The organism is Desulfomonilaceae bacterium (assembly GCA_041662605.1).
Lineage (GTDB): Bacteria > Desulfobacterota > Desulfomonilia > Desulfomonilales > Desulfomonilaceae > CAJBEZ01.
In genome coordinates this window covers 173,015-288,357 of sequence record JBAZSD010000002.1, presented here as the reverse complement: position 1 = coordinate 288,357, position 115,343 = coordinate 173,015, and the positions used below count along the sequence as shown (strand labels likewise).

The following is a 115,343-nucleotide window of genomic DNA, read 5'->3' as shown; positions in this document are numbered from 1 at the left end:
ATCATAATAAATTTTTGCCAAAGCTCTTCTCCATTATACTAAATAATCTAATTCAAACTTAACTTATTCATTCTAGCTTATTCATTCTAACAAAAACATCATTGGTCATCAATACTCGAAAACATTTTCTAACTAATGCCTCTGAGGCAAAAGCAGGACTCGCTCATTTATCTCTGTCAGCCTTAAAAACATGAGTGGGCGGCTCTATCAGGACCGTGGTGTCCGGAGGGGCGGAAGACGTAAGCCAGACATTTCCGCCTATAACAGACCGAGCGCCAATTACAGTATCTCCTCCCAATATGGTCGCCTGAGCGTATATCGTCACATCATCTTCTATAGTAGGGTGCCGTTTGCGACCTCTTAACGCGTTTCCTCCCTCAGAACCTCTGGGAACGGACAATGCGCCGAGGGTTACCCCCTGGTAGATTCGGACACGGTCTCCTATGTAGGTAGTTTCTCCAATGACTACACCGGTACCGTGGTCAATAAAGAATTCCTTCCCTATTGTGGCTCCAGGATTAATATCTATACCCGTTAATGAGTGAGCGTGTTCCGTCATGATTCTGGGCATCAGGGGGATATTTCTGAGAAACAATTCATGAGCCACCCTGTAAACAAAGATAGCGTACAAACCTGGATAGGAAAAAACAATTTCATCAAGGCTCTTGGCGGCCGGATCTCCATCAAAATGAGCTTTTACATCAAGAGATAGAGCCCATCTCAAGTCTGGAAGTTTTTCCATGAACAGCACAGCCTCTTCTCGCCCTTTCTGAATGCATTTTACGCAAAGACTGTCAGTCCTCCGACACTCGTGTCTGATGCTCCTGGATAATTGGGCGGACAAAGCCTCATAAAGTTCCGTCAATTCATAGCCGAGATGGTATTCGAGAGTCGAAGCGCTTAGCTCTTGTCTTCCGAAAAAGCCCGGAAACAGCACATCCTGAAGAATTCCCAGGATGCGAATGATCTCGTCCTTGGAAGGGATTAGCGCGGCGCCCACGTGATCTACTGTCTTGTCATCACTGCATGACCTCACCATGGCCTCGATTACGTTTCGAATTCGCTTTTCCTGCTCGGGGATCAAATGATCCTCCTCGAATTCACAAATGTTGTCGCTATCTTCCTTGTTAAAAATGGCGCCGGACATATTAAACTGCCTTTCTGAAGTGGGGTGGGTAGAAGTTGAGTTTTTGTTTGCAGGTTCAGGTATGCGATGATTTTTCCTGGAAAGCTTTTCAGGATAACAATATACTGGAGGCTGTATGGCTTCCGAACGGCACACGGGGCATCGACCCGGGGTTGTATGCCTGTCTCTTTTCTTGAAAATGAATCCGCAGTCCAGGCAGCGCGCCGGATCGCCTATCACACTTCGGCCGGTATGCAATGATTTCTCGATATGAGGTAGATGAAGATACACCTCTTTCTCCGGAATCCCCAAAAACCGAGAAATGTCCTTGGCCGTTATAGGTCCCTGTCGCAGCAAATCAATGATTCGGCGCCTGATAGTCAGTTCGCTCCTCCTTGTGGAGCTTTATTAAGCCTTTAAACTTGACAAGTATACTTAATTTCATAGAGGATAACCTTTCTGGAGAGCATTCGGCAAATTTTTTCCTGTACCTTTAATTACAAACAGGGAGGAGACGATTATGGCCCAGAGGTCTCTAAACAAAGCTCTTCTTCTGGGAAATGTTGGTAAGGACCCTGAGGTTAGATACACCGGGGCGGGAAGAGCGGTCGCGACTTTTTCGCTCGCCACTTCCCAAAGATGGAAAGATCAAGAAGGAAACGACCAGGAGAAAACAGAGTGGCATAGAATAGTCGCTTGGGGACGCCTCGGAGAAATCTGTGGGGAATTCCTGAGCAAGGGCAAACAGGTATATGTCGAGGGACGCATACAGAGCAGAGAATGGGAAGACCAGGACGGCAAAAAACGAGTCACCGTCGAAATTGTGGCCAATGACATAATCTTGCTTGGAGGTAACGCTCCTGGACCCTCCAGGACATCCGAAGACGCGGGCAGGAAAAGCCATTCATCCGCCGGCCCAACGTCCGGCGGAGGCGCAAAGCAGAAGACAGATGACAAATCAGGTTATTATCCTTCCGCTCCGGAGGATGACATTCCCTTCTAGGGATAAGGCGCCACAGTAATATTTTCTGAGCCTGGAAGATAAGGAGGACGGTTTATGCCGGAGTGGTTTTTCCGAAAGAATTTGACCGGAATACTGCCCTTCATTTTATTCGGTTTTTTCTGGGTATTTGTTTCAAGCGCAGGAGCTTTCAATGAGGCTCCCGGTCTTTCGAAGGAAGTAAAAACCGGAACTCTGCCGCCGATTGAGAAACGACTTCCTCCTGAACCCGTAGTGGTGAGTCCCTTTGATAGGATAGGTCATTACGGGGGAGTATGGCGCCGCGCTTACACTGGTCTTTCGGATCTGGTCGGCGTTCGTAGAATTTTGTATGAACCGCTAGTCAGGTGGAACCCTGAATTCAAAGTCGCTCCGAATTTGGCCGAAAAGTGGGAAGTAGACGAACAGGGCAAACTCTATACATTTTATCTTGTGAAGGGAGTTAAATGGTCCGATGGAGAACCTTTCACAGCCGACGATATCCTCTTCTATTTTGAAGACATTCTGTTTAACAAAGAACTGACGTCCTCAATTCCCACATGGCTGTCGCCCGACGGAAGCGCTCCGAAAGTCACCAAAATAGACGACTATACCTTCAGTATAGAATTTCCTAAGCCGTACAGCGTCTTTTTGCAGGAACTGGCCTGTCCGTACGCCATGGAGCTTGTAACCAAGCCGAAACACTACCTGAGAAACTTTCACAAGAAATACGCCGACCCCGAGAAGCTTAATCAATTGATAAAAGAACGACGTGAAAGCAGTTGGGTCAAGCTTTTTCACGATGTCTCGAACCTCAGGCACGCAATGTTCGTAAGCAAGAAATACCCTTCCCTGTGTGCGTGGATCACAAAAATTCCCGCTCCCGCCAAAAGGTTTGTGATGGAAAGAAACCCATATTACTGGAAAGTGGATCCTGATGGGAATCAATTGCCATACATAGACAAGGTAGCTAACGATTTGGTGGCTGAAGCCAAAACGATCGTGCTCAAAGCGATAGCGGGTGAGATCGACATGCAGGGACGCCATCTCGGAAGCATGCAGAACACGGTTCTGTTGCTTGCCAGCGTAGGTAACGGCAATTTCAGACTTGTCCCGAAGACGCTGTCAGCGTCGGTCGGTATTTTGTTGGCTCCGAATATTAATCATAAGGACCCTGTCATGAGAAGCGTTTTTTCTGACAGGAGATTCAGAATAGCGGTTTCTCACGCCGTCAATCGAACAGAAATCAATAAAATCGTCTGTAGGGGAAAGGGGATTCCGAGGCAAGCAGCGCCCTTGAAGGAGTCAGAATTCTATAATGTGTCTTATGAGAACGCTTATCTGGATTTTAATCCTGACAAGGCCAACGAGCTATTGGATGAAATGGGACTCAAGAAAAATAGAGCAGGAAAGCGAACCCGACCTGACGGCCTACCTCTGCAAATTTCCCTGGACGTTGTCACCACAATGCCGGGCTGGGTGGATAGCGCCGAAATAGTAGCGTCCAATCTCAAGCAGGTTGGAATCGACACCGAAGTCAAGGCTGAGACCATGGAATTATTCAGACAGCGAACACAAAACGCTGTTCACGACATTGCTCTATGGCCTGGAGATGGTGGACTGGAATGTCTGCTTGACCCCAGATGGTACTTTCCATACAGTTCGGAAAGTCTCAACGCTCCCTTGTACGGCCAGTGGTTTCAAAGTGACGGAGCCAAGGGTGAAGCCCCTCCTGAAGATATAAAAGAACTTGCAGGCATATATGATGAAATTCTCAGGACCGTTTCTAAAGATAAGCAAAAAGAATTGTTCGAAAAGATAATAGCAGCCGACGAAAAAAATCTGTGGGTTATCGGTCTTGTTCAGGATCCGCAGGATTATTATGTGGTTTCAAAAAGAATGTTCAATTTGCCTAAGAGAGATCTGCAAAGCTGGATATATCCAAATCCGGGGCCGATTCATCCGGAACAGTTTTCCTTTGAACTGAAGAAGTCCGGCGCTCGATAAAGTAATGATTGATACAGCCTCTGGAGCTTGCGCTGAGACGTTGGGAAAAGATGACAAAGGGGAAATATTGTGTTTGCATACATAATTCGGCGCATCCTTATGATGATTCCTACCCTGATCGCAATATCAATAATTTCGTTTGTGATAATCCAGTTGCCCCCTGGCGATTTTCTTACGACCTATGTGTCGCAATTAAGCGCCAGTGGCGAAACTGTGGACCAGGCCGAACTGGAGTCTTTGAAAACCCGCTTTGGCCTGGATCAGCCAATGTACATGCAATATTTCAAATGGGCCTGGAACTTTATTCACGGCGATTTTGGACACTCTTACGAATGGAACAAACCAGTCTCTGAGTTAATTGGTGAAAGGCTCAGTCTAACAATAATCATATCTACGTGCACACTTTTGTTTACCTGGGCCGTGTCCGTTCCAATAGGAATTTATTCCGCTGTTCGTCAATATTCGTGGCTGGATTACGCTCTTACTGTCTTTGGTTTTATCGGGCTGGCGACCCCCAATTTTCTATTGGCTCTCGTTCTCCTGTGGGTTTCTTACGCCTATCTGGGGTTAAGCATAGGGGGACTGTTTTCTCCGGATTACGCTGAGGCCCCATGGGGCGTAGCAAAATTTCTGGACTTGTTGAAGCATCTCTGGGTTCCGGTAGTCATAGTCGGGTTGGCGCATACCGCCAAGTTCATCAGGATAATTCGCGGAAACCTCCTTGATGAGTTAAGGAAACCATATGTGGTTACGGCTCGCGCCAAGGGTCTTTCAGAGATTCGTCTGATTCTCAAATACCCTGTTCGGGTCGCCATTAACCCGTTGGTAAGCACAATCGGCTGGACAATTCCTGAACTGGTATCAGGCATCGCCATTACAGCGGTGGTGTTGAATTTGCCGACCACGGGCCCACTTCTCTTGAGCGCTCTAATGAGTCAGGACATGCAGTTGGCGGGGACATTTATAATGATGTTGAGCAGTCTAACGGTCGTGGGGACGCTGATTTCGGACATCCTCCTGGCATGGGTGGATCCCAGAATACGGTTCGGAGCGCGCGAGGGACTATGAAACAGGATCCTATAAGCGCGAGGCAGCAAAAGTATCTCAACGCTTCGGCAAGACAACTTATCTGGTGGCGTTACAAGAAACACACACTTGCCATGATAGGACTGGTCTCGATCTGCGGCATGTATTTCACAGCATTTTTCTGTGAGTTTCTGGCGCCGTATAACAAGGACACAAGACATTTAGAAGCCATCTACGCTCCCATGACGAAAGTTCATCTATTCGAGGAAAACGGCTCCTTATGTTGGCCGTTTGTGCGACAATCGTATCTCGAACTGGATATGGTCAAGAACCAGGCGTACGTAAGAGATGTTCCAGGCACTCACTTCCCGATAAAATTTTTGGTGAAAGGTGACCCCTACCATTTCTGGGGTGAATGGGAGTGGGACAGACATTTGTTTGGGGTAGACCACCCGGGGACGCTATTTTTGTTCGGCGCCGACAGAATGGGTAGAGATGTCTTTTCTCGTTGCCTTTACGGAACCAGGATTTCACTGTCAATAGGCATGATAGGCGTTATGTTCAGCCTTTTCCTGGGAGTGACCCTCGGAGGCGTGTCAGGATACTTCGGGGGCTGGTCGGACGGAATAATACAGAGAATTATAGAGGTAATCCGCTGTTTCCCAAGCATACCTCTATGGATGGGGCTGTCCGCCTCAATGCCGCCACATTGGCCTGCTCTCAAAGTCTACTTCGCCATAACCATTATACTTTCGCTCGTCGGTTGGACTGACCTGGCCCGAATGGTACGAGGGAAACTCATGGCTTTGAGAGAAGAAGAATTCGTTTTGGCCGCCAAATTCATCGGGGCTTCAGACGCCAGGATAATTTTCAAACATCTGCTCCCTTCATTTACGAGCCATATCATTGTTTCCGTGACACTGGCCATTCCCGGGATGATACTGGCGGAAACAGCGCTGTCCTTCCTTGGGATCGGACTCAGACCCCCGATCACCAGTCTCGGGGTGCTGCTTAAAGAGGCTCAGAATGTCACTACAGTGGCCCTGTATCCCTGGTTGTTGATACCAGTCCTTTTCGTGATAATCATCGTGCTTTCATTCAACTTTGTTGGAGATGGCCTGCGTGACGCTGTTGATCCGTATTCGAGGTAATTTTTAATGGGACCGATCTTGGAAGTAGAGAACCTGGGTGTTCATTTTTTCCTCGACGAGGGTGTGGCCCGAGCGGTAGATGGCGTTAGTTTCTCTCTGGGGCCGCGAAAAACGCTTGGAATAGTGGGGGAGTCAGGTAGTGGGAAAAGTGTTATAGGCCTTTCAATTTTGCGGATTGTTCCTGCTCCGGGTCGCATTGTAAATGGGAAAATCTGGCTGGATCTGAATGGAGGGGATGGACAGGAAAACAGGCTGGATCTTGTGACGCTTAATCCAGGAGGCTCCGCGGCTCGAAGTATACGTGGAAAAGACATTACAATGATTTTTCAGGAGCCCATGAATTCTTTCAGCCCAGTGCACACTGTTGGTTCTCAAATCATGGAAGCTTTGACGCTGCACGAGGATGTATCTCACCATGAAGCCCGTAACAGGGCCGTAGAAATGCTGAGTAGGGTGGGTATTCCACAGCCTGAAAAGCGGATCGACGCTTACCCCCATCAGTTATCCGGAGGTATGAGACAACGGGCGATGATTGCCATGGCTTTGATGTGCAATCCTCGTATACTCATAGCGGATGAGCCCACCACCGCCTTGGACGTGACCATTCAGGCCCAGATTCTGGCCCTCTTGAAAGACCTGCAGGAAGAATTTGGTATGGCTATCCTGTTCATCTCACACAATCTTGGGGTTATAGCCGATATTAGTGATGATGTGCTGATCGTTTATGCCGGCAGGGTCATGGAACAGGCGCCGGTAGATGTTATTTTCAAGGACCCGCTTCATCCATATACAAAAGCGCTTCTTAGGTCAGTGCCGGGAATTGATACACCGGTAGGAACTGAACTGGCCACAATAGAGGGATCTTTGCCCGACCCGATGTCCACAATTATCGGCTGTCCGTTTTGGGGCCGATGTCAGGAGTGTGGTGGATCAACGGTGTGTCGTGACAATCCTTATGACTTGAACCAGGTAGGAGATAGGCACTTTGTCGCTTGCCCACGAATGTGTCTCAACATGTGAGGTGTTTGTTTGACTGAAACTGGGCCTTTACTGGAAGTCAAGAATCTGAAGAAACACTTTCCTATCCATAAAGGAGTGTTTCGAAAAATAGCAGGGCACGTCAAAGCTGTTGATGGAGTAAGCTTCACGGTAGATCCGGGTGAAACTCTTGGTCTGGTTGGAGAATCCGGATGTGGAAAAACCACAGTAGGGCGAATGATCATGGGAGCTTATCGGCCTACTGGAGGCGAGATCTGGTTTCAACCCCCGAACGGGTCTCCAAGAGTGGATCTCGCGTCTTTGACCCCAAATCAAATGAAGCCATATCGTCCGTTCGTCCAGATGGTTTTTCAAGATCCCTTCGCATCTCTCAATCCAAGGATGACAGTCCGGGAAATTCTCGGCGAACCGCTGGTTGTAAACAATGTAGCGAAAGGGGCTGAACTGGAAGGGCGTGTTAGAGAAATGGTCGAAATGGTTGGCTTGAAAGTTCAGTATCTGAACAGATACCCTCACGCTTTTTCAGGAGGTCAGCGGCAGCGAATAAGTTTCGCCAGAGCCTTGGCCCTTTATCCCCGCCTGCTCGTCGCCGATGAACCGACATCAGCCCTGGATGTGTCTGTCCAGGCCCAAATAGTGAACCTGGCCATGGACATCCAAAGGCAAATGGGAATCGCATACCTGTTTATTTCACACGATCTGGGGCTCATAAGGCATTTAAGCAAGAAAATATTGCTCATGTATGTTGGACGAGTAGTAGAATACGCCCCCGCCAATGCTCTTTTCGATAGACCACGACATCCCTATACCGAAGCTCTAATGTCCAATGTCCCCAGCACACGACCTGAATTGGTGGGTCGAAAGATAATACTTAAAGGAGACCCGGCTGATCCGATTAATCCACCTTCAGGTTGTTCATTCCATCCAAGGTGCCTTTACGCTCAAAAAATTTGTTCAGACGAAGAACCGCAACTTCGGGAAATTGGTTTGAGTCATTTTGCTGCGTGTCATTTTGCTGAATCGCTTGATTTGAGAGGTTGCGATGCATTGGGTTGTGTGATCTAATCGGAGAACCAATTTAAAGCCTTGAATACAAATCCACAAAATATATTAGGATAAAGTCTTCAATTTAATTATGAAACGTCGTATCAAAAGAATTCTTGTCTACACTCACAATTCAATAGGCGTCGGCCACGCTTTCAGGACTTCAGCCGTAATAACCGGGATCAAAAAATGGCGCCCTGATATAGATTTCCTCGTAATATCCGGGACATCAGTCCCTCAAGTTTTCTTTAGGGAATGCATTGAAGTAATCAAATTACCCTCGGTGAAGCTGGACATAGATCGTAAAGACAGCCCGATGTGTTCCAGGTACCTTTCAGGCTTCGAACTCGAGAACATCTTTGATTTCCGTCAACGCCTGATACTTGCTAGTTTCGATTTCCTGCAACCGGACGCCCTAATAATCGAACACAACATGACCGGCCAAATGAGTGAGCTTATACCTCTGCTCATGAAAAAATGGATGAGAAAAGGCGGTCCGGTTGATTTTGCAGTGGCCCATATTTGTAGAGGCATAATGAAATGGGTTCCTTTGCTTAGGATTCCTTACCAGAATCCGAGACATCGCTCAGAATCCATAAACATAGGGTCTCTATACGATTTCATGTATGTGCTTGAAGATAGGAATGTTATTGACATCAACAAGGAATTCCTGGGAAGCGATCCGGAGCTTGATAAAAAGATTCATTATCTGGGAAAGATAACAAATAGAACTTCGGAAGAACTTCCGGAGAGGGAAAAGGCGCTCGAAAGATTCGGACTCCCTGACAGGCCCCTGATAGTGATATCTCTTGGCCGTAATTCCAAGGCGATGGCAGTTACGCTGCGTATTCTGGATTTTATCGACAGGTTCAACCTGAAAGCCAAATTTCAAATCGTCGTGGTTCTGGATACTTATCTTGATCCGGAATCGAGTTCCACAATTCTTTCCCATCCTCTCGGCCATGGAGTCCGGTTCCTGGGATTTACGCTGGATCTCGTGGATCTTTTCAATCAGGCTGATCTGGTAGTTTCCCGCGCTGGTTACAATACAGTTAACGAGATACTTTTGACTGGGGTAAAAGCGGTCATAATCCCAGAAAGCCATGGATCCGGAGAACAAGAACAGCGAGCCAGGAGCGCTCCGGCGGGCAACATTGTCATAATGGATGAAGATGAGGTTCTTGAAACGGAATTTGGACCCAGGATAATCAATTTTCTCGAGACCGGCTCAAGAGCCGCTCCTTGTAAATTTGACAAATACGCCATAGGGAAACGTATCATCAAAGATCTGGAAGGTTGGAGAACCTCTCCATTAAAGTCAGTCTGAACGCGACTTTCATTCCTTCAGCCCCGTTAAGGGTAGATCCCCCTAATCAATATGGCGTCTGATATCCTCTGGATAGCAAGGATTTGGGCGGCTTCTCTATTAGAAACATCGAACCGCTTCGAAGCCTCGATCACGCTTTCGAAGGCCTTGGTCATCAAATACTGAAGTTTTAAGTTAATTTCTTCTACCGGCCAGAAAAAAGACTGAAGGTCCTGAACCCATTCCAGGTAGCTCACGGTTACTCCGCCCGCGTTACACAACACATCCGGTATGACAAATACCCCGTTGCTGTTGATAATTTCATCAGCCTCCGGCGTGGTAGGACCATTAGCGCCTTCCGCCAGTATTTTGGCTTTTATTTTGGAGGCGTTATGCGATGTGATCTGGTTTTCAACTGCGGCCGTGATCAAGACATCACAATCCAAAGTGAGCAAATCCTCATTTGAAATAAAATCCTGCTCCGAAAAACTCGTTACGGAACCACCTTCTTCGATGTGTCGCGAGACGTCTGAAGGATCGATTCCGTTCGATCTGCAGATCCCGCCCTTCGATGAACTTAATGCGATGACTTTCATTCCCAGATCGTGGGCCATGCGAGCCGCCACTGATCCGACGTTTCCAAAGCCTTGAATGGCCACAGTAGCTTTTTCGCGACTTATTCCACTGAGCTTAAGCGCTTCAAGTATGCAAAAACCTACACCACGACCGGTCGCTTCCGTCCTTCCCAGCGATCCGCCAATTTCTACGGGTTTACCCGTGACAACCGCAGGGATCGAGAAACCGCGATGCATGGAATACGTATCCATTATCCATGCCATAATCTGAGGATTAGTTCCTACATCAGGCGCAGGGATGTCGCTTTCCGGTCCCATCAAGACACTGATTTCAGTTGCGTATCTTCGAGTGAGGCGTTCCAGTTCGCGCTGGGACAACTGCTTGGGATCGACGATTACTCCGCCCTTGGCTCCGCCATAGGGGAGATTCATTAAAGCGCATTTCCACGTCATCCACATCGCAAGGGCTCGAACTTCATCGAGTGTCACACCTGGGGCGTACCTGATCCCGCCTTTGGTCGGTCCCCTCACCACAGAATGGTGTACCCGGTAGCCTCTAAAAATGACTATATGCCCATTGTCCATCATGACGGGGAAATTTACGGACAACTCACGCTTCGGACATCGAAGCATGTCAATGACTCCCCGTTTCAGATTCAGATGAGATACAGCCTTGTCAAATTGCGTTAACGCGTTCATATACGGATTGTCTTCGCCTGTTTTCTTAGGCAAAGTTCCGGAATTGTTAATTGCGCAAGGTGGGCCCGGATTTTCGGACGCTTCCGGATTAGAGCTTCGGTCCATTCTTGATTACCCTCGTAATGCCGCCATGCATGAACACGGAACAAACTTCGGACGTTCAGATCATATATTCAGATTCTTGTGCGATTGGCTAACAAATTCTTGGAAGAAGTTCGCCCGAAGGTTCTGCAAGAATTCTTGATCCGCCGATTCTGGTTTTTATTACAACTCTCGGTTTTGTCTCCGAAGTCATCGTCCCTATGGCGCAAGCTTGAGACGCTTGAGGACAATCTTTCAGCATGTCAAACGCTTGCGCTGCGTAGCGCCCGTCAATCACTGCTACGATTTTCCCCTCATTGGCCGCTTCAAGAGGATTGATACCGAGGATTTCAGCAGCGGCTGAAACCTGTGGAGACACGGGAATCAATGTTTCATCCACAGAAACAGTCAAATTTGTCATTGTGGCAATTTCATTGAGTGTGGCGCTAAGTCCGCCCCTTGTAGGGTCACGCAGGAATTTCAACGCCCCTCCAAGCTTGAGCAATCGTTCCACAATCGGCCAGACACCCGCTGAATCGGATTTAACGTCGAAGTCGAAAGAAAACTCAGCGCGACTCAGCATCACGGCCATACCATGATCTCCAACCTGGCCGCTAACAATGATGATGTCGCCTGGCTCAATGCGGCTGGGAGTTAACTCAACGGAAGAGACTACCTTTCCTATGCCGGCTGTGTTTATGAATATGCGATCGGTAGCTCCTTTGGGCGTAACCTTTGTGTCACCGGTCACAATTTCCACACCGCAGGTATCGGCGGCGGAAGACATAGAGTCGAGGATTCTTGTTAGATCGTCCATGGGGAACCCTTCTTCGAGGATCAAACCCACGGACAAAAAGGTGGGTCTTGCCCCTGAACATGCAAGATCATTACATGTTCCGTGGACCGAAAGTGATCCTATGTCTCCACCCGGGAAAAAGATCGGCGCTACCACGAAAGAGTCTGTCGTAAAAGCAATTTTATCCCCAAAGTCCGACAACACTACTGAATCCGCCAGGGCGGCAAGTTTCCCTCGATTGAGCCTGGGGAGAACCAGGTCGCGAATGAGTCTCCCAGACATTTTCCCGCCGCCACCGTGGGCGAGGGAAATGGATTTTCCGTTAGATCTAGGCGTCAATAGAAACCCCTCCGTACTTATAATAAGCCGCGCATGTGCCTTCTGATGAAACCATGCAAGGACCAACCGGTTCTTCCGGAACGCATTCCCTCCCAAACAGCCCGCACTGATTTGGAGTCAGTTCTCCCGTGAGAATCCTGGCGCACTTGCAGCGTGGGTCATCCGGCTCTTCCTGAACCTCGACGTTAAACCGGTTCAAGGCGTCAAACTCTTCGTAGGGGGATTTGAAGGCAAGACCGCTGCCAGGTATCAATCCCAGGCCCCTCCATGAAGCGTCGGAGGGTTCAAAGATCTCATCTATCAATGCCCGGGCAAAGATATTACCCTCCTGGCGAACCACGGTTTTGTAGTTGTTCTCGATCTTCGGTTCCTTATTAATGGTCATACGGACCAGGCTTCTAAGAGCCAGGAGTATGTCCAGTCCTTCGAAGCCGGCGATGACGCCTGGTTTTGAGTATTCCGAAGCGAGGTATTTATAAGAATCGGCCCCAATTATGGCTGAAACATGACCAGGTAACAGGAATCCGGTCAAATCTTTCTGAGAAGCCAGCATTTTCAGAGGTTGGTGGATAGTCTTGAAAGCCGGCAATACAAAAAGATTTTGCACGTTTCTCGCCCGGGCGGTTTTCACTGTGGCCGCCACAGTGGGAATGGTTGTTTCGAACCCTATGCCGAGAAAAACCGCAGGCTTAGGCGCAACCTGAATGGCAATATCTATTGCGTCCATAGGCGAGTAAACCACCCTGACCATGCCGCCCTGGGATCTGAAATCAGCCAGGGAGCCCGAAGATCCGGGCACCCTGATCAAATCTCCGAAGGTCACCAGGCATACCCCTAGCTCCTTTCCCAAGAAGATGGACTGATCAATAAAAAGCTTTTCTGTCACGCATACGGGACACCCGGGGCCTGAGACCAGACCAAGCCGTTTTGTGAACAGGCTTTTTATGCCGGATGAATGAATCGCCATAGTATGAGTGCCGCAAACTTCCATAAACTTCATGGATCCTGGGTATTCGGACAACATGGAGTTAATGTCCGCGGCAAGTTTTTTCGCCGCGTGTTTTTCCGTTTCAACTTTCAATCTACAGCCTCATTTTTTGTAGCTTCCGCAAGCTCTTTGAACAGATCCAGCCTTATTGAGGCCTCTTCATGGTCAAGAACCTCAATGGCGAATCCAGCGTGTATTATAAGGTAATCTCCTACCTTCGCATGCGGCGCCATAGTCAGGCTAACGTCGGTTTTTACACCCCCGGCGTCCACTTTTCCAACGCCGGGACCGGATATTTCAACAAGTACCATTGGTATGGCCAAACACATGAATCACATCCTCACAAGACCGGAAAGGTTAATTTTCACGTAAATTTCCGCTTTGTCCAAATTTTGTTCGATTCTCTCTCAACCAGATTTCCATGCCGGCCATAGCCTGACCGATTGCTATACCGCCATCATTAACAGGAACATTACTGTGGAGTAAAACATCAAAGCCGTCCTTTTCAAGCCTTTCAGCGGCTGTTTGAACGAGTCGCTTGTTTTGAAAACAGCCTCCCGTCAATCCCACTTTTCTGTCAGGAATCAGATGTTCTAATCTTCGGACCGTTTCCGCAATCAATTCCACCACTGAGTTGTGAAATCGCGCTGCCAGCCTTGCAGGCGAAACGTCGGCCAAACTTTCTTCAGCCAGACAACGAGTCAATGAAGCCACGTCAGGTTCCAGCAATTCCGTTTCATTGAATTCTATTTTGTAAGAATAGTTATCGTTTGCGTCAGCTATAGATTCAAGCCACATCGCCGCCTGACCCTCGAAAGTTACGGGGCGCCTAAATCCCGTAAGCGCCGCGGCAGCGTCGAACAACCTGCCTGCGGACGACGTTAATGGAGTGTTTATTCCCTTTTCCCATGCTTCTAACCATAGACGGGTCTTAGCTGAAGCTGCGCCGAACAGCTTGAGGGCGCCGGCCGGGATTGTCCCTCCATTAGAGAGAGCGAGCAAGCCCGCAGCGATTCTAAGGGGCTCCCGGATCGCCATCTCGGCCCCGATCAGAGGGAATAGCCCAAGCCGCGCTACACGTTGAAAGGATGACCTGTCCGCCAGTAAAAATTCTCCACCCCATATTGTTCCATCCTCTCCATAGCCTGTCCCATCAAAAACCACAAAAAGAGCCGGACCGTCCAGTCCGTTTTCAACAAGCAAGCTGACAGCGTGAGCGTGATGATGATAGACTGGAATCAATTGTTTGTCATGCTGTTGAGCCAAACGTGAACTGAAATAACCTGGATGGGGGTCAAACGCTATGACCGATGGGGTAACCTCCAGATAATTGGTCAGTATATCAATTGAACGAGTGAAATGGTCCTGAGCTTCAGGCGATTCAAGATCTCCCACGTGTGGACCGGGTGTAATCAAGCCACGGCTGACAATCGCAGGGGCGTTTTTCAAATCCGCTCCTACGCCAAGGATTCCGGGGATCTCCACTCTATCGCCGTCTGAAAAACTTGTCGATTTCTGAAAACGAAAACTCATAGGGACATAACCCCTGGATCGTCTGAAAACCGAAGGCTTCCCTCTTATGACCCTTACGATTGAATCATCCGCTCTCAAAACGATCTGGCGATTATGAATGAGGAAGACGTCGGCGATTGATCCCAGTCGCTGCAGAGCGTCCCCGTTTTCCACAGCTATTGGTTCATCCGAGTGGTTTCCTGATGTCATTACCAATGCTGAGAGACAGTCGCTGCCCTCGAAGGAGGGGCGCCTGAACAACAAATGATGCGTTGGCGAATATGGGAGCATTACGCCCAAAGAACCGACAAAAGGAGCGACCTCCGGCGCAACTTTGGCCCCATTGGATCTAAGCAAAACTATCGGCGCCATTGCGGATGTGAGGGCCTGTTCTTCGGCCGCGTCAATTTCACAGAGTTTCCGCGCCTCTTGAAGATCTCGCGTCATGATAGCGAAGGGTTTTTCAGGCCTGTTTTTCAAGTCTCGCAACCTTTGAACGGCGTTGCTGTTATAAGCGTCAACAGCCAGATGAAAGCCGCCAATCCCTTTAATGGCCGCAATTTTACCCTGTTTCAGAAACTTTATGACCCCCATGACCGGATCATCATCGATCTCGTTTCCCGCTCTATCAACCAGTCGCATGCGAGGACCGCAAACAGGACATGAGTTGGTCTGTGAATGAAACCGGCGATCAAGAGGATTTTCGTATTCTTTGCGGCACTCATCGCACATGACGAAATCCGCCATGCTGGTCCTGTCTCTATCGTATGGGAATGATCTGACTACGGTAAACCGGGGACCGCATAGCGTGCAGGTGATGAAAGGAAACAGGAATCTTCTATCTTGAGGATCGAAGAGTTCGGAAGCGCAAGAGGGGCAAGTAGCGACATCGGGAGGGATTGGGGTAATATCTCGCTGGGTTTCCAGACTCTGCTGAATCATGAAAGACGTAGCGCCCGTAACTGATTTTTCAAATATCCGATATTCGTCTATTCGACCAGGAAAAGGCACGGACGATGGCAGTTCATCAACAAATTTTTGACATCGATCCTGGTTTCCTTCCACCTCTATGCGAACAGCCCCGGTTGTGTTCACAACCCAACCCGACAACCTGTGTTTGACAGCGAGTCTATAAACAGTAGGCCTGAAACCTATTCCCTGTAAAATTCCTTTGAGGATGATTTGTTTTCGAATGATGGGCATGAAAAAATGTTAAACCTGACGGTCCTTCCCGCCAAGCGGAAACGAGAAGGCAATTTTATTGCTCTCGAACTAAATTAACCTTTTTTGCTAATGAATGGAAGAGGCCTTATTTTATGCGATTTCATCAAAAAGCTATTGACATGATACGCATTTTTTTGAGATATAGAAGAATTGATCACGAGCGCTGGAGAAGCGCGTCTCGTCGCTTATGAATTCGCGGGAACAAAACACCGGCGAAAGGGCGAAAAATAAAAGGAGCTATTAATGGCTAATCATCCGTCAGCACTTAAAAGAATGCGCCAGAACGAGAAGAAGCGCCTAAGAAACATATCCTACAAGTCCAAAGTTAAAACGGCCGTCAAAAAATATCTCAAAGCAATTGAAGAAAAAACTCCCGAAGCGTCAATTCTTCTTAACTCTACCATGTCTCTGTTGAGTAAGGGTGTCACCAAGGGAATTTTTCACAGGAATACGGCATCGAGAACAATATCCAGGCTATCCAAAAAACTGGCCGCTTAATAGACTTCCTGGCCGGTTAGCGTTAGCCGTACCCGCGTTCCTGCCTGGCAACGCGGGGATCGATTCGCTACCAGCCACCCCCTCACGAGCCTTATCTCTCCGGGTCTCCGAGAAGGATCCAACCCGACCAGGATGGCGGCTTACCGTTAAAAGAAGAATCCATGCCGCTCGGCAATTCCCTCGGGGCGTCAGCCAGCGCCTGAATGGGCGTTTCTTTGGCCGCTACTTTTTTGAGGACAGTTGTTAGGAATGGCTGTTCTGATCCCCAGTTTGGGTCAGAATAGTTGATCAGGGTGATTCTCGATCCTGTGTAAAGCAGGGCCAGGCACGTCAGCAACGGGCCATCGCCATTTGAGTTGTCAGGATCGCGGATTTCAAACCACGCTATAGGCAAAACTGTCATTCCGGAATACATCGGCATAGAAAAAAGATTTTTTATCAGAAAACGCCTTTCGCCAGTCTTGTCCGGGGAGAAGAAAAAACAAGGCTGTTTGTCATCCATGACCAAATCCTGCACTTCCAATGGGACAGCAAGGATGGAGACCTTTTCGGAACGCGGTTTAACACTGAGAAATCTATCAACAGTCGCCGTCGGGCCGACGAACACCTCAAAATTCCTGAATATTTTTTGGACCCCTACAACTACGTCCGAAGGCCTCGGATAGACGCTGTTTGACAAAATCAGCCTTTCTATCTTTTCTCCTTCCGTAATCTTAACCGCTGCTTTCTTTTGAGGCTTGTCCGATGGGGAGTTCTCCTTGAGGCTAGCTTCAGAAACCCAGGGGATAGATTCGAATACAAGAAGATCGTTCTTGGTCGTTGATTTAGATTTGTTATTTTCCTTGACTCTCATGCCTTTTAGTATGTCGGCCGATGGGACAAAACATATCAGCCTGTCTTGACCAAACGGGCGATCCTCGGAATCCAGCATGAGCGAGAAGGGGGTATACCATAACGATCTGTCTGGAATGACCAATATGGTGGTTTTTTCTTTGGAGATTGGTGGCAGTTTTCCTATCAGGTGTCTATAAACCCGACGACAAGGCTCCTTCCATGCGTGCCCCATAAAGGTGGACTGGTCACCGGTCGAGTAATCCCTCAGTTTTTCCTGAAGATTGGAGATCGCCTTGTCTAGTTCGGCTCTGTGAATGGCAGATTGGGTATAAATAGCCTTTTCCCTGGATATCAATCCCACGACCATTCGGTCTGAAAGAAGGTTGAAATCCATAATGAGTTCATGTGGTCCCAGTGTTTCTTTTTGTATTTCCGCCAGGGTCACTGGGGAGCCTTTTTGGAACAAGGTCCAGGTAGGAGAATCCTTTTGAATTTTGCGTCTTAATTCTACAATCTGGTTCCTGAGTTCATCCTCGGTTGGTTCCGATGGATGAATAATCCTCTTCCCCTTGGTCTGGACAAGCTGGTTCAATGTTTCGCTCTCAAGTTTCATCAAGGAAGCCGGAACATCGAACGGCTCGATCAATCCGGCCTTTTTCATCGCCAGATTACGCCGGGCGAGTCTTCTTTTTTCCATAAGATGGAATATCCGGGGAGAGTTCTGTTCCTGAACATCCGAAGTTATAGGCCCCAGAATTTTGGTGGCCACTTCTTCAAAAAGAGAAAATCTCTGTTCAAGATCTTTCAGGAGAGGATGGGCCGGCGGGGTATCGTCCAGCAAATACTCAAACTGATCGATAGCGTTTCTGTATTTCAAAATGGAGTTTTCGATTTCTCCCGCAAGATATAGCCTTCTTGCCTCCCGAACTTCCCTATCAAGCTTTTCAAGCAGTTTTACATTGTCATAATCCACATTTGGTTGTGATGACGGGGATTCCTTAAACAGCCACTGATATCTCGCTTTTGGCTCTTCGTTGGTTTTGAGCAGATGGCCGGACGAGTTGGAGAATTGTTTCAGAGCCTCACCCGCGCCGGAGGCCCCCGCTACAATCCCCGGCCACTCATCGGGGTTCACGGTCATAGCCTCGGACCACGAGGGGAGCCCAATCATAATGGCTGCGCCGAGAATTATCGAAATCAAATTTGGTCCTGACATTAAAAACGAAATCTTTGTCATGAGGCACGTCACCTTTTACCCACTGTCAAACCGTTTTTGATCCGGAACATATTTTTTGGGGATACAGACTACTTTTCGCTCTCTTCGGGTTTGACAGCGTGTATCCACCACTCGTCATCTTTTTCCTGGAACCACCATGCTGAGAAATCAGTATTCATTATACTCCGGGCCAGTTGTTTTCCTTTTTCCGTCCGAAGCCTCTTGGTAGCGGTCAGTATCCATTCTCGAGAGTATGGATTGCCGAGATCTCCGAGTTCCTTGAGTTGGAGTATCATCTCAATCTGGTCAGCGTCATTGGCAAGCTGCGATTCATAAGAGGTCCTTGAATTGAATTCTTCGGTTAAGAGTCTGATTTCTTCACCAAAGGGCAAATTGGCCGTCATATCTCTCACCGCAGACTTTTCATCTGCGATCACGTATTTCTTGTTTACGTAATTGAGGTCTCCGGTCCGGGCTTCTACAAGATCATGAAACAAACACATCAAGACTACCCTGGAGGTGTCAGATTCCGCGGACATCCGGGAGAGAGTGTAACCAATCACCGCGCAGCGAAGGCTATGCTCCGCTACCGTTTCTTTTCCCGTTCCCAGGAACTGAAAACCGGATCTGGGGGTGCGTTTAAGCATCCCAACCTCAAACAAGAAATCAGCAATGGCTTTAAGCTCCAAGCATAAGCTCCTAATAACTTACTAATATATAATTACCAAGTATTTATCACGACTCATCAAAGTAATCAAGGCGATACGATTAAAAACAAGTGATAATATGTTGATAAGGTATTCAAACTAAAATATTTTGACAAGAATACCATTTGTTGGCGATAAGCAGATCATGGGCCCATGTCAATCAACATGTCAATTTGAGGAAAAGGTTCACAGAGTATGTGACTTGTGCGGGTCGGACAATTCCAGTCTTATCTTTGAAAAAGAAGGCTTTAGGCATGTTCGTTGCTGGGATTGCGGACTTGTTTTTGTAGATCCACATCTAAAATTCCACGAGCAATATCAGAGAGTTTCCGGAACCGGCGCAATGGGTGAGGATAAACTTTCAACCCGCCAGCTAAATAGAATTTGTCGGGAACTCGCGATATTTGGAAATTACCGGAAGCTAAACCAAATACTGGAAATAGGACCCGGCAAGGGCTGGTTCCTGAACACGGCGAGACTTATGGGTTGGGAGACCTGGGCAGTAGAGATCAACCATGAAGCTATTGCAAATCTTATTAATAAGGGTATCAAGAGAATAATCACATCGGGAGCGGAAAAATTCGAGGCAACCGAAGGATCATTCGATGCGATAAGACTTTGGGACGTGATTGAACATCTGGAATCTCCAAGAGCCTGTCTGCTGAGAGCATATACAAGCTTGAGACCCGGTGGCCTGTTGCGTCTTTCAACGACAAATTTCAACTCCCTGTCCAGGATGGTAAACGGACCTGAGTGGGTTTATCTGAACGGCTCTGACCATATAGTTCTTTTTGATCCGGTCACAATTGTGAAAATCCTGGAGTCGGTAGGATTCCGGAAAATCCAGGTGAGAACCAGATCCTTTAACTTGAGAAAGAAGCTGTACCACCCTGAAGAGGAACTAGAAACAGTGTTTCAACCGCTGAAGCCGTTCAGGAAATTGATTGATGAAACAATACGATTTACGAACCTGGGGCATCAAATGATTGTTAACGCTGTGAAAAACGCGTGAAAATCAATAATTTTCCTTAACGAATTTTAGAAGTTCATGTTAAAATAGAAATTTTAGCGCGTGAAAGCCGACGACGATTCGATATTTCGCCGGCTGCGCCGATAAACGAGAGATTTCGAATGACCAACGATAAAACTCCACAACCTGTTTCTCCGGAGATGAGAGCGGGTATACTCGCTGAAGCTCTTCCATATATCAGGAAGTTTAGAGGCAAACGAATCCTCATAAAATATGGCGGCAGCGCTATGACGAACAACGATCTCAAACGGGATTTTGCGGAGGATGTGGCGCTTCTGAGTTTCATCGGAGTTAAACCTGTCATTGTCCACGGTGGAGGCCCTCAAATAGGAGCGCTGTTAAAGAAACTGGGTAAAGAGAGCAAGTTTGTCAAAGGGCTTCGCGTCACTGATGAAGAGACTATGGACGTTGTCGAGATGGTCCTGGTGGCAAAGGTAAACAAGGACGTAGTCTCACTGATCAATTCATACGGCGGGCGGGCTGTTGGCATATCAGGCCGCGATGGTCAGCTCATCCGGGCAAAAAAAGCCAAGCCTGCAAGATTGGCCGGTATTGATGAGGACCTTGGACTGGTAGGAGAGGTTGAAAGGATTAACCCTGATTTGATAGCTTCACTGGAAGACCGGGGGTTTGTTCCCGTTATAGCGCCAGTAGGCGCAGGTCCACAGGAAAAACCATACAACATAAACGCGGACACGGCCGCCGGGGCTATGGCTGCGGCATTGGAAGCGGAAAAATTACTGTTGCTCACGGATGTGCCGGGTGTGCTGGATTCGCAGAATAATCTTATTTCAAGCCTTTCAGAAGAAGAGGCGGAACAGTTGATAAAGACCGAAGGTATATCCGGCGGAATGATACCAAAAATTAAAAGCTGTCTATCGGCTATCAGAGGCGGAGTGCCGAAAGCCCACATTATTGATGGCAGGGTACCTCACGCTCTGTTGCTGGAACTTCTGACGGATGAGGGTATAGGCACCGAAATTGTTCGCGAAAAAGCGCCGGGCCTTTAGGCCTTGTCATGCGCATTCTGAACCGGATCCTGGTTCAGCCTTTATCAATTTTCACCAGACGAGTTGTGAAACTCGTCGCCTAAGAGAGACGTAAAATGGCAAAGGAATCATCAGACTTTATTTCCGCCAACAATGAATATGTTTTCAACACTTATGGCCGGACGCCAATTATGTTGGTAGAAGGCAAAGGAGTCAGGGTCAAGGACAGCGAAGGGAAAGAATATCTCGATTTTGTGCAAGGTATTGCGGCGTGTCCTCTTGGCCACGCGCACCCTGTCCTTGTGGACGCTATTTCCAGGCAGGCCGCCAGACTTATTCACGTCTCCAACATTTTCCATATACAGCCTCAAATCGAGCTAGCGCGGCTACTCACTGAGAATTCATTCGCTGACAAGGCTTTCTTTTGCAACTCGGGCGCCGAGGCGAACGAGGGGGCTATAAAGCTCTCGCGAAAGTTTTTCAACGACAGCGGCGCCAAGGACCGATTCCATATAATCACGATGGAGAACTCCTTCCATGGAAGGACACTGGCGACACTCGCCGCTACAGGGCAGACGAAGTATCGCCAGGGATTCGAACCCCATACACCCGGATTCTCCCATGTCCCATTCGGGGATTTCGAGGCGCTGGAAGCGGCTGTTTCGGACAACACCGCAGCCGTGATGATCGAACCGATTCAGGGTGAAGGGGGAGTGCGGATTCCCCCTCCGGATTTTCTCCGGAAAGTCCGCGAACTTTGCGACAATAGGGGCGTATTACTGGTCTTCGACGAAGTCCAGACCGGCATGGGCCGGACCGGCAAGTTGTTCGCTTACGAAAACTTCGGCGTCGCTCCTGACATAATGACCTTGGCGAAAGGACTGGCGGGAGGGGTTCCCATAGGGGCGCTGCTTGCTACCGACAGGATAGCGGAAACTTTCAAGCCGGGGAACCACGCTACCACGTTTGGTGGTAACCCGTTGTCATCGGCCGCGGGAGTGGCGGTAGTCAGGGAGATTCTATCACCCGGCTTTCTGGATCGTGTCCGGATAATGGGTGGATATTTGAGATCCCGACTGGAAGACGTAGCCGCCAAACATAAAGTAGTCAAAGAAGTTCGAGGCATGGGATTGATGCAGGCGATGGATCTGAAAATAGCCGGAGCCGACCTCGTTACAATAATGAGAGAAAATGGGCTCCTGGTTAATTGCACATCCGATACGGTTCTTCGATTCCTCCCGCCGTTGATTGTTTCCGGCGAAGAAATCGATGAAATGATAATCATTCTGGAAGCGTCCTTATCTAGAATCACGGATTAGCGCCATGAAAAAAGCTCGACATTTCCTGAGTCTTGCCGATTGCTCCAAGGAACAGATTCTTGGATGGATCCACCGCGCCCAAGCCATGAAAAGAGGCGAACCCGGCAAAGGCCCCGATTTACCATTGGAGGGCAAGAGTGTTGGACTGCTTTTTGACAAGCCCTCCACAAGAACCAGAGTATCTTTTGATGTGGGTGTGTATCAGTTGGGCGGACACCCCATCTTTCTGAATTCGCGTGACATCCAGCTTGGTCGGGGTGAACCGATCAGGGACACGGCCCGAGTCCTCTCAAGATACCTCGACGCAATTGTAATACGAACCTTCGGCCAGGAAATAGTCGAGGAATTCGCGAAATGGTCCACCATTCCGGTAATAAACGCCCTGACCGACAAGTCCCACCCCTGCCAGATCCTCGGTGATCTATTGACCCTTCAGGAGGCTGGACTGGATATTTTAAAAATGAAGGCCGCATGGATCGGTGATGGAAACAACGTCGCGAATTCATGGATATATGCAGCCCAGAAACTCGGATTCCAATTTGTTTTGGCTTGTCCTGAAGGTTATGACCCCGCTGTAAAAGTTGACTGCAAGAATGTGAAACTGACCCGTAATCCATTGGAAGCGGTTAAAGGAGCCAATGCGATATCAACTGATGTCTGGGCTTCCATGGGACAGGAAAAAGAGACCGTGATCCGTCAAGAGGTCTTTCAGGGATATCAGGTGAACAGCGGCATACTTAAGCACGCCGGCGATCCTGTTTATGTGCTGCATTGTTTGCCGGCGCACCGTGGGGAAGAGATTTCGGAAGACATCATGGAGTCGGATCGCTCTTTAATATGGAATCAGGCTGAAAACAGGCTCCATGTTCAGAAGGCTCTACTAGAGGACTTGCTTAGCAATTGAAATGAGTATAGGCCACTACAGTGGCTTGCTGACAACAGTTGGAGGAACATTGAAACAGAAGGACATAAAAAAAATAGTTCTGGCCTATTCCGGAGGGTTGGACACTTCAGTAATCCTGAGGTGGCTGGTCGAAACCTATGAGTGCCCCGTTGTAGCCTTTGCGGCCGATCTTGGGCAGGGTGAAGAACTGGACACTCTGGATGACAAGGCCGAAGCGTCTGGGGCTGAGTCCATATACGTGATTGATCTCAAGGAAGATTTTGTAAAGTATTTCGTTTTCCCAATGTTTCGGGCGAACGCGGTTTATGAAGGGACATATCTTCTTGGGACATCAATAGCCAGGCCATGTATCGCCCAGGCGCAAATGGAAATAGTCGCAAAGGAAAACGCCGACGCCGTTAGCCATGGCGCTACCGGGAAGGGTAACGACCAGGTTCGGTTTGAACTGACATACTATTCAATCAACCCGGAGATTAAAGTTATTGCTCCATGGCGAACATGGTCGTTCAAGTCCAGATCGGAACTTATCGATTACGCGAAAAAATATAGGATTCCAGTAACATCCACCGTTGAAAAGCCTTACAGTATGGATAGAAATCTGCTTCATCTGAGCTTTGAAGGAGGAATACTGGAAGATCCATGGGCTGAACCCCCTTCAGACATGTTTGTGCTTACGGTCGATCCGAGGAATGCCCCTGACAAGGCGGAGGAGATCGTCCTGACTTTTGAGCAAGGTGATCCGGTCGCTGTAAATGGGGTAACGATGACTCCCGCTGTGTTGCTGGATCATTTGAACAAGCTGGCGGGAACTCACGGCGTGGGTCGTGTGGACATGGTAGAAAACAGGTACGTGGGTATGAAAAGCCGAGGCGTTTATGAGACTCCGGGCGGTACGGTCATCCACTCCGCCAGACGGGCCCTGGAATCCATAACGATGGATCGGGAGGTCCTAAAACTCAAGGATGAATGGATACCTCGCTATGCAGGGCTTGTATATAACGGTTACTGGTTTTCGCCGGAGAGAAAAATTCTTCAGTCCGCGATAGATATGGCGTCTTCCGTAGTATCCGGAGATGTAAGACTGCGAATTTACAAGGGTAGTGTTACGGTTACAGGCAGAAGATCGGACAACTCTCTGTACGATGAGAGGTTTGCGACCTTTGAGCAGGATCAGGTCTATTCGCAATCCGACGCTGAGGGGTTCATCCGCCTTAACGCCTTGAGATTAAGAATCGGATCCCTTATGGCCAGGAAAAGGAAATAGGCTGGAATCTATAGCGACTTAAAAATGGGCTCGAAAAACAGTATGAATATTCCGGGTAAAACTGACGGCTCTTCCGGCATTAGAAAGGGCCGATTCAAAGAAGGCATGAATCCGCTTTTTGCGAAATTCAACGCTTCAATCTCGTTTGATCGACGTCTATTCAGAGAGGATGTACAGGGCAGCGTCGCCCACGTGCGTATGCTGGGCGCTCAGGGCATAATCCCGCTGGATGAAGCGAAACGTATTGAAGAGGGGCTCAATGATGTCCTGGATGATTTTGAGAATGGCCGGTTCGAATTTCAGGAGGATCTGGAAGACGTTCATATAAACATCGAAGAAGCGCTGAAAGCTAAAATCGGTGATGTAGCCGGGAAGCTTCATACGGCTCGTAGCAGAAACGATCAGATAGCGCTGGATCTTCGTTTATTTCTGAGAAATCAGTCGACTTTGATAAAGGAATCCCTTCTCGATATTAACAAGGGTTTGATGGAAAAGGCGGAAGAGAATCTTGACCTGATTTTTCCAGGCTATACTCATTTGCAAAGGGCTCAGCCTGTAAGGGTGTCTCATCATTTAATGGCCTATTTTCAAATGTTCCGTAGGGACTGGGAGCGGTTTACCGACACTGACCAAAGAATCGATGAAATGCCTCTCGGGTCGGCCGCTCTCGCTGGGACCACCTTTGCTATCAACCGCAGGATGACGGCCGAATACCTGAAGTTTTCCAAATTGAGCCGAAACTCTATGGATGCGGTTTCGGATAGGGATTTCGCAGCCGAGTTCGTCTTCAATTGTTGTCTGGTGATGGCGCATCTGTCCCGTTTTTCCGAAGAGCTTATCATGTGGTCATCGTCCGAATTCGCTTTTGTGGAACTTCCCGATGCTTTTTGCTCCGGTTCAAGCATCATGCCTCAGAAAAAAAATCCCGACGCGTGTGAATTGGTGAGAGGAAAAACAGGCCGAGTTTATGGAGATATGGTTGCGCTTCTTACCATCCTTAAGGGATTGCCACTGACTTACAACAAGGATCTCCAGGAAGACAAAGAACCCGTCTTTGACGCCATCGACACGACGATCAACAGCCTTAAGGTCATGACCGGCGTGATAAAAGGGATCAGATTCAGGGGTGACGTCATGTTGGAAGCGGCGTCGGCTCCGTACCTTGCAGCGACCGACGTGGCAGACTCTCTTGCCCGTCAGGGAATGCCGTTTCGCGAGGCGCACGCTCACGTCGGCGCTATTATCCGTGGAAAAACATCCGAACCCGGCTTTATTCCTCCAACGCCGGAAGAAATGGTCGAATCAAGATGTCAGGAGGGCGCTACCGGAAAACAGAGCGTGACGCGCCAGTTGGAAGAAGGCATGGAATTCCTGCGGCAAGCCGGGCGCGATTCTCAAGCCGATGGCAAAAAGGGAAAAATCAACTCCGATTGAAGAAGTTTGCTTTACCGTTGATTTTTCTCATTTTCGTGGGCTCGCTCTGGTCTTGTGGCTATAAGACTAACCCTAGACCAACAGCGACCAGAATCCCTGCGGAAATCAAGACTATCGACGTCAAAGCGGACCCAAATGGGATAAAACTGAAATGGACTGTTCCTGGTTTGAATTCAGACGGTTCCAAGTTGACGGATTTGTCTGGATTCAAGGTATACCGGGGATCGCGAGGCGTCGATGAAGACTGCGTAGATTGTCAGGATAAGCGCGAGTTGTTAACCAACATAGATTTTCAAACACCTTCCAACGCGGAAATAAAAGACAATGAGGTGATCTTTAGAGACAATGATGTTTCTCTGGGTAAGATTTATACTTACGCCGTAGCCGCGTATAACATGCGCGGCCGGGAAGGTCGAATTGGAAACCCTGTGGATGTTTATTATGAAGCTCCACCGACCGCTCCGACAAGTCTCACGGCTCAGCCTGATGAAGGCCACATCAGGCTGCAGTGGTCAGCGCCGAGCGATGAAAAAATAGACCGTTACGAAGTTTTTAGAGGAACCGTCAACAACATAAAGCAGATGAAAGCAATCGGAACAGCTCCTTACCGAGAACCATGGTTCGTGGACAAAGACCTGGAAAAAAACACAAAGTATTATTACGCTATCCGGTCTGTGAAATCGAACAAAGGAACGCTGGTCGAATCCAACCCCTCAAATGTCGTGGAAGCTACTGCGCCAGGCGTCTACTGGGGAGCCCCCGAAGATGTGAATGTAGCGATGAGCCGTCAGGGAATTAGGGTGTACTGGAACCCGGTTAAGATAGAAAACGAGGAAACCCGCTACAACGTTTATCGTTCCGAGGGCGGCGGCGTATTTCAGAAAGTGAACCCTGAACCTGTGAAAGCCGCCTGGTTGCTAGATAACCGGGTTACCAAGGGGAGAACTTACCGATACGCTGTTACCGCCTTTCCCAATGGAAAGCCTGATGAAGAATCAGCGCGAACGGCGTCAGAAGCTCTGAGATATAACTACTGATTTACGGGAAATCGAATGCATCATTTCAGTTACCAGAACAACGAACTTTTTTGCGAACAGGCCCCGGTGAGGCTCATAGTCGAGGAATTCGGAACCCCTCTTTTTATCTACAGCCGCAGGACACTGGAAAGGCATTTCAGGACTTTCGAGGCCCCCTTTCTAGATGCGCCTCATGTGATCTGTTTTTCAATGAAAGCGTGCTCCAATCTGGCGATCCTGAAGATCTTCGGGAATTTGGGCGGCGGAGTTGATATTGTATCGGGCGGCGAGCTTTTCAGGGCGCTGAGAGCTGGTGTTTCTCCTTCCAGGATTGTTTACTCGGGTGTTGGCAAAAAGGCGTATGAGATAGATGAAGCGCTTCATGCTGATATATTGATGTTTAACGTTGAATCTGAAGAGGAACTCGGTCTTTTGAATGAAAGAGCCGCAGCCATGGGCCAGAAGGCCAGGGTAGCTCTTCGTGTCAATCCTGATGTAGATCCATTGACTCACCCTTATATATCTACAGGTTTGAAATCCAACAAATTCGGTGTCCAGATTGAACAGGCCAGAGAGATTTATCGCCAGGCAAAACAATACAGCGCTATAGAACCTATAGGAGTTGACTGTCACATCGGCAGCCAGTTAACTGAGTTAGCTCCGTTCCTGGAGGCTGTTTCAATACTCAGAACACTTTTAGGGAACTTAAGGGCTGATGGAATTGACATCAAGTACTTAGACATTGGAGGCGGGCTCGGTATCCCGTACGACCAGGAAACCCCTCCCGCTCCGGGTGAATATGGGGCAGCGGTTCTTGACCTGGTTTCAGACATGAATATTACTCTCATTATGGAGCCGGGTAGAGTTCTGGTAGGAAACGCGGGTATCATGATTACCAGGGTGTTGTACAACAAACGTGGGTCAGACAAGAATTTTGTCATTGTAGACGCTGCAATGAATGATCTGATCCGACCCAGCCTGTACAAGGCCTATCACTCGATAGCCAAGGTTAAAAAATCCGGCGCTCCGACTATGGTCGCCGACATAGTCGGTCCTATTTGCGAATCCGGGGACTTTCTGGCTCGAAGCCGGGAGATTGAAGAACCAGTGGTGGGAGAACTCCTTGCTGTGATGAGCGCGGGGGCCTACGGATTTTCAATGTCATCTAACTATAACTCCAGGCCACGCTGCGCCGAAGTCCTGGTTGATGGTTCGGACTATTACCTGATAAGGCGGAGAGAGACCTATGAAGATCTGATCAAAGGAGAAAGGATCCCGGGTCACATTCTTGAGGGAAAACAAAGGAGCTAATAATGTTTTCTGGAGCGTTCACAGCAATTGTTACACCGTTTAAAAACGGACAGGTCGATGAAAAAGCGTTCAAAAACCTGATCCGATTTGGAATGGACGGTGGAGTTAATGGTTTCGTCCCATGCGGAACTACGGGTGAATCACCTACACTGACTCATGAAGAGCACAATCGTGTTGTAGAAATGACTGTCAAAGAAGTCTCGGGACAGGTAAAAGTTATTGCAGGCACAGGATCAAACAGCACGGCTGAAGCCATAAGTCTCACGCGTCACGCCAAACAGGTCGGTGTGGACGCTGCTCTGCTCGTTTCCCCATATTATAACAAGCCCACTCAGGAAGGACTCTATAATCACTTTAAGGCAATAGCCGAAGCAGTTGATATACCATTGGTTCTATATAATATTCAGGGTCGTACCGGCGTAAACATAGAAAACTCCACTATGGAGAAACTATCCAGGATTCCAAACATCGTAGGTGTTAAAGAAGCCTCCGGGTCAATCCTGCAAATGAGTGAAGTCATAAGACTTTGCGGGTCGGATTTTGATGTGCTGTCTGGTGACGACCAGATGACTTTTCCTTTGATGGCTCTGGGCGGAAAAGGTGTAATATCGGTGGCGACGAACATTATCCCGGACAGAATGTCCGACATGGTAAAGAGCATGCTGGCCGGCGATGTTGACAAAGCCAGGACCACTCATTTTGAAATCTACGAGCTTTGCCAGACGATGTTTGTTGAAACCAACCCAATCCCCATAAAAGCGGCTTTATCGCTAATGGGCAAAATTGAACCGGAGTTCAGGCTGCCCCTCTGTATGCCTTCCGCCGCGAATTTGGAGAAGATCAGAACGACTCTGGCCAAATTTAATTTGATATGATTCAGGAGAAGATATGATCAAGGTTGCAATTAGCGGCGCCGCCGGTCGGATGGGAAAAAGGATAATCACGTTGTCCCATGAACATCCCAAACTAAAAATTACGGCCGCGCTGGACGCTCCCAATGTTCCCAGCATTGGGAAAGACGCCGGAGATATTGCGGGCATAGGCCCAATAGGTGTTGCTGTTACCGATGACTACAAGGCGGCGATTGCGTCGTGTGACGTTCTTATAGATTTTTCGTCGCCGGAAGCTACCACAAGAAACGTCGCAGAGGCTGCAAAAAAGAAAAAAGCGATCGTCATAGGAACTACCGGCCTTTCGGATCAGCAGAAAGTGGCGGTCAATGAAGCCGCGTTAAAGACCCGCTGTCTAATGGCGCCGAATATGAGCCTGGGTGTCAACCTGCTGTTTAGCCTGGTTGAAAAAGTAGCGTCCTGCCTTGGGGATAATTACGACGTTGAAATAATAGAATCCCATCATAATCAGAAAAAGGACGCTCCTAGCGGAACAGCGGCGAAGCTTGCGGAAATTATCGCAGGAGCGCTGGACAGGGACCTTGACGAAGTGGGCATTTATGGCCGTTACGGTATGGTAGGCGCCAGAAAACCCAAAGAGATAGGTATAATGTCGATCAGGGCCGGGGATATAGTCGGAGAACACACCGTTATGTTTTGCACTAATGGTGAACGGATTGAATTGACCCATAGAGCCCACAGTCGGGACGCTCTCGCTAAGGGCGCCGTCCAGGCTGCCCTGTGGCTCGCGGATAAACCGGCCGGTCGGCTGTACGACATGGGAGATGTCCTCGGTCTAAAGGAAACAAAATGAAATTGGTACGATTCCAGACAGAGCATGGGATCTTTTCCGGAGTAATTGAAGGAGATGTGATCCTACCTGGAGGCGCCAATCCTGCCCTGAGAGAAGAGCGCCTGAGCAACGTGAGATTGCTGGCCCCATGTTCCCCTTCAAAGATTGTGGCTGTGGGGTTGAACTATCGTGACCACGCTGAAGAACTGAACATGAAACTGCCCGAAGAACCCCTCCTTTTTCTCAAACCATCTTCGAGCGTAATTGGACCGGGCGACACGGTAATAATGCCACCTCAGAGCGCTCGTGTGGATTACGAAGCTGAACTAGCGATAGTGATTGGCAAGGAGGCCAAACGAGTCCCGGAGAAAGACGCCGGCGCCGTCATACTCGGTTACACGTGCCTCAATGATGTGACTGCCCGAGATTTGCAGAGCAAAGACGGCCAGTGGACCCGGGCAAAGGGTTTTGACACTTTCTGTCCGATCGGGCCCTGGATCGACACGGATATCGATCCCTCGGATCTCAAGATCGATCTCCTGCTAAATGGGGTGATTAAGCAGTCATCGAGAACATCAAACCTTATCTTCAATCCAAATAAACTGGTTGAATTCATAACGAGCGTAATGACACTTTACCCGGGGGATGTCATCGCCACCGGAACCACTTCCGGTATAGGTCCAATGGCTAATGGCGATACCGTTGAGGTGAGGATTGAAGGTATAGGTTCCCTGACAAACAGGGTCGAAAGCTGGGATCAATGCGATCAATCGCATATGTAGGTTTCGGCGGGAATCTTGGGAACCCGGAGGAGACCTTCTATAGCGCATTGAAAAAGATCGAAACTTTGGAAGGCGTATGTATCACGAATATATCCAGCCTTTACGAGACTGCTCCTGTAGGCTTGGTAGACGGTGGAGGAGAATTCGTCAACGCTGTGGTTGAGGTTCAGACCTACCATAGCCCCGAGCAATTAATTTACGATCTCAGGAAGATTGAAAGGTCCCTTGGAAAGAGTCGTTCCCACAGTAGCGACAGGTCGAGGACGATTGACCTTGATCTTCTGTTGTTCGGTTCAAGATGTTTTTCCAGCAAGGAATTGGAAGTGCCCCATCCCCGAATGGCGTCCAGGGCTTTTGTGTTGGTCCCCCTGGTGGAAATCGCCCCTGACTTTACGCATCCGGCGCTAAATATGTCTTTACGCGAGATTCTGGCAGGGCTCGAGGACAATCAGGTCAGTGGGGTGCGTCTATTCAAAGGCGTCGATCGGCAGAAGGCGGAACAGGTTGCTTAGAATAATTATAACCGCGATATGGATTTATGTAGCCTATAGACTGCTAACGTGGGCTTTTAAAGCGTTAGGCGCCGGCTCGAGTCCCAGCGGGATTGACAGGAAATCAAGTTCGACAGATGTTAACGAAATGGTAAAAGACCCAATTTGCGGAACTTACGTCCTGGCTCGCGACGCCAAAACCTTGCGGGCTAAAGGCCAGACCTTTTATTTTTGCTCGGATGAATGCCGGAAAAGATTTCTCAATAATTGAGTCAGGTTTCCATATATGGCTTCAGGGCTAGAAAATCCTAAAATATTGATCGCTGAAGACTCAACGATTTTGAACAACATGCTCCGGGATGTCTTTGAAGAACATGGTTTTGAGGTTTTTCAGGCGTTCGACGGCTCAGAGGGAAAAGACCTACTTGTAAAGGAGCAACCGGACATTGCCCTCATAGATGTTCACATGCCCAGGATAGATGGGTTGGAGACTCTCAGATTCGCTAAGGAAAAGCTACCTCGTATGACAGTAATTGTAATGTCCTCCGCCGAGAATCCCCAGATAGGTGTGAAAGCCATGAAGCTTGGGGCGGATGACTATCTCACCAAACCTTTCGCAGCCGAGGATGTTGTGGCCCTGGCGGAAAAACTTCTTGAGAATCGTCGTTTTGGTGAGGAGAATGTACGCCTCAAGAAAGAAATCCGTAGAAGCGAAAGATTTCTCGCCCATCTTACTACGCTTATTAATGAAGGGCTAATCACTACCGATCTGGGTGGAAAGATCCAGTCGATCAATCGGGCGGCGTCCAACCTTTGGGGATACAGATTTGAGGAACTGAAGGACAAAGATATTCATTTTCTCATTCGCGGGGAGGCCAGAGACCTGCTACAGCGTGATCTTGTGAAAGACACCCTGCGAGATGGAAAGGTTGAAGGCGAATTCCATTTCAGAAAAAAGGACAACTCAACATTTCCGGGTTATCTTTCGACCTCAATCATAACGGAAAACAATCGGCCGCGGGGGATAGTTATTGTCATTACTGAATTAACCCGTGTGTACGAGGTTGAGAGACGTCTCAAGCAGTCTGAAAAACTGGCCTCGCTTGGTAAAGTTGTAGAGGGTGTGGCCCATGAAGTTAGAAACTGCCTCACTTCGTTGGGCGGGTTCACCCAGAGATTAAATAACATGTCTGAAGAGGATTCCACCGTATGGAAATATACGGACATCATGCTTCGTGACGTGGTCCGCCTTGAAAAAATGGTCAAGGATATTGAAGAATATGTCCGTTTCTCCAAATTATACCACTTCGATTTTGTGAAGACGGACGTGATCCCCCTCGTGGAACGGGCGAGGGACAAGGCTATTCAATTGATACCCGAGACTTTCGCAAAAAAGATCAGCTTCAGTATCGAAGCTGAGAAAAATCTTCCAGAAATTAATGTTGACGTAACCGCAATTGAAGAAGTGTTTTTCAATCTTATCCGAAACGCCTTTGAAGCTATGCCCAATGGGGGGCGACTGCGTATAGCGATCAAGAATCTCAGGTCCGGTATTCTTGTCTCTTTTATTGATAATGGTGTGGGCATACACAGAGAGGACATTTCAGATATATTTAACCCGTTTTTTACATCAAAAACGTCCGGCGCCGGCATGGGATTGACCAAGGCGCATTTGTTGCTGGAGGAGCATCGAGGAGCCGTTCGGGTATCATCTGAGCCCGGTAAAGGCTCTACCTTTGAAGTGTTCCTTCCAGTCGAGCGTATGGCCACAGCTATCTATCCCTGGGAAACCATGAGAACCGCCGTGTCTTCTCGGAGTTCAAGCAAAAAATAATGAAAAGGCATTTACCGAACTTTCTTACCCTGGGCCGCCTGTTGCTGGTCCCTCCAATAGTCGCTCTGCTCTTTTTCCCCGGCCGATTCCCATCCGCATTGGCTGCGCTTCTTTTCTTTATTGCGTCACTCACGGATTTCTTTGATGGCTTTATCGCTCGCAGGTTGAAGGTTGAATCGTCATTCGGCCGTTTTCTGGATCCGATAGCTGACAAGGTTCTTGTGACATCCGCCTTGATAATGTTGATAAACCTGGACAGGGTTGACGCATGGATAGTGATGCTGATCATCAGCCGGGAGGTTGCTGTAAGCGCCTTACGGGCGACCACCAAATCATGGGATTCTACTTTGAAGCCCAGCCGTATCGGAAAATGGAAGGCGTTCCTCCAGTTCGCCGCTATTATCCCCTTGATGATTCATTACAATTATCATTTCATAGTGGATATAAATTTCAACCAGATTGGGACTGTCCTGCTGTATGTGGCTCTTGCGCTTACCCTGTGGTCCGGTGTGGATTATTTTGTAAGATTTTACAGGGAATACGAGTCTAAGGAGTCGGCTAGCGCAGATTAAGGTAATGGCGGAGGGAGAGGGATTCGAACCCCCGGATCTTTTGGATCAACGGTTTTCAAGACCGCCGCCTTAAACCACTCGGCCATCCCTCCGTTTGTGCGTCATCGAATCTAACGCAATTCCGCAGGGTGTGTCAAGATGATCTAAGCCCTGAAAGATTGCGTGATTAATGTCTTCTGTGGAACATGCCGGAAACTTGCTTGACAGTAAATAGGTAGGTATTACGATAGTAGAAAGCGTTTAACCTTAAAAAGGTGAAGAAGAACGTGGAAAGTGTAAAGGTGCTGGCCAAAGGACAAATCGTCATTCCGGCTCGTCTACGGAAAAAGCATCATATCAAACCTGGTCAGGAAACCCGTGTTTTCGAATATGATGGGCTGATCTATCTCGTTCCACCGTCCTCGGATCCGGTGGGTGAAGCCCTAGGTTGTCTGCCGAAAGAACCTTCCCTTTCCGAGGAACTACTCCTGGAGCGCGCCCACTTAAACACCTCTCTAACCCAAAAATAACACACCTGACACAAATGTAAGCTAAACTTAACGGGTGTTGCGAAATGTTACAAAATTGTATTAGTTATTATTTTATCAGGCTTTTTTTATATTGACACTCCATTAGGTTTCAAATAGATTTTTAATCAAATCAATTCTGTTTGGGAAAATTGTCTTTGTTGATCTTCAGGCTCAATCGCTGGTTGGCAGTTGTGGCCCAAGGTCGATGATGATGTGTGGATGTTAAATTTGGACGGATATGTCTCCGTCCCCTTTGTGATTTGATAAGGAGGAAGGTTATGAATTATCGTAAATCATTAATCCTCGCCCTCATTCTTGGGCTTTCCATCGTCTTGCTGGCCGGTCCTGCAAGCGCATGGGAGTTCTCGATGGACGGGACCTACACTTGGCAGCTTGAAATGAGGGGCCAACTTGGTAGCAGCGGCTTTTTCGGTCAGTACGACCAAGCTAATGATGAAACGAACAGCGGTTTTGGACCAGGCGGTTTTGCGCCTTATAATTTTTATCTCGGGGGATTCCACAAGGTGGCTGGTACGGGAAGCACTTCTTTCACGACAGTGGGGACTGGCCAACCGCTTCCATATGCGGCTGTATACGGCGGACAGGGAACTTCGCTAGCCGGCGGAGAATCCATTGTTTCCGGGTCGGACGCATCATGGAACATTATTTACATGTCCACAAACATGCAGATTAGGATGAATAAGGCGGTCCGTATCAGGGGAAACTATTTCGTTGGATCATGGAATTCTCCAAACTACAGCACATCTCAGGGCTTGATGGTTTCATCAGGAATGCTAAATCAGGATGCCGCTGGTGTACAAAGATCTTTTTCTCCTGGTTACTGGAGAACCCTTTGGTTGTCCGCTCAACTACCGTGGGGCGAAATTACGGTAGGAAAGAGACCCTCTAGTTGGGGTATGGGCCTAGCTTATAACGGTGAGGATAACAGGCATTCAGACTCATTGGCTCTTTCAGTACCTTATGGCCCTCTCAGGATTCAGTTGTCATTCTACCCATCTCGGAGAGGTTATGGATCGGATGACTATAGTACAGCATCCGCCTGGTACAACGAGCGCCCTGACAAAAACAACACGCGAGTTTTTGATTTAACCATTCCTAACGTCACTTATAATGCCGGTCCAGTTTCAGCAGGTTTTATCCTGAACTGGGTATTTAGGCATAGGGGCAAAGAAGGAGTTATTGCGGCTCCAGCTACTCGATGGGCTGCAAATCAGTTTTCTACAGACTTTGGCGAACAGTATGGTGGCGCCTATTTCAAGTACAATAACGGGAGATTTTTCCTCAACGCCGAATACTCTTTCGACAGGATTACCGACCAAAGAAATTACTCTGCAAATTCAATCCCAACCGCTCCACCTGCTTACACTGTGCACGATTCTGGAGCCGTTGAACTTGGAACTCTCTGCGGCCCAGCGAAAGTTTCATTGATCGGCGCATGGTTTACCGGTGATGATTATCGGGGATCCACACTCAACGGTGCCAACAGAATGGTGAAAGTGACATCCGGTCTTCAATCGGATACTTGGTCTAATACTGGAGTCTTCAGACCATATAGCTATTTGATGGTCTATGGATATGGTCTGGGATCTAGTTTTGCAAGAGACACAGGTAACGGTTTTGTGCAGGACGCTACCTTCTACGGCGCAAGACTTGATTACGCAGCGGCCGCAAACCTTAACCTTTTCGGTAGCTTCGCTTGGGCCGAAAGATTTTCCCAGAGTGGGTTTCTTTGGGGCTGCTTGCGACCTGCTACAAATTCTAATACGGCTGGGGTTCTTACGGTTGCTACGACGACAGCCCCAGGTTTGGGTGGGGCGACTTCAACTGGTACCCAACCGTACGCAGGACAGGTTGTGTTAAACAATTATTCTCCCAACGGTGGCAACAGGATTCCGACAATCCCTGACGGAGCATTAGGGTATGAAATTGACGCAGGATTTGATTGGAAGCTACTTGAAGGACTTACAGCAAGATGCACGTTTGGATACTGGGTGCCTGGCAAATGGTGGAGCTATGCGTGCGTAGATAAAAGTGTCAACAACTGGGCGACTTGGGGCGGTAGCTTAAATGGTGACGCGTTCCGCACTAACCCTGGTAAGACGATTGACCCTGTCTGGGGCAGTGAATTCAAGCTCGAAGGCACATTCTGAACCCAACAACCTAAACGATTAAACAGGGCGGAGGATCGAATTGATCCTCCGTTTTTTTGTTTGTGATTTCGATTCGAGGAAGCGAGGCATCAGATAATTCACAGCCATTCATAACACTAGCCTAAACCCAATCAAAGCCGGACCACAATCGAAATAAGCTGTTCAAAAAACTTGCCATCAAGCCTACCTCTAATTAGTGTAAATTAAATATTGCCATTATTGTTGTCTGGACTAAAAAGTTGAACGGAGGAGACTTATGAAAAGTTTGATATTTTTGATAGTGATGGCTGCATTCATGGCAGGTTCTACTGGGGCAATAGCTGGGTCGGACCGGATATCTGAAGCAATCAACATAGCGCAAAAGGCAGCAGTAGCTGATGCAAAAAAAGTGGATGCGCAATTTAAGGCTATTGCGGCTGATGCGGCAAAATTGCTTGAGGACAAGGGCAAGTCAAAAAAGAAAGCAAAGTGAACCAAAGCCTAGGTTTTAACCATCGGGCAACGAAGACTTTTCCAAAGACCTCCGCTGGAGTATCAACAGCGAGTTGACCCCGGCGGTTAATTCATCACGATCCGCCAGGTTCTGAGTTCTATCAGAGCCGGATCAAACGTCCAACGCCATTTCAAATGTTCTCCCCATCAACTTATGACGCCAAATTCCCATAGCGCTGCTATGGGCTATTCTGTGTGACCCCTCCGGGGTCTGGACACTACTAGCATATTGTCCGGATGTCTCCAACAGCCCCTTAGGGACGGCGTCATAATAGCCCACGGCGCGCCGTGGGTGTCCCGTGTCCTTCGATATTAGAACATCCAGAACATTCATGGTCCTGTCGCCGGAATTTCGTTAGGAGTAATCGGTTCCTGGTTGAAACTCCAAAACCACTGCTGGACATTTTATTACAAATCGCCCATAACACGTGGAATGGAGAACTTATGGCGGAAGTCCAGGTCTTATTGTACAAAGAAGATGATGGAACGGTCCCCATTTTGAAATGGCTTGACGGCCTGCCTGGTAAAGTTTAGGACAAATGTACAGCCCGGGTCAAAAGACTCAGGGATCTGGGACATGAATTACGACGACCCGAGGCTGATTATCTGAGGGACGGTATATATGAATTAAGGTTGAGGCATCAAACGGTTAATTACAGGGTTTTGTACTTTTTCTATGGAAAGAGTGTAGTAGTTCTTACTAACGGCCTCACAAAAGAAAAACAAATTACACAGGGAGACATTAATAAGGCTATCGTATTACGAAAGAGATTTGACACAATCCCTGAATCCCACATTTTCAAATGGGAGATATAGAACATGGAAGATGAGAAATTTGGTTCGGATGCCTTTGAATGTCTTTTCCGACGCTATATTAAGGATGATCCCAAAAGGGTCGCATCGTATCAGGAGGAGCTTGTCAAGAGCGAGATAGCCCACGAAATTTACGATTTGCGCAATCGAGCGGGTCTTACTCGGCAGGAACTGGCGAGTCTTGCCGGTACAGCGGCTTCAGTTATCGAAGATATAGAAGAAGCGGATTACGAGGGAGACTTTCTTTTAACGGCCGCGAAGATTGCGTCTGCGCTTCAAAGACGAATCGAGGTCCGTTTTGTTGAGGACCAACCAAACGGGTCCCAAATAATTTCAATATAGAATCATAGCGTCACGCCCTGCTTTCTCAGGTAACAAATAGCCATATCGATCTAGACCCATAGCGCCGCTATGGGCTATTCTGTGTGACCCCTCCGGGGTCTGGAATACCTCACAATACAAATATATTACCCACACATCCTCGACAGCCCCGTAAGGGAGGCGTCATAATAGCCCACGTCGACGCCGTGGGTGTCCCGTGGGACGCTGGTAAAAAATTGATAGTATTTGTTTCACAAATGCGCCATCATTGATCCCAACATGGGATCGTGATATGAATAAACCAGTGAGAATTTTTTCGAAAAGCACGCTCCGTGAATTCTGGGAAGCCGGCCATGCCGAGGTTAAAGATCCTCTGCTCACTTGGCACGATGTTGTGTCCCGTGCAAGCTGGGTGGCGCCATCGGATGTGAAACAAACTTATCCATCTGCAAGTTTTCTGAACGACAACAGGGTCGTCTTTAACATAAAAGGGAATAAATACAGACTGATTTCGGACATAGACTATGCCCAACAGAGACTGTTCATTCGTTTTGTTGGTACGCATGCGGAATATGATCGGATTGACGCAAGAACAATTTGATCCTGTTTGCCCTGAACTTTTTCAGGAGGGAAAAACATGTTTATAACCCCTATACGGAATGAAGCTGACTACAAGTTCGCTATATCTCGCGCGAAAGAGTTGTGGAACGCTGCTGAACAAACCGCTGAACGCGATGAATTGGAAATCCTCTTGGACCTAATTGAAGCGTATGAACGTCGAAACTACCCTATGGAGTTCCCCGATCCAATCAACGCTATAAATATTCGCCTGGAAGAACTCGGTTTGAAGCGCAAAGACCTCGAACCCTGCATTGGATCGAGGGCTAGAGTTTCCGAGATTTTAAATCGCAGGCGTGCGCTTACACTACCCATGATCAGAAATCTCTCTAAATTGTTGGGATTATCTGCCGAAGCGCTGGTACAGCCATATGCTTTAGTTACCGAAAGCAAAGGCTCTGTGAAATACAGACGGGCTTCATGATGAATATTAGGCGCCGGGGCTTCCAGCAGAGAGAGCGTAACGATGATCGGTTCAACCCAACTCGATTTGTAACAAATAGCAATACCGACATTTACCCATAGCGCTGCTATGGGGGATTTTGTGTGACCCCTCCGGGTTCTGGAATGACACCATTAGCGCGTTATCCGGATGTCTCCGACAGCCCCCGGCAGGGGCGATGTCACAATAGCCCACGGCATCGCCGTGGAGATCTTTGACCTTCCCCCTCTCCCAGGGGGTCAGATTTCCCAAAACAAATTAGGTTATGGTTAAATGGGCTATCTGTTACCCAACCGTTAGCCGTCTGAAACACATCAGGAAGGTCCTTGATCTAAACACGTTGAACGAAGGTCTCTTGGGAATATCCATATCGACTATCAGGTCCAGGCCAATTTCACTAATCATCTTTTCAGCTTCAGCCACGCACAAAATAGGTGTGTCAATCTGCTGTACCCGCTTCTGATACGGGCTCATTTCCGATTCTTTTTTGGTCCCCAATTCAGTGAACGACATGTAGTTTTCCTCTGTGATCGGGCGCTGTAGAAATTAGAACCAAGTGCGAGACTTTTTCGCTATTATTTTTTCATATAGTATCATCTGCAACCCAGAAACAAAAATCTTTTCCTTTACCAATTTCAAAGACTCGAGCTGGATTCTTTTAAAGAGAGAAACCTCGAGTACGCCACTGACTTGGAAACTCCAAATCTGGTTCGCGCCTCGTCCGCCAGCGCCTTTCCTGAATAACCTTCACGGATCAAGCCTCTCACGATCGAGTCGACGTCCAAATCCAACTGAACTTTGGCCGGTTCAACTATGACGACAAACTCTCCCTTGATATTTTGACGCTGATTGAAACGTTCGAAAATAGACGCAGGCTCTCCCGATATTATCTCCTCAAACTTCTTGGTCAACTCTCTGGCCAGCGTCATCCTTCGTGACGGAATGATCCGAACAGCGATCTCCAGGGTTTTCATGATTCGCCGGGCTGTGTCCAGGAATATTGCCGTCCTTCCTTCATGACTGACAGTCTGGAAGAATTGTTCCAAAGCTGACTTCTTTTTTGGGCTGAAACCCATGAAGACAAATGATGAGCCATCGATCCCCGAAACCGAAAGCGCCGCAACAACCGATGAAGGCCCCGGTATAGGGACGACCCGGAACCCCTCGTCCATGGCCGATCTGACCAATCGATAGCCCGGATCGGATATGTTGGGGGTTCCTGCGTCGGAAATCAGGGCGACATTGCTCCCTTTACGTAGATGGTCTAGAATGACCGAGGTCTTCCTGGTTTCATTGAAGCGATGGAGACTTAGCATAGAGGTAGAAACATTCCACGTGTCCAAAAGCACGCGACTGACCCTTGTGTCTTCGCATGCGATAAGATCCACGGCCTTTAGTGTTTCGATAGCTCTAAACGTAATATCATCCAGATTCCCGATGGGGGTGGCCACTACGTAAAGAACGCCGTGAGTCGGCATGGTTTTTTCAGAAACAAACCCGTTATTAATTGTTTTCAAGATTGATCCGGCATTTCAAATTATGTTTCGAGACAGCATGGGCTCACCAATCGAGGCCACAAGGAACCTCAAGCGGAGCGCCACGATAAGGAGACGTTTACAATTTCCTGTCCTGATCCGCGTAAAGATATGATTTACGATAGGCGTCAAGCGCTGATATCAAAAGTACCCTGACCACAGCCGCGACAGGAATGGCGACCAGCATCCCCACAAACCCGAAAAGGTTGGCTCCAACAATCAACACAAGGATATATACGACCGGATTCAGGCCAATCGCCTTTCCCACGATCTTTGGTGTAAGAAAATACGATTCAAATGCTTGGACAATCCCGATCCACAAGAGCACATAGATCACATGCAATACGTCGCCGTATTTGAAAAACGCCATGATCGATCCACCTACGATGCCTATAAGTGTTCCAAGATATGGCACAACAAACAGCACTCCAGACACGATACCCAAGACAACGGACAGATCTATCCCGATGATCAGGAACCCCAAACTATAAAGCACGGCCATTATAGCGGCGATGGTCAGTTGCCCCCTTACAAACGCGGCCACTACAGCGTCTATTTCCCGGAACTTCTGGAGGATCGGCTCCTTGGTGTAAGCCGGAATGAGATCCACGGCTCCATTTATCATGTCGTTAAAGGAAACAAGCAGGTAAAAGGCAATGATAGGAATTAGAATTAACTTCAGGAACCCTGAAATGAAGCTCAAAGTTGAACTGAAAATTGAGGATACAATCGCCCCCGTGGCATAGGTTATTTTTGGTAACGACTGCTTGACCCTGTCCAGTAACAACCCAAGAAATTCATTCCAATCCTGCGGCAGATCCAGTTGTAACGACTGAACCAGGTTGAGCCCGAATTCCTGGAGCTTGGCAAAATATCGTGGCGCTCGCCTGGAGAATTCCGTCAGTTCCGAAAAAATGGCGGGAAAGACCAGCAGCACAAGTCCGACGCATACGGCTAAAACCAGCAGCAGGGCAAGAAAAGAAGCTGTAGATCTGCCAACTCCTTTATTTTCTAGAATACCGACGAGAGGATTCAAGATGTAGGCCATAAAAAGGGCGACCAGCAGTATCGTGGTGACCGATTCAAGAGCCCACATCATCCATATTGTGAAAGCTATGAAAAGAAAGCCTGCCCCAAATCTCACGAGTGTTTTGGTCGTTGCGGGAGTCATTTGAACCCCTTAGCCAAAGGCCTGGAAATTGAAAACCCGAAGAAAAACATTATGGCGAGCAACCCTGTCACAGTCCAGGCAAAAATATCGCCATGGCGTGTATAGAACGACCCCGCTTGAGGTCTGGCCGGGATCCTTTGGACCAGCGCTCCCTGTTCCATTAGCGGCAGCGACGCGACCAGTCTGCCGGCTCGATCATAAACAGCGCTTACTCCCGTATTGGCGGCTCTGAATAGCCAGACCCTATTTTCAATTGCCCGAAATCCGGCCATCCCGAGGTGCTGGTACGGGGCGGCGCTGTTTCCGAACCACCCGTCGTTTGTTATATTAATCAGCGCTTCGGCCCCCGAGAGTACCGCAAAACGGGCAATGTCCGGAAAGATGGCTTCATAGCATATCAGCACACCAAAAGGGGGAAACCCTCCAGGCTTCATAATTGTTACCCTGGATCCCGCGGAATAATCCGCTTCGCGGGCCGCCAGTCCCGGTCCCAGGGGCAACATCCAGGACAACGGCATGTACTCCCCGAATGGAACGAGGTGAATCTTGTCATAACGCTCCGTTAATTCGCCATTTTCTACCAGAAAGGCGCTATTGAAGAAATTAATATTGTCATGAGAGCGCATTTCATAAGGAGCGCCAATAAGCATTGGGACCTGGAGCTTCCTGGAAATGTAGGTAGCGTACTTCCAGGAAGGGTCCGATCCTCCTATGACGACCGGAACGCTGGTTTCGGGCCAGATCAGCAGGTTTGCTCCATGCTTGACAGCGTCCTGCGCAAGACTCTCATACCTGACAAATGTCTGGGACCTGGATAAAGGGTCCCATTTGATGTCTTGTGAGATGTCGCCCTGGAGTATGCCTGCGGAAACGGTATCCGCGACCACTTTGTTTTCGGGAAAGTCTCTCAGCCTTACTGTCCCGTAAATCAGGACTATGCCCAAGCACGCGAACGTTATCAACAATCTAAAAAGATGATTCCAGTCTTTATCGACAAAAAATTTCATGAAAGACAACAGCCCAACATTAACCATGACAATGAGGAAAGAGAGCCCATAAACCCCTGTCAGGTCACAAATCTGAGCGAGCGCAAGCCTGTGGGCCTGGGAGTAAGCAGCCAGATCCCACGGAAATCCTGTGAAAATATAGGTCCTGATATATTCGAGCGAAGCCCATGCCGCCGGAGCGATCAAAAGAAGATCAAAACCACGGTTGTTCAGGAAAACACATGCAACTGAAAACAAAGCCGGCAAAAGAGCAAGGGCGCTTACCATCGAAACGAAAATCAACGTGGCCGTAAACGGATGGAATTTTCCGTATGTTACCATGGTCTGGATTATCCATCGCAAGTCCACAGCAAAGAAAGCCAAACCAAAAAAAAAGCCGCAAATAGCGGCCCGTGGCAAAAACTTCTCCCGCTCCAAAGCTACCAGCAAAGGGATAAACGCAAGCCACGCCAGGAGATCAAGGTTTAGAGTGGGAAAGGCCGCCGAAAGAATCAGTCCTCCAGCGACCGATAAGATCGATGAAAATATCATTCCGAAGATTGAACCGATCCTGAACCATCAGGCGATTGAGTGGACATCTGGGAGGTAACCAGAACGCGAGTGATTTTCTTGGGATCACTACGTTGTATCTTGAATTGAAGCCCCTCAAAATTGATTTCCTCACCCTTTTGCGGGACTTTTCCAAGAAGATGAATTATGAATCCTCCTACTGTGTCATAGCCCTCACGCGGGACTTTTACGGAGAATAACTCCTCGAAATCGTCCAGGTTTGCCCACGCGTTCACAAGAAATGACCCATCGGGCTGCACTGCGAAATCATCTTCCTCTGCGTCATGTTCATCTCTTATTTCACCGATGATCTCTTCGACGATGTCTTCAATGGTGACCAACCCCGATGTGCCACCATATTCATCCACAATTACGGCAAGATGTGAATTTTTACTTCTCAGTTCATTTAACAGATCTTTTATTTGCTTAGTCTCAGGCACAAAAAATGGTTCACGAATAATCTTTGACAGGTCGAATTCCTGCGTCTGATCAAGCCAGAAAGGCAGAAGGTCCTTGGCGTTCAATATCCCCACTATTTGATCAACATTTTCTTTAAATACGGGGATTCGCGAATGACCGGAATCTATGACCGTCGAGAGGATGGATTCGATGCTGGAGTCCAGGGGGACAGCTACGACATAGGTTCGGGGAATCATAATTTCTCTCGCCACCGTTTGCTTGAGATCAAAGATTCCTTCGATCATCTCCCCCTGTTCTTCGTCTATAATGCCACGTTCTTCACTTTCATCTATTACCTGCTGGATCTCCTTGGGTACTCGGTCCAGTCCCACCTTGTTTTTTATCCAGCGAAACAAAACAGATGATTGGGCTTGTGACTCGTCCAATTGATCAGGCGCCTGCTTTCAAAATTGATAACTGGTCCTCAAACCGGCCTTTCATGCTTGTACTGGGCCTAGGTTGAAACCGCAACAACAGATAACAACGAGACAAAAAAGTGTCAAGTACACAATATCATGATTTCATGTCGTTTCATTATTCTTAGAATTCGACATCTTCCGGCGGTATCGCCAATCCATGGCCCGGTATATACGGTATAGGCGCGACAGGATACCCCTTGAGCCACCTGACACCGCATCTGAGGACTGTTTTCACCGGCGCAAGCTCCAGAAAATCTTCAAGATTAAAAGACGCCGCTTCACATTCCAGGTTAGAAGGAATAATTGTTACACAGTGCCCCATTTCCGGCTCATACCTGTAAAAATCTCTTAGATCCAGAGGAATGAATCCCGGGTAGTCATTGACTGAATGGCTCTGATTTTTATCACTTTCGGTCCGGGAAGAATCAGACTGCACCATGTCCCATAATGACGATTTCGGATAGTTTTCGGCGCAAAATCCTGTTACCGCGCGGTCAAACTCTATCTCAGTCCACGGCGTGGCATGGTCTAGAACCCTCAAGAGATAACCGAAAAATTTCTTGAATTCATTTGTAATCTTAACAGTAGAACGCGCTCCACGTTCATCACAGATGTGAACCACAATGTCTTCCTGTTTGGACATTCTGCTGAACCAGGAAGGGCCGTTTGGCGCATGGAAGTTCCACCAGACATCGAATATGTCATCATCATCGTTATTTATTTTCAAGATAGTCAGCACCAGGAGCACATCGTTGAATTTAACCAGGCCCGCTCTTTGTTGCACACCTACCGGATCCGGTTTACCCGTGCTATCTTCAATGGGACGAAGGAAGAAACCGACCTCTTGAGAATTCCCGTTTAAAGATCGACAGAGGGCCTTAACTCCCTGACCAGGGAAAAGACGTATGTCGTCTGAATCAAAAATTTCCATAGGGTCATCCTCGTCTAGAACATATAAACAATAAATGATCATCTAATTGGAGGATTGTCAATAAAGCATAATTTAAACTAATATCAAATATATTGATTCTAATTATATAAAATGATAAAAGAAAATTATGTAAAATGGAGCAGAAATGGACGATCAAAAAACCACCTGCGTAACATGCGCATGGCGCGCGACGTGCAACAAAAAATTTCTCATGGATGGCGCTACAACGACACGATGCATGGATTACACGAGAGATATCATGTTAGGAGTCCCTGAATGCGCTACAGATGACAAGAAAAATATTACGGAAGACCGCAAAAATGACTAACCTTGTAAAAGACTCCATCCGGGAAATCATATATGAATCTTTGACCAAGACGTTTCCTTCAAACTATGACTTGAATGACAAATCTTTTCAGAAGGAAATAGAAGTCTCAAGATCAAAAGACGCGCGCTTCGGCGACTACGCCACCAACGTGGCGCTTATTCTCTCAAAAGTTCATGGCTTGAAACCTCGGGACTTGGCCAGGACCATCGCAGATAACATGAATTATGACGCCGCTTTTGTTTGTGGTGTTGAGATAGCGGGCCCAGGATTCATAAACTTCAGGATGTCTCCAGAATTTTGGAGAAGCGTACTCATCGAGGTGCACGAAAGACGGAAACTGTTTGGTCATGAAGAGACATTGAATAAGCCCGTTGCGCTTATTGAATTCGTAAGCGCAAACCCTACCGGTCCGTTGCATGTCGGCCATGGTCGAGGAGCGGCTGTTGGCGATACTCTCGCCAGACTTCTGAGGACTCGCGGACACAAGGTTGAGACTGAATATTACGTAAACGACGCGGGTAACCAGATGAAGATCCTGGGTCGGTCTTTACTGTTGAGATATCTCGAAATGACGGGAAGAGAAGTTGAGTTTCCTACTGACCATTACCAGGGTGATTACATTAAGGAACTGGCTCAGCAAATTAAAGGAACACCCCTGGGCGAGAAGCTAAAAAATTTGCCGGAAGAAGACGCCCTGCCGCTTGCCTCTGACTACGCCTGTCGCCGAATCCTTAAGGGAATACAGGAAGATCTGGAGATATTTGGTGTCAAATTTGATCGATACTTTAGTGAGAAAAGCCTGTATGCGGCGGATGCCGTAAAAAAGGCTCTGGATGAGTTAAGAAATAACGATAAGATCGAAGACAGGGAAGGCGCAATTTGGTTTAAGATGTCCGGAGAAGAGGATGAAAAGGATAGGGTTCTTGTCCGCGCGTCCGGAGAGCCAACCTATTTTGCTGCAGATCTTGCCTATCACAAGGACAAGCTGGATCGTGGTTATGACAGACTTGTGGATATCTGGGGGTCTGACCATCATGGTTATGTCCCTCGTGTAAAGGCTGGCATTGAGGCCCTTGGCTATGCTCCCGAAACGCTTCGAGTCATGCTCGTGCAGTTCGTCAATCTTATTCGGGACGGAGAAAAAATATCCATGTCAACCAGGTCAGGGGAGTTTATTACGTTGCGGGAAGTTTTGGACGAGGTAGGGACAGACGCCGCAAGATTTTTCTTTCTGACCAAGAGAAGTGATAGTCACCTTGATTTTGATCTGGACCTCGCCAAACGGCAATCCCGGGACAACCCGGTTTATTACGTCCAGTATGTTCACGCCAGGATAGCAAGCATTTTCAGGATAGCTGAGGAGCGAAACATTGACTCGGACATGACTTCTCCGGATTTATCCGCTCTGAATCTTCCGGAAGAGGAAGAACTCATGAAACGTCTTGCAGATTTTCCGGACATGCTTGCAGATGCGGCCGAGGCTATGGAGCCACATCGCGTAACGTTTTATCTGCTGGAGCTTTCGGATTTGTTTCACTCGTATTACCACGACAATAAAGTGTTGACAGAGGATGATCGGATCAGGAAATCCAGGCTGTTTTTGGTGGAAGCGGTGAGGCAGGTTATTGAGAACGGACTGACAATTCTAGGGGTAACGGCTCCGGAGCGAATGTGAAGCTTTCCATGCGAACGCTTGGAGATTTTAGCAAGGGCATTTTTAATAAACGCCGCCCGACGCGCGTTCAGAGGAATGCCGCGCCTGCATGCGGAAAGCCGAAAAATGGACGCCTGATTCTGGGAGTCGCGCTCACTGTAGCCGTAATGGCAGGCCTAACTTTTCTCAACCTCCGTTTGATTCGCCAGCAAACAACCACTAACAGTCAACCGGTTGTTCAGGAAACGCCTTCCAGTAATTTCGTCACTGTTGTTCATGAGAGGTTGAAAGAGGAGCCTAAAGCTGAGGAAAAACCCTGCCACCCGACTCCGGAAGTTACTTTTTACAAGCAACTAAAATCAGAAGATGACGGTAAACTGGTCCCTAGAGCAACACAAAAAGCCAAGACCTCAGAGGCAGGAAACGGAATAACGTCTGATTCAGGTCAATCGGACGTAAAGACTGCACGAGAGGAAGCCGGTTTCGCTGCTCCTGCGCTTTCAGGCGCGTGCCCCCCAGCAAAGGAGACAGAAGAAAAAGTGTCCGGAATTTCTTCAACGGGCAAAATTTACGCGGTCCAGGTTGGAGTATTCAGTTACCCGAGGGTTGCCCAGGAGTGGGCTAATAAATGGCGCTCACGTGGATATCCAGTGGCGCTTCGACCGATGGCGAGGCCTAACTCCGGGGTACAGTATCGACTATTTCTGGGAGAATTTAACTCGGAAAAGAAGGCGGACGAATTTGCCAAACAATTCAAGGCAAAAGAAGGCGTTTCAGGGTTGACCGTTTCCATAAAGGATTAGTCGTTTTGCCTATGAAGGGGGTTATCTCCAGCGAAACGAGAAATCTACTATGATTGAGGAAATCAACTCCAACATTTTGCGCCTCAGAACCAGGAAGATTTCTCGTCGCCCGTTATAGTGGTAACTAATTATTAGGGTTGTAACACAGCTATTTTTTCTTGAGCGCCGCGAGACGATCCGCCAATGGCAGATTCTTGACCTCCGGCTCTCCGGAAACCTCTGCTAAAGCGGCCTTAATATTGTCATCCTGGCCTTCACGCTCCGTGCTCAAGAGCTTGGCTTTCATGTCTGCGCCGGCGGCCATAGCCCTGGCTTGATCAGCCTGCCGATTCATCGCCGCAAGAGCCACACCAAGGTTTGACGTTTCATTCTTGAGCCCCGCCATTTTCTGGGCTTTTTCAGCTCTTGCGCCGGCCCTTTGGCGTTCAAGCTCGGCCCGTTGCATATCCCTACGGCCTTTATCCAACATTTCTTTGGCCTTCTTGACTTTATCCGCTGTCACGCCCGCGAGTTCCTTTAACTCCTCGAAGTAGGCGTTGGCCTCATTGGCCTCTTGAGTCTCGCGTTCCAGGTCAGGTTTGAGTTTTTCCAGCTCATCGACCAGTTTATTGAGGCTGTTGGAGATTTCTGAAGCCTTAGCCTGATCCCCAAGAGCCTGAGATTCGTCGAGCCTCTTGTTTAAGAGTTCGGCTGCCGCCATAAACTTGTCGTAGTTTTTTTGGGCCGCGTCAGCTTCAGCGCGTTCCCGATCATAATCAGACCTGGCCTTACCAGCCTCAGTGGTTATCTTGTCGAGTTCACGAATCATTTCCTCAATTTCAGCCTGAGACGCTGTTTCCGGGTCCCATGCCACGATTCTTTGGGTTATGGTCTCTCCCACTTTTCCCAATTTCTCAACTCCGAAACTTCTTAAGAATCCAAAAACTCCACCCATGTGGTTTGTTCCTCCTGGTTGTTTAAGATCAAATGACCTTTATCGATGTTGACGCCAATTCCAGCCCGACCATTATTTGAACTGAGGCGCCTTCAGGTTCATCGATCGCTGATATCAGCAGATACTCGTCCACGTTCTCATTGACGTGACGGCCATACAGCATGCTGTCATGGGTAACATTCTCGGTTGTTTCCCCGAATGGGTCAGTGAAAATTTTCTCCACAAATCTCACAGGTGGTATTCTATCTATTTGGCCGCCTTGTCCGTCTTCCTCAACGACTCTAGTCGCTTCGGCGTTCTCCCATACCCTGTAGAAACGCGTGGAGTTCTTGGTGTCGAACACGCTTAGCCCAATGTACCCATCATTATCGGCAAGCCAAAACCCCCAATCTTCGGGGAAGATTTCATCATACGGCATGAATAGTTTACTCTCTTCTATAACCTTGTTGCTGTCCGCCACAAGTTGAAGCATATAAGGGCCTGCTGATGAACTCAGATAAAAACGATAAGCCATAGAATCGCCGACGGGAAATTTTCCGAAAGAGATTACGGAACAACCCGATCCAGGATACTTTATTAATAGATCTGAACCGGCAAGGATAAAGTCAACCTCTGGAAATTCAACTAGACAATTAAATCTTAATCCGAGAGGTAAATCCCTATCTATTCTATCAGAAAAACTTTTCCCGTATGACTCTTTGTATTCATCAACTTTCTTTTGGCCTATTTTCCTGAACAGATTCCATGTTGAAGCCATCTTGCTTGGGCCCCTCACATCGGAGACCACTCCTCCCTTCTATGATTAAACGTATCCTATAAAGAAACTATAAAATCAACTGATCAGAAATGACATGTCTACTTTGCGCCGCCGTTAACAAGCTTCTCAATTTCCGGCCGAGACTGGTTAATGGCTAAAGAAAGAGCGTCCATGGCCGTAGGACCATATTGCGCAGCCCATTCGGTCCGTAAAACCAGGACAGCCTGGACAGCGAGTGTCCTGGTTTCATGACTGAATATCCATCCCTTCTCGAGATATGGATAAATTTTCCCCGGGATCTCGACCATGGCGTAAATAGGGTTACCGTTCTGGTCCTTCTTCTCCTTGACGCTGTCATCATCGACCGCTACCAGCAATAGTTGTCCAGATTTTTTAGCGGCTTCTTCAGCGCTCTTGAGAAAATCGCTGTTCAATCCCCCCACGAAGAACATCAAGGCTCTAGGTGTTTTTTCAACCTCCTTCAAGGCTGTCATGTAGTCTGAATTTACAATGGGGATCCCGCGGTAAAGTGAATTTTGTTCAGAAAGGGCTTCCCAGGTAATGGCGGTTCCTGAACCTGAAGGGCCAACGTAGATAATGTTTTTCTTTGGGTCCAGATCCTTGATGGATTTAACGCCACTGTCCTTGTTCGCTATCAGTTGAGCGTATTCCAGAAACAGGGAAGTCTGTTCTGAAACCAGCTTTTTCCCCGGGAGTTTCTTTTCCAGGAGAGCTAGGGCGTCGGATTGGACGATACCAAGATCCGCCTGTCCTCCTGTAAGCATCTTGAGAGTTTCAAGGGATCCAGATGATGGTATTAACTGAACATTAATGCCTGCGGCGTCCTTTTTAAAGATTTTACCAAACTTGTAGTACCAGCCTCCCTCCTGACCGGTCGCCAATTTGAGAGGAGGGTTTTCCGGCTTTTTTGTCGCCAGAGCCGCCGCTGCCAGAGCCACATCCGGCGGAACACCCTTGGGAAGGTATCCCGGATCTTTTGGCGTTCCGGCCATGGACTTAACCTGAGTATCGAGATCATTGAGTTTCGCTTTCAGGTCTGAGTTGTCTTTGGCCAGGGTATCAGCTTCCTGACGCCATTTTTTGTAACCCGGATCGTCCGCGTGGTTATACGCTGTGGCGGCGACGCCCTTGTCTCTCAAGTGATCGAGCATCCAGAACAAAAAGATTGTATCAAACATCCCAAAACTGGGAGCGGTATTGAAAGCGTAAGGCGGCGGCTGATAGCCCTGAGCCTTGTAGTAGTTGTCTCTGTTGCCGTAATGACTCTTGTAATCAAATCCTGAGTATACTTTACCCTTCTGATAAAGGGGATTGGATTCGTATTTGGACTGGTCCCCCTTGTAAACCGGCTCCTTAAATTTTGCCTGTTCAGCTTGATAAGTCTTCAGTGATTCCTGTGAAGATTTTCGCCGTTGCTCCTGGATGGTAGTCTTATCAAATTTTGACCCACCTGAAAAACCTGCGCCTGGCGCTGTAGCGGCTGAAGGTTTTGTATATCCTGAAGAGGACTTGTTTCCGGGGCCGGCGCCTCGACTCTCGGCAGAGCCCTGACCTGGCAGGGACGGTTTAGAGTAGCCCGATCCGCTAGACGGGGCGGCTTCACGGTTGAAACCTGGCTTTGAGTATCCTGAAGAAGTTTCCGAAGATGGCTTGGAGTAGGGCGAAGAACTAGGAGTAGATGGCTTTGCGGAAGGCTTGGAGTACCCGGACGAAGACTGTCCACCCCCAAAGATTCCTCCTCCACTTCGATTCCATGTTCCACGTGTGGAGGATGACCAGGAAGAACCTTTACCAAAGCTGGATGAACCACGCGATCCTCCTCCGCCATATCTTCCCGCAACAGCGGCGGAATCACCAACCAAAGCGGTAAACAAAAAGAAGACCACGATAATGCTTAGAATTCGAACAACCTGATTCCTGATCATAGAAATCTCCATCACTCCATCTGATTAGATTTTCTCTGTCATGCTATCGCTGGTATGTCAAGCTATTCTGAATTCTACTGAAACAAGCTGTAAAAACTGATATAAGCTTTATTTTCAGGTATTAGCATGCTATAATTATAATACGACAAATTGTGTCGGAGGCGGTTCATGAAAACTTTAGCTTTATTTGCAGTTACTTTGACGATTGCGCTGAGCATGGGGATGTTCGCTCAGGCGTCAGAAATTTATGACAGGTCCTATCAGGGCCCCATGAACATGTACGGTCAGCCCGCATTGATCGTTCCCCAAAACCAGCAGGGGCAAAATCCCGCTAATACGACTCCTCAAGGTTTATTGCCAGAGGCTGCTAACGGGCTGTATCAAATTGGCGATTATCTATGGAGTTACATGCCTGCTCCTGTTAGGGGAGTCCAGTCGCCATACGCCGTTCCGCCAGGATCGGGACAGGTTACGACCAGTTTTGTCCCAGGCACGCGCTAGACGCAAACCTAACTAATTTTGTGGTGGTAAGACAGTAGTGCTCTCTGACAATGAACTGATCCTCGTTCAGGACGTCAGCCGGAACATAAAGCGACCGGTGACGTTGAATGTAAACCTGACTGGCAATCAAGACGCTTTTGAAAACAATCTCGCCAATATTGCGCGACAACTTCAGGGGGTCTCTCTCGATCAAATCCGTATCGAAGAGGGTGACGTCAGTTCTTTTCCGGGTAAACCATCTCTAACCCTTAGCAACGGGGAATTTTCGAACATCACCTATCTGGTTTTCCCGGAAGGCCAGGAATTCGGTCCGTTTCTTGACGCCATAGCCTGGCTGGGCATGGCTTCTGATCCGCCGGATTTTAAGTACAAGCAGTCCATACATGACTGCGCCTTCCCTGTGGAAGTCTGGACATTTGTGGCGGGCGCTTGCCCTCATTGCCCTGACGCAGTGAGATCCGTTCTAACTGTGGCCCTGGCCAATCCACTGATCAGGGTATCTGTCATCGACTCCTTGTATTTCGAGGAAATCTCGGAAAAATACAAAATCAAGTCAACCCCCACGATAATAGTAAATGATGGACTCACATTTGTGGGCGGTATAAAAACAAACCAATTGGCCGAAAAACTGATCACCCTCAATGACGAGGAATCAATGCCGGAGGCGCTCAGATCGATGATTCAGGCGGGCAGAGCGGAAGACGCCGCTGCAATGCTCTGCGACAGACAGAGGGCTGACGCCATTGTTCCTATCTACCTTTCCAATGAGTTTTCGCAGCGTATGGGGGCTTTACTGGTTATGGAAGAGGCCCTTGACCGTAATCCACGTATACTCGATCCGATACTCGACACGTTGGTCGATATGCTGAAATCAGACGATTTCGGTTTGAGGGGCGACACGGCGTCCATATTGGGCAGGATTGGATTGAAAGACGCTGTCCCCGCCTTGAGAAAAGCCGCCGAAGACGAAAATCCCGACGTGAAAGAAGCCGCGTTGGAAGCCCTGGAAAACATAGAGCAGGCCTGAAATTAGATGACCACGGAAAAACGGAAGGTCGAAAAAGGTAATCGCCTCTGGTTCAAAATGGTATTATTCCTTGTTCCCCGTTTGGTAACCGGATACTTCCGGCTAGTGGACCTGACTTCCAAGAAGATATTCCTAAATCGCGAGTATGAAGACCAAATCTGCCGTAAGAAACCTTTCGCGTGCGCATGTTTTCACGGAACGATGCTGTTTCCCGTATATTATTGTCGTAGATACCCTGGTGTGGTTATGGTTAGCCGGTCCTGGGACGGTGAAGTCATAGACAGGTCCATACGCAGGATGGGGTATGACACTACGAGAGGTTCTTCATCAAGGGGAGGCAAAGAAGCGCTCTGGGAGATGATTGACATGATAAATGAGCGCCAATATTGCTCCGGATTGGCCGTGGACGCCCCTAGAGGCCCTTCCAGACAGGTGAAGATAGGGATTGTGGTTGTGGCCAAAGAAACCGGGCAGCCTGTGGTGCCTATGGTGAGTTGGGCTACGCGCCAAATACGGTTCAAGTCCTGGGATTCCATGATCTTGCCATTGCCGTTCAGCACTATCGTCATTGCTTTCGGAAAGCCTACTGATGTTCCCACAGGTCTCGAAAATGAGGATTATGAAAATCTCAGGCTCGAAATTGAACGGGAGATGTTGCGCGTTCAGGAACAAACGGAAAACAAAGTCAGAGAAATCCTCAAAGGTAATGGTTAGTCTGAAATTCAGGATTTGACAAGAGCCTCGTTTCCGCGACCCTTGCCGTTTCCACTTTCCTATTTAACTTTTTTGCGCAACCGTCTTTTTAGGCTTGCCAGTCGATTTCTCTTTCAGTTTTTCAGATTCCGGGGATTCAGTCACGGGGACATCTTCCCCTGGATAGCCCCTAAGGGCTAGTTTAAGCACCTCGTCCATGTGTTTAACGAATTTGAAATCAAGTCTTCGTCTTATGTGTTTAGGGATCTCGTCAAGGTCCTTCTGATTCTGTTCCGGCGCAATAATCGTGTATATTCTTGCTCTTAGGGCAGCCAGAGACTTTTCCCTCAGTCCCCCAATAGGCAAGACCCGGCCTCGAAGGGTGATCTCTCCTGTCATGGCGACATCAGAACGAACTGGCATTCCGGTCAAAGCGCTTACCAGGGCGGAAGCCATGGTGACTCCGGCCGATGGTCCGTCTTTTGGAATGGCGCCGGCCGGGACGTGAACATGAATATCCTTCGAGAAGTAGAAATTTTCCGTAAGGCCGAACTTAGCGGCTCTTGACCTAAAATATGACATAGCGGCCTGACCGGATTCCTTCATTACGTCTCCCAACTGACCGGTCAACAGCAGGTTTCCTTTTCCCTCCATAGGTGTGGCCTCGATGTAGAGAACATCCCCTCCGTAGGGGGTCCATGCAAGACCGGTAGCCACTCCAACTTCGTCCTTTCTATTGTCGAGATCCGGTAGAAAGCGAGGAACCCCAAGGAATTTACTCAAATTCTTCGCTGTAATCCTCGGGATCTTCTTTTCCCCTTCGGCGATTTTTCTTGCTATTTTCCTGCAAACATTCGCTATTTCACGTTCCAGGTTTCTTAGCCCCGCTTCTCTCGTGTAAGAATTGATGACGTTGAGTATGGCCTCATCTGTGAGGTCCAAATCCTTGGTTTTGATCCCGTTCTCTTTGATTTGTCTCGGAATCAGATATTGTCTGGCTATCTTGAGTTTTTCCTCATCAATGTACCCTGCAAGCTCAATAATCTCCATTCTATCCTTTAAGGCCGGAATTATTGGGTCAGCAAGGTTCGCTGTGGCGATAAACATCGTTTTTGACAAGTCAAAAGGCACGTTTAGGTAATGATCACTAAACGCATGGTTTTGTTCAGGATCCAGCACCTCCAGTAGAGCCGCAGATGGATCTCCACGGAAATCAGCGCCCACTTTGTCTATTTCATCGAGCATGAAAACCGGGTTGTTTGAACCTGCGTTCTTTAGTCCCTGGATAATCCTGCCGGGAAGGGCGCCGATGTAAGTGCGTCTGTGTCCTCTGATTTCAGCTTCATCCCTGAGGCCACCGAGAGAAATACGGGTAAATTTTCTTCCCAATGCTCTGGCTATTGATTTTCCAAGAGAAGTCTTGCCGACACCGGGGGGGCCGACAAAGCAAAGAATCGGGCCTTTCATCTGTTTGTTCAATTTGCGAACCCCCAGGTATTCGAGGATTCTATCCTTTATCTTTTCAAGGTCATAATGATCCTCATCGAGAATCTGTTTGGCCCTCTTTATGTCAAGTTTGTCTCTTGTGGATTTTGACCAGGGTAATTCAACCATCCAGTCGAGATAAGTCCTTATTATCGAAGCTTCAGCAGCGTCGGGATGCATCTGACTCAGACGGCTAAGTTGCTTGTCCGCTTCCTTTTGGACTTCAGCGGGTATTTTGGCTTTGGCTATCTTGGACTTGAATTCTTCAATCTCCTTTGTCTTGTCGTCAATTTCTCCAAGCTCGCCCTGGATCGCTTTGAGTTGCTCACGCAAGAAATACTCCCGGTGAGTTTTCCCCATTTCCTCCTTGGCCTGGGTCTGAATCTTGGCCTGCATGGCTGAGAGTTCAAGTTCCTTTGATAAAAGTTCATTGACTTTTTTCAATCGTGGAACAGGATCAATGATCTCAAGGATCTGTTGGGATTCCTCAACCCGGAGTTTGAGATTTGAAGCGACGAGATCAGCCAGTCTTCCTGGATCCTCTATGGAATCCAGTATGGCGACGGCGTCAGGGGACACGATACCTCGAAGCTGGAGTATCTTTTCAGAATTCTCTTTCACGGTCCTCATTAAGGCTTCGATTTCTATCGTCACGCCCTCAATGGCCGGTTCCTGGATCTTCTCAATTTGAACCATGAAATAATTGGCGGAAGACAGATACGAGACGATACGTCCCTTGGCGACTCCTTGCACCAGTATCTTAACTCTTCCGTCCGGGAGTTTCAGCATCTTGACCACCATGGCCACAGTTCCCAGGGAATATATCTCTCCGGAAGCAGGATCTTCATCGGTAGAGAGTTTCTGTGTGGCCAGGAAAATGAGCCGGTTTCCCGAAACCGCCTGTTCGACAGCCCTGATTGACTTTTCACGACCCACCATAAGGGGCAATATCATGTATGAATAAATGACCACATCACGGACAGGCAGCAACGGCATGATGTCCGGAATGTCGTCAAAATTTATCGGTTGCGGCTTATGTTGAGTATCATCCTCAAAATCGTCTCGTTTTTCGATATCGTCTGCCATTGTTTTAATCCTTTTAACAATCAAAATAGGGCTATACAGCGTCCGTAATCATACAATACTTGTTCAAAACGTCGATATAGCGCTTTTTTTACATCAAAACCTGCTACACAATATAGTTATAGTTACCAGTGACCTCTGTCAAGCGGGAACGTCAATGTTAAATGAATAGGTATTGGGATGTGATAGAATAATCGTCGCAGGTTGGGAAGCGCTTAATGGAAAACCGCTTTCCAGCTTCACTAGAAAGGATTTTCAGGCACTTGACGTTTCTCTCAAGGTTAGAACTGATCGAGGTCTGACCCGGAATAGTCCCAGGCGGCTCCGCGAATCGGTTTGGCAAGGGATGCCGATGGGGCGCCACCGACTTTGAATATCTCCTGGAAACCTTCCCCAGAAGAACTCAACTGACCTGTTCGCGAATCAACACGTCGGAATTCGACATTGGACGGAGCGGAGAATTCCTTGACGGGTACGTCTTTAAGGACCTGTTTCATGAAATGGCCCCAGATTGGCGCAGCCGCTTTTCCTCCGGTTTCGCCTTCACCAATGGACACTTCATCATCGTATCCTACCCACACACCACAGGTATAATCAGGAGAGAATCCGAGAAACCACGCGTCGATGTTTTCATTTGTTGTTCCGGTTTTGCCCGCGACATCGGGTCTGCCGATAATCTTTTTGAGACTCGACGCAGTGCCTTCCTGGATGACACCCTGCATCAGCGATGTCATGATGTATGCGGTTGCGGGATCAATTCTTCGCAGCGCCTGGCCGGGGCTACGTTCTACCCGATCGGATTCGAGAGAGATCTTTTGCAATGGGGTTTCGTTGTTTCTAATGGGATCATCGAGAAAGACGGGTGGTAGGTTTTCTTCAAGAACCTTTCCATGGCGATCAACTATTTTTGTCACATAAATATGAGGAGCGAGATAGCCTCTGTTGGGAAACACCGAATACGCCAGTAGTTGTTCTTCCAGGGACACACCGGTAGAACCCAAAGCCATAGTGAGGTTTTCAGTCGGCGTTGATGTGTATCCAAGCTTCTTGGCGTAACTCTTGGCGTAGTCTATCCCGATCTGCTGGAGAATTTTTATTGTTGGAATATTTCTGGATTTGACAAGACAATCCCGGAAAGTCACAGGTCCAGCGAAACCTCCCCGATAGTTTTTGGGCCGCCAGACTTCTCCTGTCCCCGGCACCGTCAACGCTAGTGGACTGTCCATAATAATATCGGAAGCGGTAAATCCCTTGTCCAAAGCAGCGGCGTATATTACAGGCTTGAAGGAAGAACCCGCCTGACGTCTTGACTGAATCGCCCGGTTGTACTTCGATTCGGAGGAGCTGTAACCTCCCATAAGGACCCTGACATAACCAGTGCGGTTTTCTCTCAGCATCAGAGCCGACTGCACAACAGGCTCCTGCTCCGGCGCGAGGAGAAAATAGGGCGATATTTCCTCAGAGTATTCTTTGTAGTTTTTCATCTCGGGATCGGTCTTTCCGAACTTTTTCATATAAAGTTCACGACGTTTCGGATTGGGGTCCAGGATTTTGACCTCTATCAAATCCCCTACCTGAAACGGCGCCTCTCCCGGCGCGAAATTCCTGGTTCGCTGTTCAGGTCTTATGTACGGCTGTCTTATCCACCACTTCGGATCACTATCTATCTTGATTTGGCCGAAGTATTCTTTTTTGACGCCGTCCTTTTCGTATGTGCCTAGTCGAACATATACATTTTCGTGGTCGAGGTGGGTGACCACACCTTCGGTTATATCTCCGTATTTGAGGGGTTCTTGCATGTTTTTTGATTTTTCTTCGAGAAACTCAAGAACTCCCTTTACATTAAGTGTCTTTACCGGCCCCCGGTATCCTTCCCTTTTGTCAAGTTCACGGAGCCCCGAGTCCATAGAATCTCTAGCAGCCTTGGTCAAATTCAGGTCGACTGACGTGTAAATCCTCAAACCCTGCTTGTACAAAGCGTCGGAACCGTATTTTCTTTCGACAAGTCTGCGTACATATTCAACGAAATCAGCCGCTGTTCGAAGATTGGGGTTGGTCCCATGGTAAATCTTTGGTTCTTCCTGAGACGCTTGTTCATACTGGGCTTCAGTAATGAACCCGTCTTCAAACATACGTTTAAGAACGTACGACCGCCGGTCCATGGCTTTTTTTAGGTTACGTTTCGGTGAATTCGTTGAAGGTGCCTTGGCCAGCCCAGCCAGCATGGCGCATTCCGCAATGCTAAGTTCTTTGGCGCTTTTGTCGAAATAAGTCTGGGCGGCGGCTTCAACACCATAGGCGGAGCTACCCAAATATATCTGATTGAGGTAGAGGTACAGGATCTGTTCCTTGGAGAGAGATTGCTCTATCCTTGTAGATAGAATGGCCTCCTTGATCTTTCTTGTGAATTTTCTCTCCGGGGTAAGCAAAAAAGTCTTGGCTACCTGTTGCGTTATGGTGCTGGCTCCTTCTTTCAGAGAGCCGGAAACCAGATTCTTCTTTATAGCGCGGAGTATGGCTTCTTTATCAACCCCGGAATGATGCCAGAAATTTTTGTCTTCAGCGGCCACGAAGGCGTCCTGGAGAGCCTTTGGGATTTGTTCCATAGGAATCAGGTATCGCTTCTGGTATGCGAATTCCCCTATCAATTCACCTTTATCAGCGTAAACATTAGTGACGACCGGTGGGTCGTACTTTCTTAATTTATCAACATTTGGCACACTTTGAGTGAAATATATGTAACCCTGCCCCACTATTCCGGCCATACCTGAGATCACCCCAATAATAATCAACATACTGAAGCGGGCCAGACCTCCCAGTAGAGACCATCTCCGGTTCTGTTTCTTGTGGGGCTTCAGGACGTCCTGAAATGGATCTGAGGGCAGAATCTGCTTCCCTGGTTCAGTCAATCTGGGCCTCCTCATGATGTTTATTGGACGCGCAAGACGCCGGGCATGAGGTCTGTAAGGCTATATATAAATATAGAGACGATTTCAATATAATTTGTTCCAATGTTTACTCTCAAGACTATAAACAAAATTATGACATCCAAGACATACTTAAAACCAACAGTTTAATAAAGGCAAGCCTATTACAAGCTTATTATTTTTATTATTCAATATTGTTATGTTTTTATTGTAAAATGTAAATAGTGGATTAGCGGAGGAAATATCGGGGCAGGAATAGAGAGATCTGAGGAACAAACGTCACAAGAACCAGACAGATGAGGAGCAGAAGCAAAAAGGGAGCGACACTTCGAGAAACTTCAACCAGCGATTTGTTTGTCATCCCCATAGCTACGAAAAGATTAAGCCCAAACGGTGGTGTCAGGAATCCGAATTCGATTACCAGGACCATGATAATGCCGTAATGTATGAGGTCTATCCCAAAGCGACTCAATGTGGCGGCGAATAACGGCGCCAACAGCATCATGGCCGACACGTTGTCCATAACTGTTCCAAGCAGCAAGAACAAAACATTGGCCATTATGAGAAACATCCAGCCGCTGTGGACATTGGCCATAATCAGATCAGCGACCTGGTGGGGAAGCCTCTCGGCGGTAAGGAGCCAGATGAGAGTCATCGCTCCTGCAAGAATAAATAGAAGGCACCCTGATAATATCGATCCCTGGCGACAGATATTCGGCACTTGAGTTATAGTAATTTCTCGATATATGCACAGTTCCACAAAAAGCGCATAAACGACACTGACTCCCGCAGCCTCAGTGGGTGTAAACAATCCCGAATAAATCCCGCCCAGCACGATTACTGGAGTCATGAGACCCCAGGCTCCATCCCGCAAAGTTTTTAAACGCTCCCGACCCGAGACTCTAGGTCCTCCCTGCCATTTTCCTGTAATCGCCAAATATAGGGTGTACGCCATAAAGCAGAGAGCGATCAGGATCCCCGGAGCTATCCCTGCCATGAACAACTCCGCCACAGAGGTGTTCATAACCATGCAATACATGATCATGGGAATAGATGGAGGAATTACTATTCCTAAGGACCCCGCCGACGTGACCAGGCCGATTGAAAAACGCTCGTCATATCCAGCCTTTTTCAGGGCTGGAAACATGATGGATCCGATCGCGACAACAGTTGCCGGGCTGGACCCGGACAAAGCCGCAAAAAAAGTGCAGGACAAAGTAGCAGCCAGCGCTAGTCCTCCAGGATAACCAGAGACGAATGAATTTATTATAGCTACTAACCTGGCCGCTGTAGCGCCCTCGGTCATGATAACGCCGGCCAAAATAAAAAACGGAATAGACAGCAGAACAGAATTGTCCAAAGCGTTGAAAAGTTGCTGAGGGATTACTAGCAGTGATTCAGAGGTATTCAGTACCATGGTCACAATTGTGGTGGAGATCATCATCACGGCTATCGGCATTCCGAGTATCAAAAGACCAAAAAAAGTTACAAGAAGTGTGATGATCAAACTTAATCCCAACCCCTCAATTGAAAAGGCCGGCCATGAATCAGACCATGCAAGTGTTTTACAGTCAAAGACAGGAAACGGAAGACCATGACAACAGAAAAAAATGGAATAGGTATGTAACAAAGGTACTTGGGAATTTTTAGCACTGCGGTCAGAACTCCGAATCGCCAAAGCTTTAGCGTTTGTACCCAGCCAAAGTACGCCACCAGAACAAAAACCGCGGCGCACGCAAGATTCACTATTATTTGCAGAACGTGCCGAACCTGATCGCTGGATATCCTTTCATAGACGAAATCCATGGAAAAATGAGTCCCGTACTTGGTTCCTATGGCGGCTCCAAGGAAAGCGATGAACACGCTCAAGTACCTGGATATTTCGTCCATCCAGACGAAGCTGAACCCCAAGGCATATCTGCAGATCACTTGGGCAGAGGTCAGGAACGCGAGTGACAGCAGAACAAGAACGAGGACCCATTCTTCTGTTTTGGAGAAGGCTTTCAAGCACGCCTTTATAATGTTGTCAGCGCTCTTCATTAACCGTGTGTCTCTTTGTTATTCGTTCCCACCATGAGCTTTAACTTTGGTCTGAATAAAATCGTACAACTCCTGCCCTATAATTTTCTTGTACTTATCGTACACCGGCTCACATGCTTTCTTGAAAGCCTCTCGCTCGCTGGATGTCAAGTCGATTAATGACACCCCGTTTTTCTTGCAGTATTCATCAACAGAAAGTCCTGATTGGGGCAATTTTTCATTGAGCTGATCATTCACTTCACGGTTGACCTTTATACATAGTTTGGCCGCGTCTTTGAAAATCTGCTTTTGTTCGGCGTTCAGCTTGTTCCAGAAATCCGGTGTTACGATAATTATGCATTCGGTAATAATGTGCTGGGTCCGAGTGGCGAATTTGTTGACTTCCATCGCCTTGATCAGAATGGATGTCATAAGAGGGTTTTCCTGACCGTCTATGGTTCCGTTTTGCAGAGCCGAATAGATTTCAGGAAACGGTAAATCCGCCGGTGAGGCTCCAAGCGCTTTGAATGTGTCAATATATATAGGGCTGCTCATTACTCTAATCTTCAGACCTTTAAGATCTTCGGGCTTCCTGATGTTTCTCTTCGAGTTAGTGATGTCGCGGATTCCGTTCTCGGTCCATCCAATTCCTATGAAACCCTTGGCAGGTAAATACCCAAAAATTTTAGCCATGACTTCCGGATCGTCGAAGACAGCGTAAGCCGTTTTTTTGTCCGGGAAGAGAAAAGGAAGATCTGTCACAGCAATCTGCGGAACATAATTTGACAACACGGCTGTGGAAATCGTTGCCATTTCAAGAGTTCCTGATTGGACCTGATCGGCCAGCGAATTTTCGTTTCCCAGTTGTCCGAACTGGAAAGTTTTGATATCAATCGCTCCATTGGTTTTTTTTAGGACATATTCAGCGAACGCGTCTACGCCCTTTGTTTGTCCATGAGGTGGAGGACCTACGTGGCCGAATTTGGCCATCAGAGGTGTTGATGGAAAAGCTTCCGGCAGGTGGCAAGTTAATAGCATCGCAAGGATGAAAACAAATATCGTGACTCTTTTCATAGGGACCTCCATTCGAATTCCTTGGTTTCGGTCGCGGCGCGTCGCAGACGCCATGATCTGGAAATCAAAACTGGGCCAATTGATGTTAGGGGCTACAACCGATTTTCTATATTTGGGTGACAGCCCTGGAATTTAGCATAACCAGATAGGGACGGCCAAACTATAATCATTGTGGAAACTTCTTTGGAATCAGTGAACGCTCCCTGGCGAAACAAATCTTCGTCTGATCCATTATGGATGTTATTGCGACGTCCTCCGGCGTACACCATTAATTTCAACAATTTTAAAGCTCCAGTTTATCTTGAGGAATTCTGGACCTCGAAACAACGTAGAGGGTGCTCTATTCACGAAATCTCGTACAGAGCCTGTTTCAAACCACAACTACCGTCATTCTTTATACGTCTCTTGACCGACCCTGGAAGTCTGGTTTTCGATCCTTTTAGCGGTAGAGGAACTACGGTTATTGAGGCCGGTTTACTTGGGAGACGAGTTGCGTCTAATGACATCAACCCTCTGAGCCGAATCCTGGTCTATCCCAGGCTTTGTCCACCGGAGCGCACTGAACTTTCTGAACGGCTCTCAAGGATCGAAGTGAGTTATGACCTGGAATCGGACATTGATCTTTCCATGTTTTTTCAACGAAAAACATTGTCGGAAATTCTGTCGTTGAGACATTATCTTTTTGAGCGAGCCAAGCGCAGGGAAGAGGATGAAATAGACTCCTGGATCCGCATGGTGGCTACCAACCGGCTGACCGGGCACTCTCGCGGATTTTTCTCTGTTTACACGCTGCCACCAAACCAGGCCGTTTCTCCGGAAAGTCAGGTAAGAATAAATGAACGACTGAATCAACAACCGGAATACAAAGACGTCAAAGAAATAATAATGCGAAAGTCCGAGAGCTTACTAAGGAACCTGTCGTCAAACGACAGACAGAATTTGAGATTAGCATGCTCCTGCGCAAAATTCACGAGTCTTGAAGCTGATTGCGTCCCTGAACTGGAAGCCAATTCTGTGGATCTGACCGTGACTTCCCCACCTTTTCTCAATGTAGTCCAATATGCTCAGGATAACTGGCTTCGGCTATGGTTTAACCACATAGACCAGAAAGAGGTTTCCCAAAAAATCTCAAACATCGGCGCTCTTTCCAAATGGCGGTCCAAGATGGAATCAGCGTTACGAGAACTCCATAGAGTGGCCAAACCGGGTAGCTGGGTAGCTTTCGAAGTTGGAGAAGTCAGGAAAAACAAGGTCAAACTGGAAGAAACGATCGGTCCTCTTGGAGTAGAGGTTGGATTCAACTGCGTCGGGATATTTATCAACTCCCAGGAGTTCACCAAGACCGCTAATATTTGGGGTGTAAATAATAACCAGGCGGGTACAAATTCCAACCGGATAGTTCTGTTCCAGAAGATCAGGTAACCCATGAGGTTTATTGTCAACCAAGCAGGCTCGACTCGTAGAATCGCTCTCTGAGCTTGACAAAAAGCCCCTCAAGCGGTTATTTATAAAAGTTCGGTTAACGGTTGCGCTACGATCCCCCAAAGTTGTCATGACCGGAACAGAGGTAGATTTCTGCAATGCCTTCAATATGGGAAATCGCAATACGGCAATTTCAGGAAAAGAAGAAATTTGTTTTGGCTACCATTCTGTCTGTTCAAGGATCTTCCCCTCGTCAGGTAGGCGCAAAGGCGCTAATCCTACACAATGGAGACGTTGTGGGCACGATTGGGGGAGGCCTGTTTGAAGCGAATGTTCGCGATTTTGCCATGAGCGCCCTGGAGTCTGGGGTTTCCGCTCGATTGAACTTCGCTTTTCACGGTCAGGACGCTAATAGCGAACAAATGATTTGCGGAGGCTCTGTGGATGTACTTGTCGAATTGATCCACCCAGAAGCCACGATCAAAGAACAAATATACAGGAAGCTCAACAGTAGCATTAAAAAACGAGTACCAGCGTTTCTCATCAAGAAAGTTGATCTGGAGCCCGGGCAAACTACCGAAAATCAAATCGACTGGCTTTTTGTTGATGAAATGGGTGGGACACTGGGGCATTCCGAAGGTCTCGATCTGTGCTTGAAATCAATCCCGCCGAAGCGACTACTCAAACCGGCTCAGTTAATCCTGCCATTTGGCGCCCAATGGCCTATGTTAATTGAATGGGTTTATCCAAGAAGTGTCGCATACATTTTAGGCGCCGGCCATGTTGGAGCCTGCGTGAGTCATTTGGCTTCCTTTGTCGACTTTATGGTTGTAGCTATCGATGACCGTGAAGAATACGCTAACCAGGACAACCTGCCTGACGCGGAACAAGTTGTAGTGACTCCATTTGAACAAGCTTTATCGGGTTTCTCTGTAGATCAGGACAGTTATATTGTCATCGTTACAAGGGGACACGCACATGACAAGGTCGCTCTTTCGCAAGCTCTAAAAACCGACGCGGCATATGTGGGGATGATCGGCTCAAGACGCAAGATCAAGCTAATCTTCGATTCTTTAATTGAGGAAGGGTTTAATGAGTCTGACCTGGCCCGGGTTCATGCTCCAATCGGATTGCCGATTGGCGGTGAAACGCCTCAGGAAATAGCGGTGTCAATTGTGGCCGAACTAGTTCAGGAAAGAACGAGGAAGTTAAGCGACAAGGTTTAACCAAATAGACATGCTCAACGGGAAAAGAATCATTGTAGTGCTTCCAGCTTATAACGCCGAGAAGACCTTAGAGCGCACGGTGTCGGAACTGGACCGAAACGTAGTAGATGAAATACTGCTGGTGGATGATTCCAGCAGCGACCGCACGGTCAAACTGGCCCGCGAAATTGGTATTCGTTCCTTCCTCCACGATAAAAACTACGGCTATGGGAGAAACCAGAAAACATGCTATTCAGAAGCTCTAAAGTCCAAAGCCGACGTAATCGTGATGTTGCATCCGGATTACCAATATTCACCTCGACTTGTTCCGGCAATGGCTGCCATGATTGTGTCCGAAGAGTATGATGTTGTCTTGGGGTCCAGAATCCTGGGCGGGAAAGCCAGAAAATCAGGAATGCCCATTTACAAGTACATTTCAAATCGCGCTCTTACCCTTGTGGAAAACCTCCTAATAGGGTCCAAATTGTCCGAGTTTCACACTGGGTACAGGGCATTTTCCCGAAGAGTCCTGGAAAGCCTGCCAATACATCAGAATTCAGACGATTTCATGTTTGATAATGAAATGTTGGTTCAGGCCGTTTATTTTGGGTTTAATGTCGGAGAGATGTCGTGCCCGACAAGGTATTTTGAAGAGGCGTCTTCAATCAATTTCAGACGATCAGTGGTTTACGGATTCGGTGTATTGTGGACAGCGCTCCGATTCAGGCTGCAAAAGCTCGGGCTATGCGCCTTCCGCATTTTTGACCATTCTTCCCGGCGACCTAAACGTGACTATTACGAAGAAGTCAGTTAGAAATACTCCGTCCAAACGTTAAAATATTTTGATAACTTCTGTTGGGGGGTAGTCAGGTTCCATAATCAGAAAATGGAGTCCTCTTGATCTCATAGACGCCACGACCTTTTTATTCTTTTCACTCACGCCAATAAATATTGCTTTATATTAGTAATTTAACCGTATTCATTAAAGACTAGGAACTAAGCCTCCGGGTTCCTGATGCCCCACTTAGCTATTAGTTACACAAGTCCCTAGAAAAAACATCCAATTAACTTAACATGTTACATGTTGGCAAGGGGTGAGAATAATGAGAAAAGCGTTATGAGCGCGCTTTTAATCTGATTTATTTACCCAAACTAGCCACATGAAGGTCTTTTGCTAAACAATTTTCTAGTTATTTGATATATCACCTCAACTTCCTTTATATTTTTCTTGACAAATAGAAAAAACAAGCTAATCTCCACCTTGCCACTAACTAGAACCCTGAGGGAGGGTGTTATGCTAAGAAGGTGTCTGAATTACTTGTGTATTTTTTCTGTTTTGTTAATGGTAGGGGTCGCCGGCGCATCTGCTCAATCCATTCCGGGAGACCTGGATTCTTATGCGGCAGCAAGCCTGGAAGCCTCTCCAAATTACAAAGCAATCTCCAAGGTGAAACCATCTGAGCCGGTACCGATAAAAGTTCGCCCGGGAATCATGTCCAAGCTGGAAGGGCTTTCAAGATTCAGTCCTGCGAACTGGGGACAGGAATGCATTCTCCCTGCTCCAGCTCAAGGACAATTTGTAGCGGGTCCAAAGGTATGGTTCGGAAAAATCCAAGGTGAGGCCCGAAAAACAATAGGCCCTAACGCTGTCCCTGGCACTTCAGTTAACTTCAATGATAATCTTGGGTTCGGGCAGAACGCTACTTTGATCTGGGGGGTCGACGTAAAGTATCAGCTCAGGCCAAGATTCGGACTTAGATATTCTTTCAGTCCAATTAAAGTGGAATCAACATATACGACCCCAGCTTCCTTCACCTTTGCCGACCAGTTGTTCGCCGCCGGATCGCTGATTCAATCGAAATGGGACCGTTTTGAACACAGAGCGGGTGTCACTTTTAACCTCACGAATTCCACAAGCTCGAGGGCGAGTATTTTTGCCGAGTGGATGTATTTGCAGGACAAATTATCGATTGGAAGCGGAGTTGGCGCAATAACGCCGGTGGTTTGGGACTCTACTCGCAACCTCGCTGTAGTGGGCCTAGAATTTGACAAATGTCTCAAGAACATTCGTGGAAACAGCTTGAATCTGAGTTGCAAAGCGGACGTGATGTTCCTAAACGACTGTTTTGGGTTCGACGCAGAAACCGCCCTCAACTACATGATTCCGATCAAAACCGGTAGGTTTGGATTTGTAAAAGGCGGCTACAGATATTCTTTCTTCGAAAAAGACAATAACCGAAATATGTTTAACACATCCATAGGCGGCCCTTTTGTGCAGGTCGGCTTCCTATTCTGAAATGATAGTGTAACCACCGGTAGCAGGTCCTGACTTCCCCCATTATATAGCCCGACCTGAATTTTAATACCCTCCAAAGTCCGACTAAAAGGTCGGGCTTTTTTTTATCGGCGTCAAACAAACACGAGAAAATGATCAGGAAACCCACACAGTTTCCAGGTGAGAGTTGGAAATATCTACCAGCACTCGGGGCTGATTTATCTTTAAGTCCCACGAAACAAATATTCCTGATGGATCGACCACATTTTCATCCACCCCGTTAAGTCGGGATCTTAACTTTTCCATAACTTTTGACACAGTTCTGGTGACGATTCTTTCCAGCCCCAGATGATTGTTTAATTCCTTCAGGGCCGGTGTGGTCTGAAGTTGTTCTAGAGCTTCTTCCCAATGGATGCCGGGCACTTTCTTTCTTAGAACGTATGCGTTGCCTCTATCCCGGATTATAAGTAATGGAGGATTGAAGCGGACGAGCGTATTTCTTATCTGAAAAAGGGATTCATTCTTTGATGCGTTTGTCAGGAATTCTTTCTTGCTTTCCATGCGGGGTAGGGCTCGAATCTGGGTTCGCTCGAAAATGAAGCTCTCTCCATCAATTTCCAACTCTTTGAGCCGTGTTGGATCAAAACCTATGTCAAGAAGATCCCCTAAAGTTAGAGAGTCTTCCGAATTCTTATCGTTGCGTTTCAACCACTCAATGAAACTTGGTCGTTTGTAATTGGGCAACGCTTCAATGAACCGGGCTGGGTTGAATTTCAGTTGTTCAGGAAGACGTAACCAGAGTTCTCTATCCCCTGAAAAAAAGCAGGTTCTACTTTTAAGTTCGGCCGGACCGTATGATTGGGCGGGCATGTTTCGGATCGAAGAATCCAGGGAGATCTGTTGCATGGATTCGCCGCCTGTATACCCTAACAGTTGTGATATTCTTCTTCTAAAGCCCAATAATTTGGTGATGTAACGAGTAAACATGAATCGCATCAGAGAATCATGTTGACCGGAATAAATCTGGTCTCGAAAATAAATCAGCAACGCCTGGTACAAATCTTTGAACTCTTCGATGGTTCGCTGAACCATTTGTTCGTTGTCCCGCATATCTATTGATGGGCGCTTTCTTTTTATGTGATGAACAAGCTTGATTATTGGGTCTTTCAAATCCTTTCCATCAAATGCTGGTGGGATGTAAATCATGTAAGCGTCGTCGATTCCATTTTCCCGTTCCTGCCCGCCGGTTACTTCTCTGAACGATTTCCAGTCAAGTTTCCTGTAGATTTCAAAAGTCGGGTCATCGGAGGGTATTATGTTGTCCAAGGCGCCAATGGCGGATTTTTCGATCAAGAAGTCCTTGAACTCTCGAAGAATTAAGTTACCGAGCCCTTTATTCCGAAATGGTGGGGAGACTTCAACGTAAACCAGATAATAACAGGGGATTGGTTTGTTCAGGTAAAGCATGTTCAATCGCCCCAGGTTGGCGCCATCTTCTGAATTAATTTCCAAAGTCCGGAAACCTTTGTTGGCTTTGCCAATATTCAACTTATCAATTTTGGCGCCTGATACTGTTGTGTTGACGAGATCCCAAAGTTCTTCGTAAAGGTCCGACGCTATCGGAGAGTTTTCACTGCCATGACGAATTCCATCGTGGATTAGGCCAATGAGCGCAAGGCGTTCTGTGATATTGAGTTTCTTCAGCGACGAATCCTTAATTGAAGATTTTTCCGCAGATACATTTTCTAACATCCTGGAATTTCCCTCTTAAAAATAAAAAAAGCGGAGTTTGCGCTCCGCTTTAGTTTACTTTTGATATACCTATCATCCTAAGCGAAGACGCTGTCCGCTCCTTTTGCTAAAATAAAAGTAATAATATGAATTAGAATAATTAATCATTTTATCCTCTATAACACTATCTCTAATGTTTGGATCGATTTTTGTCAACATTAATCGGTAGCGTATTATTCGATAATCGTCGTAGAATACTCAAAAAGGGATTTTAGAAAGAGGACCAGGACATGGTGGACGCAATCGACATAGCTGAAGAGATCTTAAGCAAGAAGAACTTAGATCAATGGGAAATTTTTTGGCAGACATCATCCAGCTTTCGCTGCCAGACCAAGAAACTCGAGACTGATTTTTTTCAAAAGGCCGATATTTCTGGAATAGCCGTCCGATTGGTGAGAAACGGCAAGATGGGATTTTCATTCAGCTCGAATCTTGATGCAAATAGCTTGGCCCAAACTGTTGAAACGGCCGAGGCAATCGCTGATGTTACTGTTGAAGATCCAGACTACGGTTTTGTTCAGCCAACTGATTCAAAAGTCGAATCAAACGGACTATTTCATCCTGAAATTAACGAAATGAAAGAACTCGACAAAATTGGTGTAGCTAGAATCATTGAAGAATCAGCGTTCACGTATGACAAAAAGGTAACTTCTATCAGATCTTCAGGGTATACGGATGTTGAGCTTGATGTTGAAATCCGAAATTCTCATGGTTTGAGACTTCATGGAAAATCGGGATTGGCTTCGATATGGATCGAATTGATGGCCCAAACCGGCGACGAGCAGGAAATGTGTTATTGGAGGTATCAATCAAGGAACCCAAGGGATCTTGATCCTGTTCGTTTGGCTCACATCGCTTCGGACCGAGCTATTAAGAGACTGGGCGGGGAACGGATTTCTTCTATGAAATGTCCGGTTCTGATCGAAAATATTGTGGCTGCCAGCTTTCTCGAGACCCTTTCAAATACTTTTCTCGCTGAAAGTCATTTTAAGAAGACGGCCTCTCCACGAATAACAATTGGGGTTGAGGTCTTTTCTCCATTAATCAACATATTCGACAGTGGTCTGGACACAGATGGGGCCTACGCTTTTCCGTTCGATGGAGAAGGGACTCCGGCCAGGCGCACTACAGTTGTCGGAACCGGAAGAATCGAATCTTTACTTTCCGACAGCTATCACAGTCGTAAAATGAAAGCGTCAATCACTGGCAATTGCAGGCGTCCAGGCTTTGATAGTACCCCATTCAACGGGATAACCAATCTCTTTATTCAAAAAGGAAATCTGGAGATTCCGGATCTGATGAAGGAGTTGAACTCAGGGATCATGATTACCGAAGTGATGGGATTGCACACGGCGAATCCGATTACAGGAGATTTCTCGGTAGGAGCTTCGGGTTTCCTGATTTCTGGCGGACAAATAGTTCGCCCTGTTAAAGGGATAGCAATAGCCGGGAATCTGCTCGACCTTTTCAGAAAAGTCATTTTCTTAGGTTCTGATTTTGAATTCTTTGGAAATGTCGGAGCGCCTTCAATGGTAGTTGAAATTCTTGCTGTCAGCGGCCAGTAAATAAATCGATCTTGATGGCGACAAGAGCAGGTCGCATAGGGAATTCCGGTTTCTGGATTCAAATGCAGGGCTACGTTGATTTCCAGAACGCATGTGGTTTCTTACCACAATCTGGAGTCTCGGTTCATCGGAAACCGTGTTGGCCCCTTGCGTTTTGGTTTTTCGGATTTAGAAGAGACTGAGAGTTCGTCCATCATACGATTTATTTTGGCCCTCCATTCGCTGTTTTGCTCAACCTTCAGAGCTTTTGTGAAACTCTGAAGCGCCTGGTCCTTTTTTCCTATGTGAGCGTAAACGATTCCCAAATTTGCCCACGCCTCGTGGTCCCAGGGATATTTGTTCAATAGGGATTCATAATCCCGTATGGCAAGATCATAGCGCTCAAGACTTGCATAGGCCATACCTCGCCCCAGAAGGGCGGACCTTGAATCCGGGACAAAATGCAGAGCCTTGTCGTAATCAACGATGGCCGCCTTAGGGTCATGATTGAAATTGTTGGTATCACCTCTCTTAATGTAGCCTTCGAGATCATTCGGCCGCAAGCCGATGTATTTATTGAAGTCTTGAAGAGCCTTCATGGGGAGACCCATCCTGTCAAGAGCCTCTCCGCGCAACAAATACGCTTCAACAGATTTAGGAGACCGTTTCAAAGCTTCATTCAGATATCTGACAGCCATTGCAAAATTATTCTTTTCATTAAGCAGCTTAGCTTTAGAGATCAATGCGGCCACCGATAATTGTTCTTGAGGCTTCCCCGCGTGCTGGGTTTGAGCATTACTGAGAATGGGTGGTAATGCCCATGAAACGCAGGCCAAAACAACTAGCGACGACATTTTGAAACGGAACAAAAATAGTGAGCGAATCCTGTTCATAAATAAAAGGCGATCTAGAAAAGTTCGAGAGAGAATTGAGGAACAATATTTGAATTAATTGACGCCGATTCTGATGGTTTTTTTATCATATCCATTGACCCTAGGATAGAATTTCAAGAAACTGAATCACAAATCGCTCCAGCATTATAGCTAACAATTCAACAAAGAGGAAACACTATGGATTACAAAGACATTATTGTCAGCGCCTCAAATTCCATTGGTACAATAACCCTGAACTCGCCGCATACCGCCAACGCGTTGTCCAAGAATATGATTTTAGAAGTAACCTGCGCGCTCAAGACGTTCCGCGACGAAGCTTCAACAAAGGTCATAATAATTAAGGCCGCAGGAAGGCATTTTTGTTCGGGTCACAATCTGACGGAAATGATTGACGGGGATGTTACGGAATATAAATTTATTTTCAGACAATGCTCGGACATGATGCTGCTCATACATGAGATCTCACAGATTGTCATCGCCCAGATTCACGGGGTAGCCACGGCCGCAGGGTGCCAGTTAGCGGCTCAATGTGATCTTTCCATTTGCACGGAGACAGCGCGGTTTGCTACGCCGGGCGTAAAAATAGGGCTTTTTTGTAGCGGTCCCATGGTTGCGCTCAGCAGGGCCATAGGAAGGAAAAGCGCCCTTGAAATGCTTATGACAGGACGCTTTGTTTCAGCAAAGGAGGCAGAGCTTTACGGTCTTGTTAACCGAATCACCCCTGAAGCGGAATTGGAAAAAACTACTCAAGATGTGGCGGAAGCGATCGCCAAATCGAGCCCGTTGACTTTGGCTATTGGGAAAAAGGCTTTCTACGCGCAGATCGACATGCCTGAAAACAAGGCTTACGACCATGCGACCGAGGTCATGACGTTGAACCTTATGACACAAGACGCGCAAAATGGAATCAAAGCCTTTCTTGAAAAAAAGAACCCTGTATGGCAAGGCCGCTGAAAAGATAAAATAAAAAAATGCGCAACCTACGGCGCCAAGGGGCTAACTCTTCTCTGCGTGTGGCAACATTTCCTGAACCCACCCGTAAGCGGCTATCATCGCCGGGAATCCGACTATCGTGGCGGAAAGCAATGTAGCCTGGAGCAAATCATCTTTCGACGCCCCGGCTTCCAATGCGCGTCTTGCGTGGGACCTGACACCTCCTTTTGAGCCTGCGCCCACGGAGATTCCAAGTTGAATCAGGTGTTGAGTTTTGGCGTCGAGGCGCCCGGCCTTAGAGCAAAGCTCGCCCACTTCCCTAAATTTGTCCGCCACTTCTCCATGGCGTTCCACGAACTGTTTAAAAATTTCTGGAAGATACATGTTCATCCTTTCGTGATGACTGATAACAGTCAGGCAAGGTTAAAGGTTTCGGTCTTTTATCAATCACTGAACAAACTATCACAAAATTTGACTAATGGGCTAATTTGATTGTCTATTAATGAAATTCTGATTTATAGGCTGGGAAAAGCAGCGATTGTTGACCGGATCATGGAATTATAGTAAACGGCTTCTAATCCAATCGACAATCAGTTTTGCGCCGGCGCCTCTTAGAAAGGAGTTATTATTTTGCGAGTTCTTTCGGGCATTCAACCAAGTGGAGCGCTTCATCTGGGAAACTACCTTGCAATGATGAAACCAATGATTTCCTATATGGACAGGAGTCTTCTTTTTGTATTTATAGTCAATTTACACGCCATGACGAGTGTGACGGATGGTGAACGACTTGCCGAAGGGACGTTGGAAGCCGCCTCGGATTTTCTTGCTCTAGGTCTGGATCCTGATCGGTCTATCTTCTGGGTCCAATCCGATGTGCCTGAAGTTGTGGAGTTGTCCTGGATACTTACCTGCGTTACTCCAATGGGGCTGCTTGAACGCTGTCACTCTTATAAAGACAAAATAGCCAAAGGAATTTCTCCTAATCACGGGCTTTTCGCGTATCCGGTATTAATGGCTGCGGATATTTTGCTGTATCAGGCCAACGTAGTGCCGGTCGGAAAGGACCAGAAACAACATATTGAGGTTACTAGAGACATAGCCGTCAAGTTTAACGGAGTCTATGGGGAAACATTTGTTGTTCCAGACGGAGAAATAAATGATCAAGTAGCCACGGTGCCCGGAGTGGATGGGCAAAAAATGTCCAAGTCATACGGCAACACTATTGAGATATTTCTCGATGAGAAAGCGCTCCGTAAAAAAGTTATGAGCGTCAAAACTGATTCTACGCCAGTCGATCAGCCTAAGGATCCCGAAACGTGCAGTCTTTTTCAGATTTACAGGCATTTCGCTTCTGAAGACAGGGTTAGAGATGTCAAACGCATGTACATTGAGGGTGGCGCCTCCTACGGAGCCATCAAAAAAGAGTTGGTCGAAATTCTATGGGAGATGTTTCGATCCCAGAGACTCGAAAAAAAGAAATTAATGGCCGATCCTGGCCATATAAGATCAATATTGGCTGATGGAGCTAGAAAAGCCAGAGAAATAGCTTTTCCCACAATAGAAGACGTTCGGAAAAAAGTGGGAATAAAATATTGAGTGGTTTGGATAGTCTCCACATTATTGAAAGGAGTAGGCACGGTAAAGACTGATATCCGCAAGGTGGTAGAGATACTGCGCAAAGCGGTAGGCGCTATGCGAGTTCCCATAGTTACGGAGATTTCACAGCGCAAGAAATCGCCCTTTGAGGTTCTCATGGCGACAATACTATCGCTCCGCACCAAGGACGAAGTTACTCGTGCGGCTTCTAAGCGTTTATTTGAGGTGGCTTCAACCCCGATGGAACTGTTGGCCCTAGAGGAGGGCCAAATAGCCGCCCTGATCTTTCCGGTAGGTTTCTACAAAACCAAAGCCAAAACACTGAGAAGCATTTGTGACAGGCTTATTAATGATTACGACGGAAAGGTTCCAGACGATCTGGATGAACTTCTGAAGCTGAAAGGTGTAGGTCGAAAAACCGCGAACCTGGTTGTAACATTGGGCTTCGGCAAACTAGGGGTGTGCGTGGATACACATGTGCACAGGATAAGCAACAGACTCGGGTACGTCAAAACCAGGACCCCGGAACAAACTGAAATGGTTCTTCGCGAAAAATTGCCCGTTGACTATTGGATCGAATACAATGATCTTTTGGTAACTTGGGGCCAAAATGTCTGTGCTCCTATTTCTCCATTTTGTTCCAGATGCGCGATATTCGACTACTGTGAGCGAGTTGGTGTGAAAAAAAGTCGCTAAGGTGGGTTCAAGTGAAAAAGGGGTCGTTAGATTTAAGTCAGCCGATCAGTGGTGTTTGACTGTTCTGATTGTGGACAGACTAGGGCGAAATCCGGGTTAACGAAGCGCGTTTTATCGCTCGGGACGTTTGAATCCGCAAGGTTACAAAATACCCTGCGAACCCCAGAGGTATAGCCGTAAGAAAAGCCCCAACAAACCAACTCAGAATAATGTCCGAGCCTAATGCGAGAAATTGTCTTATAGCTATAAGAATCTCTTTAGCTTGAAGAACAGGGGTAATTAAGAGGTAAAATTGCTGTAAATCTGTTACAGCAGGTTTGTTCAACACAAACGATCCAATCAGGTAAAACCCGTAATACATTGGCGCCACGGTTAGAGGGTTATTGACCCAGGTAAACGCTAACGCCAAAATCACATTGAATCGTACGGCCAATCTGAACAGACCCAAACAAATCGTCTGGGCTCCAAGGGGGATGCCCGTGCCGATAAAAAGCCCTACAAAGACTCCTCGAGCGTCAAACCACGGGGGATTGTGCGACAGGACGAATGGATCTACAAAGAAACCCTTAAATCCAATTAATATGTTCCTTAGAAAATTTTTCGTATTGGACAAATTCAAGTGAGGTAAAACCAACCAAGCTTGCAGCGTCAAACGCCAAATCTATTTTCTCAAAAATAAACCGGCGTCTGAAACCAGGACGCCGGAACAGTGGTCAACATACTAAATTCGGAAGTCTTAAAAAGCAAATTAATCTGAACGATACTAATAACCTAATTTTGTTCGGTAATAATCACTGATTCTTCTTGCCCCATTGAAATTTGGCTGAAGATTCATCGGCGCTAGACTCAGTCTGTCCCCATTTCATTTTCTTGGTCGATGGTCTGTCGAGTCCCTCATTAGCGGGAGATGGCTGATTGTTACTATTAACGGCGGTTTCCGAGTTGGAAGCGGGCCTGGATGATCCAGGCGTTGTTTCAGCCGGTTTAGGAGTCGCCGGTACCACTCTCGCAGGGCCTGTATTTGTTGGGGCCTGTCTTTGTGTGGACGAGGGAGCGCCTATATTGGTCCTGATTGGTGGCGCCGTTCTGACCACAGGTTCAGGTTGAATCGGAGTCGACGCCCGGGAAGCGGCGTTTGTCTCATTTTCGTTCTGAGGCTCCGGGGCCAAATCCCTAGCCTTGTATGTGTCATAAATTTCCTGGTCACCGAAGGTTTTCAGATCTTGAGGCTTTTCGAAATCAATGGAAAAATCTTTGTCCGTAATGTCCGAACTGGTTGGTGGGGCCTGCCCCCAGTAGATTTCTTCTTCGGCCAAGCTGACGGCTGGGGCAGAGAAAGCCAGAAGTAGAGTTAAAAGAGCGCCTACTATCCTTTTCATGAAAAAACTCCTTTCGAGATTGGACACCTTGTCCCAGGGGCTCTCCCCGCTATTGAAATACTTTAATAATATTATATAACAAAAAGCCATAAATGGTCAACTTATTACATATATTCTTCAGATGACAACATAGCCCGCAAGCCGTCACCCCTGAAGAGCGTCCGATTGAATTGGGCTTCTCATACGCCTCTGATCTGGTCCGGCCAGATATACTTGTGTAATTGTAACTGAAGTCTTACTCGGAGATTGTCAGACAGAATCCAACCAGCCAGGTCGCTTGTCGACAATTTGCCAAATACCGCTGACATAAGAATGCGCTGAGGAAGATCGGCGAAGTATTTCGAAAGAATTTCCTTTGCCCACTCGTAATCCGCTCTGTCGGACAATACGAACTTCACTTCATCGGTTGGGCGTAACGCTGATATGTTATCCCAGTTCATCATGTGAGACTGTTGACTGCCTGGGCACTTGATATCCATGATCACAATCACATTGCCGGCTAGCGGTGATATATCCATTGAACCGTTAGTCTCCACCAAAACAATAAAGTTCTCCAAAGAAAGGCGGTTAGCAAGCTCGAGTGATCCGCGTTGAGCCAGCGGTTCTCCACCCGTCAGAAGCACATGCTTAGTTTCAAAATCTCTAACAAGTTGGATCAAATCCAGTAATTCTATTTCACGACCTTCTTCCCAAGCATATTGGGTGTCGCAGTAAGAACAACGAAGGTTGCAACCGGTCATTCTAACAATGACAAAAGGCATGCCGGCGAAAGAGGATTCGCCCTGTATACTCTTGAAAATTTCACAAACTCTTAAATTCATATATTGTGTCGTGTTAGATAAATGTCATATTCTAAATTAATAACGAAAAAGCAGAAAGCCATCCGTATATAGGCGCTTGTTCTAATAGAAAAGATACATTAGCTCCAAGATGACGTTTTGGATACTGGTTAGGCTCTTTAAACTTAATCCAAAAATTCCGAGGGGAAGTGGCGTCTTCGTTGCTCATGTGGAGGAATAATGATCAAAAGAATTAGGGTTCAATTTCTTCCTGACAATATTACCATCGAAACACAATCTGGAATGTCTCTTCTGGATGCGGCGTTAGAAGCGGGAGTATTCATTCCAGCGGCTTGTGGCGGCTCCGGGGCATGCGCTCAATGTAAAGTCAAAGTTGTCGAGGGAGAGGTTTATTCGGAATCTAACGAGAAGATAAAGCCTGAAGAAAGAATGGAAGGGTTTGTCCTGGCGTGTAAAACAAAACTTGTTTCTAATGTCACAGTCGAAGTTCCGAAAGCCAAGGTCGGCAGAAAGGTAATTCCAAGAGATGAGGCCGAAAGGATGAAATCGATGGCCCGTCCGATGGAATCACCAATAATACCTGAGCTGAATCCGCTGACCATAACGGCGGAACTGAATCCTCAACCACCAAGGTTGGATGATAACACCAGTGACTATGAACGGATTATCCGTACCTTGAAAATTGAACATGGGATATCTCCCGTTACGGCTCCGTTAGAGGTCCTGAAAAGTATTCCAAATGAAGTTCGTGAACAGAACTGGCATTTTTCCGCAACTCTCCAACCTGAGCGGCTTCCTGGAATCCAACCGCTCTATCGATTGTTGAAGGTATCATCTACCGCCAAGACTTCACTGAAGACCGCGTTGGCGGTCGATATCGGAACCACATCTCTTTGGGGGGAACTGGTCAACATTGATACCGGAGAGGTCCTTGCCAGAGCTTCTCGATACAACCCTCAAATTTCCATGGGCGACGACGTTATCAGCAGAATAGTATTCGCGCTGAAAAGAGATGGGTCGGAAAAGTTGCAGCAGAGTGTGGTCCTGGGGCTTAACGAGATTATAAATGAAACGCTTGAATTAAGCAGAACGACCAGGGATTCCATCAATTACATGGTGGCTGCAGGCAACACAGTCATGACACATTTGTTCTTGGGACTTAATCCAAAATATCTAAGGCAGACACCATACGTTCCTGTCGGGCAAAATATTGACCCAGTTCCTGCAGTGTCTCTTGGTTTGGACATGCCTGAAGGATCGTTTGTATGTGTTTTCCCTGGAGTCGCGTCATATGTTGGCGGGGACATAGTAAGCGGTGTTTTGGCCAATGGAATGTGGGATTCCGATGCTATGACTCTTTTCATTGATATCGGGACCAACGGCGAGATAGTAGCCGGAAATCGCGATATGCTCATGACCGCGTCCTGTTCCGCCGGCCCGGCGTTCGAGGGAGGGGGATTGCAACATGGGATGCGAGCGGCTCCAGGAGCTATAGAGGGTGTGCTGATCGACCCGGAAACTTTTGAACCAATGATCAAAACGATTGACGCGAAGCCCGCGATTGGCATTTGTGGATCGGGCATCATAAACATAATTTCCCAGATGCTTCGAAATGGAATCTTGAACCAGAACGCGAAATTCGCCCAGGATCTAGGCACTGAAAGGATTAGAAAAGGGGCAAGTGGTTTCGAATACGTAATTTGCAGGGCTGCCCAAAGTGGTTTGAAAGAAGATATTACCCTGAGCGAGGTAGATCTTGACAACATCATACGAGCAAAAGGCGCAATGTTTTCAGGATACACATGCCTGTTGGAAAAAATAGGCCTGAGTGTTGAAGAACTCGACAGGGTCATTATAGCTGGGGCCTTCGGAAGTTTCATAAATCTTGATCACGCGGTGACTATTGGACTGCTTCCCGATATTCCGAGAGAAAAATTTTCCTTCATTGGGAATTCTTCTCTTAAAGGAGCCCGTTTGGCCGTGATGGACTACAACCTGTTGGAAAAATCGAGAGAGATCGCTAGAGCCATGATGAACGTCGAATTGTCTGAGGATCCCGCTTATATGGACAATTTTATGGCGGCTCTTTTCTTGCCGCATACTCGAATGCAACTGTTCCCCTCGGTAAAGATAGGCGTTCAAAGGCAACCTCAGTAAGCTAAAATTCTTAACACTTTTGTTGGTCTAAATTGAAAATATTTGATATATCTAAAATTCTAAGCTTTTCAACCTTTGAATAACTGTTGACCTTGCAAAATCCATATATAGGGAAAAATTGACGCGCCATGATACATGACGTTTTTCCTGAATAGGTAACTCGCTGAGATATAATCAGAAAATATCAATATGGAGTGTGATATGAGCCACAAGTACGTTTACTCATTCAAAGATGGAGACGGTAAGAACAAGAAGCTATTGGGGGGCAAAGGCGCTGGTCTTTGTGAAATGACCCAGATCGGATTAAACGTGCCGCCTGGATTTGTCATTACGACGGACGCGTGTTTGACGTACCTGGACTCTGGACAGTCCGAGCTTCCTGCTGGTTTGATGGATGCGGTCAAGAATCATATGAGCGAGGTTGAAGCCGCTACCGGCAGAAAATTCGGGGATCCGAGCAATCCGCTCCTGGTGTCTGTTCGTTCAGGTTCGGCTCTTTCGATGCCTGGAATGATGGATACAATATTGAACCTTGGTCTGAATTCTTCTACCTTGCATGGCCTGATCACTCAAACAGGCAATGAGCGATTCGCCTATGACGCCTACCGACGTTTCATTCAATTGTACGGGAAAATCGCCATGGGAATTTCCGACCAGTACTTTGATGAAACTCTAGCGGCGGTAAAAGTAAGAACCGGCGCAATTTCGGATGTGGACTTGACCACCGAGGACCTTAAAGAAGTTAGTGAATTATTTCTCAATGTTGTGGAAGAGCAAACGTTCAGACCATTTCCGGAAAATGTCTACGATCAGTTGAACATTGCCATTAAAGCGGTATTCAATTCATGGATGGGTAAACGCGCTGTCGATTATCGCCGCGAATTCAATATCACGCCGGACAAAGCAAACGGGACAGCAGTAAGTATAGTGGCCATGGTATTTGGGAATATGGGAAATGACAGTGGCACTGGGGTTGGTTTTACTCGAGACCCGGCCACAGGTGAAAACGTTATGTTTGGTGAATATCTTGTGAACGCGCAGGGAGAAGATGTCGTCGCAGGTATTCGAACACCAAAACCCATTCAAGTCATGGCTGAGGAAATGCCAAATCTGTACGGACAGTTGGAAAACCTCAGGAACAAACTGGAGAAACACTACAGGGAAGTCCAGGATTTTGAATTTACTATAGAGCGGGGAACACTTTACTGTTTACAAACCCGTAATGGAAAAATGAACGCAGCGTCCATGGTGCGAACCTCAGTCGAGATGGTAGCGGAAGGGCTATTGACTAAGGACGAGGCGTTACTGCGTATAAATCCGGAGCATCTTGAGCAATTGCTTTATCCCGGCTTAGACCCGAATTACGAGGCGGTCCCCTTGGCGACAGGATTGCCTGCGTCTCCCGGGGCAGCTTCCGGCAAATGTATTTTCGACGCGGACAGTGCGGAAGAACGTGGCAAAAATGGAGAAAAGGTGATTCTAGTCCGCGAAGAAACCAAACCGGAAGATATACACGGATTCTTTGCGGCTCAGGGTATTTTAACAAGCCGCGGAGGAAAGACCTCTCATGCCGCAGTAGTGGCTCGGGGAATGGGCAAACCGTGCGTAGCGGGCGCTGAAGGCATAACCGTTCAAACGGAGCACAGGTTGGCGATTGTCGGCGACAGGGTGATCCACGAAGGAGACATCATTACAATTGACGGCGCCACCGGCAATGTCTATCTCGGTGAAATTCCTACGATTGAACCTGAATTCAGCGAACATTTGAACACACTGCTCGCATGGGCGGATGATATAGCTCGGCTGGGAGTCATGGCCAACGCCGACACCCCTGAGGACGCGGCTAAGGCGCGGCAGTACGGAGCTGTAGGCATCGGCCTGTGCAGGACCGAAAGAATGTTTAACGCTGCGGACCGATTGCCGAAAGTGGTCGATATGATATTGGCTGAAACCCCGGAAGACAGGGAAGTCGCGCTAGGAAGACTGCTTCCGATTCAAAAGGAAGATTTTAAAGCGATATTTAAGGCGATGTCCCCCTATCCGGTAACAGTTCGCCTTTTGGACCCGCCAATACATGAATTTTTGCCTAACGAAAATGAGCTTGTCAGGCAGCTTCAGGAATTGCGAGGGTTGAGATCAACGATACGGTCTGCGGAGCAATTCCTCGAAGCCGTTAAAATGGTAGATTCAGACGCTCACGCCAGCTACATGGAAGGCCTTTCAAGATTACCCATAAATCTTTCATCTTTGGATCCAGCGCTTGTCGAGGCGGCTATCAGCAAGAGAGAGCTGATGCTTCAGCGAGTGAGGACTCTGAGGGAAGTCAATCCTATGCTTGGACACAGAGGCGTCCGTCTCGGCATCACCTATCCTGGAATCTACAGGATGCAGATTCAGGCCATCCTTGAAGCGGCGGCAGAGTGCGTCAAAGACAACCTGGACGTTAATCCCGAAATAATGATTCCACAGGTCTGCTCGGAAAAAGAGCTTCAATGGGTAAAAAAATATGTTGATGAAATTCGCGAAACTGTCGAACAGTCATACAATGTGAAGCTAAAATTTAAGTTTGGAACAATGATTGAGGTTGTCCGAGCTTGCGTTACCGCCGACAAATTAGCTCAAACAGCGGAATTTTTCTCGTTTGGAACGAACGATCTTACACAGGCGACATTCTCCTTTAGTCGTGAAGACGCAGAAAACAAATTTCTCCCATTCTACCAGGAGGAGGCCCTTCTGCCTGACAACCCCTTTGAAGCCCTTGATGTGGAGGGAGTGGGCGCCATGATGGATATGGCGGTCAAGAGAGGTCGAAACACCAATCCGAACCTCAAGATCGGTATTTGTGGGGAGCATGGGGGGCATCCTGCCTCAATAAAATTCTGTAATAAAGTAGGACTGAACTACGTATCGTGTTCGGGCCCAAGGGTGCCGATTGCCAGACTTGCGGCGGCTCATGCCTCTTTGCTCGAAGACAAATAAAGACGTGATGTCTCATCATTAATTTGACTCAATCAGAAAGGCGGCCCGTTCGAGGGCCGTCTCTTTTTTTATCGGTCTCAATTGCTCGGTTTGTGGGAATTCTAACGGCTGACCGTGGATTCAAGAAGCGCCCTTAGAAATGTTGACATACAGCCTCATATAATGCTAACATAATACTTGATAATAATCATGTATGATATCTAACTATTTATGTATTGAGGCTAAATATGAAGCATAATGTCAAACTCAAAGGATTCTTAGTCTTGGTGTTCTGTTTAGCAATTTTGACCATTGGACATTGTGCCGACTGCTCCCCAGTTCGTCAGTGTGTTCCGGACCGCCCGGTTCCACCTGAAACTATCGGCAGTCTGAGTGTCCCGTTTGATCTTCCGATCTGGCCTACCATAATAAAAACTGAATTTCACATTCTGCCTTGGGTAAGTCTGAGCAAGTTTTCTGTTTGTTTGCCTGGAAGTTGTCGGGCTATAGAATTTAGGGCTCCTTGCCTGTCGCTAAAGCCAATTCCTGTTTGGTTTCCATGGTTGAGACCTTTGGATGCGGAGTGCAAAAACTCGGAAGTGTGTCGCATACCCTGAACGACACTTCTGTGAATCAGTTTCCAGTTTGTGGTTATTGACTGACGAGTTTCATCTCATCAAACTTCTCTAAATTTTGTTCCTCTGTTGGTGCTATTTTCTCGTGAATTCCTCAGAGATAGACCTCATCATTGATCGAACAGTTAAATTTCTCGACGGGTACGGCGCTTTTCTCCTGACCGACACGAGACTGGATTTTTTTAAGTCTCGTTTACAGGAATTATCCGAAAAAGCGGGCCGGGAATTCGACCATTTATACCTCGGCCTTGCAGGTGGATCTGGAGTAGGCAAGTCAACGCTGATCAACGCGATTGCCGGAAGTAGAATCTCTGATCCTTCAGATCGACGGCCATTCACCGACAAGATCGTAGTTTATCGACATGAGGATCAGGAGAGAGGGTTAAATCAGTTTGCGGAGATTTTCAAGAGTCCGGATAATGTTCACCATAATGACTCACTCAAGACAATCGTGATCCTTGATCTTCCTGACATAGACAGCCTGGAGACGTCTAATCGGGAAGTAGTAGCCGGGATTCTACCACATCTGGATGCTGTGGCCTGGGTAGCAAGCCCGGAAAAATATGCGGACGCGGCGTTATATGACTTGCTCCGGACCTCGCTGATTCATCAAGAGAACTTTATCTTTGTTCTGAACAAAATGGATCAAATCCTGGAAGATAGTGGTTCTGATCCATATTTGAGGATCAAGGAAATATCCGGAGACTTTGGATTTAAATTGAAAGAAGAAGCCGGTATTGTTGAACCGAAACTGTTCTGTGTTTCGGCCCTTCTTGAATTTGAAAAGGGTTCATCAAGTGATTTCTTGTCTCATGAATTTGTTAGATTGCGGAAATATCTTACTGATAAGTGGAACGCCAAACAAATTAACATTGTAAAAAAAGCCAATCTTATTGAAGAAATTGGGATTGTGTTGAAACAGTTGGGACTGGAGGCTGATCTTGAAACCAAATCAAAGGCGGTTCAACAAATTCAAGTTATAAGCCCAGAGGAATCCGACTTCATTTCAGAGCGGGACTTTCTTGAACTGCGGACTTCTTTGAAACAAAGAATGTTGGAAATCCTTACTGGTCAGGATAAATCCGTCCGTCCGGTGTCCTTGGTCATGTCAAAGCTTTTATCGAGACGCTTACCAGGAAAAGAATTCCGGATATCTGAGCTGGAAACAATCTTGCAAACTGAATCTTCGAGAGTCGCTCAACAAAAATTATTGCTGTTGGAAAAGAACCTGAGCGACGTTTCAGCTACTTTACTATTTTCGACGATCAGGGAAATGAGTTCAATAAATGATGCAATTGGCGCGTCCATTTGTGACAAATGCTCAAAAGTGTCATTTATCTCTTTGGAAACAGCGCTGGAAAAAACAATTGCTTCGTGGAACGGTTTTGTCTCAAGGTTAAGAAGAGGCATACAATGGCTAGTTTTGTTTTTCCCTTTCATCGTCATGGCCTTGAAACTCTCTGGCATGAACTCTTTTTCAGCTATGTCCCAAGGCTTTCTATGGACGAGCGTGCCGGATCACATTCTCCAATTCTTCATGTCACTTTTCAGCTCCGAGGGCCTGGCGTCAATAATCGCCCTTCTTATAACTGAGTTGATTCTCATAATTGTTTTCTCATTTAGACGATTAAAGAAAATAGAGAAATTGGCGGATAAAATTTCCTGCAGAATTGTCTTAAATCTTGTGAGTTGTCTCAACGAATCAATCAAAGAACAAATTGATGAAAGAGTTTCAGTTCTCAACAATTTGCGAAATGGTATAGCTAATTGTTCCCAAGTAATTTCCGACTATCGAAAAATGGCCTCGACATAAGTTTTCTTAATCCCATCTCAGAGTGAACAGTTTTGTTGAAATTGATTTTACGTAACGTGTTCAGGCATCGACTGCGTTCCGTCCTGACTTTATCAGGTGTCGCTATTGCAATGCTCGCGTTTGGGATTCTCAGAACTCTTGTGGGGGCCTGGTATGCGGGCGTGGAATCGTCATCCGCCAATCGTTTGGTTACCCGAAACAAAATTTCGCTAATCTATCAGTTACCTTTGGCCTACAGAAATAAGATTCTACGGGTCCCGGGTGTGAATGGGCTTGGATACGGGATCTGGTACGGAGGAGTATACAAGGACAAGAAAAACTTTTTCCCCCAATTTGCGATTAGTGGTCTGGATTATCTGAGTCTTTATCCTGAGTTTCTGTTACATGAAACCGACAAAAAAGAATTCGCAAAAGACAGAGGTTCAGCCATTGTCGGCCGAGCTACAGCCGAACGATTTGGTTGGAAGAAAGGGGATACAATACCCCTTCAAGGAACTATATATCCGGGAAATATTGAACTTACCATCAGGGGTATTTACAAAGGGGCCCGGAAAAATACTGATGAGACTGCGCTTTTTTTTCATTACGACTATCTTAATGAAAGACTTAAGAAAAGCTCTTCAGATCTTACGGACAAGGTCGGCTGGTTTTTGACCAGAATTAAAGAAACTGATCAAGCCCCTAATATATCACTAGAAATTGATTAGTTATTTAGCAATTCCCTGGCTGAAACGCTAACTGAGACCGAAAAAGCCTTTCAAATGGGCTTCGTGGCGATGACAGAAGCGATTCTAACTGTAGTCAGGGTGATTTCGATTGTTGTTATAGGCATCATACTGATTGTACTTGCAAACACCATGGCAATGACCGCTCGTGAAAGGTCAGCCGAATATGCAGTCCTAAAGACGCTCGGATTTAGCCCAATGTTTATTTTTGGTTTAATTTGCGGTGAATCGATTTCTTTGGCTCTAATGGGAGGGATTTTGGGAGCGGCCTTGGCTTTTCCCGGTGGGATGCTTTTTCAAATCGAGCTGAAATCGTTTCTGCCTGTCTTTGATATTACGTACGAAACAGTGCTGTTGATTCTCGCTGTCTCCTGCGGAGTGGGAATTGTGGCGGCCGTTCCTCCTGCGATAAGAGCCGGTAGAATTTCCATAAGCCAAGGGCTGAGGAGCCTGGGATAAATATTTTCACACATCATCATGAGTTTCTATAAAGTTTATTGCCTCGAAAACTGAACCAGGATGTGTCGTGCATATTCAGCTATTCGGCTGGAATCCACTTGCGTGTGGTCCTGATAAACGCAAAAGCCGGTATGGAAAAGAAGAAAGTCAAAAGGAAATAACTGGTGTAGCCTATCCCAATTGTCGCCCATCCACTCAGCGAGCCTGCAATTATTCCAGACATTCTAAACAGGGCCGACAATAGGGCATATTGGGTAGCGGAGAATTCCTTTCTACAAATGCTCATGAGGAAAGCCAGAAACGCCGCAGATCCTAAGCCTCCACAAAAAGATTCTATTGTGGAAGCGGCGTAAACGCTTAAGGGGCCAAGATGAGGATACGCTGCTACCACAACGTATGAGAGGTTGCTTAAAGACTGGAGGATCCCTAAAACCCACAGACCCATGTAGATTCCGAAGCGAGCCATAAAAACGCCGCCCGCCAGACCACCCGCAATTGAAGAAAAGACCCCGAGAGTGCCTGTAATAAGCCCGATTTCTGTTGTGCTTAACCCACGGTGCAGCCAGAAAGGTCTTATCATCGGACCAATCGCCATGTCACCCAATTTGAAAAGTAATATAAACATCACCACTTGAAGGACTCTCGGCCTTTCAAGTAAATCTCTGGCGGGAGCCATCAGAGAAGCGAATGAGAATTTAGGCCTCTGCACCTCCACGTGAGGCAATTTGAGCGAAAATACGAAGCAAATGAGCAGGATCCCTGCGGCTATCGAATATGTGAACCTCCAGCCGATCCACCCTCCGAGAGCGACAAACAATCCCCCGGCCACCACCAGCGCTCCACGGTACGCCGCCTGGCGAAAACCGTTGGCGATTCCCATCTCTGAGGAATCAAGGAGTTCAATACTATAGGCGTCTATAGCTATATCCTGGGTGGCAGAAAAAATGGACAAGGTAGCAATCGAGCACCACAATAAAAATCCTGGTTTAGAGGGATCGAGCGGTAAGAGCAGGAAGATGGAGCCAGCCATTACAAGCTGAGCCATCCCGATCCACTGCCTCCGGGCCCCAATGAAATCAATGGCTGGAGCCCATAAGAACTTCAAAGCGTAAGGAAGACTCACCAGACTCAACAACCCAAGGTCGGTCAATGACATCCCGTGAATACGAAAATAAATTGGTAATGTCTGTTCGATTATTCCAAAAGGGAAACCTTCAGCGAAATAGAGGAGTGAAACGAGAACTAATTTCCGGTTTAATGTCACCGTGGCTCCATAATTACAAACGACGGTAAATTGGTCCACGGCGCAACCTATACTCTAAAGAAGGAAACATAAATAGAAAAAACCTGGATAAATTTCATTCAGGGATAACATATTAAGATGACGATATTTACCAAGAATGACAATTGACAGTAAGATCATTTACCTGAAGGGGTTGTCATCTGTACATACTTAATTGAGGGGTGATGGAACAATGGCGTGGCATGAACGGGGCATAGAGGAAACATTAAAGAATCTCGGCGCCAGAATGGAGGGTATGACTGAAAGTGAGGCCCAGGAACGTTTAGAGCGTTACGGTAAAAATGAAATTATTCGCGGAAAGCCTCTAACACCCCTTGAAATTTTTCTAAAACAATTTTCCAATTTTTTCGTATTGATTTTATTCTTTGCGGCCGGCTTGGCTTACGCTGTCAGTTTCATGCCCGGTGAGGGGGATCGTTTTCTTACATCTCTGTTCATCCTTGGGATCATAGCAATAACCATCGGGCTTGGATTCTTCGAGGAATACAAAGCTCAAAAAGAACTTAGGGGGTTGGACAAGCTACTCCGTTTCAAAGCTACAGTGGTTCGTGACGGTGTTCACAAAGAGATTGACGCGGACCAGGTTGTGCCGGGTGATATACTTGTCTTGTCGCACGGACAAAAAGTTCCCGCTGATGCCCGCGTCATCATGACTCACAGCCTACGTACAGATGAATCCGCTTTGACCGGGGAAAGCCTTGGCGTTGAGAAAAGTGAGGCAGCGGTCGCTCTTGAGGCTCCATTGGCGGAGAGAACGAGTATGGTTTTCGGCTCCACTCACATAACTCACGGCAAGGGAACGGCTGTCGCAGTCAGCACGGGGATGAACACAGAGGTTGGGAGAATCGCCGTCAGTCTGGGACATATTGGCGAGAGGCCTACCCCTTTCGAAATTGAAGTCCAGGTGATGGCTCGCCAGATGACTCTAATAGTGGGGGCGCTGGCGGTAATCGTGGCCCTGATTTTATTTTTCTGGTTGCATGAGCAGGTGGTGGATGTGTTGTTGAACACACTGAGCCTGGCTGTGGCGACCATTCCGGAGAGTCTTCCTATTGTACTGATCTTCGCTCTTGCGCTCGGAGCCCGCCAAATGGCGTCTCGAAAAGCTGTAATTAGACGTCTGGCTGTAGTGGAGTCGCTTGGCTCGGTAGATACCATCTGTACTGATAAAACGGGCACTTTGACGCAAAACGTAATGACCGTGGAAAGGATACTGACTGATCACCGGCCAATCAATCTGGAGGATATAAACAATCACGATAGTGATGAGATCGAACTGATAAGAGCGGGCGCACTCTGTAACGAAGCGATAATTGTCAGGGACCCTGAATCGAGGTTAATCGGCGACCCCGTGGACACAGCGATGTACAAGGCGGCTCAAACAGTTGGTTTGGACGTTGAGCTGGAACGGACAAACTTTCCCAAAGTAAATGAGATACCGTTCAGTTCCGAACGGAAGATGATGACGACAATCCATAAAAGTGGCCATGGGTTTACGGCATACTGTAAAGGCGCTGCGGGAGTTATTCTTTCCCGCTGTTCATCCATGGTGTTTGACGGTAAGGAGACACCCCTAGATTTGTCGCGTATGAAGGTGATCCACCAGGCTTTGAATCAATTTGAAGAAGAAGCCATGTACGTCCTCGCTCTTGCCGAAAAAAAACTGGAGACCATGGAAATCAATGACGAAACAGAGCAGAATCTCACTTTGCTCGGTTTCCAGGCCATGAAGGATCCAGCCAGACCAGAGGCCGCATCGGCAATAGCAGAGGCTCAAGGCGCTGGTATTCGAGTGATCATGATCACCGGAGACAACAAACTCACTGCAAGAGCCATAGGAAAACAAATCGGAATAGGCAATCGATTCCTAGAATCGACCGAAGTCGAGACGATGTCTCAGGCGGAACTCCGGGACAAAATGCGCAATGTTGACATAATAGCCCGCGCCACTCCTGAGACAAAACAAAAAGTTCTTCAGGCGCTTCAGGATGAAGGCCACTTTGTGGCCATGACCGGTGACGGCGTAAACGACGCTCCGGCGCTCAAACAATCAGATGTTGGAGTCGCAATGGGCGTCCGGGGTGCTGATATAGCCAAAGAATCTTCTGATATGGTCCTCCTGGATGACAACTTCAAAACCATAGTAACCGCTGTAGAAGAAGGCCGAAGAATTTTTGACAATATAAGGAAGTTTACAAATTATCTTTTAAGCACCAGTCTGGGAGAAGTCTTTGTGGTCCTGGCCCTTTCCATAGGCGGATATTTCCCTCTGTCGGCTCAAATGCTTTTATGGGTTAACGTAGTAACCGACCTGGTACCGGCGGCAGCCCTTGCAGCCGACCCAGCCGTTCCCAAGCTTATGAATAGACGGCCTCGCCATCATGATGAACCAATTCTCAACAGGGCGATTTATGCGACTATAGCGGGCAGTATTCTGAGAACCCTCGTAGCCTATCTGTTCATTTTCTGGGTAGGCTTAAAATTCGGAGGAGTCACTTACGCTAGAACCATGCTTTTCACAAGTATAGTCTTGCACGCTTTTACGCGCATTCTGGTGGTCCGCCAACTGGACGCGCTCTCAATATGGTCCAATAGGCCGTTACTCTGGAGTTATGGTTTTGCAATATGTTTACAGCTTCTGGCGTTGTATACGCCCGTAAGTGTTTTTTTCGGGGTAGTTCCATTGGATTGGCGAGCCTGGGCGGTTATGATCCCGGTAGTGGCTCTATCGTCCGTGACCGGCGTTTATATGACCAGGTGGATACTTAAATTAGCGCCTCTGTGGGAAGATTGAACTGTTGAAAATTTCATTTGTAAAACAAGTGAGACAATAAAGGAGCCAAATTCACAGTGACCAAGAAATTACAGGAAACATGAACTTCTTATTACGTCTGGCCAGTCTTGTCATCCGTAGGATTGGTCCCACAGACTATCGAGGTTGTATTTGAGCAGATTATTTGAGGGCCGAGAAGACCAAATGACATAGTAAGCTTAATGAGATCTTCCATTGGTATGTCGAGCTTCTGGAAATTTTCTTCAGGCACCAGAACATTGAATCCCGTAGCGGGAATGGGAGAATTAGGCACGAAGACTAGAACATAGGCTTTACCATCTGAAAGCGTATAACGTTGAGAAGATGTCAACAAAGCTATTGTGGTAACGGTCCCGAGATTGGCCAGTCCCACGCCTCCAAACTTTTCCAGTCCTACTCCGACTCCATTTTGGCCAAAAAGTTCAACCGCCTGCACCACGGCGGAATAAATCTTTCCAAAAATAGGTATCCGGGCGAACATACGGTTGACGCTTTTTTGAAATCTGGAGACGGTGGCTCTTGTTACAAGAAACCCCAGCAATATTATGCACAGGATAACCACCAGGTACCCAATGAAATAACCAGGATACTTGTAATCATCTCCCACCATGGTGCCCAGCAATTGTCCAAAATAGCTGCTGGGGCCGACATACGCGTCCGTCAGCTTCACGATCCAGCCGACTACGACGACGGTAATGACAAAGGGCAGAAGCGTCGCTAGGCCGGTTAGAAAAAGTCTTAACGGAAAACTGGTAAATTTTCTCATGATACGTTCAAGAAATCACTGCGACACGTCCGAGAACTTTTAGCGTAGCTTGGCAATTTTCATCACAGCCGGTCCTGTATGTAGTTGCGTTAGGCGCTGACGTGCCTGACGTTTTACCCGGATTCTTGACAGGCCCTTTTGGTCTTGGGACGCTCCCGGATGTTTCGGAATTTAAACTGAAGTATGTTATCGTGATAAACAGAATTAACAAAACGATTCCAAAAATTATAATGAATCGATCTTGGTCCGTTCTGGTCTTATGTGGAAAAGACTCTTTTTCTCCAGACATATTGCGTGTCATCGGGGTCTCTTTCTTAACGACTCGAAATATACCATGGTTGAAAGAATGGCGCAATTTGTTAGAATGGCCTTTGATTTCTCGTTTCTCAAATCTCGCAATCTTGGGAGGATTAAACGATGAAATTGGAAGATTTTGTTAGAGACAAAATTAAATGGTTGGGACATGCAAGTTTCCGTATCGACGGTTCTAAAGCCACGGTGTATATCGATCCCTGGAAACTCACGAATCCCAAACCCGCTGACCTCATTTGTATAACCCACAGTCACTTTGATCATTTGTCGCCGGAGGATGTAGCTCTAATCAGGAAACAGGACTCCACGATAGTGGGCCCACCCGACTGCAAGGCAGATTTTGGAAACGCGTTCAAGGTAATAGCCCCTGGACAAACTATTGTCGAAAAAGGTGTCACGATTCTCGCAGTTCCAAGCTACAACACCAACAAAGATTTTCATCCCAAAAAGAACAACTGGGTAGGCTATGTATTAACAGTGGATGGTTTCAAGATTTATCATTCCGGTGACACGGATGTCATTCCGGAAATGAGCGACATAGACACTGATGTAGCTCTTCTACCCATAGGTGGCACTTACACGATGACTTCATCTGAAGCGGCAAACGCCGCCAGAAATATCAACGCAAAGATTACTGTTCCCATGCACTGTGGGGATATAGTCGGCGATCTCAAAGATCGTGAGACATTCAAGAAGGCGTCAAGCAATACAGTAATTATTTTGGACCCAATTCAAGGAGAATAATATTCAAAACATGATTTCAGACTCAGACACTGATTTGAAATCGGTTCGAGTTCGGTTCGCTCCGTCACCTACCGGATATTTACATTTGGGTGGAGCGCGAACCGCTCTTTACAACTGGTTATGGGCAAGGAAATTAAATGGTGTTTTCATTCTCAGGGTTGAAGACACCGATGTGGAACGCTCCACACACGATTCAGTCGAAGAAATACTGGAGGGGCTCAAATGGTTGGGGCTGGATTGGGATGAAGGCCCTTATTTTCAGACACACAATCTGGAAAAGCATAAAGCGGCTGCTGAACAACTTTTGAAATCCGGTCACGCATACCGGTGTTTTTGTTCAAAAGAAGATCTGGAGAACCAAAGAAAAGGGGCTGAGGCAAAAAAAATCGCATTCATGTACGACGGCCGTTGCCGAAACCTCACCGAAGAAGAAATTCAACACAAGCTTGAAGAAGGTTGTCCCAACGTCTTACGTTTCAAGGTCCCTCGAGACGGTTATTCGACGGTATCTTTTCAAGACGCTGTATACGGAAAAATTGAAAAGCGCGCCGGCGATATTGAAGATTTTGTAATATTACGTTCGGATCATAGCCCTCTTTATATCCTGTCAAATGCCGTAGACGACTCGCTGGACCGAATTTCACACGTCATCCGAGGCGCTGACGGGCTTGCGAACACCCCCAAGCAGATACTGATTTATGACGCCCTTGGAATAAAACCCCCCACATTTGCGCACATGCCATTAACTCTTGACAACAAGAAAGCCAAACTTTCCAAGAGAGTCCACGGAGAAGTCGTAACAATATCATATTACAGACGTAGAGGATTTTTACCTTGGGCGCTCTGCAATTTTCTGGCGCTTCTCGGCTGGTCTTCTCCGGATGGAACGGAGTTTTTTTCACGCGAAGAATTGATAGAACTATTTGATTTATCCCGCATAAACAGGCACAATTCAATTTTCAATTACGTTCCGGGGGACCCCAAAAACTGGACCGATCCGAAAGCGATCCATTTTAACTCGACATACATTAGAACCATGTCCTTAAGTGATCTTGTTCCTTATATCGAAAAGGAATTGAAAGAGCATGATCTTTGGGACCCATCCTACTCCGCCGCCAAGAAGGAGTGGTTTTTAAACGCTATTGACCAATTGCGATCACGTTATCAGGTCATAACGGATTTTTCTTCAAGAGGAAGATTTTGTTTCGCGGATGATTTTGATTTCGATCCAAAAGCCGTAAAAAAGAATTTGGGCCAGGACCCGAGATTGGCTGAATATCTCCCTGAATTGGCGGCGCAAATCAATGGACTGACGAGCTTCGACGTTGAAACAGTAGAAAATGTCTTTCGCGATTTCGCTGAGCTAAAGCAGGTAAAAGCGGGTTTGCTAATTAACGCCGCACGCACCGCTGTTTCCGGATCTTCAGTTGGTCCGGGCCTTTTTGAGCTTCTTGCAATATTGGGGAAAGACAAAGTGGTCAAACGATTGAATGACTCGGTCAATCTGATCCCAAAGATCGGATAGACGACACAAAGATTAAGCCAACGCCGTTGCTGGGTCGTTATTCCTAACGATTCAGCACGGCGTTGAATATCGAGCGCATAATCTTGTCGGCATAGTCAATTATTCCGACCCCTTTCTGGCCGCAGTTAACAAGTATGGCAAATACAACCGGCGCGCCGTTCTTGTCCAACCCATAACCCGCCAATGCGTTTACGCCTCTCAATGTTCCAGTTTTAGCCCTTATTTTCCCCTTAACGCCCTTGTCCGTAAATTTTTCCCTTAGTGTGCCGTCGACACCGGAAATCCCGAGAGAAGATATGAATTCAGGGCTGGTGTAATAATCCTGTGAAGATACGGCCAGAGTTCGGACCAAAGCGGACGCGCTTATCTTGTTACTTCGAGACAGCCCGCTGGCGTCTGCAAGAAAGAAACTGGATTTTGGCGCTCCTGCCTGGACCAGGAATTTTCTCATTACGTCCAAACCTTTTTCACGGGTACCAGGCGCCCCATGAGAATAAGCCCCAAGAGCCAAACAAATTTGCTCAGCCATGAAGTTGTTGCTCAATTTGTCCAGCCAATAAACAATCAAGCCTAATGGCATAGATTGATGCTCAAGATATAGCTTCGCTGCAGGGGGTGTCAGGCCTTTAACTACATTTCCCTGAATCTTGATCCCCTCACGTATCAAAAGATCTTTCAGAACATTACCGGCATAAAGCGCTGGAAACTGAACATTCACATATTTGCCTTTAGCAGGGGCCTCAACTCCAATAGATCCTTCGACCATTACATGCTCAGTTCCATTGGTCGCCGGTTTCTTGGAAATCTCAATCTTAAGTGGACTGCCGCCGGCGATGGTTTGAACGTGTCCCGAAAGAGACGCGTAACCGGACATGGGATCCATAATGAGACGGGATGGCGACCCCGGCGTTGAGCCAGGAATGACAGCAATTTTTAACGAATTGAAATTTAACGACAACGCGCTATACGGAGCGTGATACGACCGGTAACCAAGTTCTTCAGCTTCATCGAGGGGGGCGTCGGGCGTGAAGAACGAATCATCAACCACTATTGATCCGTTGATCTCCGTGAGTCCCCTGTCAATCAATTCCCGAACCAGGGAGAAAAGTTCCTCAGTTACGAGATGAGGATCCCCGTGACCCTTCACAAAAAGATTGCCTACAGAACCACCCTTGATTCGATCAGTAAAAATTTCGGTGACAAATCTGAAATCAGGGCCAAGCGCGGACAGAGCCGTAGCCGATGTAACAATCTTGAGAGTGGAAGCAGGAGTCAAGGCCAGATCAGGATTCTTTTCCATAAGTATTCGGCCCGAGTTGAGGTCCGCCACCTGACAGGAGACATCGCAATTTTGAGGTAATTCCCTGTTGATGATTTTTTCCAGTTGAGGATTCAATGGGGGTGGATCAACGAGCGCGCACGCGTTTGACTCTATGTTCAGGGTCAGGACGAAGCAAAGGGAAATGGCGCCCCAAATACGCATGATTCGATTAATTCCGTATGGGCAGGGCTGTTTCTTTTCCAGGCGCGCGAGCGTGCGAAGAAGACGCGACGCGCAGTTTTGTAGAAAAAATATAAACATTATGAAGTTATCTCCTGAATTTATTGGATAAAGTAATGAAATATGAATTGGAAAACCATGTTTGACGCGTCAAAACGCTGTTTCTGTCCATGCTAGAAAAATTAAACTTATTAAGTATATAGCGCTATAATATTTAGTATGCGTTGTCAATGCGCGCTCGTTTCAGGGATGAAAATCATTTTGAAGTCATATTTTTTCATGCAGATGATGACGACAAAAACGTAGGTTAAATTAGTATGTTATGCAGTTGCATATATTTTAATTTAGGTATTATTTTTAACTAGCTAATAAAAAACTACATTTTTTTCTTGACAGCATGGCACCTTATCAAATAAAGGGATTCCCAACATTTCGAGCTGGGAGGAAGGGTATGTTGAGAAGAATCCCTTACACGCCGTTGGTATGTCTAGTTCTTTTGGTGTCCATGTGTTTTCTGAGCCCGTCGTGGGCGGTTGCCCCCGATGAATCGCTCGATGTCCTACTCAAACCCAATAACTCAAATATGGTGGCTAGCCCCGCCATTCAGCAAACCAAGGCAAAACGATCGAATTTCGGGTTTCCGGCTCCTTGGGCTGGGAATCCCTATGTTCCGGGACCTTCCAGGATAACGAAGGTCAAAGCCTTGCCACCAACTCTCTTACCCATGTCAGCTCCGGCTATGGGCTGTTTCTTGCCGATGCCCAGGCCGGGACAATGGCAAATTGGTGTTCAGGGTATTTACGCCCGCCTCAGAGGCGCAGTCCAATGGCCACGGTATACGTGGCAATGGGGCTCGGGCTACCAGGAACAGGCCGATTTTACCGATAGCTTTGGTTTACCGGCCCACCAGGTGATTCCTGAAGTCAACGCCAAATATCAGTTCCGATGCAACTGGGGTATCCAATACTCAGGGTTGTGGACCGAGGTAAAAGGCGGGAAATGGGTTGATAACTGGTTTTACTTTGGGTTCCAGGGGGGAGGATCGAGTCCGCAACTTTGGTCTCCAGGGCAGCAGATTCAGAGCCGATGGCAACATGGCTATCAAAAAGTTGGACTTGTGTATGACGCTCTCAAGAGTTGTAAAGCAACCCTGAGCCTATTCGGCGGCTTTATGCACGCTGATGATCGCATAGACGCTAATTGTTACTTCTGCGGAAATTACCAGAACACTTTCAGTAAAAGTATGGATACTGCGGCTGTAGGAGTTGAATTTCAGAAGTGTGTCGCGACAAACCTCAATGGTGGCACATTCTCCTGCGACGCGAAAGCGACAGCGCTGTTTGTGGATGATGTAGAAGGTGTGGACGTGCAGGCAGGTGGAAGATACACCATCCCGATGAACTGCGGACGATGGGGTTACATGAAAGGTGGATACAGGCTGATCGACCTCAAGAAATGCCCGTCGGACTACATTCTGAAAACCGCACTTGAAGGCGGTTACCTGGAAATGGGCTTCATATTCTAAATAGAACTTAAAGTTTTCTGTCGGCCGATGAGTACACAGGGAACCTCGACGATAAGATCCGGAGTTCCTAGCGATCAACAACCAAGTAATTTCGGATCAAATCAGTTCGAGACGCGCAATTCTCTAGTATTTATCGGCCATTCGTTTTTGTGAGCCCGGCCGTATAACGGCGTCTCCCAGCTCGACCCCACCGGTCGGGCTTCTTTTTTTTGGGCCCGCCGCATTCTCACGGATGTCAGTTTTAAAAACAAGGTCGATTTAACAATAACAGCCTCACCCCCAGATAGTCAAATAATTTTAAAACCTGTAAGCCTGACCCTGTCTAAAATCGCCAAAAATCCCAGATCTGAAATCAGACTACGGAACCTACAAGGGAGTGCCTCAATCCACGCATTATTTTCACCTGTGCAACGTCACCGATAAAACGATTGGCGACGGTCTCGAAATTGACAATTTTATTTGTTCGGGTTCTTCCATAAAATTGATTTTCATAGCGACTGCGACCTTCGATGAGGATTTCTGCGACAGTTCCTTCAAGTAGCCGATGGTAGTTCTCTGTTATTGCGTCCTGCCGGATGTGGACTGCGGCGAGCCGCGCTTTCTTAACTTCTTCGGGAATCTGATCGCTCATGTATTCAGCGGCGGTGCCGGGTCTAGGTGAAAACTTGAAAGAAAAAATCTGGTCAAATCGAATTCGTTCAAGAGCTTCAATCGTCTGCTGGAAATCGTCATCCGACTCCCCTGGAAACCCCACGATCATATCCCCAGTGATTGAACACCCGGGAGATTTGCTCCTGAGGATATCTATTTTTTCAAGATATTCTGAAAAAGTATAGGCTCGCCTCATATTCCTCAAGACTCTGTCTGATCCACTCTGGAGTGGAAGGTGCACATGTTCGCAAACATGGGGCAGGTTGGCAACAGCCTCAGCGAGCGACGAATCGAAGTCGCGGGGATGGGAAGTTGTAAATCGTATTCTCTTAATGTCTTTGATAGGGGAAAGTTTCTCTAATAAACCAGCAAAGCAAGTCCCATTTCCAAGATCTTTCCCATAGGCGTTAACATTTTGGCCCAGTAGCGTAATCTCTCTTACTCCCTGAGAAGCAAGACTTGAAACTTCTTCAATGATTTCTTCCGTTTTTCTGCTCTGTTCCCTGCCTCTAGCATAGGGTACTACGCAGTAAGCGCAGAAATTGGAACATCCCTGCATTATTGTCACATAGGAGCATACCGGACTGGAACCACGACCAGGAGCCGGCATATGAAGGGACTGAATGTCATCGACGAATTCTTTTTTAACTATCCGTTCACGGCTTACGCTAATGCGCTTAATCAATTGCGGCAGTTCAGAGATGTGGTGGGTACCAAGAACAACGTCGAGATGATTAAACTTGGACGCAAGTTGGTCTTGTTTCTGCTGGGCAACGCAACCGGCCACGACAACTATCATGTTTGGATTTTCTCGTTTTAGAAGCCTCAGTTTGCCCAGAGAGCTGTATACTTTATGTTCGGCTTTTTCTCTTATTGCGCACGTGTTAATAACCACCACATCGGCCGTGTCGACAGAGTCAACCGCTTCCAATCCCAGTTGTTCAAGCAATTCGGACATTTTTTCCGAGTCATGCTCGTTCATCTGGCAACCATAAGTTTCAACGAAATACTTTTTTGGTAACGACATTCTTGTCTCTAACTCAGAAATCTATCTACTTCTTTTACGAGATCCTTTACCGCTTGGGCAGACCTCTTGAAGGCTTGAGACTCATCGCGAGTCAAATCAACCTCAACAACTTTCTCGACTCCGGCTGCGCCAAGGATGGCGGGAACACCAACAAAAATTCCCTTTTCTCCATATTCCCCTTCCAGATAAGCCGCCACGGGCAGAAGCCTTTTTTTATCAAGCAGAACAGAACGCGCCATCTGAATCGCAGAAGCCGCTGGAGCGTAATAAGCGCTACCCGTTTTTAGCAAACCAACGATTTCAGCCCCACCCTGGCGCGTTCTTTGGACGATTTCTTCCAGACGGTTTGAAGACAGGAAACAGGTAACAGGAACTCCGCCCACAAAACAGTACCTTGTCAGAGGCACCATTGTGTCGCCATGTCCCCCGAGCACCAGTGCGTGAATATCTTCTACCGACACGCCGATCTCTTCGGCTATGAAGGCCCTGAATCGAGCTGTGTCAAGCACTCCCGCCATGCCCACTATTTTTCTTGGAGCGAAACCTGTTTTTTTCCATGCCGTGTAGACCATAGCGTCCAGAGGATTCGATACAACTATAATTATCGCGTCCGGAGAATATTTTGCCGCTTTTTCCGCCACATCTCCGACGATTTTGACATTGGTTGACAGCAGGTCATCCCTGCTCATTCCCGGCTTTCTGGCAATGCCGGCTGTAATTACAATTACGTCACTGTCTCTTGTGGCCTCATAATCGCTGGTTCCAGTTACCATCGTGTCCACTCCCAGGACAGTCGTCGCCTCATATAGATCGAGACCCTTTCCCTGAGGAATACCATCCAGAATATCGACCAAGACGACATCTCCAAGTTCCTGAGCTGACGCGTAAGCCGCCACTGAAGCCCCAACGTTTCCTGCGCCAATTACCGTTAATTTCTTTTTAGCCATGACTTCTCCTCCCTTTCCGCCCTAAAAAGTTTTCCAACCGTAGTTCACAAAAAAACCAATTTGATAGATTCATATTCTCCAAGCTCCCAGGCTGTCAACCCATCCGGTCTCGACAGGTGCGTATCCATATACCCCAGGCGATATTCACAGCGTCTAGAATGAATCGTACATTGACCTGTGAATGCGCGGGGTTAAATCCCTGATCATCTGGGAGATGGCGCGACGCCGGTTGGATAGTGTTCCCTGGATCGAGTCTGTAACTGTATAAGTGTACGAAGCCGAAAAATCATTCTTCCATAATTGCCGATTTGCGCCGGATTGATCAAGAAGGCAAGCGACACGCAAAGTCCCAACCCTTGTTAGTTCCTTCCCATCAGCTCTGAATGCTGATGGTGTGTCTTCATAAGAGGCGATTGTCGTCTTCAGGATCACGTCGCCGTTTTCGAATGTAGGTTTCAGCTTCGGGTCCAAAGCGAACTCGCGTCGAAGCTCGTTCGTCAATTCGGTCTCGACCCCTGTGATGACAGTATTGTTTGTTGCGCTCTCGATAAGAATGGTTTTGGCGCTTGTCGGAAACACCGCTGGTTTTACGGTTTCGCCGAACTTGTAACCGCAACCGCTAATTGAACAAAACAGAACTAAGAGTAGTACCGATCGCTGGGCGCCGAGTCTGAAAATTCGATTAGTTAGCGAATAGAAGGCATCGTTCACAGCTTCGGCTCTTAAACCCAATGTCTCAGTATACGACTAGAGACCGGGAACTGTCCTGTTGACTGAAATAATGGTCGAATCAAATCAAACCCAGGGTCTGGGCATGTCAGAATCAGCCGGCCACAATATTAATAAGCTTGCCGGGCACTACAACCATCTTTTTAATTACACGTCCTTCGAGAAATCTCTGCACGTTGGTTTCAGCAAGTGTGACCTGCTTGATTTCGTCCTCTGTGGCGAACACTGGGACGCGAATCTCCGCTCGTTTCTTCCCGTTGACCTGAACGACGATGGTCAATTCATCCTCTGCAATCAAGCCAGGATCGTAAGTGGGCCAGGGTTGCAGCGTCAAACCGCTCTTCTTTCCAAGAGCTTTCCAGAGTTCCTCCGATATATGAGGCACAAACGGGGACATCAAGAGTATCATGGAACTGATGGCTTCCACCATTGCGTCTCTGACGTCATTGGATAGCGAAATGTCCTCTTGAGATATTTTGGCCAACTCATTGGACATTTCCATTATTGCGGCGATGGCTGTGTTGAAACGGAACCTGTTGCTTATGTCCTCGGTCACTTTTTTGATTGTTTTGTGGGTGACACGTCTCACAGACTTGCCCAGTGGAGTCTGGGTGGGCGCGACTTTAGGTCTTGTCAAATTCTTGTGTTGTCCCACCAGTGTCCAGATCCGATTAAGGAACCTGTGCGCTCCCTCGACTCCCTCAGATGTCCACTCCAGATCCCTCTCAGGTGGGGCGGCGAAAAGACAGAACAGCCTGACCGTATCCGCTCCGAATTTGTTTATAAGTTCTTCCGGGTCTACCACATTACCTTTTGACTTTGACATCTTTGCGCCATCTTTAATTACCATGCCTTGGGTCAGGAGATTCTTGAATGGCTCACTCTCTTTCTTGATACCAAAATCCCTAAGCGCCTTTGTAAAAAACCTTGAATAAAGAAGATGCAAGATAGCGTGTTCTATTCCGCCGATGTACTGGTCAACGGGAGACCAGTAAACGTCCTGCGCCGGATCTAGCAAGCCCCCCTCGTAACGGGGACATGTATACCTGTCAAAATACCATGAAGACTCCACAAAAGTGTCCATGGTGTCAGTCTCTCTTCGAGACGCGGAGCCACATTTTGGGCAGGAAGTGTTGACCCACCAGTCGAGGTCAGGCAACGGAGAACGGCCGCTTTCAGGAAATTCTATATTTGTTGGTAACACAACCGGAAGATCTGAGTCAGGGACTGGTGTCGGCCCACATTTTGGACAGTGTATGATCGGAATAGGGGCGCCCCAGTATCGTTGCCGTGAAATACCCCAGTCTCTCAAACGATAATTTATAGTTGGACCGCCTCGATTCATGGATTTCAGCTTCCCGGAAATCGCCTTTTTGCCTGACACGTTGTCAATTCCATCGAACTCTCCCGAGTTGACCAGCGTTCCTTCCCCCACATAGGCCTCGGTCATTGCCGGTACATCCAATACCCTTTCTGAGGGCTGGACAACCACTACGATTTCCAGACCGTATTTCACGGCAAACTCGAAATCTCTCTGGTCATGAGCCGGGACAGCCATGACAGCGCCGGTTCCATACTCATACAGGACAAAGTTGGCGCAATAAATCGGCATCCTGCGGCCAGTCAAAGGGTTCACGCAATAGGCTCCAGTGAATACGCCTTCTTTTTCAGCCTCTTCTCCCACGCGACTTTGCCAATCCTGGGTCAGAGCGCGGTTCACAAATTCCTGCACAGCGGATTCCTGAGTAGTTCCTTTGGAAAGAGACAGACAGAGGGGATGTTCAGGCGCAAGGCTCATGAAAGTTGCGCCGTAAAGGGTATCCGGTCTGGTGGTAAAAACCTCTATTGACTGATCCGAATTTTCCAGGTTAAAGAGAATTCTGGCTCCCTCCCTCCGGCCGATCCAGTTCCTCTGCATTATCAAGACCCTCTCCGGCCAGCCGGTCAAACGATCGCACCATTCCAACAACTCATCTGCATATTCAGTAATCTTGAAAAACCACCCATCCTGTTCTCTTTGGATCACCGGTTCGGCGCATCTCCAGCAGCGCCCGTCTTCCACCTGCTCGTTGGCGAGGACAGTGGCGCATGTCCCGCAATAGTTGACGATCGATTTCTTCCTGTAAACAAGCCCTTTTTCCAGCATCCTAACAAAAAGCCATTGTTCCCATTTGTAGTAATCCGGGTGGCATGTGGCGATTTCGCGGTCCCAGTCATACGAGAATCCCATACGCTTGAGCTGGCGGCGCATCTCATTAATGTTGTTTTTCGTCCAGATCGCTGGATGGGACCGGTTTTTTATGGCGGCGTTTTCAGCGGGCATTCCGAATGCGTCCCAACCCATAGGATGGAGCACATTCAAGCCAGTCATCATCTTGTACCGGGCAACAACGTCTCCGATCGAGTAATTCCTGACGTGGCCCATATGAATTCTTCCCGATGGATACGGAAACATTTCGAGCAAATAATATTTTTCTTTAGAGGCATCGAGCTGAACCTTGAAAATATTCTCTTTGACCCAAAAGTCCTGCCATTTCTTTTCGATGACTTCGGGGTTGTATTTCTTTTCCATGTTTCCTCCACAATTGGCCGAATCAACAATTAACCGTTTCTTCTAACATATCGGGTAGGGCGGCTTCAACGTCAGTTATTGAGTTTGTTATGATCGCCGGCTCTCTCCCGTTGTTTGAGTTCTTTTATTTGAAATACTATAGCACGACGCCCATTAATGACGCTCGTTTTTCAACTAAGCCGTATGAGCAAAAAAGGGATCGTGAAAAAAAAGGCTCACCTGGGGAGAATAATCACGTTTGTCCTGTTGGTCACACGTCTGAATTAGGATGAGAGCAATCTTGGAGGCTATTAGTTTCGTTGTGGCGCCGGTAATCAGGTTAGCTTCTGATCGATGTATTACGTTCCGCTTTGGGCAAAGGACCAGAGTTTTCATCGTGGTCATATATCTGCTTTATGCGTGCGGCACTGGTCAAAAAGCTGTGACAGTGCGGGAATGAAGGCTTAGACATTGACACAGGATTCCGACAGAAAAGTCTCGCAGCAAGGCTCTTGAGGAAACACTGTTTGGAGCTTCAGCCCCGACCCCCGCCTGAATTTGTAATTGGTAACGCTGGTGGATTCGATAAGGAAATTGGCCCCGGCAAAAAAGGCAGCGTTGAGCCCATATGCAACCAGAACTTGCGCCAAAGAGCTAGTCTGACTTCACCTTCCAGATGATCCTTTAAGGAAATTTGATCCTCGACGCTTGGCGTTTCTGATCCTTTCGAGAGATTCCCTAGCGCTTTCCATGGTCTCTACGGCATTACGTTTGCCTAGTTCCGAATTGGCTAGAGCGAGGATCTGGTCCGTCAAGGACTTGGTCTCTGGAGCCTTATCAATCTTTTTTTTGCTTTTGTTCATCAATTATTCCTTCGTAAGAGTTTATAACTTCTTAGCTAGAACTTCCTTCACCAGTAGACTCTTGTCAAGGGGAATCCCGGGCGCCGCCGTCCGGAAACTGCCGGCATGCAAATCACATTGATTCGATAAATTTCTTGGCGCTGGCGGAAACCTTTCAGCGATGGGAAGTTTTTTTGCCTCTGTCAAAATAATCTCATCTCATTTGTCCTTATTTGACACACGTGTGTGTAAAAATACCTCTATCAAAACTTGAGTATCGGTTGGATACGGCATTTGGAGTTCGCTTCGGGTAGGTAAGAAAATCATACTAATCTAGGCGTCCATATAATAGACTAAGTCACAAGTTCCCTGAAAAGACTTTGTCTATAGCCAGAAAGACGATGCGATGGGGGTAAGGAATGTGGCGAAGACCATATACATGTAGCCTGATCGCGAAAATCTTCATCCGACATACTGACGCTGAGTCAGGATATTACAGGCGTTCATCTTGGCATTGGCTATCACGATCGAAAACTGGTTTCGAGTAAAGAAGGTCCGAGGAAGCTATGAAACAGAAAACCGAGAACTACAATCTGCTAGTGGAGGACTGGATACCTATTCTATGGACTAACGGAAAATTCGGCCGTGTCGGAATCAGGGAGGCCCTTACACAAGCAGGCCGTATCCGCCAGATCGCCGCGTCGAATCCTATGGACCGGGTATCAATTGTACGGTTCCTTCTAACGTTACTGTATTAGTGCAAGGGAAACCCGACAGACGAAGGTTACGCCTTTCCAAAAGACTCGTTTCCTGCTGATTGGTTCTTGAAACTCGAAGAGAACCAGGATTACTTCAATCTGCTGGGTGAGAGTAGGAGGTTCTATCAATGTTTTCGTTCTGGAAGCATGAGGTCACATAAGAAGCTATCTGCCAATTACCTGATCCAGGAGATTCCTACGGGGAGCAATTTCTGGCATTTCTGCCACTCGACGGACGGAGAGGATGGATTGTGTCTCGCCTGTTGTGCCATGGGGTTATTGAGATTGCCCTTGTTTGCCACATCAGGAGGCAGGGGCAAGCCGCCGGGTATCAATGCAAAACCGCCAGTCTACGTCATACCTACAGGCATGTCACTTGCGGAAACGTTGTGGTTGTCGTGGCGACCGGCGTCGAACCTGGGAATACCTGCATGGGAAAAGCCGGATTTGCAACTCTCAGAAACAGATGAAGTCCCTTTGCTGACGGGATTAACATGGTTGACCAGACGGGTGTGGCTGAACAATCCAGAAGCATCCGCGACTGTTTGTATCTCATGTGGGAGGAAAGATCGTCTTGTCCGATTTTGCGAGTTTGATGGCATTGGGAGCACAAAAAAAGGGGAGGACGATCCAGGACGAGTTTGGCGAGACCCTCATGTCCTTTATTCAAAGACCGGCAAAAACGAATCTTTGCATGCTGGCGATACTCTTGGCGCTCGTGACGCTGCTGCCGGAGAATGGGCAGTAATTATGGCCGAACTGCTTCGGGACGAGGGGAAAATCGATTCAATACGAGAGGTAATTAAGAAAAATCGGACTTCAAACACCAATGTCTATGCTTCCATTGTAGGCTTTTCAACGGTTCAGAATGATAAGTACTTGGAAGCAAAGGAATATCTGTTTCCGTTGGATGTTTCGACGAGTGAACTTGCCAAAAGTCTTGAACATGTCGAATGGTGGCTAAAGGAGAGAGGAACTTTGAAGAAACAGCTCAGCAAGGAAAATAAAAGGAGGACACGCTGTTCAAATATAGATATTGAGGCGGCTATCGTCGCTATTTGTCCTCATGTCGAAGACACAGTGTCTGGGAAAATTGAAAAGTTGTTTTCCGGAGAGAACTTAGCTCGGGAACAATCAGGCCACGAATATCATGCAATGATGGCCATCATCGCCAAATCACTTTCACCAGGTTTTACGACAGTATCAGTGCTAAGGCGACAGCAGATTGCCTGTGTAACGCCAGTCGTGCGATTAAGACCTGGAGCAAATAACGATCTAGGCCGTAACAAAGGAGGGACGAAGTGAGCGCAACGGATCAATACGTTGAAGCCCTAACGCACCTGAAGGCCGGTGAGTTGGGGCTCTTGCGAACCCACGCTGGGCTAGGGCTTGATGAATCGGTCGATGGGTTTGACCTATTTGCCGGGATCTGGTGGCCATTGCGTGAAAAAAACGAGCGAGCGCCTCGTCGGGAAGTTGCGTGGCTGATCGCAAAACTCTACGCCTTTTGTCCGATCATGCATTCTCCAGGCGATTATTTTGCATGCCAATTAGGCCTTTGTCAGCCGAACGATGAGAGGGAAAGACGTCGATACCAAGGTCGATTCGATCAATTGCTACTCCTACCGATTGGCCTGATCGAGCCCGCTTTGCATTTGGCGCTAGATAATATTGCCTCAAAAAGTCCGAGAGTCGATTGGGTGAAACTAACTGATGACCTGTCCATTTGGGAACGTGAAAGAACCCGACTCAGATGGGCAGAGCAATTCCTCCAAATTAACGAAAGGACAAGATCATGCTAATCGAGATTCACGCTATTCAAAACCACAGTCCGGCCAACTTGAACCGGGACGATCTTGGAGCGCCCAAGACCTGTTACTTTGGCGGAGTGCTACGTTCTCGTATCTCCAGCCAGTGTATCAAGCGAAGTATCCGCATGAGTGAAGAATTCAAACGACTCTGCGGGGGAATTCGCACTCGACAGTTGTCGAAATTAATCGCCGAAAAGATAACGGATCAACATGACGTCAAGAAGCGTGCAGAGACAATTCTTGCCATTTGCGGTCTTAAACCGAAGATGCCGACCAAAAAGAATCAGGAAAAAGATGGGCAGGAAGATGCAGAAAAGTCCAAGATGCTTGTCTACACGACCCAGGAGGCTGTCCAAGAGATGGCAAGACTATTGCAAGATGATAATGGAAAAACTGACACCCAACTTGCAAAGGAATTCGGAAATCTCATCAGCAAACGGGTCGCCGTACCAGACATGGCGCTTTCGGGACGGATGTTGGAGCCAGATAAAGAATCTAAGGAATTGTGGAAAGGACTTGCTACCACAGTAGAAGCTGCATTGCAGGTGGCCCATGCAATCTCAACACATGAAGCCCGACCCGAGGTAGATTATTTCGTCGCTGCGGACGATATCCCCGCCGCCGACGCTGGAGCAGGTTATGTGGACGAGGCCATGTTCGCGTCCGCATGTTTCTATAAGTATTTTTCAATTCACTGGGAAACGCTTGTAGATAATCTCAAAGGCTTCAACGGTAATCAAGAACATTTGGCTGCCCACACAATTGGGGCATTCATAAAAGGGGTGGCGCTAACAACGCCCAGTGGCAAACAAAATAGCTTCGCAGCGCACAATCCACCGGATGGGATGCTAGTAGAAATTAAGAACGCACCTATCAGCTATGCCAATGCATTCGCCAGGCCCGTGTCCTGTGGACAACGAGACATTATTTCGCAGAGCATCGCACAGCTCGGTCAATATATTCGTGACCTAGACACCGGATACGGTGAGCCTAATAAGAGGTTCTGGTTCTCGCCCAATCTTCGGTACCCTTTGAGTGTCATCGAAAATAAGAAGGAGATAGTCCTTGCAGAAAACAACCTAAAGTCGCTGGAAGAGTTAGTCTCTTCAGTGGTCGGCGCCACTGGCAATGACTGGGAGGCGGTTCAAGGGGTTTTCATTAGCCCGGAGCTTAGCTGATGAGCGCTTACACACTCTTTCTTCGCCTGGAAGGTCCGCTTCAAGCATGGGGTGACAACTCCAAGTTCGTCATTCGCCGAACAATGGAGGCGCCCACAAAGTCAGGCGTGATTGGACTTTTGTGCGCTGCTTTAGGTGTGTCCCGCTCGAAGGCTTCAGAAGATTGGCTGCCGAAACTCAGCGCCTTGACCATGGGAGTCAGGATAGATGTCCCGGGTGTCCGATGGTGGGATTATCACACGGTTGGCGCGGGTATGCGGATGCGTATCGCCGAAGCCGAAGGAAAAACAAAACCAGGCGCTATGTTGACGCGGCGAGAATACCTATGCGACGCTTCTTTTCTCGTGGCTCTACAAGGTGATGATGAGAGTCTTATCTATGAACTCAGTGAAGCGATAAAAAAACCTAAATGGACTCTCTATCTCGGAAGAAAGTCCTGTCCACCAGCCCGACCTCTACTTGAGCCAGCGAATCAAGATAAGACTTTCCCCAATTTGGAATCGGCGCTCACATCAGTGGAATGGCGTCGTCGGTTTAGAGGCGATTTGGCGCCACAGACCGTGGATTGCCTTCTCGACTGGAAACCAATACCTGGGCAACCGGAAGCGCCGACTGATGCGCTCGTTTGGTACGATGAGCCACTGACATTCGAACCGCCGTCTCATGGTCCCAGATTTATCGTTCGCCAGCAATTGACTATAGGACCTGAAGGTAACATCAAGGTGTCGCCAATGCCCCTTCAGAATTCCACCCCATCTCCGCCGCGCCCACGGGCAAATTACACTGACAGCAAGTATCGCGACGCCAGAATGACCCGACTTGCCGCCGACAACGGGCTGTGCGTATTTTGCAAGGCGCCGGCGACCACAGTACAACACATAACGTACCGCAACGCAGGTGGAAACGAATCCGAGGAAGATTTACGCTCGCTCTGCCGGCTCTGTCACGACGCTGTAACCATGATTGAATATGGTCTTGGCATGGGCCTGGATCGAATTAACCCATGTGAACCCCGATGGCGCAATGAGATAGTCAAAAAACGTGATGAGATAGTTAAATACCGTTCATTGGAGACCCGTCGCCGACGTTTGCAGCCCGAGGAGGTGGAATAGACATGTACCTGTCCTGTCTCTTGATCGACGTGGGTAGCAACCCAGACCGTCCTCGCCCCGGCAGGCTGTGGCTACGGAACCTTTACCGGGTCCACCAGCGTCTATGCATGGCGTTTCCATCGGCCGAACGAAAGGACAAAGACCCGCAGTTCCTCGACCCTTATCGACCTATGGACTTTTCCGGGGAGCAAGGTCTGTTTACCGAGTCCTCTACTGAAATACATAAGGTCAAACTTAAGGACGTTCATACTCCCCGGGATGGCAACCAAGGGTTCCTATATCGTATCGATCCACAACTCGGCTCCGGCCGGGCCGTGATTCTAGTGCAGTCTGGCGTTAAACCAGATTGGGACTACGCGTTCCAGAACGCTCGTCATCTTTTGGCGGTTCCCGCTGAGCTGAAGCCATTCAACCCTCGATTCCAGCTTAACCAGCGTCTACGATTCCGCATCCTGGCCAACCCGGTGAGAAAAGTCAGTTCTAGATCCCTAGATTTTGCAGGAAAACCTTTTGATGAACGATGGAAGGGCAAAGAGGTTCCCGTGCCGACGGCCGATCTCGACAATTGGCTGCAGCGCCGCGCTGAACCTGTATGGTCGGCGCCGAAGAACTCAGAGGATAAACAATCTCGGCCTGGCTTCCGTCTCGTTGAAATTACCAATACCCAAAGTGGCTATATTTATGTGAACAAGAGGCTAGATCGTAACGGCGCTCGGCGATTACGCTCTGTACGTTATGAAGGCATTCTGGTAGTTACTGACGCTGACACTTTTGGCAAAACTCTTGCCCGCGGCATCGGACCAGGAAAAGCTTTTGGGTTTGGGCTTCTCTCGGTAACATCAGAATTCCCACCACCATAGGAGTTTGCGCCATGAGGACCCAAGATCTGAATATTTTGCCTCGGTTTCGAGACGGATGGAGCTATCTGTATGTTGAACATTGCAAGATCGAACAAGAAGCCAAATCCATAGCCCTGTTCGATGCCGCGGGAAAGGTTCCCGTGCCATGCGCAACCCTTTGTTTGTTGTTGATGGGGCCGGGAACGAGCGTCACACATGCTGCGATATCTGCGTTGGCGGACAATGGTTGTCTTGTATGTTGGTGTGGTGAGGAAGGCGTGCGTTTTTACGCCTATGGTCAGGGAAAGACGAGGCATGCTCACAATCTGCTTCTTCAGGCGCAACTCTGGGCGGATAGCGAGCAAAGACTGAGAGTCGTGAGGAAAATGTATTCCATGAGGTTCGATTCACCCCTAGAAGAGTCGCTAACGCTACGACAAATACGCGGCAAGGAGGGAATAAGAGTTCGAGAGACATACGCTGAAGCTAGCCGTGAAACTGGTGTTCCATGGCTCGGGCGATGCTATGATCGAAGTGACTGGAAAAACAGTGATCCGGTCAACCGTGCTCTGTCCGCTGCAAACAGTTGTTTGTATGGTATCTGCCAGGCCGGGATTCTTGCTCTCGGCCTGTCGCCGGCTTTGGGATTCATCCACACTGGGAAAATGCTGTCGTTCGTGTATGATATCGCAGATCTATACAAGACCCAACTCTCAATTCCGATTGCCTTCCAAACCGTGGCCAAGGGAGAGACTGAAATTGAAAGCCGCGTCAGAAAAGCTGTCCGAGACAAATTGAAAGAGACCAAGCTTTTGCAAACCATCGTTGCAGATACTCAGTTCGTCCTGGATCTGCGAAGCAGGAACCGGCCCAAACCTGAAGAGATGGACTTCGATTCCGACCCGGCTCTTCCCGGCGAGTTGTGGGATCCAGCGGGGGCCAATCAAACGGGTGGTATAAACTACTTTGATGAACCGACGTTAGGTGATGAAAATGGTTATAGTGATCCTTGAAAAGGTTCCCCGAGGGCTTAGAGGAGAATTGACACGATGGATGCTTGAACTGAGGACGGGAGTATTTGTTGGAAGTGTCTCAGGAATGGTTAGGGAGCGTTTGTGGCACAAGTTGTCCGATGAATCCCGAGATGGTTCGTGCCTGATGGTCCATAGCGACAACACAGAGCAAGGATTCTCGATAAGAATTTTGGGCGAGCCCAGTCGTCACGTCGTTGACTTCGAGGGGTTGTCTTTGATAAGACTGCCGCAATAATGCGGCTTTTTCCAGTATTGTCCCCACGCACGTGGGGGTGAACCGGCGCGGATACTTGCCGCCATCTGGCTGTTTAAATTGTCCCCACGCACGTGGGGGTGAACCGAGGGATTCAAAGAGTTCAGAATTGCCGGGCCAATTGTCCCCACGCACGTGGGGGTGAACCGTGATAAAGTCATACTAAAAGCTCCTATACATAAATTGTCCCCACGCACGTGGGGGTGAACCGCTAGAAAAGAAGGCAGCGGGGAAGTAAGTAGAATTGTCCCCACGCACGTGGGGGTGAACCGTTTCTCCACTAAGGAAAATGACCTGCGTAATAATTGTCCCCACGCACGTGGGGGTGAACCGGTAGGCCGTTCAACTAATATAATGCGTGCGGAATTGTCCCCACGCACGTGGGGGTGAACCGGCGAGCAAATCCCAATTCTTATCAGCGCCTTCATTGTCCCCACGCACGTGGGGGTGAACCGGAAAGGAAGAGGTTCAGAATCATGTCGCAAGAATTGTCCCCACGCACGTGGGGGTGAACCGAAGGGGAAGAAGTAAAGTGGCTGGAGGTACTGATTGTCCCCACGCACGTGGGGGTGAACCGCGGACCTGCGCCGAGAGAAGCCGGAAAAATAAATTGTCCCCACGCACGTGGGGGTGAACCACCCCACCTAATATTTTCAATGTCATTGAATGTATTGTCCCCACGCACGTGGGGGTGAACCGATTAAAACAAATAGCTGATGCTGAAGTAAGCCATTGTCCCCACGCACGTGGGGGTGAACCGAGAATGACCGACAAGAGATAGATAGCCTGATAATTGTCCCCACGCACGTGGGGGTGAACCGATGTGAATCCGATGCTTGACTATATCCGTTTACATTGTCCCCACGCACGTGGGGGTGAACCGGAGGCGAGGCAGTTTTTCGACATAGGCCAGTTATTGTCCCCACGCACGTGGGGGTGAACCGTATGTAACCGATTGGTTTACGTACGCAAACATATTGTCCCCACGCACGTGGGGGTGAACCGTTTCCCAGAATCCATAGGCAAGTCTACTCTAAATTGTCCCCACGCACGTGGGGGTGAACCGGGATCGACCAGCGGCCACATCGAAGTGGGCCTATTGTCCCCACGCACGTGGGGGTGAACCGACAATAGGCGGGATAACCTGAGATATGCGAACATTGTCCCCACGCACGTGGGGGTGAACCGCCTTGAACTGGCGACTGTAGCCAACGACGCATATTGTCCCCACGCACGTGGGGGTGAACCGAAGCATGAAACGACCGAAGAAAGGACTGAGCGATTGTCCCCACGCACGTGGGGGTGAACCGGAGGCTGGGATTTCAGAGTCGAGGCTGAGCCAATTGTCCCCACGCACGTGGGGGTGAACCGCAGATCTACCAGGAGAGTAGCTGGCGGATGTAATTGTCCCCACGCACGTGGGGGTGAACCGTTACAGTTAAAGTAGGCGATGCTGTTAGTCAGATTGTCCCCACGCACGTGGGGGTGAACCGATTAAATAAAATGGAAACTGATGCTGGAGTTGATTGTCCCCACGCACGTGGGGGTGAACCGGCGCCCATTCGAGCGCCTCATTTGTGGGTGCGATTGTCCCCACGCACGTGGGGGTGAACCGTTTGCAAGGAGATCCACAGGCGATTTGGAGCGATTGTCCCCACGCACGTGGGGGTGAACCGTTCGAACACCACATGAAGGCGAATCGTCATGGATTGTCCCCACGCACGTGGGGGTTACCTCAAGCTGCTAAAATTGGTACAGGAATGATTTTGCGCTCTGGTTACCATGTTCGGTTAAGACAACTTGCAGGATTTTGACTTGACTGGCCGGTCAAATCCGAATTAATGTGACGTAAAGTCCTCAACACGAACACCAAGAAAGTGGGAGATCTATGAACCGGGAAGTATCTGTCAGCCCAGAAGGTGAAGTTTTCTATCTTCCAAATGAAGATGATTACGCCGCAGAGTTTCTCCGTCTGAAGAATCTGGTCGATTCCCATAGGGGCCAGGGTCGAGAAATAGTTGTAGTCATGGGCATAGGTTTTGTCGGGGCGGTAATGGCTGCGGTTGTCGCCGATTCTACGAATGACTCGGGCAATCCCGGGAAATTCGTAATCGGTATGCAAAGGCCCAGCGCACGCAGTTTCTGGAAAATACCACTCATGAATCGTGGCGTCGCTCCTGTCAAGTCCGAAGACCCGGAAGTCCCTGCCATGATCCAGAGATGCGTGGTGGACAAAGGAACGTTAACAGCGTCATTTACCTATCAGGCGTTGAGTCTGGCCGATGTGGTAGTGGTAGACGTGCAATGTGATTACATCAAGGAATCATTGAGTAATGTCAAAACCGGTTATGTTAACCTGGAAGACCTGGAAAAATCCCTTGAAATTATCGGTGAAACGATTCCTCCGACCGCTCTTACCCTTATAGAAACCACTGTTCCTCCTGGCACTACTGAACAGGTTGCCTACCCATTAATCAAAAGGGCTTTTCAAAAACGAGGCATCGAGGACGACCCATTACTTGCCCACAGCTACGAAAGGGTCATGCCCGGGGCAAATTATGTGGCTTCCGTAAGGAATTTCTGGAGAGTTTGCAGTGGAATAAATGAAGAAGCGCGTAAAAGAGTGGTTAAATTTCTAAGTGAAGTCATAGACACAAAGAACTTCCCATTAACAGTTCTTGATAGACCAATTGAATCCGAAACCTCAAAAATAATTGAGAACAGCTACCGCGCCACTACACTGGCCTTTCTGAATGAATGGAGCGTTTTTGCCGAACGTAACGGCGTGGATTTGGTTAAGGTGTTGGACGCCATAAAAGTTAGGCCCACTCACTCGAATATAATTTTCCCCGGGCCGGGTATCGGTGGATATTGCCTTCCCAAAGACGGCGGACTAGCTGTATGGGCGTACAAGCATCTTCTGGGATTCGAGGATGATCTTTTTAAGATAACACCGTTAGCGATAGACATAAACGACAGTAGAAGTCTCCATGTGGCGGAACTCGTTAGAGACGCCCTCCGAAACATGGGGAGATATATCGCCGCTTCCAAAGTAACTCTTTTAGGAGCTTCGTACAGAGAGGATGTAGGGGATACCAGATACAGCGGCTCAGAAATTATAGTCCGGAGACTTGTAGAAATGGGCGCCGACGTTTGTGTCCACGACCCGTACGTGGATCATTGGTGGGAATTCGAAGCCCAGGAAACGTACCCCGCACCAGGGAAAAGCCGTGGCCGGTTTTTCCGCTCGCAGCAAAAGCTTACTGAACTGAAAATCGAAAAAGATATCGCAACAGCGCTGAAAGACGCTGACGTAATGATTATCGCGGTAAGACACAAGAAATTCATGAACCTGGATCCGGATGATGTGGTTCGCTACGCAGGCGGTCCATTAGCCATTATAGATTGTTTTGGGATATTGAAAGACGGGGCTATCGCTCGATATTTTGAACTGGGCTGCGAAGTGAAAGGGCTTGGAAGAGGCCACATAAACAGAATAAAGAAACAATTTAAACGTTAGAAAATCGCAAACAGGGTAGACCACAAAAACAGTTAGGGTGTCGGAAATAACGCTTCACGCCCGTGAATCAGTCCTCAATGCCGGTCGAACACAAGTTCATGGATCGAGGTTTAAGGTTCATGAGCGGTTTCCTTTTCGGCTTTACGGCAAACTAGATGCACTGCCTTGCATGTCCCGCATTCAGATAAATAATGGTCCGATAAAAGACCCTGCCAATGAGCTTTTTGTTCGACTGTGAGAATCCCGGATCCCTTGCACAATGGACAGACGCTATCCAATGCGGCCAGAACAGCCTCACGGATAAATTCAGATCGGTTTGGGACTCCTCTCAGCGCCTGGCTCAGTGATTTTGGCACTTTAAATGTGATTATTTCTGGTTTTTCCTGGCTCATGTCTTACTTTATGCACCGGCCCCTCTGGGGGCACGCATCTAATATATTTCATAAAGTATTACATGTTATTACCAACCAGTCAAGGGACGCATGCCACCAGCGCATGACCCAGCCGGCAAAAAGCGGGAAATCAAATTCTAAATTCCGGTTGTGAAGAGCCGGGCTTTGTCAGGATCAACTGCCACAACTGATTGTAACGGGCTCGAAACGCTCCGGCGCATGACAGGAGATAATATTCCCACATCCTTCTGAAGCGATTGTCGTAACGTTTCGAAAGTTCCGGCCAGGCGTCCTGAAAGTTCGAATTCCAGGCCATCAAGGTCTTGTCATAGTGGGGGCCGAGATTGTGGATGTCCTCAATTACGAACAAACCTTCGGCCGATTTGGCTATTTGAGCTATGCTCGGCAGCATTCCATTCGGGAAGATGTACTTGTTTATCCACGAGTCCGTCTTAATCTGGGTAGAATTACCACCGATAGTATGAAGTAAAAAGATTCCCCCGTCCGTTAGACACCTGTGGACAATACGCATAAATGTTCGGTAATTCTTGTAGCCAACGTGCTCAAACATTCCAACCGAGACAATTTTGGTGAATTCACCGGAAATTTCCCGGAAGTCAGAGTTGATTATTTTTACCGGTAAACCGGAAAGAGTCTGCTTGGCGTATTTGATCTGTTGTTCTGAGATGTTGACTCCGGTAACTTTGCAACCCGTTTTTTCCGTCATGTACCTCGCCAGCCCGCCCCATCCAAAGCCAATATCAAGCACATGATCTGAAGGGACGAGTTTGAGCTTGGTGATTATCAGGTCCATTTTATTGATCTGAGCCTGTGTGAGGTCGTCAGTTTCCTTGAAATAGGCGCAACTGTACTGGTTATAAGGGTCGAGAAAGGACAGAAACAGATCATTGTCGAGATTATAATGACGGTCTGCTATCATCCTTGCTCTACTGACAGATTGCAGATTAAAGAGGTAGGCTCGCAGAAACGGGACAGCCAGCTTCCAGGAGCCGAGCGTTTTGTCAGCGATTCCCGCTTGCAGGATTCTGTTAACAAATTCGTCAAGCCGCTCGCAATCCCACCATCCGTCCATGTACGCTTCGCCAAGGCCTAGACTCTTCAGACTTAGCGCCCGGTCGTATAAATTCTCATTGTGGACTTGAATGTCGTAGGGATTGATCCCATTTATTTGAACTCCGGCGCCGGCCATGAGTTCGGTAACAATCTCTTTACTCTTGGACATACGGCCTCCCTTTGAACCTTGAAATGATAAGTGTCACCGGAAACGGTTCTCTTCAAGAAAAGCGCATACGCTTGGATTAACTAGATTGTCTCATCAATGAGTGAAAAAAACTCTCCTTCGATATGATGAAAAAAGTTCTCTTACCAAATTTCTCTTGGTTTGCGGAGCTTAACACCGACCCGCCTCTTTCAATCGCAAAGTAGGAATACGAAAAAGAGCAAATTTCAACCATTGAAAAGCAAACTCAAGCAAAGACAAATCGTCGTCTCGCATCAATTCAGCT

101 protein-coding genes, 1 tRNA gene, 1 pseudogene and 1 CRISPR repeat array (2 of these 104 running past the window's edge) are annotated in these 115,343 nt (G+C 47.6%); of the genes and pseudogenes, 61 read left to right on the top strand and 42 right to left on the bottom strand.

What is annotated here, in order from left to right; genetic code table 11:
- Together ilvC and epsC are read right to left on the bottom strand one after the other, a co-directional pair.
- Positions 1-21, bottom strand: the start of a protein-coding gene (ilvC, locus tag WC647_02705; GenBank protein ID MFA6221205.1) for a ketol-acid reductoisomerase. Its footprint begins 987 nt before the window's first position; the window shows 21 of its 1,008 coding nt (coding positions 1-21); the start codon lies at positions 19-21; its stop codon lies beyond the left edge, outside the window.
- 142 nt (positions 22-163) lie between these two features.
- Positions 164-1,417, bottom strand: a complete 1,254-nt coding sequence (gene epsC / locus WC647_02700) for a serine O-acetyltransferase EpsC (protein ID MFA6221204.1) — start codon at positions 1,415-1,417, stop codon at positions 164-166.
- A 229-nt stretch (positions 1,418-1,646) separates the two neighbouring features.
- Between epsC and WC647_02695 the strand changes: the two genes are divergently transcribed.
- The 7 genes from WC647_02695 to WC647_02665 all read left to right on the top strand — a co-directional run bounded on the left by WC647_02695 (position 1,647) and on the right by WC647_02665 (position 9,659).
- Positions 1,647-2,129, top strand: a complete 483-nt coding sequence (locus WC647_02695; protein MFA6221203.1) for a single-stranded DNA-binding protein — start codon at positions 1,647-1,649, stop codon at positions 2,127-2,129.
- Positions 2,130-2,183: 54 nt separating this feature from the next.
- Positions 2,184-4,112: an ABC transporter substrate-binding protein gene (locus WC647_02690; GenBank protein ID MFA6221202.1), complete on the top strand. Its 1,929-nt coding sequence runs from the start codon at positions 2,184-2,186 to the stop codon at positions 4,110-4,112.
- Between the two features lie 69 nt (positions 4,113-4,181).
- Positions 4,182-5,180 carry an ABC transporter permease gene (locus WC647_02685; GenBank protein MFA6221201.1) on the top strand — a complete coding sequence of 333 codons (999 nt, stop codon included), beginning with the start codon at positions 4,182-4,184 and terminating at the stop codon, positions 5,178-5,180.
- The gene (locus WC647_02680; GenBank protein MFA6221200.1) at positions 5,177-6,289 is read left to right on the top strand and encodes an ABC transporter permease; all 1,113 of its coding nucleotides are present in this window, start codon (positions 5,177-5,179) and stop codon (positions 6,287-6,289) included. Before WC647_02685 ends, WC647_02680 begins: the two co-directional genes overlap by 4 nt.
- Positions 6,290-6,295: 6 nt before the next feature.
- Complete coding sequence (locus tag WC647_02675) at positions 6,296-7,309, top strand: ABC transporter ATP-binding protein (GenBank protein ID MFA6221199.1); 1,014 nt, start codon at positions 6,296-6,298, stop codon at positions 7,307-7,309.
- A gap of 9 nt (positions 7,310-7,318) precedes the next feature.
- Positions 7,319-8,353, top strand: a complete 1,035-nt coding sequence (locus WC647_02670; GenBank protein MFA6221198.1) for an oligopeptide/dipeptide ABC transporter ATP-binding protein — start codon at positions 7,319-7,321, stop codon at positions 8,351-8,353.
- Between the two features lie 70 nt (positions 8,354-8,423).
- Positions 8,424-9,659, top strand: coding sequence for a glycosyltransferase (locus WC647_02665; protein MFA6221197.1), 1,236 nt, complete (start codon positions 8,424-8,426; stop codon positions 9,657-9,659).
- Positions 9,660-9,685: 26 nt separating this feature from the next.
- On the opposite strand, the gene WC647_02660 is transcribed toward WC647_02665, so the two are convergent.
- The 5 genes from WC647_02660 to hypF form a co-directional block, all read right to left on the bottom strand.
- Positions 9,686-11,017 carry a Glu/Leu/Phe/Val dehydrogenase gene (locus tag WC647_02660; protein ID MFA6221196.1) on the bottom strand — a complete coding sequence of 444 codons (1,332 nt, stop codon included), beginning with the start codon at positions 11,015-11,017 and terminating at the stop codon, positions 9,686-9,688.
- A gap of 88 nt (positions 11,018-11,105) precedes the next feature.
- Positions 11,106-12,128: a hydrogenase expression/formation protein HypE gene (gene hypE / locus WC647_02655; protein ID MFA6221195.1), complete on the bottom strand. Its 1,023-nt coding sequence runs from the start codon at positions 12,126-12,128 to the stop codon at positions 11,106-11,108.
- Positions 12,118-13,209: a hydrogenase formation protein HypD gene (gene hypD / locus WC647_02650; protein ID MFA6221194.1), complete on the bottom strand. Its 1,092-nt coding sequence runs from the start codon at positions 13,207-13,209 to the stop codon at positions 12,118-12,120. The genes hypE and hypD overlap by 11 nt, the downstream gene beginning before the upstream one ends.
- Positions 13,206-13,445, bottom strand: a complete 240-nt coding sequence (locus WC647_02645; protein ID MFA6221193.1) for a HypC/HybG/HupF family hydrogenase formation chaperone — start codon at positions 13,443-13,445, stop codon at positions 13,206-13,208. The genes hypD and WC647_02645 overlap by 4 nt, the downstream gene beginning before the upstream one ends.
- Before the next feature lie 28 nt (positions 13,446-13,473).
- Positions 13,474-15,831, bottom strand: coding sequence for a carbamoyltransferase HypF (gene hypF / locus WC647_02640; GenBank protein MFA6221192.1), 2,358 nt, complete (start codon positions 15,829-15,831; stop codon positions 13,474-13,476).
- Between the two features lie 264 nt (positions 15,832-16,095).
- On the opposite strand from hypF, the gene rpsT reads away from it, so the two are divergent.
- The gene (gene rpsT / locus WC647_02635; protein ID MFA6221191.1) at positions 16,096-16,350 is read left to right on the top strand and encodes a 30S ribosomal protein S20; all 255 of its coding nucleotides are present in this window, start codon (positions 16,096-16,098) and stop codon (positions 16,348-16,350) included.
- Between the two features lie 91 nt (positions 16,351-16,441).
- On the opposite strand, the gene WC647_02630 is transcribed toward rpsT, so the two are convergent.
- Both WC647_02630 and WC647_02625 read right to left on the bottom strand, forming a co-directional pair.
- Entirely contained in the window at positions 16,442-18,421 is a 1,980-nt protein-coding gene (locus WC647_02630) for a hypothetical protein (protein ID MFA6221190.1), read from the bottom strand.
- Between the two features lie 68 nt (positions 18,422-18,489).
- Positions 18,490-19,089 (bottom strand): HD domain-containing protein, encoded by a 600-nt coding sequence (locus tag WC647_02625; GenBank protein ID MFA6221189.1) that lies wholly within the window; start codon positions 19,087-19,089, stop codon positions 18,490-18,492.
- A gap of 163 nt (positions 19,090-19,252) precedes the next feature.
- Here WC647_02625 and WC647_02620 point away from each other — a divergent pair, with 163 nt between their 5' ends.
- The 15 genes from WC647_02620 (at position 19,253) to pgsA (ending at position 33,736) form a co-directional block, all read left to right on the top strand.
- Entirely contained in the window at positions 19,253-20,119 is an 867-nt protein-coding gene (locus WC647_02620; protein ID MFA6221188.1) for a class I SAM-dependent methyltransferase, read from the top strand.
- 119 nt (positions 20,120-20,238) lie between these two features.
- On the top strand, positions 20,239-21,147 hold the full coding sequence (gene argB, locus WC647_02615; GenBank protein MFA6221187.1) for an acetylglutamate kinase: 909 nt from the start codon (positions 20,239-20,241) through the stop codon (positions 21,145-21,147).
- 95 nt (positions 21,148-21,242) lie between these two features.
- The gene (locus tag WC647_02610) at positions 21,243-22,445 is read left to right on the top strand and encodes an acetylornithine transaminase (protein MFA6221186.1); all 1,203 of its coding nucleotides are present in this window, start codon (positions 21,243-21,245) and stop codon (positions 22,443-22,445) included.
- A 4-nt stretch (positions 22,446-22,449) separates the two neighbouring features.
- Positions 22,450-23,349: an ornithine carbamoyltransferase gene (argF, locus tag WC647_02605; GenBank protein MFA6221185.1), complete on the top strand. Its 900-nt coding sequence runs from the start codon at positions 22,450-22,452 to the stop codon at positions 23,347-23,349.
- A gap of 49 nt (positions 23,350-23,398) precedes the next feature.
- Positions 23,399-24,613: an argininosuccinate synthase gene (locus WC647_02600; protein MFA6221184.1), complete on the top strand. Its 1,215-nt coding sequence runs from the start codon at positions 23,399-23,401 to the stop codon at positions 24,611-24,613.
- Between the two features lie 24 nt (positions 24,614-24,637).
- Positions 24,638-26,047 (top strand): argininosuccinate lyase, encoded by a 1,410-nt coding sequence (argH, locus tag WC647_02595; GenBank protein MFA6221183.1) that lies wholly within the window; start codon positions 24,638-24,640, stop codon positions 26,045-26,047.
- Complete coding sequence (locus tag WC647_02590; protein ID MFA6221182.1) at positions 26,044-27,084, top strand: hypothetical protein; 1,041 nt, start codon at positions 26,044-26,046, stop codon at positions 27,082-27,084. Before argH ends, WC647_02590 begins: the two co-directional genes overlap by 4 nt.
- A 15-nt stretch (positions 27,085-27,099) precedes the next feature.
- Entirely contained in the window at positions 27,100-28,374 is a 1,275-nt protein-coding gene (gene lysA / locus WC647_02585) for a diaminopimelate decarboxylase (protein MFA6221181.1), read from the top strand.
- 2 nt (positions 28,375-28,376) lie between these two features.
- On the top strand, positions 28,377-29,249 hold the full coding sequence (gene dapA / locus WC647_02580; GenBank protein ID MFA6221180.1) for a 4-hydroxy-tetrahydrodipicolinate synthase: 873 nt from the start codon (positions 28,377-28,379) through the stop codon (positions 29,247-29,249).
- 13 nt (positions 29,250-29,262) lie between these two features.
- Positions 29,263-30,078 carry a 4-hydroxy-tetrahydrodipicolinate reductase gene (gene dapB, locus WC647_02575; GenBank protein ID MFA6221179.1) on the top strand — a complete coding sequence of 272 codons (816 nt, stop codon included), beginning with the start codon at positions 29,263-29,265 and terminating at the stop codon, positions 30,076-30,078.
- Entirely contained in the window at positions 30,075-30,839 is a 765-nt protein-coding gene (locus tag WC647_02570) for a fumarylacetoacetate hydrolase family protein (protein ID MFA6221178.1), read from the top strand. The genes dapB and WC647_02570 overlap by 4 nt, the downstream gene beginning before the upstream one ends.
- Entirely contained in the window at positions 30,818-31,351 is a 534-nt protein-coding gene (gene folK, locus WC647_02565) for a 2-amino-4-hydroxy-6-hydroxymethyldihydropteridine diphosphokinase (protein MFA6221177.1), read from the top strand. The genes WC647_02570 and folK overlap by 22 nt, the downstream gene beginning before the upstream one ends.
- Positions 31,344-31,601 (top strand): YHS domain-containing protein, encoded by a 258-nt coding sequence (locus WC647_02560; protein MFA6221176.1) that lies wholly within the window; start codon positions 31,344-31,346, stop codon positions 31,599-31,601. The genes folK and WC647_02560 overlap by 8 nt, the downstream gene beginning before the upstream one ends.
- 15 nt (positions 31,602-31,616) lie before the next feature.
- Positions 31,617-33,164, top strand: coding sequence for a response regulator (locus tag WC647_02555; GenBank protein MFA6221175.1), 1,548 nt, complete (start codon positions 31,617-31,619; stop codon positions 33,162-33,164).
- Positions 33,164-33,736, top strand: coding sequence for a CDP-diacylglycerol--glycerol-3-phosphate 3-phosphatidyltransferase (pgsA, locus tag WC647_02550; GenBank protein MFA6221174.1), 573 nt, complete (start codon positions 33,164-33,166; stop codon positions 33,734-33,736). The genes WC647_02555 and pgsA overlap by 1 nt, the downstream gene beginning before the upstream one ends.
- 5 nt (positions 33,737-33,741) lie before the next feature.
- Here pgsA and WC647_02545 read toward each other — a convergent pair.
- Positions 33,742-33,828 (bottom strand) — tRNA-Ser (locus WC647_02545).
- Positions 33,829-34,002: 174 nt separating this feature from the next.
- Here WC647_02545 and WC647_02540 point away from each other — a divergent pair.
- From WC647_02540 to WC647_02530, 3 genes are all read left to right on the top strand, one after another.
- A complete protein-coding gene (locus tag WC647_02540) occupies positions 34,003-34,245 on the top strand; it encodes an AbrB/MazE/SpoVT family DNA-binding domain-containing protein (GenBank protein ID MFA6221173.1) in 243 nt (80 codons plus the stop codon).
- Positions 34,246-34,523: 278 nt separating this feature from the next.
- Entirely contained in the window at positions 34,524-36,416 is a 1,893-nt protein-coding gene (locus WC647_02535) for a hypothetical protein (GenBank protein ID MFA6221172.1), read from the top strand.
- Positions 36,417-36,672: 256 nt separating this feature from the next.
- Positions 36,673-36,888, top strand: a complete 216-nt coding sequence (locus WC647_02530; GenBank protein ID MFA6221171.1) for a hypothetical protein — start codon at positions 36,673-36,675, stop codon at positions 36,886-36,888.
- Between the two features lie 132 nt (positions 36,889-37,020).
- Here the strand turns inward: WC647_02530 and WC647_02525 are convergent, their stop codons facing one another.
- The gene (locus tag WC647_02525) at positions 37,021-37,242 is read right to left on the bottom strand and encodes a hypothetical protein (protein ID MFA6221170.1); all 222 of its coding nucleotides are present in this window, start codon (positions 37,240-37,242) and stop codon (positions 37,021-37,023) included.
- Between the two features lie 485 nt (positions 37,243-37,727).
- Between WC647_02525 and WC647_02520 the strand changes: the two genes are divergently transcribed.
- From WC647_02520 to WC647_02510, 3 genes are all read left to right on the top strand, one after another.
- Entirely contained in the window at positions 37,728-38,063 is a 336-nt protein-coding gene (locus tag WC647_02520) for a helix-turn-helix transcriptional regulator (GenBank protein MFA6221169.1), read from the top strand.
- A gap of 271 nt (positions 38,064-38,334) precedes the next feature.
- Positions 38,335-38,643, top strand: coding sequence for a type II toxin-antitoxin system HigB family toxin (locus tag WC647_02515; protein MFA6221168.1), 309 nt, complete (start codon positions 38,335-38,337; stop codon positions 38,641-38,643).
- A gap of 36 nt (positions 38,644-38,679) precedes the next feature.
- The gene (locus tag WC647_02510) at positions 38,680-39,084 is read left to right on the top strand and encodes a transcriptional regulator (protein MFA6221167.1); all 405 of its coding nucleotides are present in this window, start codon (positions 38,680-38,682) and stop codon (positions 39,082-39,084) included.
- 303 nt (positions 39,085-39,387) lie between these two features.
- On the opposite strand, the gene WC647_02505 is transcribed toward WC647_02510, so the two are convergent.
- From WC647_02505 to WC647_02480, 6 genes are all read right to left on the bottom strand, one after another.
- Complete coding sequence (locus tag WC647_02505; GenBank protein MFA6221166.1) at positions 39,388-39,615, bottom strand: hypothetical protein; 228 nt, start codon at positions 39,613-39,615, stop codon at positions 39,388-39,390.
- Between the two features lie 122 nt (positions 39,616-39,737).
- Entirely contained in the window at positions 39,738-40,619 is an 882-nt protein-coding gene (gene rsmI / locus WC647_02500; GenBank protein MFA6221165.1) for a 16S rRNA (cytidine(1402)-2'-O)-methyltransferase, read from the bottom strand.
- Positions 40,620-40,716: 97 nt separating this feature from the next.
- Complete coding sequence (locus WC647_02495; GenBank protein ID MFA6221164.1) at positions 40,717-41,808, bottom strand: AI-2E family transporter; 1,092 nt, start codon at positions 41,806-41,808, stop codon at positions 40,717-40,719.
- Complete coding sequence (gene lnt, locus WC647_02490; GenBank protein MFA6221163.1) at positions 41,805-43,346, bottom strand: apolipoprotein N-acyltransferase; 1,542 nt, start codon at positions 43,344-43,346, stop codon at positions 41,805-41,807. Before lnt ends, WC647_02495 begins: the two co-directional genes overlap by 4 nt.
- A complete protein-coding gene (locus WC647_02485) occupies positions 43,343-44,209 on the bottom strand; it encodes a hemolysin family protein (protein MFA6221162.1) in 867 nt (288 codons plus the stop codon). The genes lnt and WC647_02485 overlap by 4 nt, the downstream gene beginning before the upstream one ends.
- A gap of 154 nt (positions 44,210-44,363) precedes the next feature.
- Positions 44,364-45,173, bottom strand: coding sequence for a hypothetical protein (locus tag WC647_02480; protein MFA6221161.1), 810 nt, complete (start codon positions 45,171-45,173; stop codon positions 44,364-44,366).
- Positions 45,174-45,318: 145 nt separating this feature from the next.
- Between WC647_02480 and WC647_02475 the strand changes: the two genes are divergently transcribed.
- The 3 genes from WC647_02475 to WC647_02465 are packed head-to-tail and all read left to right on the top strand — an operon-like array spanning position 45,319 to position 47,958.
- Positions 45,319-45,501 (top strand): hypothetical protein, encoded by a 183-nt coding sequence (locus tag WC647_02475; protein ID MFA6221160.1) that lies wholly within the window; start codon positions 45,319-45,321, stop codon positions 45,499-45,501.
- The gene (gene argS / locus WC647_02470) at positions 45,494-47,176 is read left to right on the top strand and encodes an arginine--tRNA ligase (protein ID MFA6221159.1); all 1,683 of its coding nucleotides are present in this window, start codon (positions 45,494-45,496) and stop codon (positions 47,174-47,176) included. The genes WC647_02475 and argS overlap by 8 nt, the downstream gene beginning before the upstream one ends.
- Positions 47,173-47,958 carry an SPOR domain-containing protein gene (locus tag WC647_02465; protein ID MFA6221158.1) on the top strand — a complete coding sequence of 262 codons (786 nt, stop codon included), beginning with the start codon at positions 47,173-47,175 and terminating at the stop codon, positions 47,956-47,958. The genes argS and WC647_02465 overlap by 4 nt, the downstream gene beginning before the upstream one ends.
- Before the next feature lie 148 nt (positions 47,959-48,106).
- On the opposite strand, the gene WC647_02460 is transcribed toward WC647_02465, so the two are convergent.
- From WC647_02460 to WC647_02450, 3 genes are all read right to left on the bottom strand, one after another.
- Positions 48,107-48,892: a hypothetical protein gene (locus tag WC647_02460; protein ID MFA6221157.1), complete on the bottom strand. Its 786-nt coding sequence runs from the start codon at positions 48,890-48,892 to the stop codon at positions 48,107-48,109.
- A gap of 28 nt (positions 48,893-48,920) precedes the next feature.
- On the bottom strand, positions 48,921-49,649 hold the full coding sequence (locus WC647_02455; GenBank protein MFA6221156.1) for a DUF2491 family protein: 729 nt from the start codon (positions 49,647-49,649) through the stop codon (positions 48,921-48,923).
- A 98-nt stretch (positions 49,650-49,747) separates the two neighbouring features.
- Positions 49,748-51,595, bottom strand: a complete 1,848-nt coding sequence (locus WC647_02450; protein ID MFA6221155.1) for a TAXI family TRAP transporter solute-binding subunit — start codon at positions 51,593-51,595, stop codon at positions 49,748-49,750.
- Between the two features lie 168 nt (positions 51,596-51,763).
- On the opposite strand from WC647_02450, the gene WC647_02445 reads away from it, so the two are divergent.
- Genes WC647_02445 through WC647_02435 form a run of 3 tightly spaced genes read left to right on the top strand, consistent with a single transcriptional unit; the run spans position 51,764 to position 53,837 of the window.
- Entirely contained in the window at positions 51,764-52,096 is a 333-nt protein-coding gene (locus WC647_02445) for a hypothetical protein (GenBank protein MFA6221154.1), read from the top strand.
- Between the two features lie 37 nt (positions 52,097-52,133).
- Complete coding sequence (locus WC647_02440) at positions 52,134-53,123, top strand: thioredoxin family protein (protein ID MFA6221153.1); 990 nt, start codon at positions 52,134-52,136, stop codon at positions 53,121-53,123.
- A gap of 6 nt (positions 53,124-53,129) precedes the next feature.
- A complete protein-coding gene (locus WC647_02435; protein MFA6221152.1) occupies positions 53,130-53,837 on the top strand; it encodes a lysophospholipid acyltransferase family protein in 708 nt (235 codons plus the stop codon).
- Positions 53,838-53,900: 63 nt separating this feature from the next.
- Here the strand turns inward: WC647_02435 and lon are convergent, their stop codons facing one another.
- The 5 genes from lon to WC647_02410 all read right to left on the bottom strand — a co-directional run bounded on the left by lon (position 53,901) and on the right by WC647_02410 (position 62,404).
- Positions 53,901-56,387, bottom strand: coding sequence for an endopeptidase La (gene lon / locus WC647_02430; protein ID MFA6221151.1), 2,487 nt, complete (start codon positions 56,385-56,387; stop codon positions 53,901-53,903).
- Positions 56,388-56,665: 278 nt separating this feature from the next.
- On the bottom strand, positions 56,666-59,293 hold the full coding sequence (locus tag WC647_02425) for a PBP1A family penicillin-binding protein (protein MFA6221150.1): 2,628 nt from the start codon (positions 59,291-59,293) through the stop codon (positions 56,666-56,668).
- A 247-nt stretch (positions 59,294-59,540) separates the two neighbouring features.
- Complete coding sequence (locus tag WC647_02420; protein MFA6221149.1) at positions 59,541-60,818, bottom strand: TRAP transporter large permease; 1,278 nt, start codon at positions 60,816-60,818, stop codon at positions 59,541-59,543.
- 2 nt (positions 60,819-60,820) lie between these two features.
- Complete coding sequence (locus WC647_02415) at positions 60,821-61,351, bottom strand: TRAP transporter small permease (protein MFA6221148.1); 531 nt, start codon at positions 61,349-61,351, stop codon at positions 60,821-60,823.
- Between the two features lie 18 nt (positions 61,352-61,369).
- Positions 61,370-62,404 carry a DctP family TRAP transporter solute-binding subunit gene (locus tag WC647_02410; protein MFA6221147.1) on the bottom strand — a complete coding sequence of 345 codons (1,035 nt, stop codon included), beginning with the start codon at positions 62,402-62,404 and terminating at the stop codon, positions 61,370-61,372.
- Positions 62,405-62,596: 192 nt separating this feature from the next.
- Here WC647_02410 and WC647_02405 point away from each other — a divergent pair, with 192 nt between their 5' ends.
- From WC647_02405 to WC647_02390, 4 genes are all read left to right on the top strand, one after another.
- Positions 62,597-63,826, top strand: a complete 1,230-nt coding sequence (locus WC647_02405; protein MFA6221146.1) for a DNA methyltransferase — start codon at positions 62,597-62,599, stop codon at positions 63,824-63,826.
- A gap of 158 nt (positions 63,827-63,984) precedes the next feature.
- A complete protein-coding gene (locus WC647_02400) occupies positions 63,985-65,052 on the top strand; it encodes an XdhC family aldehyde oxidoreductase maturation factor (protein ID MFA6221145.1) in 1,068 nt (355 codons plus the stop codon).
- A gap of 10 nt (positions 65,053-65,062) precedes the next feature.
- Entirely contained in the window at positions 65,063-65,845 is a 783-nt protein-coding gene (locus WC647_02395; protein MFA6221144.1) for a glycosyltransferase family 2 protein, read from the top strand.
- Between the two features lie 480 nt (positions 65,846-66,325).
- Positions 66,326-67,327 carry a hypothetical protein gene (locus WC647_02390; protein ID MFA6221143.1) on the top strand — a complete coding sequence of 334 codons (1,002 nt, stop codon included), beginning with the start codon at positions 66,326-66,328 and terminating at the stop codon, positions 67,325-67,327.
- Positions 67,328-67,462: 135 nt separating this feature from the next.
- Here WC647_02390 and WC647_02385 read toward each other — a convergent pair whose 3' ends face one another.
- Positions 67,463-69,058, bottom strand: a complete 1,596-nt coding sequence (locus WC647_02385; protein MFA6221142.1) for a hypothetical protein — start codon at positions 69,056-69,058, stop codon at positions 67,463-67,465.
- A 269-nt stretch (positions 69,059-69,327) separates the two neighbouring features.
- Between WC647_02385 and WC647_02380 the strand changes: the two genes are divergently transcribed.
- Positions 69,328-70,662, top strand: coding sequence for a TldD/PmbA family protein (locus WC647_02380; GenBank protein MFA6221141.1), 1,335 nt, complete (start codon positions 69,328-69,330; stop codon positions 70,660-70,662).
- A gap of 101 nt (positions 70,663-70,763) precedes the next feature.
- Here WC647_02380 and WC647_02375 read toward each other — a convergent pair whose 3' ends face one another.
- Positions 70,764-71,384 (bottom strand): tetratricopeptide repeat protein, encoded by a 621-nt coding sequence (locus tag WC647_02375; GenBank protein ID MFA6221140.1) that lies wholly within the window; start codon positions 71,382-71,384, stop codon positions 70,764-70,766.
- Between the two features lie 327 nt (positions 71,385-71,711).
- On the opposite strand from WC647_02375, the gene WC647_02370 reads away from it, so the two are divergent.
- The gene (locus tag WC647_02370) at positions 71,712-72,488 is read left to right on the top strand and encodes an enoyl-CoA hydratase (GenBank protein MFA6221139.1); all 777 of its coding nucleotides are present in this window, start codon (positions 71,712-71,714) and stop codon (positions 72,486-72,488) included.
- A gap of 42 nt (positions 72,489-72,530) precedes the next feature.
- Here the strand turns inward: WC647_02370 and WC647_02365 are convergent, their stop codons facing one another.
- Entirely contained in the window at positions 72,531-72,851 is a 321-nt protein-coding gene (locus WC647_02365) for a carboxymuconolactone decarboxylase family protein (GenBank protein MFA6221138.1), read from the bottom strand.
- A gap of 246 nt (positions 72,852-73,097) precedes the next feature.
- Between WC647_02365 and trpS the strand changes: the two genes are divergently transcribed.
- Both trpS and nth read left to right on the top strand, forming a co-directional pair.
- Positions 73,098-74,063, top strand: coding sequence for a tryptophan--tRNA ligase (gene trpS / locus WC647_02360; protein MFA6221137.1), 966 nt, complete (start codon positions 73,098-73,100; stop codon positions 74,061-74,063).
- Complete coding sequence (gene nth / locus WC647_02355) at positions 74,064-74,759, top strand: endonuclease III (protein MFA6221136.1); 696 nt, start codon at positions 74,064-74,066, stop codon at positions 74,757-74,759.
- Positions 74,760-74,838: 79 nt separating this feature from the next.
- Here nth and WC647_02350 read toward each other — a convergent pair whose 3' ends face one another.
- The 3 genes from WC647_02350 to WC647_02340 form a co-directional block, all read right to left on the bottom strand.
- A complete protein-coding gene (locus WC647_02350) occupies positions 74,839-75,411 on the bottom strand; it encodes a DUF2062 domain-containing protein (protein ID MFA6221135.1) in 573 nt (190 codons plus the stop codon).
- Positions 75,412-75,550: 139 nt separating this feature from the next.
- A complete protein-coding gene (locus tag WC647_02345; protein MFA6221134.1) occupies positions 75,551-76,138 on the bottom strand; it encodes a hypothetical protein in 588 nt (195 codons plus the stop codon).
- Between the two features lie 179 nt (positions 76,139-76,317).
- Positions 76,318-76,959, bottom strand: a complete 642-nt coding sequence (locus tag WC647_02340; GenBank protein ID MFA6221133.1) for a radical SAM protein — start codon at positions 76,957-76,959, stop codon at positions 76,318-76,320.
- A gap of 198 nt (positions 76,960-77,157) precedes the next feature.
- Here WC647_02340 and WC647_02335 point away from each other — a divergent pair, with 198 nt between their 5' ends.
- From WC647_02335 to WC647_02315, 5 genes are all read left to right on the top strand, one after another.
- Complete coding sequence (locus tag WC647_02335; GenBank protein ID MFA6221132.1) at positions 77,158-79,095, top strand: ASKHA domain-containing protein; 1,938 nt, start codon at positions 77,158-77,160, stop codon at positions 79,093-79,095.
- Positions 79,096-79,296: 201 nt separating this feature from the next.
- Positions 79,297-82,074, top strand: coding sequence for a pyruvate, phosphate dikinase (ppdK, locus tag WC647_02330; protein MFA6221131.1), 2,778 nt, complete (start codon positions 79,297-79,299; stop codon positions 82,072-82,074).
- A gap of 699 nt (positions 82,075-82,773) precedes the next feature.
- Complete coding sequence (locus WC647_02325; protein ID MFA6221130.1) at positions 82,774-84,501, top strand: GTPase; 1,728 nt, start codon at positions 82,774-82,776, stop codon at positions 84,499-84,501.
- 35 nt (positions 84,502-84,536) lie between these two features.
- Positions 84,537-85,208 (top strand): ABC transporter permease, encoded by a 672-nt coding sequence (locus WC647_02320; protein ID MFA6221129.1) that lies wholly within the window; start codon positions 84,537-84,539, stop codon positions 85,206-85,208.
- Between the two features lie 54 nt (positions 85,209-85,262).
- Positions 85,263-85,685 (top strand): FtsX-like permease family protein, encoded by a 423-nt coding sequence (locus WC647_02315; GenBank protein MFA6221128.1) that lies wholly within the window; start codon positions 85,263-85,265, stop codon positions 85,683-85,685.
- 79 nt (positions 85,686-85,764) lie between these two features.
- Here WC647_02315 and WC647_02310 read toward each other — a convergent pair whose 3' ends face one another.
- Positions 85,765-86,988 (bottom strand): MFS transporter, encoded by a 1,224-nt coding sequence (locus tag WC647_02310; protein ID MFA6221127.1) that lies wholly within the window; start codon positions 86,986-86,988, stop codon positions 85,765-85,767.
- A 172-nt stretch (positions 86,989-87,160) separates the two neighbouring features.
- Between WC647_02310 and WC647_02305 the strand changes: the two genes are divergently transcribed.
- Positions 87,161-89,782 (top strand): cation-transporting P-type ATPase, encoded by a 2,622-nt coding sequence (locus WC647_02305; protein MFA6221126.1) that lies wholly within the window; start codon positions 87,161-87,163, stop codon positions 89,780-89,782.
- A 91-nt stretch (positions 89,783-89,873) separates the two neighbouring features.
- Here WC647_02305 and WC647_02300 read toward each other — a convergent pair whose 3' ends face one another.
- Positions 89,874-90,566 (bottom strand): DUF502 domain-containing protein, encoded by a 693-nt coding sequence (locus WC647_02300; GenBank protein MFA6221125.1) that lies wholly within the window; start codon positions 90,564-90,566, stop codon positions 89,874-89,876.
- 417 nt (positions 90,567-90,983) lie between these two features.
- Between WC647_02300 and WC647_02295 the strand changes: the two genes are divergently transcribed.
- A complete protein-coding gene (locus tag WC647_02295) occupies positions 90,984-91,622 on the top strand; it encodes an MBL fold metallo-hydrolase (protein MFA6221124.1) in 639 nt (212 codons plus the stop codon).
- Between the two features lie 10 nt (positions 91,623-91,632).
- A complete protein-coding gene (gene gltX / locus WC647_02290) occupies positions 91,633-93,147 on the top strand; it encodes a glutamate--tRNA ligase (protein ID MFA6221123.1) in 1,515 nt (504 codons plus the stop codon).
- 43 nt (positions 93,148-93,190) lie between these two features.
- Here the strand turns inward: gltX and dacB are convergent, their stop codons facing one another.
- A complete protein-coding gene (gene dacB, locus WC647_02285) occupies positions 93,191-94,729 on the bottom strand; it encodes a D-alanyl-D-alanine carboxypeptidase/D-alanyl-D-alanine-endopeptidase (GenBank protein MFA6221122.1) in 1,539 nt (512 codons plus the stop codon).
- A gap of 370 nt (positions 94,730-95,099) precedes the next feature.
- Between dacB and WC647_02280 the strand changes: the two genes are divergently transcribed.
- Entirely contained in the window at positions 95,100-96,173 is a 1,074-nt protein-coding gene (locus tag WC647_02280) for a hypothetical protein (GenBank protein ID MFA6221121.1), read from the top strand.
- Positions 96,174-96,525: 352 nt separating this feature from the next.
- Here WC647_02280 and miaB read toward each other — a convergent pair whose 3' ends face one another.
- The 4 genes from miaB to leuS all read right to left on the bottom strand — a co-directional run bounded on the left by miaB (position 96,526) and on the right by leuS (position 102,099).
- Complete coding sequence (miaB, locus tag WC647_02275; protein MFA6221120.1) at positions 96,526-97,851, bottom strand: tRNA (N6-isopentenyl adenosine(37)-C2)-methylthiotransferase MiaB; 1,326 nt, start codon at positions 97,849-97,851, stop codon at positions 96,526-96,528.
- Positions 97,852-97,859: 8 nt separating this feature from the next.
- Complete coding sequence (gene mdh / locus WC647_02270) at positions 97,860-98,798, bottom strand: malate dehydrogenase (GenBank protein MFA6221119.1); 939 nt, start codon at positions 98,796-98,798, stop codon at positions 97,860-97,862.
- A 153-nt stretch (positions 98,799-98,951) separates the two neighbouring features.
- On the bottom strand, positions 98,952-99,509 hold the full coding sequence (gene lptE, locus WC647_02265) for an LPS assembly lipoprotein LptE (protein MFA6221118.1): 558 nt from the start codon (positions 99,507-99,509) through the stop codon (positions 98,952-98,954).
- A gap of 112 nt (positions 99,510-99,621) precedes the next feature.
- Positions 99,622-102,099 (bottom strand): leucine--tRNA ligase, encoded by a 2,478-nt coding sequence (gene leuS, locus WC647_02260; protein MFA6221117.1) that lies wholly within the window; start codon positions 102,097-102,099, stop codon positions 99,622-99,624.
- A 268-nt stretch (positions 102,100-102,367) separates the two neighbouring features.
- Here leuS and WC647_02255 point away from each other — a divergent pair, with 268 nt between their 5' ends.
- Entirely contained in the window at positions 102,368-102,538 is a 171-nt protein-coding gene (locus WC647_02255) for a hypothetical protein (GenBank protein ID MFA6221116.1), read from the top strand.
- Between the two features lie 205 nt (positions 102,539-102,743).
- Here WC647_02255 and WC647_02250 read toward each other — a convergent pair whose 3' ends face one another.
- Positions 102,744-102,941: a hypothetical protein gene (locus tag WC647_02250; protein ID MFA6221115.1), complete on the bottom strand. Its 198-nt coding sequence runs from the start codon at positions 102,939-102,941 to the stop codon at positions 102,744-102,746.
- 545 nt (positions 102,942-103,486) lie between these two features.
- Here WC647_02250 and WC647_02245 point away from each other — a divergent pair.
- The 8 genes and pseudogenes from WC647_02245 to WC647_02210 all read left to right on the top strand — a co-directional run bounded on the left by WC647_02245 (position 103,487) and on the right by WC647_02210 (position 113,425).
- A pseudogene (locus WC647_02245) lies at positions 103,487-104,983 on the top strand (type I-E CRISPR-associated protein Cse1/CasA).
- Positions 104,980-105,480: a type I-E CRISPR-associated protein Cse2/CasB gene (gene casB / locus WC647_02240; GenBank protein MFA6221114.1), complete on the top strand. Its 501-nt coding sequence runs from the start codon at positions 104,980-104,982 to the stop codon at positions 105,478-105,480. The pseudogene WC647_02245 and the gene casB overlap by 4 nt, the downstream one beginning before the upstream one ends.
- Positions 105,474-106,667, top strand: coding sequence for a type I-E CRISPR-associated protein Cas7/Cse4/CasC (cas7e, locus tag WC647_02235; protein ID MFA6221113.1), 1,194 nt, complete (start codon positions 105,474-105,476; stop codon positions 106,665-106,667). Before casB ends, cas7e begins: the two co-directional genes overlap by 7 nt.
- Entirely contained in the window at positions 106,667-107,779 is a 1,113-nt protein-coding gene (gene cas5e / locus WC647_02230) for a type I-E CRISPR-associated protein Cas5/CasD (GenBank protein ID MFA6221112.1), read from the top strand. Before cas7e ends, cas5e begins: the two co-directional genes overlap by 1 nt.
- Positions 107,780-107,781: 2 nt before the next feature.
- Complete coding sequence (gene cas6e, locus WC647_02225) at positions 107,782-108,639, top strand: type I-E CRISPR-associated protein Cas6/Cse3/CasE (protein ID MFA6221111.1); 858 nt, start codon at positions 107,782-107,784, stop codon at positions 108,637-108,639.
- A gap of 11 nt (positions 108,640-108,650) precedes the next feature.
- The gene (gene cas1e, locus WC647_02220; GenBank protein ID MFA6221110.1) at positions 108,651-109,631 is read left to right on the top strand and encodes a type I-E CRISPR-associated endonuclease Cas1e; all 981 of its coding nucleotides are present in this window, start codon (positions 108,651-108,653) and stop codon (positions 109,629-109,631) included.
- Positions 109,612-109,887: a type I-E CRISPR-associated endoribonuclease Cas2e gene (cas2e, locus tag WC647_02215; GenBank protein MFA6221109.1), complete on the top strand. Its 276-nt coding sequence runs from the start codon at positions 109,612-109,614 to the stop codon at positions 109,885-109,887. Before cas1e ends, cas2e begins: the two co-directional genes overlap by 20 nt.
- A 16-nt stretch (positions 109,888-109,903) precedes the next feature.
- Positions 109,904-111,642: direct repeats of the CRISPR family, unit length 29 nt; unit sequence ATTGTCCCCACGCACGTGGGGGTGAACCG.
- Positions 111,643-111,793: 151 nt separating this feature from the next.
- On the top strand, positions 111,794-113,425 hold the full coding sequence (locus WC647_02210) for a nucleotide sugar dehydrogenase (GenBank protein MFA6221108.1): 1,632 nt from the start codon (positions 111,794-111,796) through the stop codon (positions 113,423-113,425).
- Positions 113,426-113,535: 110 nt separating this feature from the next.
- Here WC647_02210 and WC647_02205 read toward each other — a convergent pair whose 3' ends face one another.
- The 3 genes from WC647_02205 to WC647_02195 all read right to left on the bottom strand — a co-directional run.
- The gene (locus WC647_02205; protein ID MFA6221107.1) at positions 113,536-113,817 is read right to left on the bottom strand and encodes a ribbon-helix-helix domain-containing protein; all 282 of its coding nucleotides are present in this window, start codon (positions 113,815-113,817) and stop codon (positions 113,536-113,538) included.
- Between the two features lie 130 nt (positions 113,818-113,947).
- Positions 113,948-115,060, bottom strand: coding sequence for a cyclopropane fatty acyl phospholipid synthase (cfa, locus tag WC647_02200; protein MFA6221106.1), 1,113 nt, complete (start codon positions 115,058-115,060; stop codon positions 113,948-113,950).
- 168 nt (positions 115,061-115,228) lie between these two features.
- A protein-coding gene (locus tag WC647_02195; protein MFA6221105.1) for a YkgJ family cysteine cluster protein crosses the window boundary here: on the bottom strand, positions 115,229-115,343 show its 3' portion. Its footprint extends 677 nt past the window's final position; only the last 115 of its 792 coding nucleotides appear in the window; its start codon lies off the right edge, out of view; it ends in the stop codon at positions 115,229-115,231.

Bases quoted from the DNA above. Each gene is read 5' to 3' on its own strand.
- WC647_02695 (MFA6221203.1), top strand. From the start codon at position 1,647: ATGGCCCAGAGGTCTCTAAACAAAGCTCTTCTTCTGGGAAATGTTGGT.
- WC647_02690 (MFA6221202.1), top strand. From the start codon at position 2,184: ATGCCGGAGTGGTTTTTCCGAAAGAATTTGACCGGAATACTGCCCTTC.
- WC647_02680 (MFA6221200.1), top strand. From the start codon at position 5,177: ATGAAACAGGATCCTATAAGCGCGAGGCAGCAAAAGTATCTCAACGCT.
- WC647_02675 (MFA6221199.1), top strand. From the start codon at position 6,296: ATGGGACCGATCTTGGAAGTAGAGAACCTGGGTGTTCATTTTTTCCTC.
- WC647_02665 (MFA6221197.1), top strand. From the start codon at position 8,424: ATGAAACGTCGTATCAAAAGAATTCTTGTCTACACTCACAATTCAATA.
- WC647_02660 (MFA6221196.1), bottom strand. From the start codon at position 11,017: ATGGACCGAAGCTCTAATCCGGAAGCGTCCGAAAATCCGGGCCCACCT.
- WC647_02645 (MFA6221193.1), bottom strand. From the start codon at position 13,445: ATGTGTTTGGCCATACCAATGGTACTTGTTGAAATATCCGGTCCCGGC.
- hypF (MFA6221192.1), bottom strand. From the start codon at position 15,831: ATGCCCATCATTCGAAAACAAATCATCCTCAAAGGAATTTTACAGGGA.
- rpsT (MFA6221191.1), top strand. From the start codon at position 16,096: ATGGCTAATCATCCGTCAGCACTTAAAAGAATGCGCCAGAACGAGAAG.
- WC647_02630 (MFA6221190.1), bottom strand. From the start codon at position 18,421: ATGACAAAGATTTCGTTTTTAATGTCAGGACCAAATTTGATTTCGATA.
- WC647_02620 (MFA6221188.1), top strand. From the start codon at position 19,253: ATGGGCCCATGTCAATCAACATGTCAATTTGAGGAAAAGGTTCACAGA.
- argB (MFA6221187.1), top strand. From the start codon at position 20,239: ATGACCAACGATAAAACTCCACAACCTGTTTCTCCGGAGATGAGAGCG.
- WC647_02610 (MFA6221186.1), top strand. From the start codon at position 21,243: ATGGCAAAGGAATCATCAGACTTTATTTCCGCCAACAATGAATATGTT.
- argF (MFA6221185.1), top strand. From the start codon at position 22,450: ATGAAAAAAGCTCGACATTTCCTGAGTCTTGCCGATTGCTCCAAGGAA.
- argH (MFA6221183.1), top strand. From the start codon at position 24,638: ATGGGCTCGAAAAACAGTATGAATATTCCGGGTAAAACTGACGGCTCT.
- lysA (MFA6221181.1), top strand. From the start codon at position 27,100: ATGCATCATTTCAGTTACCAGAACAACGAACTTTTTTGCGAACAGGCC.
- dapA (MFA6221180.1), top strand. From the start codon at position 28,377: ATGTTTTCTGGAGCGTTCACAGCAATTGTTACACCGTTTAAAAACGGA.
- dapB (MFA6221179.1), top strand. From the start codon at position 29,263: ATGATCAAGGTTGCAATTAGCGGCGCCGCCGGTCGGATGGGAAAAAGG.
- WC647_02570 (MFA6221178.1), top strand. From the start codon at position 30,075: ATGAAATTGGTACGATTCCAGACAGAGCATGGGATCTTTTCCGGAGTA.
- folK (MFA6221177.1), top strand. From the start codon at position 30,818: ATGCGATCAATCGCATATGTAGGTTTCGGCGGGAATCTTGGGAACCCG.
- WC647_02555 (MFA6221175.1), top strand. From the start codon at position 31,617: ATGGCTTCAGGGCTAGAAAATCCTAAAATATTGATCGCTGAAGACTCA.
- pgsA (MFA6221174.1), top strand. From the start codon at position 33,164: ATGAAAAGGCATTTACCGAACTTTCTTACCCTGGGCCGCCTGTTGCTG.
- WC647_02535 (MFA6221172.1), top strand. From the start codon at position 34,524: ATGAATTATCGTAAATCATTAATCCTCGCCCTCATTCTTGGGCTTTCC.
- WC647_02530 (MFA6221171.1), top strand. From the start codon at position 36,673: ATGAAAAGTTTGATATTTTTGATAGTGATGGCTGCATTCATGGCAGGT.
- WC647_02525 (MFA6221170.1), bottom strand. From the start codon at position 37,242: ATGAATGTTCTGGATGTTCTAATATCGAAGGACACGGGACACCCACGG.
- WC647_02520 (MFA6221169.1), top strand. From the start codon at position 37,728: ATGGAAGATGAGAAATTTGGTTCGGATGCCTTTGAATGTCTTTTCCGA.
- WC647_02515 (MFA6221168.1), top strand. From the start codon at position 38,335: ATGAATAAACCAGTGAGAATTTTTTCGAAAAGCACGCTCCGTGAATTC.
- WC647_02510 (MFA6221167.1), top strand. From the start codon at position 38,680: ATGTTTATAACCCCTATACGGAATGAAGCTGACTACAAGTTCGCTATA.
- WC647_02505 (MFA6221166.1), bottom strand. From the start codon at position 39,615: ATGTCGTTCACTGAATTGGGGACCAAAAAAGAATCGGAAATGAGCCCG.
- WC647_02495 (MFA6221164.1), bottom strand. From the start codon at position 41,808: ATGACTCCCGCAACGACCAAAACACTCGTGAGATTTGGGGCAGGCTTT.
- lnt (MFA6221163.1), bottom strand. From the start codon at position 43,346: ATGATATTTTCATCGATCTTATCGGTCGCTGGAGGACTGATTCTTTCG.
- WC647_02480 (MFA6221161.1), bottom strand. From the start codon at position 45,173: ATGGAAATTTTTGATTCAGACGACATACGTCTTTTCCCTGGTCAGGGA.
- WC647_02475 (MFA6221160.1), top strand. From the start codon at position 45,319: ATGGACGATCAAAAAACCACCTGCGTAACATGCGCATGGCGCGCGACG.
- argS (MFA6221159.1), top strand. From the start codon at position 45,494: ATGACTAACCTTGTAAAAGACTCCATCCGGGAAATCATATATGAATCT.
- WC647_02460 (MFA6221157.1), bottom strand. From the start codon at position 48,892: ATGGGTGGAGTTTTTGGATTCTTAAGAAGTTTCGGAGTTGAGAAATTG.
- WC647_02455 (MFA6221156.1), bottom strand. From the start codon at position 49,649: ATGGCTTCAACATGGAATCTGTTCAGGAAAATAGGCCAAAAGAAAGTT.
- WC647_02450 (MFA6221155.1), bottom strand. From the start codon at position 51,595: ATGATCAGGAATCAGGTTGTTCGAATTCTAAGCATTATCGTGGTCTTC.
- WC647_02445 (MFA6221154.1), top strand. From the start codon at position 51,764: ATGAAAACTTTAGCTTTATTTGCAGTTACTTTGACGATTGCGCTGAGC.
- WC647_02435 (MFA6221152.1), top strand. From the start codon at position 53,130: ATGACCACGGAAAAACGGAAGGTCGAAAAAGGTAATCGCCTCTGGTTC.
- lon (MFA6221151.1), bottom strand. From the start codon at position 56,387: ATGGCAGACGATATCGAAAAACGAGACGATTTTGAGGATGATACTCAA.
- WC647_02415 (MFA6221148.1), bottom strand. From the start codon at position 61,351: ATGAAGAGCGCTGACAACATTATAAAGGCGTGCTTGAAAGCCTTCTCC.
- WC647_02410 (MFA6221147.1), bottom strand. From the start codon at position 62,404: ATGAAAAGAGTCACGATATTTGTTTTCATCCTTGCGATGCTATTAACT.
- WC647_02400 (MFA6221145.1), top strand. From the start codon at position 63,985: ATGCCTTCAATATGGGAAATCGCAATACGGCAATTTCAGGAAAAGAAG.
- WC647_02395 (MFA6221144.1), top strand. From the start codon at position 65,063: ATGCTCAACGGGAAAAGAATCATTGTAGTGCTTCCAGCTTATAACGCC.
- WC647_02390 (MFA6221143.1), top strand. From the start codon at position 66,326: ATGCTAAGAAGGTGTCTGAATTACTTGTGTATTTTTTCTGTTTTGTTA.
- WC647_02385 (MFA6221142.1), bottom strand. From the start codon at position 69,058: ATGTTAGAAAATGTATCTGCGGAAAAATCTTCAATTAAGGATTCGTCG.
- WC647_02380 (MFA6221141.1), top strand. From the start codon at position 69,328: ATGGTGGACGCAATCGACATAGCTGAAGAGATCTTAAGCAAGAAGAAC.
- WC647_02370 (MFA6221139.1), top strand. From the start codon at position 71,712: ATGGATTACAAAGACATTATTGTCAGCGCCTCAAATTCCATTGGTACA.
- WC647_02365 (MFA6221138.1), bottom strand. From the start codon at position 72,851: ATGTATCTTCCAGAAATTTTTAAACAGTTCGTGGAACGCCATGGAGAA.
- WC647_02345 (MFA6221134.1), bottom strand. From the start codon at position 76,138: ATGAAAAGGATAGTAGGCGCTCTTTTAACTCTACTTCTGGCTTTCTCT.
- WC647_02340 (MFA6221133.1), bottom strand. From the start codon at position 76,959: ATGAATTTAAGAGTTTGTGAAATTTTCAAGAGTATACAGGGCGAATCC.
- WC647_02335 (MFA6221132.1), top strand. From the start codon at position 77,158: ATGATCAAAAGAATTAGGGTTCAATTTCTTCCTGACAATATTACCATC.
- ppdK (MFA6221131.1), top strand. From the start codon at position 79,297: ATGAGCCACAAGTACGTTTACTCATTCAAAGATGGAGACGGTAAGAAC.
- WC647_02315 (MFA6221128.1), top strand. From the start codon at position 85,263: ATGGGCTTCGTGGCGATGACAGAAGCGATTCTAACTGTAGTCAGGGTG.
- WC647_02305 (MFA6221126.1), top strand. From the start codon at position 87,161: ATGGCGTGGCATGAACGGGGCATAGAGGAAACATTAAAGAATCTCGGC.
- WC647_02300 (MFA6221125.1), bottom strand. From the start codon at position 90,566: ATGAGAAAATTTACCAGTTTTCCGTTAAGACTTTTTCTAACCGGCCTA.
- WC647_02295 (MFA6221124.1), top strand. From the start codon at position 90,984: ATGAAATTGGAAGATTTTGTTAGAGACAAAATTAAATGGTTGGGACAT.
- gltX (MFA6221123.1), top strand. From the start codon at position 91,633: ATGATTTCAGACTCAGACACTGATTTGAAATCGGTTCGAGTTCGGTTC.
- dacB (MFA6221122.1), bottom strand. From the start codon at position 94,729: ATGTTTATATTTTTTCTACAAAACTGCGCGTCGCGTCTTCTTCGCACG.
- WC647_02280 (MFA6221121.1), top strand. From the start codon at position 95,100: ATGTTGAGAAGAATCCCTTACACGCCGTTGGTATGTCTAGTTCTTTTG.
- miaB (MFA6221120.1), bottom strand. From the start codon at position 97,851: ATGTCGTTACCAAAAAAGTATTTCGTTGAAACTTATGGTTGCCAGATG.
- mdh (MFA6221119.1), bottom strand. From the start codon at position 98,798: ATGGCTAAAAAGAAATTAACGGTAATTGGCGCAGGAAACGTTGGGGCT.
- leuS (MFA6221117.1), bottom strand. From the start codon at position 102,099: ATGGAAAAGAAATACAACCCCGAAGTCATCGAAAAGAAATGGCAGGAC.
- WC647_02255 (MFA6221116.1), top strand. From the start codon at position 102,368: ATGAGAGCAATCTTGGAGGCTATTAGTTTCGTTGTGGCGCCGGTAATC.
- WC647_02250 (MFA6221115.1), bottom strand. From the start codon at position 102,941: ATGAACAAAAGCAAAAAAAAGATTGATAAGGCTCCAGAGACCAAGTCC.
- cas7e (MFA6221113.1), top strand. From the start codon at position 105,474: ATGCTAATCGAGATTCACGCTATTCAAAACCACAGTCCGGCCAACTTG.
- cas5e (MFA6221112.1), top strand. From the start codon at position 106,667: ATGAGCGCTTACACACTCTTTCTTCGCCTGGAAGGTCCGCTTCAAGCA.
- cas6e (MFA6221111.1), top strand. From the start codon at position 107,782: ATGTACCTGTCCTGTCTCTTGATCGACGTGGGTAGCAACCCAGACCGT.
- cas1e (MFA6221110.1), top strand. From the start codon at position 108,651: ATGAGGACCCAAGATCTGAATATTTTGCCTCGGTTTCGAGACGGATGG.
- cas2e (MFA6221109.1), top strand. From the start codon at position 109,612: ATGGTTATAGTGATCCTTGAAAAGGTTCCCCGAGGGCTTAGAGGAGAA.
- WC647_02210 (MFA6221108.1), top strand. From the start codon at position 111,794: ATGAACCGGGAAGTATCTGTCAGCCCAGAAGGTGAAGTTTTCTATCTT.
- WC647_02205 (MFA6221107.1), bottom strand. From the start codon at position 113,817: ATGAGCCAGGAAAAACCAGAAATAATCACATTTAAAGTGCCAAAATCA.
- cfa (MFA6221106.1), bottom strand. From the start codon at position 115,060: ATGTCCAAGAGTAAAGAGATTGTTACCGAACTCATGGCCGGCGCCGGA.